At 59.6% G+C, this 113056-nt stretch carries 109 protein-coding genes, 1 tRNA gene and 6 pseudogenes (1 of these 116 cut by a window edge); 60 read left to right on the top strand and 56 right to left on the bottom strand.

Translation table 11 applies throughout. From position 1 onward, the window contains the following. From ACN9MO_RS30910 to ACN9MO_RS30880, 7 genes are all read left to right on the top strand, one after another. A protein-coding gene (locus ACN9MO_RS30910; protein WP_082615802.1) for a DUF2817 domain-containing protein crosses the window boundary here: on the top strand, positions 1-1345 show its 3' portion. It extends 620 nt beyond the left edge of the window; only the last 1345 of its 1965 coding nucleotides appear in the window; the start codon falls outside the window, past its left edge; it ends in the stop codon at positions 1343-1345. Positions 1346-1424: 79 nt separating this feature from the next. Further along, on the top strand, positions 1425-2222 hold the full coding sequence (locus ACN9MO_RS30905; RefSeq protein ID WP_057250142.1) for a transporter substrate-binding domain-containing protein: 798 nt from the start codon (positions 1425-1427) through the stop codon (positions 2220-2222). Between the two features lie 98 nt (positions 2223-2320). Beyond that, positions 2321-3028, top strand: a complete 708-nt coding sequence (locus ACN9MO_RS30900; protein WP_057249949.1) for an ABC transporter permease — start codon at positions 2321-2323, stop codon at positions 3026-3028. Between the two features lie 3 nt (positions 3029-3031). Then, a complete protein-coding gene (locus ACN9MO_RS30895; protein ID WP_057249947.1) occupies positions 3032-3718 on the top strand; it encodes an ABC transporter permease in 687 nt (228 codons plus the stop codon). Positions 3719-3767: 49 nt separating this feature from the next. Continuing rightward, entirely contained in the window at positions 3768-4895 is a 1128-nt protein-coding gene (locus ACN9MO_RS30890; RefSeq protein ID WP_425989323.1) for an S-(hydroxymethyl)glutathione dehydrogenase/class III alcohol dehydrogenase, read from the top strand. Between the two features lie 110 nt (positions 4896-5005). Then, complete coding sequence (gene gfa / locus ACN9MO_RS30885; RefSeq protein WP_057252223.1) at positions 5006-5581, top strand: S-(hydroxymethyl)glutathione synthase; 576 nt, start codon at positions 5006-5008, stop codon at positions 5579-5581. Between the two features lie 56 nt (positions 5582-5637). Then, on the top strand, positions 5638-7086 hold the full coding sequence (locus tag ACN9MO_RS30880) for an FAD-binding oxidoreductase (protein ID WP_425989064.1): 1449 nt from the start codon (positions 5638-5640) through the stop codon (positions 7084-7086). Between the two features lie 32 nt (positions 7087-7118). On the opposite strand, the gene ACN9MO_RS30875 is transcribed toward ACN9MO_RS30880, so the two are convergent. Then, entirely contained in the window at positions 7119-8012 is an 894-nt protein-coding gene (locus tag ACN9MO_RS30875) for a LysR substrate-binding domain-containing protein (protein WP_218374306.1), read from the bottom strand. Positions 8013-8154: 142 nt separating this feature from the next. Between ACN9MO_RS30875 and ACN9MO_RS30870 the strand changes: the two genes are divergently transcribed. After that, a complete protein-coding gene (locus ACN9MO_RS30870) occupies positions 8155-9498 on the top strand; it encodes an NAD(P)/FAD-dependent oxidoreductase (RefSeq protein ID WP_112997286.1) in 1344 nt (447 codons plus the stop codon). A gap of 240 nt (positions 9499-9738) precedes the next feature. After that, positions 9739-10041: a hypothetical protein gene (locus ACN9MO_RS30865; RefSeq protein WP_218374308.1), complete on the top strand. Its 303-nt coding sequence runs from the start codon at positions 9739-9741 to the stop codon at positions 10039-10041. 242 nt (positions 10042-10283) lie between these two features. Here the strand turns inward: ACN9MO_RS30865 and ACN9MO_RS30860 are convergent, their stop codons facing one another. The 3 genes from ACN9MO_RS30860 to ACN9MO_RS30850 form a co-directional block, all read right to left on the bottom strand. Next, positions 10284-10793, bottom strand: a complete 510-nt coding sequence (locus ACN9MO_RS30860) for an Hsp20/alpha crystallin family protein (RefSeq protein WP_057252218.1) — start codon at positions 10791-10793, stop codon at positions 10284-10286. A gap of 99 nt (positions 10794-10892) precedes the next feature. Next, the gene (locus tag ACN9MO_RS30855; protein ID WP_425989060.1) at positions 10893-11354 is read right to left on the bottom strand and encodes an Hsp20 family protein; all 462 of its coding nucleotides are present in this window, start codon (positions 11352-11354) and stop codon (positions 10893-10895) included. Positions 11355-11552: 198 nt separating this feature from the next. Beyond that, a complete protein-coding gene (locus ACN9MO_RS30850) occupies positions 11553-11735 on the bottom strand; it encodes a hypothetical protein (RefSeq protein WP_162770959.1) in 183 nt (60 codons plus the stop codon). Here ACN9MO_RS30850 and ACN9MO_RS30845 point away from each other — a divergent pair. The 5 genes from ACN9MO_RS30845 (at position 11715) to ACN9MO_RS30825 (ending at position 15864) form a co-directional block, all read left to right on the top strand. Next, the gene (locus ACN9MO_RS30845) at positions 11715-12029 is read left to right on the top strand and encodes a co-chaperone GroES (protein ID WP_057252225.1); all 315 of its coding nucleotides are present in this window, start codon (positions 11715-11717) and stop codon (positions 12027-12029) included. The two genes, ACN9MO_RS30850 and ACN9MO_RS30845, sit on opposite strands and share 21 nt — an antisense overlap. A gap of 55 nt (positions 12030-12084) precedes the next feature. Continuing rightward, positions 12085-13713, top strand: a complete 1629-nt coding sequence (gene groL, locus ACN9MO_RS30840) for a chaperonin GroEL (protein WP_057252216.1) — start codon at positions 12085-12087, stop codon at positions 13711-13713. 328 nt (positions 13714-14041) lie between these two features. Continuing rightward, positions 14042-14248 (top strand): hypothetical protein, encoded by a 207-nt coding sequence (locus ACN9MO_RS30835; RefSeq protein WP_375374156.1) that lies wholly within the window; start codon positions 14042-14044, stop codon positions 14246-14248. Between the two features lie 164 nt (positions 14249-14412). Next, positions 14413-14976: a ubiquinol-cytochrome c reductase iron-sulfur subunit gene (gene petA / locus ACN9MO_RS30830; RefSeq protein WP_218374317.1), complete on the top strand. Its 564-nt coding sequence runs from the start codon at positions 14413-14415 to the stop codon at positions 14974-14976. Positions 14977-15618: 642 nt separating this feature from the next. Next, positions 15619-15864, top strand: a complete 246-nt coding sequence (locus ACN9MO_RS30825; protein WP_113737298.1) for a hypothetical protein — start codon at positions 15619-15621, stop codon at positions 15862-15864. Between the two features lie 402 nt (positions 15865-16266). Here the strand turns inward: ACN9MO_RS30825 and ACN9MO_RS30820 are convergent, their stop codons facing one another. After that, positions 16267-16425 carry a hypothetical protein gene (locus tag ACN9MO_RS30820; RefSeq protein ID WP_218374310.1) on the bottom strand — a complete coding sequence of 53 codons (159 nt, stop codon included), beginning with the start codon at positions 16423-16425 and terminating at the stop codon, positions 16267-16269. A gap of 515 nt (positions 16426-16940) precedes the next feature. Between ACN9MO_RS30820 and ACN9MO_RS30815 the strand changes: the two genes are divergently transcribed. Continuing rightward, on the top strand, positions 16941-17162 hold the full coding sequence (locus ACN9MO_RS30815; protein WP_057252211.1) for a hypothetical protein: 222 nt from the start codon (positions 16941-16943) through the stop codon (positions 17160-17162). Between the two features lie 508 nt (positions 17163-17670). Here ACN9MO_RS30815 and ACN9MO_RS30810 read toward each other — a convergent pair. The 7 genes from ACN9MO_RS30810 to ACN9MO_RS30780 all read right to left on the bottom strand — a co-directional run bounded on the left by ACN9MO_RS30810 (position 17671) and on the right by ACN9MO_RS30780 (position 24490). Further along, complete coding sequence (locus tag ACN9MO_RS30810) at positions 17671-17910, bottom strand: hypothetical protein (protein ID WP_309239089.1); 240 nt, start codon at positions 17908-17910, stop codon at positions 17671-17673. 422 nt (positions 17911-18332) lie between these two features. Next, a complete protein-coding gene (locus ACN9MO_RS30805) occupies positions 18333-19559 on the bottom strand; it encodes a hypothetical protein (protein WP_425989053.1) in 1227 nt (408 codons plus the stop codon). Positions 19560-19965: 406 nt separating this feature from the next. Next, a complete protein-coding gene (locus ACN9MO_RS30800; RefSeq protein ID WP_425989051.1) occupies positions 19966-21027 on the bottom strand; it encodes a DUF1254 domain-containing protein in 1062 nt (353 codons plus the stop codon). Positions 21028-21447: 420 nt separating this feature from the next. After that, entirely contained in the window at positions 21448-22239 is a 792-nt protein-coding gene (locus tag ACN9MO_RS30795; protein WP_425989048.1) for a transporter, read from the bottom strand. Positions 22240-22432: 193 nt separating this feature from the next. Next, positions 22433-23224: a hypothetical protein gene (locus ACN9MO_RS30790; RefSeq protein WP_113737295.1), complete on the bottom strand. Its 792-nt coding sequence runs from the start codon at positions 23222-23224 to the stop codon at positions 22433-22435. A gap of 42 nt (positions 23225-23266) precedes the next feature. Beyond that, positions 23267-23599, bottom strand: coding sequence for a YcgJ family protein (locus tag ACN9MO_RS30785; RefSeq protein ID WP_425989320.1), 333 nt, complete (start codon positions 23597-23599; stop codon positions 23267-23269). Positions 23600-23671: 72 nt separating this feature from the next. Beyond that, entirely contained in the window at positions 23672-24490 is an 819-nt protein-coding gene (locus ACN9MO_RS30780; protein WP_425989045.1) for an acid phosphatase, read from the bottom strand. 265 nt (positions 24491-24755) lie between these two features. Here ACN9MO_RS30780 and ACN9MO_RS30775 point away from each other — a divergent pair, with 265 nt between their 5' ends. Then, positions 24756-25445, top strand: a complete 690-nt coding sequence (locus ACN9MO_RS30775) for a Crp/Fnr family transcriptional regulator (protein WP_425989317.1) — start codon at positions 24756-24758, stop codon at positions 25443-25445. A 561-nt stretch (positions 25446-26006) separates the two neighbouring features. Here the strand turns inward: ACN9MO_RS30775 and ACN9MO_RS30770 are convergent. From ACN9MO_RS30770 to ACN9MO_RS30755, 4 genes are all read right to left on the bottom strand, one after another. Continuing rightward, positions 26007-26435, bottom strand: coding sequence for a DUF2721 domain-containing protein (locus ACN9MO_RS30770; RefSeq protein ID WP_425989043.1), 429 nt, complete (start codon positions 26433-26435; stop codon positions 26007-26009). Between the two features lie 55 nt (positions 26436-26490). Further along, a complete protein-coding gene (locus tag ACN9MO_RS30765) occupies positions 26491-27150 on the bottom strand; it encodes a hypothetical protein (protein WP_057251544.1) in 660 nt (219 codons plus the stop codon). After that, the gene (locus ACN9MO_RS30760; protein ID WP_156414656.1) at positions 27147-27308 is read right to left on the bottom strand and encodes a hypothetical protein; all 162 of its coding nucleotides are present in this window, start codon (positions 27306-27308) and stop codon (positions 27147-27149) included. The genes ACN9MO_RS30765 and ACN9MO_RS30760 overlap by 4 nt, the downstream gene beginning before the upstream one ends. Positions 27309-27734: 426 nt before the next feature. Then, on the bottom strand, positions 27735-28298 hold the full coding sequence (locus ACN9MO_RS30755; protein WP_057251610.1) for a cytochrome c: 564 nt from the start codon (positions 28296-28298) through the stop codon (positions 27735-27737). A 119-nt stretch (positions 28299-28417) separates the two neighbouring features. Between ACN9MO_RS30755 and ACN9MO_RS30750 the strand changes: the two genes are divergently transcribed. The 5 genes from ACN9MO_RS30750 to ACN9MO_RS30730 all read left to right on the top strand — a co-directional run bounded on the left by ACN9MO_RS30750 (position 28418) and on the right by ACN9MO_RS30730 (position 33329). After that, positions 28418-28780 carry a hypothetical protein gene (locus tag ACN9MO_RS30750; RefSeq protein WP_156414661.1) on the top strand — a complete coding sequence of 121 codons (363 nt, stop codon included), beginning with the start codon at positions 28418-28420 and terminating at the stop codon, positions 28778-28780. Between the two features lie 99 nt (positions 28781-28879). Further along, on the top strand, positions 28880-30334 hold the full coding sequence (locus tag ACN9MO_RS30745; protein WP_113738038.1) for a multicopper oxidase domain-containing protein: 1455 nt from the start codon (positions 28880-28882) through the stop codon (positions 30332-30334). A 78-nt stretch (positions 30335-30412) separates the two neighbouring features. Beyond that, entirely contained in the window at positions 30413-32635 is a 2223-nt protein-coding gene (locus tag ACN9MO_RS30740; protein WP_425989038.1) for a copper-transporting P-type ATPase, read from the top strand. Beyond that, positions 32632-32844 carry a DUF2933 domain-containing protein gene (locus ACN9MO_RS30735; protein WP_057251613.1) on the top strand — a complete coding sequence of 71 codons (213 nt, stop codon included), beginning with the start codon at positions 32632-32634 and terminating at the stop codon, positions 32842-32844. The genes ACN9MO_RS30740 and ACN9MO_RS30735 overlap by 4 nt, the downstream gene beginning before the upstream one ends. Then, complete coding sequence (locus tag ACN9MO_RS30730; protein WP_425989036.1) at positions 32841-33329, top strand: SRPBCC family protein; 489 nt, start codon at positions 32841-32843, stop codon at positions 33327-33329. The genes ACN9MO_RS30735 and ACN9MO_RS30730 overlap by 4 nt, the downstream gene beginning before the upstream one ends. Before the next feature lie 51 nt (positions 33330-33380). Here the strand turns inward: ACN9MO_RS30730 and copM are convergent, their stop codons facing one another. Beyond that, a complete protein-coding gene (gene copM, locus ACN9MO_RS30725; protein WP_192495808.1) occupies positions 33381-33806 on the bottom strand; it encodes a CopM family metallochaperone in 426 nt (141 codons plus the stop codon). Positions 33807-34335: 529 nt separating this feature from the next. On the opposite strand from copM, the gene ACN9MO_RS30720 reads away from it, so the two are divergent. The 4 genes and pseudogenes from ACN9MO_RS30720 to ACN9MO_RS30705 all read left to right on the top strand — a co-directional run. Continuing rightward, positions 34336-34776, top strand: coding sequence for a hypothetical protein (locus tag ACN9MO_RS30720; RefSeq protein WP_244495646.1), 441 nt, complete (start codon positions 34336-34338; stop codon positions 34774-34776). 1020 nt (positions 34777-35796) lie between these two features. Further along, positions 35797-36288 (top strand): hypothetical protein, encoded by a 492-nt coding sequence (locus ACN9MO_RS30715; RefSeq protein ID WP_425989032.1) that lies wholly within the window; start codon positions 35797-35799, stop codon positions 36286-36288. A 376-nt stretch (positions 36289-36664) separates the two neighbouring features. Further along, positions 36665-36970: a DUF1236 domain-containing protein gene (locus tag ACN9MO_RS30710; RefSeq protein WP_057251619.1), complete on the top strand. Its 306-nt coding sequence runs from the start codon at positions 36665-36667 to the stop codon at positions 36968-36970. An 847-nt stretch (positions 36971-37817) separates the two neighbouring features. Next, positions 37818-38161, top strand: a pseudogene (locus tag ACN9MO_RS30705) (ATP-binding protein); the annotation flags it as partial. Between the two features lie 73 nt (positions 38162-38234). Here ACN9MO_RS30705 and ACN9MO_RS30700 read toward each other — a convergent pair. The 5 genes from ACN9MO_RS30700 to ACN9MO_RS30680 all read right to left on the bottom strand — a co-directional run bounded on the left by ACN9MO_RS30700 (position 38235) and on the right by ACN9MO_RS30680 (position 42564). Beyond that, positions 38235-39182, bottom strand: coding sequence for a polysaccharide lyase (locus ACN9MO_RS30700; protein WP_375374163.1), 948 nt, complete (start codon positions 39180-39182; stop codon positions 38235-38237). After that, the gene (locus ACN9MO_RS30695; RefSeq protein WP_425989028.1) at positions 39169-39672 is read right to left on the bottom strand and encodes a hypothetical protein; all 504 of its coding nucleotides are present in this window, start codon (positions 39670-39672) and stop codon (positions 39169-39171) included. The genes ACN9MO_RS30700 and ACN9MO_RS30695 overlap by 14 nt, the downstream gene beginning before the upstream one ends. Positions 39673-40008: 336 nt before the next feature. Further along, entirely contained in the window at positions 40009-41451 is a 1443-nt protein-coding gene (locus ACN9MO_RS30690) for a DUF1254 domain-containing protein (protein ID WP_057251621.1), read from the bottom strand. Positions 41452-41540: 89 nt separating this feature from the next. Next, positions 41541-42110, bottom strand: a complete 570-nt coding sequence (locus ACN9MO_RS30685; protein ID WP_057251622.1) for an OmpA family protein — start codon at positions 42108-42110, stop codon at positions 41541-41543. A gap of 28 nt (positions 42111-42138) precedes the next feature. Further along, entirely contained in the window at positions 42139-42564 is a 426-nt protein-coding gene (locus ACN9MO_RS30680) for a cysteine rich repeat-containing protein (RefSeq protein WP_057251632.1), read from the bottom strand. Positions 42565-43218: 654 nt separating this feature from the next. Here ACN9MO_RS30680 and ACN9MO_RS30675 point away from each other — a divergent pair. The 5 genes from ACN9MO_RS30675 to ACN9MO_RS30655 all read left to right on the top strand — a co-directional run bounded on the left by ACN9MO_RS30675 (position 43219) and on the right by ACN9MO_RS30655 (position 48527). Further along, entirely contained in the window at positions 43219-45033 is a 1815-nt protein-coding gene (locus ACN9MO_RS30675) for an adenylate cyclase (protein WP_425989025.1), read from the top strand. Positions 45034-45180: 147 nt separating this feature from the next. Continuing rightward, positions 45181-45972, top strand: coding sequence for a DUF2092 domain-containing protein (locus ACN9MO_RS30670; protein ID WP_057251624.1), 792 nt, complete (start codon positions 45181-45183; stop codon positions 45970-45972). Further along, on the top strand, positions 45969-46181 hold the full coding sequence (locus tag ACN9MO_RS30665; RefSeq protein WP_057251625.1) for a hypothetical protein: 213 nt from the start codon (positions 45969-45971) through the stop codon (positions 46179-46181). Before ACN9MO_RS30670 ends, ACN9MO_RS30665 begins: the two co-directional genes overlap by 4 nt. Positions 46182-46274: 93 nt before the next feature. Next, the gene (locus tag ACN9MO_RS30660; protein ID WP_112995304.1) at positions 46275-47552 is read left to right on the top strand and encodes an alpha/beta hydrolase; all 1278 of its coding nucleotides are present in this window, start codon (positions 46275-46277) and stop codon (positions 47550-47552) included. A 192-nt stretch (positions 47553-47744) separates the two neighbouring features. After that, positions 47745-48527 (top strand): hypothetical protein, encoded by a 783-nt coding sequence (locus ACN9MO_RS30655; protein WP_057251627.1) that lies wholly within the window; start codon positions 47745-47747, stop codon positions 48525-48527. Between the two features lie 744 nt (positions 48528-49271). On the opposite strand, the gene ACN9MO_RS30650 is transcribed toward ACN9MO_RS30655, so the two are convergent. Then, positions 49272-49664, bottom strand: a complete 393-nt coding sequence (locus ACN9MO_RS30650) for a type II toxin-antitoxin system VapC family toxin (protein ID WP_057248455.1) — start codon at positions 49662-49664, stop codon at positions 49272-49274. Continuing rightward, the gene (locus tag ACN9MO_RS30645) at positions 49664-49906 is read right to left on the bottom strand and encodes a type II toxin-antitoxin system Phd/YefM family antitoxin (RefSeq protein ID WP_057248288.1); all 243 of its coding nucleotides are present in this window, start codon (positions 49904-49906) and stop codon (positions 49664-49666) included. Before ACN9MO_RS30645 ends, ACN9MO_RS30650 begins: the two co-directional genes overlap by 1 nt. A gap of 389 nt (positions 49907-50295) precedes the next feature. Here ACN9MO_RS30645 and ACN9MO_RS30640 point away from each other — a divergent pair, with 389 nt between their 5' ends. Beyond that, positions 50296-50628: a GYD domain-containing protein gene (locus ACN9MO_RS30640; protein ID WP_112995301.1), complete on the top strand. Its 333-nt coding sequence runs from the start codon at positions 50296-50298 to the stop codon at positions 50626-50628. A 410-nt stretch (positions 50629-51038) separates the two neighbouring features. On the opposite strand, the gene ACN9MO_RS30635 is transcribed toward ACN9MO_RS30640, so the two are convergent. The 5 genes from ACN9MO_RS30635 to ACN9MO_RS30615 all read right to left on the bottom strand — a co-directional run bounded on the left by ACN9MO_RS30635 (position 51039) and on the right by ACN9MO_RS30615 (position 55911). Continuing rightward, complete coding sequence (locus ACN9MO_RS30635) at positions 51039-51398, bottom strand: helix-turn-helix domain-containing protein (RefSeq protein WP_112995300.1); 360 nt, start codon at positions 51396-51398, stop codon at positions 51039-51041. Further along, on the bottom strand, positions 51395-52270 hold the full coding sequence (locus ACN9MO_RS30630; protein WP_425989018.1) for a S1C family serine protease: 876 nt from the start codon (positions 52268-52270) through the stop codon (positions 51395-51397). Before ACN9MO_RS30630 ends, ACN9MO_RS30635 begins: the two co-directional genes overlap by 4 nt. A gap of 576 nt (positions 52271-52846) precedes the next feature. Beyond that, a complete protein-coding gene (locus ACN9MO_RS30625; protein WP_425989015.1) occupies positions 52847-54241 on the bottom strand; it encodes a molybdopterin-dependent oxidoreductase in 1395 nt (464 codons plus the stop codon). A gap of 274 nt (positions 54242-54515) precedes the next feature. Continuing rightward, the gene (locus ACN9MO_RS30620; RefSeq protein ID WP_113133261.1) at positions 54516-55040 is read right to left on the bottom strand and encodes a GNAT family N-acetyltransferase; all 525 of its coding nucleotides are present in this window, start codon (positions 55038-55040) and stop codon (positions 54516-54518) included. Positions 55041-55050: 10 nt separating this feature from the next. Then, positions 55051-55911, bottom strand: a complete 861-nt coding sequence (locus ACN9MO_RS30615) for a LysR substrate-binding domain-containing protein (RefSeq protein WP_375374157.1) — start codon at positions 55909-55911, stop codon at positions 55051-55053. 154 nt (positions 55912-56065) lie between these two features. Between ACN9MO_RS30615 and argH the strand changes: the two genes are divergently transcribed. From argH to ACN9MO_RS30585, 6 genes are all read left to right on the top strand, one after another. Next, a complete protein-coding gene (gene argH, locus ACN9MO_RS30610) occupies positions 56066-57520 on the top strand; it encodes an argininosuccinate lyase (RefSeq protein ID WP_113133262.1) in 1455 nt (484 codons plus the stop codon). Beyond that, complete coding sequence (locus ACN9MO_RS30605; protein ID WP_058327919.1) at positions 57517-58383, top strand: amino acid ABC transporter permease; 867 nt, start codon at positions 57517-57519, stop codon at positions 58381-58383. The genes argH and ACN9MO_RS30605 overlap by 4 nt, the downstream gene beginning before the upstream one ends. Before the next feature lie 11 nt (positions 58384-58394). Then, the gene (locus ACN9MO_RS30600; protein ID WP_112995296.1) at positions 58395-59165 is read left to right on the top strand and encodes an amino acid ABC transporter ATP-binding protein; all 771 of its coding nucleotides are present in this window, start codon (positions 58395-58397) and stop codon (positions 59163-59165) included. A 30-nt stretch (positions 59166-59195) separates the two neighbouring features. Then, complete coding sequence (locus ACN9MO_RS30595) at positions 59196-60023, top strand: ABC transporter substrate-binding protein (RefSeq protein WP_162728047.1); 828 nt, start codon at positions 59196-59198, stop codon at positions 60021-60023. A 64-nt stretch (positions 60024-60087) separates the two neighbouring features. Beyond that, on the top strand, positions 60088-61494 hold the full coding sequence (locus tag ACN9MO_RS30590) for an MmgE/PrpD family protein (RefSeq protein ID WP_425989010.1): 1407 nt from the start codon (positions 60088-60090) through the stop codon (positions 61492-61494). 12 nt (positions 61495-61506) lie between these two features. After that, a complete protein-coding gene (locus tag ACN9MO_RS30585; protein WP_425989007.1) occupies positions 61507-62376 on the top strand; it encodes a polysaccharide deacetylase family protein in 870 nt (289 codons plus the stop codon). Positions 62377-62590: 214 nt separating this feature from the next. Here ACN9MO_RS30585 and ACN9MO_RS30580 read toward each other — a convergent pair whose 3' ends face one another. After that, a complete protein-coding gene (locus ACN9MO_RS30580) occupies positions 62591-63499 on the bottom strand; it encodes an aminotransferase class III-fold pyridoxal phosphate-dependent enzyme (protein WP_425989310.1) in 909 nt (302 codons plus the stop codon). On the opposite strand from ACN9MO_RS30580, the gene ACN9MO_RS30575 reads away from it, so the two are divergent. Continuing rightward, a complete protein-coding gene (locus ACN9MO_RS30575) occupies positions 63380-63808 on the top strand; it encodes a helix-turn-helix domain-containing protein (RefSeq protein WP_425989422.1) in 429 nt (142 codons plus the stop codon). The two genes, ACN9MO_RS30580 and ACN9MO_RS30575, sit on opposite strands and share 120 nt — an antisense overlap. A gap of 178 nt (positions 63809-63986) precedes the next feature. Here the strand turns inward: ACN9MO_RS30575 and ACN9MO_RS30570 are convergent, their stop codons facing one another. Continuing rightward, positions 63987-64118 (bottom strand): hypothetical protein, encoded by a 132-nt coding sequence (locus ACN9MO_RS30570; protein ID WP_280137702.1) that lies wholly within the window; start codon positions 64116-64118, stop codon positions 63987-63989. Positions 64119-64277: 159 nt separating this feature from the next. Between ACN9MO_RS30570 and ACN9MO_RS30565 the strand changes: the two genes are divergently transcribed. Both ACN9MO_RS30565 and ACN9MO_RS30560 read left to right on the top strand, forming a co-directional pair. After that, the gene (locus ACN9MO_RS30565; RefSeq protein ID WP_057248297.1) at positions 64278-65009 is read left to right on the top strand and encodes a prolyl oligopeptidase family serine peptidase; all 732 of its coding nucleotides are present in this window, start codon (positions 64278-64280) and stop codon (positions 65007-65009) included. A 412-nt stretch (positions 65010-65421) separates the two neighbouring features. Next, positions 65422-66264 carry a PhzF family phenazine biosynthesis protein gene (locus ACN9MO_RS30560; RefSeq protein ID WP_425989002.1) on the top strand — a complete coding sequence of 281 codons (843 nt, stop codon included), beginning with the start codon at positions 65422-65424 and terminating at the stop codon, positions 66262-66264. A gap of 16 nt (positions 66265-66280) precedes the next feature. Here the strand turns inward: ACN9MO_RS30560 and ACN9MO_RS30555 are convergent, their stop codons facing one another. Next, entirely contained in the window at positions 66281-66823 is a 543-nt protein-coding gene (locus ACN9MO_RS30555) for an isochorismatase family protein (protein ID WP_057248299.1), read from the bottom strand. A 173-nt stretch (positions 66824-66996) separates the two neighbouring features. Here ACN9MO_RS30555 and ACN9MO_RS30550 point away from each other — a divergent pair. The 6 genes and pseudogenes from ACN9MO_RS30550 to ACN9MO_RS30525 form a co-directional block, all read left to right on the top strand. Beyond that, positions 66997-67182 (top strand): annotated as a pseudogene (locus tag ACN9MO_RS30550) (hypothetical protein); the annotation flags it as partial. Then, positions 67152-67475, top strand: a complete 324-nt coding sequence (locus ACN9MO_RS30545; RefSeq protein WP_057248301.1) for a LysR substrate-binding domain-containing protein — start codon at positions 67152-67154, stop codon at positions 67473-67475. The pseudogene ACN9MO_RS30550 and the gene ACN9MO_RS30545, both read left to right, overlap by 31 nt. A gap of 59 nt (positions 67476-67534) precedes the next feature. Continuing rightward, positions 67535-68743, top strand: a complete 1209-nt coding sequence (locus ACN9MO_RS30540) for an MFS transporter (protein WP_425988997.1) — start codon at positions 67535-67537, stop codon at positions 68741-68743. Between the two features lie 704 nt (positions 68744-69447). Beyond that, complete coding sequence (locus ACN9MO_RS30535; protein WP_425988994.1) at positions 69448-70437, top strand: purine-nucleoside phosphorylase; 990 nt, start codon at positions 69448-69450, stop codon at positions 70435-70437. Positions 70438-70612: 175 nt separating this feature from the next. Continuing rightward, entirely contained in the window at positions 70613-71713 is a 1101-nt protein-coding gene (locus tag ACN9MO_RS30530) for a PAS domain S-box protein (protein ID WP_082615715.1), read from the top strand. Positions 71714-71768: 55 nt separating this feature from the next. Continuing rightward, positions 71769-72290, top strand: a pseudogene (locus tag ACN9MO_RS30525) (alpha/beta fold hydrolase); the annotation flags it as partial. Between the two features lie 906 nt (positions 72291-73196). Here the strand turns inward: ACN9MO_RS30525 and ACN9MO_RS30520 are convergent. Beyond that, positions 73197-73694, bottom strand: coding sequence for an Lrp/AsnC family transcriptional regulator (locus tag ACN9MO_RS30520; protein ID WP_425988991.1), 498 nt, complete (start codon positions 73692-73694; stop codon positions 73197-73199). A 126-nt stretch (positions 73695-73820) separates the two neighbouring features. Between ACN9MO_RS30520 and ACN9MO_RS30515 the strand changes: the two genes are divergently transcribed. After that, a complete protein-coding gene (locus ACN9MO_RS30515; RefSeq protein WP_425988989.1) occupies positions 73821-76223 on the top strand; it encodes a transketolase-like TK C-terminal-containing protein in 2403 nt (800 codons plus the stop codon). A 68-nt stretch (positions 76224-76291) separates the two neighbouring features. Here the strand turns inward: ACN9MO_RS30515 and ACN9MO_RS30510 are convergent, their stop codons facing one another. Together ACN9MO_RS30510 and ACN9MO_RS30505 are read right to left on the bottom strand one after the other, a co-directional pair. Further along, complete coding sequence (locus tag ACN9MO_RS30510; RefSeq protein ID WP_162770925.1) at positions 76292-76969, bottom strand: phosphoribosylanthranilate isomerase; 678 nt, start codon at positions 76967-76969, stop codon at positions 76292-76294. 21 nt (positions 76970-76990) lie between these two features. Next, positions 76991-77845, bottom strand: a complete 855-nt coding sequence (locus tag ACN9MO_RS30505; RefSeq protein WP_082615716.1) for a MurR/RpiR family transcriptional regulator — start codon at positions 77843-77845, stop codon at positions 76991-76993. A 146-nt stretch (positions 77846-77991) separates the two neighbouring features. Between ACN9MO_RS30505 and ACN9MO_RS30500 the strand changes: the two genes are divergently transcribed. The 5 genes from ACN9MO_RS30500 (at position 77992) to ACN9MO_RS30480 (ending at position 83221) form a co-directional block, all read left to right on the top strand. Then, positions 77992-79245 carry an ABC transporter substrate-binding protein gene (locus tag ACN9MO_RS30500; protein WP_309140386.1) on the top strand — a complete coding sequence of 418 codons (1254 nt, stop codon included), beginning with the start codon at positions 77992-77994 and terminating at the stop codon, positions 79243-79245. Positions 79246-79309: 64 nt separating this feature from the next. Continuing rightward, on the top strand, positions 79310-80203 hold the full coding sequence (locus ACN9MO_RS30495) for a carbohydrate ABC transporter permease (RefSeq protein ID WP_057248306.1): 894 nt from the start codon (positions 79310-79312) through the stop codon (positions 80201-80203). Beyond that, on the top strand, positions 80200-81036 hold the full coding sequence (locus ACN9MO_RS30490) for a carbohydrate ABC transporter permease (protein ID WP_057248307.1): 837 nt from the start codon (positions 80200-80202) through the stop codon (positions 81034-81036). The genes ACN9MO_RS30495 and ACN9MO_RS30490 overlap by 4 nt, the downstream gene beginning before the upstream one ends. Before the next feature lie 20 nt (positions 81037-81056). Beyond that, entirely contained in the window at positions 81057-82268 is a 1212-nt protein-coding gene (locus ACN9MO_RS30485; protein WP_425988982.1) for a trans-sulfuration enzyme family protein, read from the top strand. 8 nt (positions 82269-82276) lie between these two features. Continuing rightward, positions 82277-83221, top strand: a complete 945-nt coding sequence (locus ACN9MO_RS30480; protein WP_057248309.1) for a carbohydrate kinase family protein — start codon at positions 82277-82279, stop codon at positions 83219-83221. A 318-nt stretch (positions 83222-83539) separates the two neighbouring features. Here the strand turns inward: ACN9MO_RS30480 and ACN9MO_RS30475 are convergent, their stop codons facing one another. Then, positions 83540-84040, bottom strand: a complete 501-nt coding sequence (locus tag ACN9MO_RS30475; RefSeq protein ID WP_113736894.1) for a hypothetical protein — start codon at positions 84038-84040, stop codon at positions 83540-83542. Positions 84041-84533: 493 nt separating this feature from the next. Between ACN9MO_RS30475 and ACN9MO_RS30470 the strand changes: the two genes are divergently transcribed. Beyond that, the gene (locus ACN9MO_RS30470; RefSeq protein WP_057248312.1) at positions 84534-84737 is read left to right on the top strand and encodes a CsbD family protein; all 204 of its coding nucleotides are present in this window, start codon (positions 84534-84536) and stop codon (positions 84735-84737) included. A gap of 487 nt (positions 84738-85224) precedes the next feature. Next, positions 85225-85734, top strand: coding sequence for a hypothetical protein (locus tag ACN9MO_RS30465; RefSeq protein WP_425988978.1), 510 nt, complete (start codon positions 85225-85227; stop codon positions 85732-85734). 257 nt (positions 85735-85991) lie between these two features. On the opposite strand, the gene ACN9MO_RS30460 is transcribed toward ACN9MO_RS30465, so the two are convergent. The 10 genes and pseudogenes from ACN9MO_RS30460 to ACN9MO_RS30415 all read right to left on the bottom strand — a co-directional run bounded on the left by ACN9MO_RS30460 (position 85992) and on the right by ACN9MO_RS30415 (position 99180). Further along, positions 85992-86159, bottom strand: coding sequence for a hypothetical protein (locus ACN9MO_RS30460; protein WP_156414563.1), 168 nt, complete (start codon positions 86157-86159; stop codon positions 85992-85994). 60 nt (positions 86160-86219) lie between these two features. Next, on the bottom strand, positions 86220-86393 hold the full coding sequence (locus tag ACN9MO_RS30455) for a hypothetical protein (RefSeq protein ID WP_425988975.1): 174 nt from the start codon (positions 86391-86393) through the stop codon (positions 86220-86222). Continuing rightward, positions 86375-87964 (bottom strand): IS66 family transposase, encoded by a 1590-nt coding sequence (gene tnpC / locus ACN9MO_RS30450; protein ID WP_425988972.1) that lies wholly within the window; start codon positions 87962-87964, stop codon positions 86375-86377. Before tnpC ends, ACN9MO_RS30455 begins: the two co-directional genes overlap by 19 nt. Before the next feature lie 74 nt (positions 87965-88038). Continuing rightward, positions 88039-88383, bottom strand: a complete 345-nt coding sequence (gene tnpB, locus ACN9MO_RS30445) for an IS66 family insertion sequence element accessory protein TnpB (protein WP_057249416.1) — start codon at positions 88381-88383, stop codon at positions 88039-88041. A 206-nt stretch (positions 88384-88589) separates the two neighbouring features. Then, positions 88590-88730: pseudogene (locus ACN9MO_RS30440) on the bottom strand (transposase); the annotation flags it as partial. A gap of 386 nt (positions 88731-89116) precedes the next feature. Continuing rightward, a complete protein-coding gene (locus ACN9MO_RS30435; RefSeq protein ID WP_057248314.1) occupies positions 89117-90025 on the bottom strand; it encodes a DUF72 domain-containing protein in 909 nt (302 codons plus the stop codon). Positions 90026-90132: 107 nt separating this feature from the next. Further along, entirely contained in the window at positions 90133-92448 is a 2316-nt protein-coding gene (locus ACN9MO_RS30430; protein ID WP_425988968.1) for a glycosyltransferase, read from the bottom strand. Continuing rightward, positions 92445-95570: pseudogene (locus ACN9MO_RS30425) on the bottom strand (glycosyltransferase). Before ACN9MO_RS30425 ends, ACN9MO_RS30430 begins: the two are co-directional and overlap by 4 nt. Before the next feature lie 62 nt (positions 95571-95632). Then, a complete protein-coding gene (gene glf, locus ACN9MO_RS30420; protein ID WP_425989307.1) occupies positions 95633-97978 on the bottom strand; it encodes a UDP-galactopyranose mutase in 2346 nt (781 codons plus the stop codon). Positions 97979-98016: 38 nt separating this feature from the next. Continuing rightward, a complete protein-coding gene (locus ACN9MO_RS30415; RefSeq protein WP_112995283.1) occupies positions 98017-99180 on the bottom strand; it encodes a glycosyltransferase in 1164 nt (387 codons plus the stop codon). A 504-nt stretch (positions 99181-99684) separates the two neighbouring features. On the opposite strand from ACN9MO_RS30415, the gene ACN9MO_RS30410 reads away from it, so the two are divergent. Further along, a complete protein-coding gene (locus ACN9MO_RS30410; RefSeq protein WP_425989305.1) occupies positions 99685-100194 on the top strand; it encodes a ferritin-like domain-containing protein in 510 nt (169 codons plus the stop codon). A gap of 144 nt (positions 100195-100338) precedes the next feature. Continuing rightward, positions 100339-102456: a catalase C gene (gene catE, locus ACN9MO_RS30405; RefSeq protein WP_425988964.1), complete on the top strand. Its 2118-nt coding sequence runs from the start codon at positions 100339-100341 to the stop codon at positions 102454-102456. Positions 102457-102574: 118 nt separating this feature from the next. On the opposite strand, the gene ACN9MO_RS30400 is transcribed toward catE, so the two are convergent. The 4 genes from ACN9MO_RS30400 to ACN9MO_RS30385 all read right to left on the bottom strand — a co-directional run bounded on the left by ACN9MO_RS30400 (position 102575) and on the right by ACN9MO_RS30385 (position 105625). Then, positions 102575-103381, bottom strand: coding sequence for an alpha/beta hydrolase (locus ACN9MO_RS30400; protein WP_425988961.1), 807 nt, complete (start codon positions 103379-103381; stop codon positions 102575-102577). Further along, positions 103374-103913 (bottom strand): adenylate/guanylate cyclase domain-containing protein, encoded by a 540-nt coding sequence (locus ACN9MO_RS30395; RefSeq protein ID WP_425988958.1) that lies wholly within the window; start codon positions 103911-103913, stop codon positions 103374-103376. The genes ACN9MO_RS30400 and ACN9MO_RS30395 overlap by 8 nt, the downstream gene beginning before the upstream one ends. 358 nt (positions 103914-104271) lie before the next feature. Further along, positions 104272-105186, bottom strand: coding sequence for a hypothetical protein (locus tag ACN9MO_RS30390; protein ID WP_425988955.1), 915 nt, complete (start codon positions 105184-105186; stop codon positions 104272-104274). Positions 105187-105340: 154 nt separating this feature from the next. Continuing rightward, a complete protein-coding gene (locus ACN9MO_RS30385) occupies positions 105341-105625 on the bottom strand; it encodes a hypothetical protein (RefSeq protein ID WP_156414565.1) in 285 nt (94 codons plus the stop codon). Between the two features lie 512 nt (positions 105626-106137). Here ACN9MO_RS30385 and ACN9MO_RS30380 point away from each other — a divergent pair. The 3 genes from ACN9MO_RS30380 (at position 106138) to ACN9MO_RS30370 (ending at position 106901) form a co-directional block, all read left to right on the top strand. Then, positions 106138-106323, top strand: coding sequence for a hypothetical protein (locus ACN9MO_RS30380; protein ID WP_057248320.1), 186 nt, complete (start codon positions 106138-106140; stop codon positions 106321-106323). Between the two features lie 217 nt (positions 106324-106540). Beyond that, positions 106541-106705 (top strand): hypothetical protein, encoded by a 165-nt coding sequence (locus tag ACN9MO_RS30375; RefSeq protein WP_255571562.1) that lies wholly within the window; start codon positions 106541-106543, stop codon positions 106703-106705. Positions 106706-106715: 10 nt separating this feature from the next. Continuing rightward, positions 106716-106901, top strand: coding sequence for a hypothetical protein (locus tag ACN9MO_RS30370; RefSeq protein ID WP_425989302.1), 186 nt, complete (start codon positions 106716-106718; stop codon positions 106899-106901). Positions 106902-107125: 224 nt separating this feature from the next. Here the strand turns inward: ACN9MO_RS30370 and ACN9MO_RS30365 are convergent, their stop codons facing one another. From ACN9MO_RS30365 to ACN9MO_RS30350, 4 genes are all read right to left on the bottom strand, one after another. Then, positions 107126-108922 (bottom strand): cation:proton antiporter, encoded by a 1797-nt coding sequence (locus ACN9MO_RS30365; RefSeq protein ID WP_082615718.1) that lies wholly within the window; start codon positions 108920-108922, stop codon positions 107126-107128. Positions 108923-109270: 348 nt separating this feature from the next. After that, the gene (locus tag ACN9MO_RS30360) at positions 109271-109780 is read right to left on the bottom strand and encodes a PTS sugar transporter subunit IIA (protein ID WP_425988950.1); all 510 of its coding nucleotides are present in this window, start codon (positions 109778-109780) and stop codon (positions 109271-109273) included. Positions 109781-110286: 506 nt separating this feature from the next. After that, complete coding sequence (locus tag ACN9MO_RS30355) at positions 110287-110577, bottom strand: type II toxin-antitoxin system RelE/ParE family toxin (RefSeq protein ID WP_057248323.1); 291 nt, start codon at positions 110575-110577, stop codon at positions 110287-110289. After that, entirely contained in the window at positions 110574-110822 is a 249-nt protein-coding gene (locus ACN9MO_RS30350; RefSeq protein ID WP_057248324.1) for a CopG family ribbon-helix-helix protein, read from the bottom strand. Before ACN9MO_RS30350 ends, ACN9MO_RS30355 begins: the two co-directional genes overlap by 4 nt. A gap of 133 nt (positions 110823-110955) precedes the next feature. On the opposite strand from ACN9MO_RS30350, the gene ACN9MO_RS30345 reads away from it, so the two are divergent. After that, a tRNA-Ile gene (locus ACN9MO_RS30345) sits at positions 110956-111031 on the top strand. A 26-nt stretch (positions 111032-111057) separates the two neighbouring features. Here ACN9MO_RS30345 and ACN9MO_RS30340 read toward each other — a convergent pair. Together ACN9MO_RS30340 and ACN9MO_RS30335 are read right to left on the bottom strand one after the other, a co-directional pair. Next, positions 111058-111306: pseudogene (locus tag ACN9MO_RS30340) on the bottom strand (DUF1194 domain-containing protein); the annotation flags it as partial. 346 nt (positions 111307-111652) lie between these two features. Continuing rightward, entirely contained in the window at positions 111653-113056 is a 1404-nt protein-coding gene (locus tag ACN9MO_RS30335) for a serine hydrolase domain-containing protein (protein ID WP_112996324.1), read from the bottom strand.

Below are 113056 nucleotides of genomic sequence, written 5' to 3'. Positions count from 1 at the left end.
CGAGATCCTGTCGACATTCGCACAGAAGGCGGCCGAGGTTGTCATCTTCGACCTGCACACAGGCGCAGGGCCTTACGGCTACCCCGCCCTCCTCTCGGTCGCCGAGAGCGAGCACGCCGGTCTGGAATGGGGCCGACGCATCTTCGGTCCCGCGCTCTCGGTCGTCGTTACCGGGGAGGATGCGACGACCGATACCGGCATCGCCGCGACAGCCACAGGCTACGTCTCGGCCGCCGTGTGCGGTGCGCTGCCGAAGGCGCGCGTCCTGCCGCTGGTCGTCGAATGCGGCACCCTCGACGGCGCCACAGTCTCGGATGCGGTCCAGGCGGACAATTGGCTCCACCTATTCGGCAAGATCGACACGCCGCTCGGCGACCGGATCAAGAAGGACCTGTGCGCCGCCTTCATTCCCGAAGACGCCGACTGGCAGCGCGCCTGTCTTGAGGCATCCTTGCGCCACTTCGACCGAGCCTTTGCCGATCTCAAGGCATTAGGCGGTGCGCGACCGGAAAAATCCGTGCCCACCGCAGCCGCAGTCATCGTCGTCGCCCATCCGGAGTCCGGCGGCCCAAGGCTTGGCGAAAGACCGGCGATCGAGGTGCACGACATCCACAAACGCTTCGGCCCCCTCTCCGTGCTCAACGGCGTCAGCGTCTCTGCACAGCCGGGTGAGGTCGTGTCGATGATCGGCTCTTCCGGCTCGGGGAAAAGCACCTTCCTGCGCTGCATCAATCTGCTCGAGCAACCGAACGACGGGCGCATCGTCATCGACGGCGAAGAAATCCGCATGAAGAAGACGCCGGACGGCGGTGCTGCGCCAGCCGACATCCGCCAGGTCGAGCGCATCCGCTCGCGCGTCGGCATGGTATTCCAGAACTTCAATCTCTGGCCGCACATGACGGTCCTCGAAAACATCGTCGAGGCGCCGATGCACGTCCTGAAGGAGGGACGACAAGCGGCCGTCGATCACGCCCACGCCCTGCTGAAGAAAGTCGGCCTTTCCGACAAACATGCCCAATACCCCGGGCAGCTATCCGGTGGCCAGCAGCAGCGTGCCGCCATCGCCCGCACGCTCGCCATGCGCCCGAAGCTCATTCTCCTCGACGAGCCGACCTCAGCACTTGATCCCGAGCTGGTCGGCGAAGTCCTGCGCGTCATCCGGCAACTGGCCGAAGAAGGAAATACGATGATCCTCGTCACGCACGAAATGCAGTTCGCGCGCGAGGTCTCGCACAAGATCCTCTTCCTCCACCAGGGAAAGGTGGAGGAGGAGGGTGCCCCGGCGGATGTCTTCACCAACCCGCGCTCCGAACGCATGCGCCAGTTCCTGGCCCGTACGCTCTGACAGCCCGCCGTCATCACCCGTCCGGGGCCCTCCCCCGGAACGGGGGCCAACAAGAATGCTCAGCAAGGGGAACCAAAACATGAAGCTGAAAAGTCTATTGCTCGCCACGATCTTCTCCACCGGCCTCGCCGCGGCCCACGCAGCCGAAGGAGAATTGTCGATCGGCACGGAAGGCGAGTATCCGCCGTGGAGCATGGCCGACGCCGCCGGCAACGTCACCGGTTTCGATGCCGACGTAGGAAACCTGCTCTGCGCAAAACTGGAAATGAAGTGTCACTTCGTTGTGCAGGCCTTCGACGGCCTCATTCCGGCGCTGAAGGCCAAGCGTTTCGACATCATCATTTCCGGCATGTCGATCACCGCCGAACGCAAGAAGCAGATCAACTTCTCGGTCGGTTATGCGGAACTCGCCAACATGTTCGTGGTCAAGAAGGATTCCGATCTTGCCGGCGTCAAGGACATCGAGACGCTGCTGACATCGCTCGACGGCCGTACGGTCGGTGTCCAGGCTGGCACGACCCATGCGCACTTCATGGAAAAGCGGGCCTCGTCCGCGGTCCTGAAGACCTATGACACGCTCGACCAGATGCAGATCGATCTCGCCAGTGGCCGCGTCGAGGCCGCATTTGCCGATTCATCCGCCCTTCAGGACTTCCTCGGCCGCCCCGACGGCAAGGACTTCCAGTTCGTCGACGTCAAGGTGCTGAGCACCTTCGACCCGACACTCGGCGAGGGCATCGGCGTCGGTATCTCGCAGGAGAACACCGACCTGAAGGCCCGTATCGACAAGGCGCTGTGCGAACTGGTCGCCGACGGCTCGATCGGCAAGGCAAGCCAGACCTGGTTCAAGACGGACATCTCCCGTCCCTGCCAGTAACGGCAACAGCACCCTCCCGGGAGAACGAAAGGCCGGAAGGTCGATCCTTTCTCGGGAGGCTTCATCCGACAGGACAAGGCATAGGTTGGGCGGGCTCGATGGAACTTGGACTTTGGCAGGTATGGGAAGGCGGCTGGATATCGGCAATCCTGCGCGGCGCGGCAATCACCATCGCCCTCGGCATGGCGAGCATGGCCTTTGGCGCCGTCATCGGCGTTGGTTGTGGCCTGATTAAATGGGCCCGGATTTTCCCGCTGACACTGGCAGTGGATTTCTACACGTCGGTCGTGCGCGGCGTGCCGGAACTTCTGATCATCTATCTCCTCTTTTTTTCCTCCGTCGAGTTCGTGGCCCGAGTGGCTGCGGCGTTCGGCTACGAGGGACTGGCCGGCAACGGTTACGCCTTCACCATCGCGGTCGTCGCAATCGCCGCCATATCGGGGGCCTATTCGACAGAAGTCGTGCGAGGGGCGCTGGCAGCCATTCCGAGCGGGCATATCGAGGCGGCGCGCGCACTCGGGATTCCCGGCAGGCGGATCTTTCGCCGCATTATCGCGCCGCAGATGCTGCGGATCGCCGTTCCCGGCATGAACAATGTCTGGCAGACCACGATCAAGGACACCGCGCTCGTCTCCGTGGTCGGCCTGCAGGAATTGATGAGAGCCGCGTTTGTCGGCGCGGGCTCCACCCGCCATCCCTTCATCTTCTATTTCATCGCCGCTCTCGTCTACCTCGCAATCACCTTGGTCAGCCAGGGTGGTTTCGACTGGATCGAACGCATTCTGCGCCCCCGTACGAGGAAATAGGTCATGGATTTCGAACTCGTTTTCCTCGCAGTTCCGACCCTCGCCAAGGGACTGTGGCTCACCGCGATCCTGACGATCACCTCGGTCGCCATTGGCTTTAACCTCGGCCTGGCGCTTGCGGTCATGCGCTTGTCGAAAAACAGGGCCATGAGCAGTTTTGCCAAAGGCTACAGCACCGTTTTTCGCGGCACGCCCCTGCTGGTACAGCTCTTCCTCTTCTACTACGGCCTCGGCCAGCTTTCGTTCGTTCGGGACAATCCTGTGCTCTGGTGGGTCGTCGGTGATGGCGCCCATTGCGCGGTCATGGCACTCGCGCTCAACACCGCTGCCTATACATCCGAGATCTTGCGGGGCGGCCTCATGTCCATTCCGGCAGGGCTCGTCGAAGCTGCGCAGGCCTGCGGCATGTCGCAGCTCCTCCGCTTTCGCCGGATCACGTTTCCCCTGGCCATCCGGCAAGCCTTGCCAGCCTATGGCAACGAGCTTGTCCTCGTCGTCAAGGGAACGAGCCTCGCCTCCACCATTACCGTTCTGGAGATCACCGGCCATGCAAAGCGGTTGATGAGCCAGACCTACGCAATCCTCGAAATATTCGCCATCGCTGGCGTGCTTTATCTCCTGATCAACCTGTTGCTGATCACGCTCGTGCGGCTTCTGGAAGCCCGTCTTACACGCTACCTGCCCCGATAGGCCTGACCGCCTGAAATAACTGAAAACCTTGAACAGGAAGAGGAATATGATGGATGTACGTGCCGCCATTGCCGTTCAGGCAGGCAAGCCGCTCGAGGTCATGACGGTTCAACTCGAAGGCCCAAAGGCCGGCGAAGTGCTGATCGAGGTCAAGGCCACCGGCATCTGCCACACGGACGACTTCACGCTGTCCGGCGCCGATCCGGAAGGCCTGTTCCCGGCCATCCTCGGCCATGAGGGCGCCGGCATCGTCGTCGACGTCGGCCCGGGGGTCACCTCGGTGAAGAAGGGCGATCACGTCATTCCGCTCTACACGCCCGAGTGCCGCTCCTGCCCGTCGTGCCTGTCGCGCAAGACCAACCTGTGCACCGCGATCCGCTCGACGCAAGGGCAAGGCCTGATGCCGGACGGCACCTCGCGCTTCTCGATCGGCAAGGACAAGATCCACCACTACATGGGCTGCTCGACCTTCGCCAACTACACGGTGCTGCCGGAGATCGCCGTTGCCAAGGTCAATCCGGACGCACCCTTCGACAAGATCTGCTACATCGGCTGTGGCGTCACCACCGGCATCGGTGCGGTCATCAACACAGCCAAGGTGGAGATGGGCGCGACCGCGATCGTCTTCGGTCTCGGCGGCATCGGCCTCAACGTCATCCAGGGCCTGCGTCTTGCCGGCGCCGACATGATCATCGGCGTCGACCTCAACAACGACAAGAAGGCCTGGGGCGAACGCTTCGGCATGACCCACTTCGTCAATCCGAAGGAGGTCGGCGACGACATCGTGCCCTACCTCGTCAACATGACCAAGCGTGGGGCCGACCAGATCGGCGGCGCCGACTACACCTTCGACTGCACCGGCAACACCAAGGTGATGCGCCAGGCGCTCGAGGCCTCACATCGCGGCTGGGGCAAGTCGGTCGTCATCGGCGTCGCCGGCGCGGGCCAGGAGATTTCCACCCGGCCGTTCCAGCTCGTCACCGGCCGCAGTTGGATGGGCACCGCCTTCGGCGGCGCGCGCGGCCGCACCGACGTGCCGAAGATTGTCGACTGGTACATGGAGGGCAAGATCGAGATCGATCCGATGATCACCCACACCTTGGCCCTCGAAGACATCAACAAGGGCTTCGAGCTGATGCATTCCGGCGAAAGCATCCGCAGCGTGGTGGTATACTGAGCGCGAGTTCAATACCGCTTTCAGACGGCAGTGCATTGATCGCACCGCGAGATTGACGGTGTTTGAGATCGGCCGGGCATCTCGCACCGGCTATGAAGGAGGAGAAGCCCATGCCGAGTATTGCAATACATCCATCGGTGGACAGCGGGTTCAAGGCGACGGACGCGGCCTTTGCCGGGGGTACGCTCGTCTGCAACTGCGCAAACAATCCGGTGAAAGTCCGTGTCAGGGGTGACATCGCTCACAACCACGCCTGCGGCTGCACCAAATGCTGGAAGCCCGACGGAGCTGTCTTCTCAGTCGTTGCCGTGGCGCCGACGGACAACGTTGAGGTGCTCGAAAACGGCGACAAGCTCTCGGTCATAGACCCGGCGGCACTCATTCAACGGCATGCCTGCAAGGATTGCGGCGTGCACATGTACGGTCCCGTCGAACGCGATCATGCCTTCAAGGGCCTGTCTTTCGTGCACCCTGAGCGTTTCCAGGAAGCGGGCTGGGCGAAGCCCGGCTTTGCCGCCTTCGTCTCCTCGATCATCGAGAGTGGCTATGATCCTGCTGGAATGGACGGCATGCGCGCCCGGTTACGCGAACTGGGCATTGAACCCTATGACTGTCTCAATCCGGTTCTGATGGATCTCATCGCCACCTGGACGGCGAAGAAAAGCGGTGCGCTCAAGTCAGCCTGAACGCTCTGCCGCAAGCATCTCAACATCTTCCGACATCCACCAGCAGGTCGCATCGTATGGATTGCCTAAAGCCCGAGTTCAAAGCCGAAATTCGCAGGATTGTCGGTGACGGAAATCTCAAGGACGGAGAGGCTCTTTCCTCGGTCGATCACGGCGTTGCACCGGAAAATCTCGGGGCCGGCGCCGTGGTCTTTCCAAGAACGACCGCGGAGGTTGCTGCAGTCGTTGAATGTTGCCTTGCCAACGGGGTCCCACTCGTCACCCATGGGGGACGAACAGGCCTCGTGGGCGGGGCGGTGTCCAAACCGGGGGAACTCGTGCTTTCGACTGCCCGTCTCAATCGCATCCTGCATATATCGCCAGTCGAGCGCGTTGCCGTGGTGGAAGCCGGCGTGACGCTGCAGGCGCTGCAGGAAACGGCCAGCGAGTACCGGCTTGAAACGGGGATCGATTTGCCGTCGCGCGGCTCGGCAACGATCGGGGGTATGGCGTCGACGAATGCCGGAGGTATTGCCGCCTTTCGCTACGGGGTCATGCGCCATCGCATTCTCGGCCTGGAGGCCGTGCTTGCGGATGGCTCGGTCTACTCAGACCTCACACGGGTCGTGAAAAACGCCGCCGGCTACGATCTGAAGCATCTTTTCGTGGGGGCTGAAGGCACACTCGGCATCATCACGCGCATCGCCGTCAAGCTTGAACCCCAACCGCTTGCCACCGCTACCGTGCTCTTCGGTCTACCGTCTGTGGACGCCGCGTTCGAGACGGTCCGCCGAGGGCTCGACGCGCAGTACGGTCATCTCCGCGCGGCAGAAGCGATCTGGAAGGCCTATTTCCGCCTGACATCGGGCCATCATCGCTGGTCGGTCCCGGACTACAGCGCCGACCATCCAATAAACCTTCTGGTCTCGCTGGGCGGGCCCGAGGAAGGCGTGTTGCAAGCGGAACTGGGGCGCATTTACGAAGGTGTCATCGAGGATCATCCCGACGCTTCGGCCGTGATTGCCTCTTCGGTCGCACAGGAGGCGGATCTCTGGCGGCTGCGCGAAGACACCGACCTCATCTACCGAAAGCATCCGGGCGCGCCATCCTATGACGTCTCGGTCCCTCTTTCGGAAGTCGAAACCTATGTCGCTCGCTCCGTTGCCAGCCTGAAGCAGCTGGATTCGGCGTTTGACCCATATGTGTTTGGCCATCTTGCCGACGGAAATCTACACATCGTCCTCAACGCGGCGGGCAGTGAAGTGTCAGGTGAAAAGGCAAGAGCTGTCGAAGAGGTGCTCTACAGGGACATTGCCGCGATCGGTGGGTCATTCTCCGCCGAACATGGGATCGGCCTAAAGAGGATGGGCTCCCTATTGGTCAATTCAGACCCGGTGAAGATTTGCCTGATGCGACGGATCAAGAACACGCTCGACGCTGCGACGCTGCTGAATCCGGGAAAGGTGGTTCGCGCGGGCGCCGGTTTCGCGGGATGCTCCGAAGTGGGCGCCGCAGACCCGATCTAAGACAGCTCTACCGCATCAGCTTTACTTGCCCGTCATCGCGACAGATCGCGACGTGTAATGTCCGCCTGCTGCCTCAGCCATTCGCGCAGCAGAGAGAACCCCTTGAGACCGCTTGAGGTCTTGGGTGCAATGAGACTGTAGCCCATGCCGACGTCGAGTTGGACGGGGTGAGCCTGCAGCAGCAATCCGTCGCGAACCGCGGCATCGACAAGCGCGAGGTCGGCAAGCGCGAGGCCCTGCCCCTGTTGGGCGGCCGTCACTGCGAGATCCAGCGTGTCGAAGGTCAGATGGCGCGCACCTGTCAGGGATATCTGCGCCTTTTCAGCCCAGCGCTCCCAGGTCTCGTAGGTCCGGTCCATGTGCAGAAGCACAAGGCCATCGAAACTCTTCCGATCTTTGAGGTCGCCGAACAGCCCGGGCCGGCAGACCGGCGTCAATTGCTCTTCCCACAGGCGGTCTTCGGTAAGACCGGGCCATGGCCCGACCCCGTATTCGATCATTCCGTCGATCCCTTCGAGCTCGAAGTCGGGCCTTCGAACCCAGGCGGTATCGATATCGACGCGAACATGCGGATGCGCGTGGTAGAGGTCTGGAAGACGCGGCAGTAGCCAACGAATGGCAAGCGAAGGGTGGACGCGCAACGTCACGGTCTGTGGCTGCTGTGTCATCGCCTGATCCGCCTCGATCAGCAAGGCGATGAGCTGCTCGACGTAGGGCAGCAGCCGCCGCCCGGCATCGGTCAGGACAACAAGCCGCGTGCTGCGCAGGAAAAGCGCGCTGCGAAAGTGATTTTCCAGTTGCAGGATCTGCCGGCTGATCGAGCTCTGGCTGATGTGGAGGATCTCGGAGGCCTGACTGAACGACGAGGTTCGCGCCACTGCCAGGAACGCCTGCAAGCCGCCAAGAGGGGGAAATCGTCTGGACATCTGCCGATCTCATTTATTCGTTTTCCAAATAAATCCGTCGCACAATGAGCATTGGATTGTCCAGCGACCGCTTGCGATAGTTGCTTCGTCGGTTGGCCACCAACCTCCCTTCAGCAGCGATAATCAGAACAAAAGGCTTGCCATGCGCATCATCCCTGAAACCGGCAATCGGCCGGAACCCTCTCCCTTTGCCTTGCCGCAGCGCGCCGATGTCGTGATCATCGGCGCAGGCATCATGGGCTGCGCCACGGCCTATTATCTTGCCAAGCAGGGCATCAAGGCGGTCGTTCTCGACAAATCGCGGATCGCCGGACAGCAATCGACCCGTGCATGGGGCTTCGTGCGCCAGCAGGGGCGCGATCCATCGGAGATGCCACTTGCGATTGCGAGCAACCGCTTGTGGCTGGACTTGCAGGGAGAATTGCAAACGGATCTGGGGTGGAGGCAGGGCGGATGCCTTTATGTCGGCCACGACGCCAGGCAAATGGCGCATTATGAAGCCTGCCTGGAAACGTCCCGGCAACATGGAGTCGACACACGCCTCCTGTCGGCGAACGACGTGCGCGCGCTGTTACCGGGCTTCGAGGCAGTTCAAGTCGGTGGTCTTTACACGCCGAGCGACGGCCAGGCCGAGCCGCGTCTGGTGGCGCCGGCCTTTGCCCGCAAAGCCGCCGACCTCGGAGCAAGGTTCGTGGAGGGTTGCGGCCTGACCGGCATCGAGGTGGCTAGTGGCAAGGTCGTCGCCGCGCGAACCGAACGGGGTGAGATCCGAAGCGACCACATCATCTGCACCGCAGGTGCCGCAAGCTGGCGTGTCCTGCGTTCGCTCGGGATAGCTCTGCCGCAGCATCAGGTGCGCGGAACGGTCGCTCGGACCTCGTCGGGACCGGCTGTCAGCGCTGTTGCCTGCATCGGTGGGGGTATCGGCTGGCGCCAGCGCAGTGACGGCAGCTTCAACCTGGCCAACGACGCCCGTGTGGACGTCGATGTCACCCTTGGGCATCTGCGCGCGCTCGAGTGGTACATGGGGCCGCTGTTGCAGCATTACCGGTCTTTCAATTTCAAGCTCAACGGCGCTTTCCTCGACGATATCCGTCAACGCCTGCCGAAGTCGGAGACGCGAAAGAACGGCCACCCTGTCGGCGTTCGTGACCCCCTGCTTCCGGCCAATGATGCCGATATGCGTGCTTGTCTAGCCCGGCTGAAGAGGGCCCTCCCCTCTCAGCGAAACATTCAGATTGTCGAGCGGTGGGCTGGCGGCATAGACGTCCTGCCGGATGGCATACCGGTGCTGGACGCGCCGACCACGCCGAGCGGCCTGATGATCGCGACCGGCTTTTGCGGTCATGGTTTCGCATTGGGGCCGATCGTCGGCAAGACCTTGGCGGACTGGCTCACCACTGGCCAGCCGGGGATCAACCTGCATGACCTCCGCCTGTCGCGCTACGCCGAACGCGACGTCAAACCACCGCATTCGCTTTTCTGAAAAGTGATGTCATCAAAGGCATTTGCGCAATGAGCGATGCGGATCGTCAACAGCCAGATCGGGCCAGAACAGAAAGGTCACGGAAGCCTGAACTGAGCACGCCGATAAGCACCGCTCATGCCGGCATGATACCTACTTATTTGCGCCGCAGCATGTCGCAACATAGGCTTTCCTCATAGCCGGCAAGCAAGACGGGCACTGCGACGGGTACGTCAAATCTGTCTCCAGAGAGGAATTTCCATGTTCAGACAACGCATGTTTCTGGCAGCGACGACGCTTGCCTGTGGTTCGGCGGCCGGCGCGGCGATCGCCACCGAACCGCTTTCGGTGATGAGTTTCGGCGGGGCTTATCAGGAAGCGCAGCGCAAGGCGGTGTTCAGCGCCTATGCGGAAGAAACCGGTCGTCCGGTCTCCGAGCAGGAGTACGGTGGCGAGATCGCCAAGATCAAGGCGATGATCGACAGCGGCAACACGACGATCGACGTGGTCGATGTCGACGCGCCGACCCTGCTTCAAGCCTGCGACGATGAACCCCTACCCTAAAACCGGCGGGATGCACTTCAGTTAGGATCTCCCGGTTGTGCATCAATCGCTCGTGCGCTTAATCCCTCGCCGAGTGCTTGCTTCTGTCCGCCGCCTGCCGGAGTGTGCTTCGCCGCAATCTGACCGCGAAGGCCCAGATGTGGCGCAAAGTAGACCTCTGGCTGGCTGGGTGCTCACTTGCTCCACGACGCGAATAACCAGCCGGGCACGTCCGCACCCGGCTGGCTTTATAGCGGTCGAGATTATTTGGTGCTGTCGATGGTGATCCGCTTGACGTTGGCTCGCGCCTTTTCTGTCTTCGGTAGTGTCACGGTGAGCAGACCGTTCTTGAAGTTTGCGGCGACCCTGCCCTCCTCGACCTGGCCGCCGAGGGACAGTCGCCGTTCGAAGCGCCCGTAGTAGCGTTCGCTGAACCGGCGATCCTTGTCCTCGGTTTCTGATTTGCTTTCGCCGCGAAGTGTCAGCATGCCGTCGTCCAACAGCACTTCGATGTCGTCTGGATCGATGCCCGGAACCTCCGCTAGCACACGGATCTCGTTGTCATTCTCCTCGATCTCCACGTGCGGCCACGAACCACGGAAGGGCGATGGCCCACCGAACGACGATGGCGGGGCGAAGCCGCGGAAGACTTCGTCGAACAGACGGTTGACATTGCGATGCAGCGACAGAAATGGATCCATCTCATCACCGCGATAGCTGCTCGGGAGCTGGCTGCTGCCACGGCTCCACGGGATCAGGTCACGTACATTCATGACTTCATCCTTTCTTCGGTTTCTTTGCCTCCTTTTGGGCGCAACTTCTTTCCTTCGGCGTTTCGGCAACTGGCGAGGGTCGAACAGCGAGCGCCCGCGCTAGGCTGCTTTGTCGCCTTCGATCTGCTTCGAAGCTGGCTTCGCCATCTCGGTGTGGATGGCGATCCGACGCGGTTTCATCTCCTCGGGTATTTCCTTCTTGAGATCGATGACGAGCAGGCCATTTTCGAGCTTTGCGCCCTCGACGATCACGTGATCGGCGAGCTCAAATTTGCGCGCAAACGGCCTTAGAGCGAGGCCGTGGTGGAGGTACTGTACCTCCTCATCCTCGGACTTCGCACCGTTGACTACTAGCATGTTCGATTCATGGGTGATCGTCAGTTCGTGCTCTGCAAAACCCGCCACCGCGATGGCAATGCGGTATGCATCTTCGCCAAGTTTGGCGATGTTATAGGGTGGCCAGTTGTCAGCGTTGAGGCTGGCGTTTTCCAGCAGGTCGAAGAGGCGATCGAAGCCGACGCTCGACCTGTAGAAGGGGGAAAAGTCGGGGTTTGTTCTCATAGCTATATCCTCCGTAGAGCAACATAGGTACGAGGGAGCGCCAAGAAGCTTGGGCTCCCTGACTAGTGTCAACCCACTTGGGCGTCGACAAGAATAAGGTGGGGATCATGATGCCTTGCGTCAAGAGGCAGCCATACCCTCCAAACCGCCGGCGACGTGAAATACTCTCCTGAATTCAGGCTGTTAGCACTCAACAGGCTAGAGTGCTAAAAAATTTTTGGTCCTCTCTTGAAACTCAAAAAACAGGAACCAGATCGAAATGCGCGCGATGCCGAAAGGCTCGGCGTCCCGCGTCGGCTTCGCTCCGAATGCGGCGCGGAACACTTGTTGAAAAATCTGGTTGTCGATGAGGAGAGCGAAATGACGTTCCGTCCCTTGCATGACCGTATCCTGGTTCGCCGCATCGGGGCCGAGGAAAAAACGGCCGGCGGTATCATCATCCCAGATACGGCAAAGGAAAAGCCACAGGAAGGTGAGGTCGTTGCCGCTGGCCCTGGTGCGCGCGATGAAAGCGGGCAGCTGCGACCGCTCGAAGTGAAAGTGGGTGATCGCGTCCTGTTCGGCAAATGGTCGGGCACCGAGATCAAGCTCAATGGCGAGGATGTCCTGATCATGAAGGAATCTGACGTGATGGGCGTAATGGAGGTCGACGCCGCAGCGAGAAATGCGGCGTAGCGCCGATTCGGACCTATGTCAGACAAGGAATGCTGACTGAGGAAGGAGTAGAAAAATGGCTGCCAAGGAAGTGAAATTTCATTCCGACGCCCGCGAAAGGATGCTGCGCGGCGTCGACATCCTCGCCAATGCCGTCAAGGTTACGCTCGGTCCGAAGGGCCGTAACGTGGTGATCGACAAGTCATACGGCGCGCCCCGCATCACCAAGGACGGCGTCACTGTCGCCAAGGAGATCGAGCTTGAGGACAAGTTCGAGAATATGGGCGCGCAAATGGTGCGGGAGGTTGCCTCGAAGACAAGCGACATCGCTGGTGACGGCACCACCACCGCAACCGTTCTCGCCCAGGCGATCGTCAAGGAAGGGGCGAAGGCCGTGGCGTCGGGCATGAACCCGATGGATCTCAAGCGCGGTATCGACAAAGCTGTCGAAGCTGTGGTCGAGGAACTGCGGCGGAACGCCCGCAAAGTCACCAGGAACGACGAGATCGCCCAGGTTGGCACCATCTCGGCCAATGGCGACACCGAGATTGGCCGCTTCCTCGCAGAAGCGATGGAAAAGGTCGGCAACGAAGGGGTGATCACCGTCGAGGAAGCCAAGACCGCGGTGACGGAGCTGGAAGTCGTCGAAGGCATGCAGTTCGATCGCGGTTATCTCTCGCCGTATTTCGTCACCAACCCGGATAAGATGCGGGTTGAGTTCGAGGAACCCTACATCCTGATCCACGAAAAGAAGCTATCGAACCTGCAGACATTGCTGCCGGTTCTCGAAGCGGTCGTTCAATCTGGAAAGCCGCTGTTGATTATCGCCGAGGATGTCGAAGGCGAGGCGCTGGCGACGCTTGTTGTCAACAAGCTGCGCGGCGGCCTGAAGGTGGCTGCCGTCAAAGCGCCGGGCTTCGGCGACCGCCGCAAAGCGATGCTGGAGGACATCGCGATCCTCACTGGCGGAACTGCGATCTCTGAAGATCTGGGCATCAAGCTCGAGAACGTGACCCTCAATATGCTTGGCCGCGCCAAGAAGGTCGTCGTCGAGAAGGAAAACACGACGATCGTCGATGGCGCTGGCTCGAAGACAGAGATTGAGGGCCGCGTTTCGCAGATCAAGGCGCAGATCGAGGAAACCACGTCGGACTACGATCGCGAGAAGTTGCAGGAGCGGCTGGCCAAGCTTGCCGGCGGCGTCGCCGTCATCCGCGTCGGCGGCTCAACCGAGGTTGAGGTGAAGGAACGCAAGGACCGCGTCGACGACGCCATGCATGCCACGCGGGCGGCCGTCGAGGAGGGCGTGTTGCCCGGCGGAGGCGTCGCTTTGCTGAGGGCCGTCAAGGCACTGGACAACACGCAGACCGAGAATGCCGACCAGAGGCACGGCATCGACCTTGTTCGCCGCGCGATCGAGGCGCCGGTGCGCCAGATCGCCGAGAACGCGGGTGCCGAAGGCTCGATCATTGTCGGCAAGCTGCGCGAGAAGACCGAATTTGGCTATGGCTGGAACGCGCAAACGAACGAGTTCGGTGATCTTTACGATCAGGGCGTGATCGACCCGGTCAAGGTCGTTCGCACCGCGCTGCAGGACGCCGCCTCGGTCGCCGGCCTGCTGATCACCACCGAGGCCATGGTCGCCGAGAAGCCGAAGACGGATGTACCGCTCCCGCCGATGCCGGCAGCCGGCATGGACTTCTGACTGCAATGATAGGTCCGCGCCCCCCAACGGGGCGTGGGCTTTGGATAGACTTGTGAAGTAAGAGATGCATTGCGCTTGAATCGGCGCGACGTTTGTCGAACTGGTGCTGGTTTGGCAGGAGCCAAAATCGTGGCTCCGATGAGACTGGCCCCGAGGGCCCGCCCCCTGCACCGAAGGAGGAACTTAAGAGTTCGGGCCCAAAAATGACCACGCGTTCGTCGAAATACGTTGGCGTATTCGCCTCACTCGTCCTCATACCTGCGCCGCTTCCCGCGGCGCGGCCGCAGTCGGCGATGTCGGCGGCACTCAACCCTCGCCCGCTGATGTCTTGGAGGACGTCACGCCGGCGATCGTCAACATTCGCGCTTCCGCCGAAACCAATCCTCTTTACAACGATCCCTTCTTCCGTCGCTATTTCAACCTGCCTGAGCAGCAACAGCGGCTGAGCGCAGGCTCCAGCGTCATTGTTGACGCCGGCAGAGGCTATATCCTCACCAATCATCACGTCGTCGCGGACGCCGACGAGATTGGGTAACTTTGAAGGACCGCCTGGGGTCACAAGTTCCGACGTTCCAATACTCACGATGGCGATGTAAAATTGTGAGCCATGTTACATCTGGGCACCTCGGAGGTTGCCGGGAGAACTGCTTGTCTCCCCTATCCCCCAGGGCGAGCAAGGCTTGGCAGGGCCGCAGCATGATGGCTATGGATGAGACGCGAGAACCCACCCGACGCGATTTTCTCTATCTGGTGACAGCCATGGCAGGGGTAGTGGGTGTTGGGGCCGCCTCCTGGCCATTCATCGATCAGATGCGTCCTGACGCGTCGACGCGCGCGATGGCCTCTATCGAGGTGGACGTATCTACGCTCGTCGAGGGTATGTCACTGACCGTCAAATGGCGCGGTCGCCCGGTTTTCATTCGCAACCGCACCCAGAGGGAGATCGGGGCGGCAAGGGCGACCGCGCTTGACGATCTCAAGGACCCCTTGGCTCGGAATGCCAACCTTGCCGATGATCAGCACGCGACCGATGTTGCCCGCTCTGCCGGGGAGGGGAAGGAGAAGTGGATCGTGATGATCGGGGTTTGCACGCATCTCGGCTGCCTGCCTCTAGGGCAGGCGGGTGATTTCGGAGGCTGGTTCTGCCCGTGCCACGGATCGCACTATGATACTGCCGGTCGCGTCCGCAAGGGGCCTGCACCGGAGAACCTCGCGATCCCCCGCGTCGAGTTCATCTCCGAATCTGTTGTCCGGATCGGATAAGCCGCGCAAGGGCAACAATCGCGACCATCACGTTTGCCGAGTCGCAGATCCGGTTATTCCGCGGGACGCCGCGACGGTTCTGTTGCCCCAAATCGCTGCACATCAGGGACAGGCTCGGGAAGGTCACTCAGGCGGCTAATACGTGATCGAACCACAAAGGGCAACGCTATTTTCACGACGGCTGGTTGGCTGCCCTTTGCGACTGGCCTCATGTCGGTATTCCTTCCTTATTCACTCGACTTTTTGTTGTGACCGCCCTTGCCGTCGTTATCGGCATGGTTGCGCCTTCGTTCTGGACTCTGACTATCTTTGTTCCATCTAATTTTAGGGGTTTCTCATTGATCGACGTTGAAAAAGCAAGCGTGGCTTAGGACTGCGAGGTCAACGGCTCGACACAGTCGGCTCTCACCGTGACAGGCAGCAGATGTCCGTCCTTGTCGATTTCCGGGGAGCCCATCCGAGCCTCCGTTCACCACCGATGACGAGCGATATGGCAGATGGACGGCGTACACCGACAATGAGATCTCGCGACGACGGCCAACACTTATTTAGCCATATCCGACCACCCGTCCAGCAGGCTGAAATCACAAATCTCTCATGTACCGAGGATATGAGTGTTGCACGTCAACACATGGGGTACCGATGGGAGAAACGAAGCTTCGCGAGACCGAAACCATCTCCGAAACGATCAAGGAACTGGCAGTCCTGAGTATGAAGCCAAAGGCCCTGATTGAGGCCGTCAAGGCAAGGCACCCAAGTGCTTCGAAAAAGGACATTGCCCGAGCTGCGTTTCTCACCATCATTCTGTCTGCGGAGTATGCCTCAAAGGAGGCCCAAGCCCTCCACGATCTTGCGAGCGAGACCTCGGATGGAGAAAGCTTTGGATGAGCGGGCGTCACCGGAAGCAAGAGAGCAACTTCCCTGGCTGGTGACTTGACTTGCGTGATCGGCAACATACCCATTGACCGAAGGGCGCAACCTCGCATCAGGCGATGGTGAAATATCCCTTTTGGACGGCGGTTGTCGCATCCATGCTTGCGCCGCGTTCATCTCCGATGAAACCGCGGACCGCTCTAAGGTCGCGGGCGTTCAGATGGAGTTCATACGTGGTCTCCGGCGCTTTCTTCCACTGCTGACAGGAACGAGATGTTCTCACCGTCGCCGAGTAGAACCCCGGGGGTATACTCAGTCCGTCGATGTGAACGTCACTTTCCGCTATGAGACCTATAATCCTTCCTCGGCTCGGCAATATTTTAGACCCCTGGCGGTTCAGAACGGAGCGATGCTGCATTATTCGACGGCGCACCAGTCGCGGATATGTGAGATTGCGAACCGCATCTGAAGCCCGCGGAAGTCTACGACCAACTTATCCGCTTCCCGACGCATGAACTTGGCGACGTAGTTGCGAACCACACCCGCTTCGTCGACCACTTCAAACACGTATGTCATCGCCTGGCCCCCTAAAGATTGAGGGGTTATATTCCATTCTGCTTGAGTGAGACTTACGCCTACTGATTTCGCCGCCCATCTGGGCAGTTTCGCTCCGACGACCGCCATTGCCTCGGATCTCACCACCTTCTCGAGCTCTTCCCGGTGGTCTCTAAACGGCGTTTCGGCGGACGCCGATCCACGCGGCTGTCCAGAGTAGCCCTAATTGATTAGTTACTGTCCATAAAATCTTATTGATTTCGTGACGAGCAATTGCAATCATATACTTGAAATTGCGCACCAGGAAAGCACAAGTTAAAGATGAGATCGTGCTGGTTTTATTGCCGCGCAATTCCTCCATTTTCATTCGCGCGCATGGCTTGAACCTCCGTACAGGTGCGGAGGTTCAAGCGCATTGAGGGGCGGTGAATAGCAGTATCTTCGGGCCGTGGCCCAGCCTTAGAAAGCTCTTGATTTCACAGCTTGTGAGTCCGGCCAGAGTCCGCATAGGGTTCTTGTTCAGAGGGGCGGTGGCAATGTGGAAGACGGATTGGCCAAAATCGGCGGTGACCTCAGAAACGATTGTCGTGCTTCGCCGGATCTTGCGAGACTGGTGCGACGAGCGCGGTCATCGCGCCGATAGTCAGGAAGGTGGTCGAACTGCCAAATCTCTGATCGACTGGTATGAATTCGGCGTGACCGACGAAGACGAGCTGGCGAGGCTGATCCGCGACGACATCATTATTGCTGAAGCCTAAATCGTGGCTGCCACGCGGAGCACTGTTCAGGACCTTTTGATGGGAGTACTTGGCTGGACCGCATGGCATCAAGCCAGCAGGGACGGGAAGTTCCACTGGCGACGCTGGCGCAAAGGTGACTGGGAAATCCGCGAAATGACATCGGACGAGCAGGACGACGCCCTACGCGGCATCCAGCTGACGATCCGTTGTCCACCATACGCTCATATAGACCCGAGACAAGGATCAGCGCGAGCGACTAAAGTCCCTCATCGGGAATTGAAGCCACTGGGCGATAAAAGAAAAGGCCCCAGATCCGAAACGGGTAGAATCCAGGGCCTTCCATCTGAGCGTTCGACTTCACAGACGGCGCCATCTACGGCTGGACCGTCGCCGGTTTTCAAGCTCTAACACGTCAGAATTTTGCCGCTGCGCGCCCCGGGCCCTCGATCCGAGTCCGATCTCGGATCTTTGGGCGGTCATTGCCAGCGCTTCGCGGCTACATCGGGGTGGCGGCCGTTTTTTAGGATCACTTGCCGGCTCCGGACTCGTCTATGTCAATTTCGCTACCAATTCCGCATACTCGGAAAATGGAAAGTTTACGTCCGCTTTGACTTGCCTGGTTCGCAAGCAGCAAGACGCGAATGGGGAAAATCGTAGCCGCTCGGTTCGCATCGGAAAGCTTACGGTCATCACTTTTCTCGATCCTGTTTTCGGCTTCGCCGAGTGCCGCTGAAAGGTCGCTATGCGATAAAATACCCTTCTGCATCAGCGTATCGGCAAGACATGCGACCCCCATGATCAAACCTTGAAGCTGTAAACGGCAACAAGCCGTGCAGGGCTCGTGGGAGCACGAATCTGTCCGCCCCTAAGGCGAGTTCCACGCATAAGTTTGCGAACGGCAGCATTGCGCCGCCATCTCTGCCGTAGAGACTTGCTTGGCCGCTTCCAGAAAGCAGACGTCGCTAGCGGCAAGGTCAGGCGACTGGATTGCGCCGCCAGAAGCGGACACAGGAAACTGGTGAATCTAGCGCCGACTTGAAGACGAACATATGGTCCCCGAGCCGCCATAGGCGCTATCGTCGCCGACGATGATCGCATTCCCCGAAGCGCAATTCCGTCGTGTGCTTGCTGCTCAGTTGCGGGGAAATCCCTATCCGGTCCGCTGTGCTCATAGGATAGCATAGCGATTCATAGAAGCAGCAGTTTCTTCAGGACGGACAGGACGGCCTTGTATGGCAGTTTCGATGCGCCCACTACAGCGAACGGAATAAGCGCTGCCGCGGCGACGGGGACCACGGCGGCCCGGTTGACGAGGAACGTCGAGAGCTTGCGCGTCGCCTCGTAGAGCTTCCCCGGATCCGACAGTTCCGTGTCCGGCTCGGGTGTGGGATCCGAAAAGACGTTCCGGCCCACGGCTTTCCGCTCGGCCGAGCGATAATATTGCGTGGCCTGCGCGCCCAGCAAGGACAGACCTTGCTCCTTTAAACGAAGCAGCGGGACGGTGAAGGCGGACAATGGATAGGCGAAGAAGCTGATGACGATCGCGAGCCAACCGCTCATGACCATACTTAACGTGGTCATGGAGAGGTCGTCGTGATGGCTGTACTTCGCGGCTGCCGCGGCGATCGCGCAGCTCATCCCGAAGACGAAAATGGCATAGGCGTTCGGATACTCACCCAGGAACGCCAATCCGCCCTTGCCGTCGGGATGGGTTGCAATCAGGCGGAGATCGAGTTTCGCGAGCTTGCGGAGCATGCGCGCCCACACCAAATGTCGCCATGCGCCCCGTAGAAAGAGGAAGACGAACAATGGCAGGCTAAAGCAGATCGACCACCAGCCGGCAAGCGTAACTCTGTTGCCATCAAGCGAATGCTCTACCGCCCAGGAGGATACCTCGACTGTATGAAAATTGAGATAGGAAAGGGTCGTGGCGAAAACCGCCATGGTCAGGCAAGCAAGTTCCGCTCCCCGAGAATCGCGCTGACGAAGCGCCGAGGCCACTATAGCTGCGGCGACCGGAATTGACGTCGGGGCAATGACTGATGCACGCGTGAGCTGGGACAGCGTCGCTTTCAAACCTTTTTCGACATGGTACTCGGCCAGGACAAAAGCACCGATCCCGATGAAAAACTTCGCCCACACTCCAAAGTCGGTAAGATAGGCTCCTTTCCCGTGTTCCACGGAGAAACTGCGCGGCAAGCCGAGCAGGAAAGGAACACCCCAAGCCAAGGCAACGAACAAGGCCGCGCGAGATTCGACGCGAAGCGCGTTCTGCCGGAGCAATTTCAGATGCCCCTGCAACTCGAAGAAAGGTCCGCCGTGATAGGCTAGAAACTCACTTGGAGCGGGATCGGGGCGTGGTGAAGGCGCTTCCTCATTCACTTTCGCTGGAGCCGGAGCAGCAATCTCGTTCATCTACCAAGCCACTTCTTGAATATGATCTGAGAACCTATTTGGATCCAAACTGTACTTGTCTCGGCTTGCGGAGATCTCGTCTCCCGGCCTGGAAAAGAGGCGTCCATCGCGCGCTCAAATCTACCTACCCGTCCCGTTAATGGAGCGCACTCCTACGGCTACGCCCGATGTGCCGCGACGGCAGGCCGACTGGCCGGCCTTGCCGTTCGCTAATCCAGTTCCTCCGCCCAGATAGCGTCAACTCGTCGATAGAGACTCCAGACTGAGCTGGGTGCGGCTAAGCGTGAAAGCTCACCCGCACTCAAAACAGTCGATCGAACCTCCAACGCATTAGCAAGCCGCGCTCCCACGTGACGAGAAGGAATAGAGGGAAAACATCGCGCGACGTGGCGTTTACCGATGAGGCTCAGTTTAAGGGCTTGGCCTCTGGGAGCTTCCACTGACCACTGAGGATGGATTGCTCTGGACGATAAAGCCGTACGGTGTAATTCCAACCCTCAACGATCGGCAGGCAGTTTGGGATTTTGCCGTCACAGCCGCCAAACTGGACTTTCACCGAACCGTCCGCACTCTTCTCCGCGGTGATGTCGTTGATTGAATAGGCGTTATAGGCGTTTTTCTCGAAGAAGCCTTTTTCGTTGTAGACGCTGATCGACCAGAAAGCCTTCACCGGCACGGTCTTCGGCAATTCGAGAGTGTAGACCGTCTTGCCATCGTTTTCCGTGGGAGTGAAACTTGGGTACATGGCGTCCTTTTCCGGAATTCCACCCCATCCGGAGGCTGTGCCAATCAAGTGCTGGATCGGTTCGACCTGGCCGCGGGCTCCAAAGGAACCGTGATACGACGTCTGATGTTTTGCGAGCGTGAGCAGCCCATCGCGGATGTCTGTGAGGTCGCCTTCATCCCAGTTTGGAAGGTCGAGCTCCCCTGTCTCCTTCTGACTGACCTTGATGGCGTCCTGAAGCCTGTGGACCTCGTCGAGGTCCTTCGGATCGTTGGGATCGACCAGCGTACGCACAGCGACGAAGGCATATCTGGTGCCAACCGATTTCTGACTCAACTCAACCGGCTCCGTCCCGTAGGCGACGATCGGCAGGTATTGATCCTGATCGACGACCATCATCGACATATAGCGCTTGCCCGCGTCAGGCAGCGAGAGTGTTACCGGCCCGCTGGCAAGATCAAATACAGCAAACGAATAAAGCGTATCCCGGTTCATACGGATGACCGTTTGCTTATCGATCGGTACGGGCTCCCGAGAATGCTTGAACTTGCCCAGTCCGCCTATGTCCTTTGCATTGACTGCGAGGTACCGGTCGGTCTCGGCGCGGACGAAAGTGTCAACGGTGACCGGCATTTTGCTGTCTGTCGACTCGGCAAATGCCACACCGGCACCGGTCATGCCAATGCCATGACCAACCAATACGACGGCCGAGAACACAGCCAGGCGGTAGAATTTCTGCGGCATACAATAGCTCCTCGATATGCAATCCTGGAAGGCCACCTGCGGATGGCCGAGCAATTCAATGGCGATGAAAGGAAAACAAGAGATGACCCGCCGCAATGACGGCCGGCTGCAAGGTGCAAACCACGCGAGCAACATTCTTGGATCCAGATGACTTTATCACTTTGAGATTTTCGCTGAGCGACCGATACCTCCGTGTCTCGTGGTCTCTTTGTTCCAGCGTGAAAGTTGATACATAGCCTTCAAGCAATGAACTGGGTCAAATAGGACAATTGAGGATAGAAAAATAACTCGTATGTCATGGGCGGACGCCGAACGCATCGTTTGGGATGCTTGGTTTCTTCAGTAGTCTTGGTCAGCAATCGCCCCACGGCTTTCGTATTGCGACGGCTTTGAACGGTCCCATCGAGAACGGATGGCGTACTATTTGGGGAAGAGAAAAGTGATGCCGGCACGAATGCCCCAACCGTCCGGACCGTTATCGGGTGCAGCAGCCCAGTAGCGTGCGCCGACCGAGAAACTTACCGGTTGCTTACCGATCACCGCGAGCTTCGATACCGTAAAGTTGACAGGCACGCTCCACTGGTCGCCTTTCCAGTCATAAGTGCTCTCCGTATCGAGCCCGATCGTCCAGGCGTTCTGCGTTGTATAGGAGATAAAAGGTTGCAGGAATGTGGAGCTGATGTCCGACCGCTTGCTGTCACCGGCGACAGACCAGATGTGATTGCCCAGCGCGCCATAGGTCCAGGGGCCCTCCTGTTTCAACACGACCCCTGTCGGGCCGAGCCCCCATTTCTCTGCGCTCAGAAGCGGATCGGTTCCCGTAGGCAGCAGAAAGGCGGGCCCGGCGCCCCAGATTATCCCACCGGCGGTCGGCTGTTTGGGTGAAAAGAAGAAGCTCTGCACAATATCGCCGAGACCGAACTGGCTGCCCGATCTCCCCGCGATATCGTGCTGTGAGATGACCGGAACAACCGTGCGGGAAATAACATTCCAGTCTTCGTTGATCGAGAACGGAATGACCGGCTGGATGTTCAGAAGCGATTTGCCGCCGTCGGGGGGACTATAGCCTTTGTCATAGTTGAACTGGAACGGAACGCTGATCAGCGAGGCCACCGGATTCGACAACTGCTTGGCAAGATCGGCGTCCTCTGCGGCAGCCGTACCGGGCAGGCCGGCCGCCGCGATAAGAAGCAGGAGCGATTTCGGTTTCATGAAACCCTTTATTGAAATCGTCCGGCTGCTGCTTGATGTTCTCATCTCAACTTTTCTCATAAATTTGAAATCAATCGCATTAATTGGATTTAACGCGCACAAAACATCCGGCCGTTACAGTGAACGTACGGCCAATACGTCAGATAAGCTGCAACGCCAGGCGTTCGCGCACGGAGACGCCGTTGCATTGTGTCTAAAAATGGAAAACCAACCCCAGTATCGGGCCTTTCTGCACGACGTCATAGTCAAAGCCGTCGGAGCTGTAATCGACGCCCATCGCGCGATATCCGGCCACCGCCGAAATGCTATCCTTAATTTGGTAGCCGATGGCACCTGCGACGTCCCAATCAAGATCGGCCTGCCCGGCGCCGACATTTCCCCAGCCCGTGAGGTAGAATTGATCCGTGATGAAATACGTTCCACGGAAACCTGCGACCACGTCGACCCAGGTGGCGTTGTCTTCGCGGCTTACGCCATCGAGGACGCCGCCGCTGAAAGATACCTTGGTGCTCGCGTACCACAGGCGCCCCCCGGCAATCACGTCCAGATGGCTCCGGCCATTGGTCAGCAGGCTGTAGCCGCCTCCAACCAGGCCCGAAAACGTCTGGGACGTCACACCGATCTTGTTCGTCAAAACCCCGGCGGGGCTGTGGTCACCCGCAGAGAGTTTCGTGTAGATCACGTCGCTGAAAACGCTGAAGCGATCATATCTACCCTCTGCCACGCCCATAAAGGCGAAATCCAGATCCTTGAGTATATCGCCGAAGTCGGACGTCACGCTCGCCGGCGGAAGGCCAAACTGCCCGACGGTGCCGTCGATACCGGCAGCCCAGAAATACGGGCTGGCATTGAACTGCCAGCCGGACGCGGTCTCGCTGTCGGCTTCGGGTTGGAATGGCAGGAACTGCTTATCCGCAGCCTTCGCCGAAGGCGAAAGCGTCAAACCCGATGCGAATACAATTGAGCATACTGAAAAGAGCTTCATTTTCTCCTCATTGACGGCTGACGCCCGCCGGCGAAGGAATGTTCACCGGCAAAACAGGAGACGCGTGTACGACTTGCTGATTGCACCACTTCGCTTGCCGTCCGCATCAAAGTATCTGCCTTCGCGGCATAGCCGCTCTTTGACGTCGCAGAAGATGCCATTGGCAAACGTGAACTCCGTCCGGTCGAAATCACCTTCTGAAAACAGCTTGATTGCAGCCTGCTTGCCAACGTGCTTTTGCGTCAACCGGCTCGAAACGCCCCTATTGTCGGCGCACATGTAGTGGTCACAGAGCACGCCCTTCTCCGGTGAGAGTAGCGCGTCCGCCGCCGAAACGGATGACGCATACGACTGCAGCCAGTAGTCCCGCGACAGGCAGGAGGCTTTTTCTTGCTTGCATGGGGATCACCGTATTGCGGTTGTTTGCCGAGAACAGGACCTATCGTCTTATCGCGCGGACAGAGCGGCTTCTTCCGCAACGCAGCTTGATGCCTCGACGGCCCCGGCAGTCTTCAATTCTTCGCGTGCCGCCGCGACATCCGAGATGAACTCTGCATTGTTATGGAGTTTTGCGACTGTCGCCGCACCCATGATGCGTCCCGCATCGACGTCGCTCTGCCAATGTGCATCGCAAATGACGCGGCTCTGGCCGAATTCCATGCCGCGTTTCATCAGGATGTCGGCGCGTTCCGGGTTGATTTCGCTCAACACCAGCGCCCAGGCCCAGCCAGCCGCCGTATGGCCCGAGGGATACGAGCCGTCGGTACGCAGCAGCGGCTCCTGATCGGGATAGCAGGTGCCTTCGTTGTGGACCACGAATGGACGAGTGCGATTGTAGGTATTCTTCACCCCATACGTCGACAGGCCTGCATCGGTCAGCACCTTCTGCATCAAGCGATGCAGATGAGGGGTCTTTTCCTCATCGATATCGACACCCATCGCGCAGGAGAAGTTTTTCGCCGGCTGCGGAAATTGCAGATCAGCGTCTGCGCGGGCCAGATCCCAGCGCGGCGTACCACGCAGCGGTAGGGTTGCGGCTCTGAACTCCTCGTCACGCGCAAGCGCCGCGCTGCCGACCGCCGGCGGCGGGCCGAGCAGTGCAAGGCTGTCGGGCAAGTCCTTTTTCGCGAGATAACCCGGCGCCAACTGAAAATGAGGATCGGTAATTTCCGGCTGGGATGCACTTTCCGCACCAGCTAGGCCTATGCCACATCCGACAAAAACAATCACCGATAACAGGGCAGATTTATGGATACTTTTCAGCATATGAGGTCTCCATAATAATCTATTAAAAACTAGCGAAAGCATATCGTCGAATACCTTGAAAATTCTAAGGCTAATTATCAGGCAATAAACTGCAGAAATCACAAGGTTAACAGAGTTCTTAGTCAAGTAAGCAAGAGCTAATTATCAACCGAAATGATCAATAGTTTCATTTTCCATTTTCGCCACATTGCTTTGCCAAATCTGAAAGTTTCGTACATAGGTTTTCCTTGAAACACTGTGTCAAACCGGACAGTTGAGGGAAAAAATGGTACGCATGTCTCGAGATGCAGCAGAGCGCATCATATGCGGCGACGGCTGGCTGGCTCACATGTCCGAAGCCTTCAGGGCGCGTTTGCTGCAGAATGCATTGCTTCTCAAGTTCGCTCCGGGCCAGATCATATTTCGGCCAGGCGATCCGCCGGGAGGCGTCTACGGGCTGGTATCGGGGACGGTGACCGTGGACACGGCGCCGCTCGATTCGATGCCGCGTCTGATCCATATCGCTTTGCCCGGTGGATGGACGGGCGAAGACAGTTTCATGACCGGTGAGCCAAGGCGAATCGAACTGTGTGCCCGAACCGAAACCTGGGTCATGCACGTTCCACTGGATGTAATGGAGAAGATGGCAGCGGCCGACCCGAAAATCATTCGGGCTTTCGGGGTCATGTCGATCCTGTCGTCGGACGTCCTGCTGCGTGTCGTGCACGATCTGCAAAGAAAGAACGCGAACTCCAGAGTGGCCTCGGTCCTGCATCGCATGTCGTGGAAATCAGGTGCGTCAGTCTCCGTTTCGCAGGAAAGTCTCGGTATCATGGCGAACGCCTCGCGCAAGCAGGTCAACAGCGCGATCAAGCTCTTTGCGCAAGCCGGATGGGTCGATATCGGTTATCGAATCATAACGATCACGAACGCTCCGGCGTTGCGACGATGCGCCGATGAGGATCTCGTCGACTGACCTCCAATGGTAGTTGACGCTCAATGTTTGATTGTAAGGTCCGCCCCTCCAAGGACATCGAGTATGATGTCCGCCTTCGCAGGAAGATCAGTGGGTCCTGTCAGGCCTCGGGCCTAATACCGGACCTTGCAGCAAGGGTTCCGATGTCCGCTTTTTGTGTTGTTGTTCTAGTAGCGGACAGTCGGCCGTCGGCCCCAATTAGGACGCTCGGTTCCTGGGCATTCAGATCATGGGCAGTAACTCGAACTCTCCAGCCGACTGAGACGACGGAAGCCGGCACCATGCCGCCCAGTCAGGATATCCTCCTATTCCTCGCCTTGAGTAGAATCAAACCCGCGGCCAGTCTTGTCGAGAGGCATGCGAACTCCGTCCTTACCACTCTCAACACGAGGCGGCGGGCGCACCCGGGGATAAGCTCCCCAACGTGCTTGCCGCCAGCGCTGGCCGGATACCGCGCATTGAGAACGACGGGTTTGTCTTCGACCCCGTCCAGCAGGGCCCGATCATAGGGGGGCCTTCCACTTCTAAGGGGCGCGAGCGTCTTGAGCTGTTCGGCGATCATCACAACTGACGGTCGTCGTGTTCACCTTGCGACAGCCGGATGTCCTGTAGGAATCGGAAGAGCGACCCCGCCAGGAAGCAGAGTGCCGCAACGAATAGCACGGCGGCGCCCGGTTCGTGACGGTATCCAAAAAAGGCTACGACGAAGCCGAAGAGGAGCAGAAGCGTCACGCCGATTCCGGCTAGCAACGCCAGGTACAATGCGCTGTTCAAGAGGCGTTCACGCCGCCTCAGTTCCCCGATTCCCTTCTTCAGCGGGGCTCGGGCGACGTCACCCTCGTCGATCTCGCGGAGGTTTCTGATCCGCTCGGTTACGCCGGAAATCCGATTGACCAGGACCGCCACCATCGCCGCGACGCCATTCAGCATGAACGCCGGCGCGACCGCGTGATTGATCATCGTTGAAAGCTGATCGGCTTCGACTGACATACGGGCACCTTCGATCGGTACGGCACGAATGGACGACCGCGGCGCCGTGGAGGCGCTACGGAATGACATTGACTGCACGCGCAGCCACGAGCACGAGTGTCAGCAGTGAAATGGCACTTTCGAGCATCATCAGCCCCTTCGCACGCCGGGTGAGTGGCAGCACGTCGGTAGGACTGAAAGCGGTCGCCGTATTGAACGCCAACGACAGGTAATCGACGTAGAGCGGCCGCCAGTCTGGCGGCGCTAGTTCGGGAGCCGACGCCTGGGGAAACAGCCAGTCGGGTCTTCCCGCCATCCCACGCGCGATGCGCGACGGGCCACCCGCGTCGATCTGCCAGTAGAGTAGCGAGAAGGTGAGAACGTTGGTGACCCAAATGGTAAATGACGACGTCAAGAGCGACACTGAGCGCGTCTCGGGAGGGTGCACGGTGATGATCCCGACCATATCTCCGAGTTCCGCCGCCGTATTCCCCGCGTAGACGCTGGCAAGCAGCATGACGGCGACGTGCTCGATCCGTAGCCACACAGCGTTGCCGGTCGATAGCGTTACTTGGACCATTGGAACGATAGCTGCTACCAGAACCACGTACGAGATCCATCGCGGCATGGCATAGACGTGATGCGGCAGCACCTCCAAGAAGGCGAATACCGCAAGGATCGCCACCACCGGAGGCCAGCGTGGTTCGTCACGGCCTGCTTGGATGACATCGCTCATCGCTGCGCCGTCTGCGGACCTTGGGACATGCTGTCGTCACCCATGATGAAGAGGATGTTGGGTTTCCGGGTCTCCTGCGCGTGCATTGTCGCGGTACTCGCCAGCAGGCTGCCGGCGACGGCAGCCGCCTCTGTGAAGATTTTTGCAGTTCGTCTCATTTCTGATGCCTCCCTCAAGGGCCTCCGCGTAGATGGCCACGTTGGTTGAAAGACGTGTCAAGGCAAAAAGAGAGACAATTCGGAGAGCTCCAAGTTGTGACCCAGCAAAATGGACAGAACATGGCGCTTGGTGGCGCGCATATTTGCCTCTCGACTTGCCGAACGAGGGCATCTCCACTCTTCCATATGTATTCTACACTGTACTAGCGGGCGCAGATATTGCCCTTTAGGGAATCAGCATGGAAGCAATTCTCCTAGCGCGGCTCCTCACGACGCATTAACTGCGGTACTGAGATTGGAGTGTGCACTTCAGGATGCTGCCCAGATTTCGATGCGAACAAAATGACCGAAGCCAACCACGAATCTACCGCCTTGAGATCCCATCAGGGGTGGATAGCGGCCTGCACCGTGGCAGAGTGACTTGTGCTACTCGGCTAGGACGCGAAACTTGGCGTGGCAGGAGGTGCAAATTTGCAGCATCAGATGGAAAGCGTGCTCGGCGGGCATGGTCTTCGGGTCGGGCACGTCCGGGTTTCTCTTGGCGAGCGGCCCGCCCATCTTCGCATCACTGCCCTGCATTCGCATGTCGAGAGCGAGAACATCCGGGTTGCGATCGGCCGCGACTGAGAGCGCCGCGGCATAAGTTCCGAGATCGGCAGCCAGTTTGTCGAACTTCGGTCGCTCCGCTTCGATGCCGGCGCTGGCCTTGGAACCTTCGGCGGTGACGGAGCCTTCGAACAGGACCGACAGCTTTTCGCCGGAATGTGCCCTGATGGTTTCGGTGGCGGCTTTGAAAGCCTTCGCATCGTAGGGCAGTGTCCCCTTGAACATGGCATCGATGTTCTTGGCGGCAGCGGCCATCGCCTTCATGTCCTGCTGCCTTTGGCGAACGACGTCGATTTCCGCTCTCTGGGCCGTCGTGGTCGAAAAGCCCGCTGCCACGATCGCAGCGACAATAAGGCCGCACCATTTTACAACCTTCGGACACATTCGGATGCAATCCTCTCATTGAGAGCCGCGCTCTTGTCGGCGTTTGATCAAGGTCAAGGCGAGATTGCCAGGATCGCGCACTGTGGTCGTCAATACAGCACGAGGTGTCGGACGAAAACATGATCGCCGTCAGCCAGACCGTCCGGAAACGCACAACAGAATTGCTGGCCATCTTGGTCGCTCTTCTGTTTCTGGCCGTGCCGAAGGCTGAGGCGACCCCCATCGAATGCGGGCCACACATTGCGGGCAGTGAACATGTCGTTTCCCCGCAGGTGAAAGCCGATCTCCACGCCGAGAAAGAAACAGACGACCAGAAAGCGTGCTGCAAGCGCATCTGCAGCCTGTGCCATGCGTTGTTCCCGGCTCCGATCTTCGGCGAAGTCACCCTGAAGTCCGGCGGTCGCCGGGACCTCACACCCCACCCCCCCATCAACGGCATCATTTCGCGACCCGCCATCGGCCCTCCTCGATCCGCCGGATGAGCCGGACCAGCCGTCGTTTGACGGCGGTCTTCCACGATCGCACCCGCGTGGTGTGATTTTCGCCGGCATCGACCGGCACGGAACGAGAGGTCAATGGATATGAAACGCCGTGAATTCCTGGGCGGGCTGATGTCGGGCGTCGTGGTCGCCGCATCGGGCGCCGCCCTACATCCAAACACAAGCTGGGCTGAGGCCAGCATAGCAACATCAAGCGCGGGCACCCGCAACCTTGCGATCACGAAGCGCGTGATCGAGGTGAACGGCAAAGCCGCCGACGTGCTTGGGCTCCTTCAGCCGGATGGCGCTGTCGGGCTGACGCTCGACGCGGAGCTTGCGTTCGACGTCACCCTTTCAAATCAAGGCGGCGAAGCGACGCTCATCCACTGGCACGGACTTGCGCCGCCATGGAATATGGACGGAGTCCCGGACAATCCCGCAGCGCTTCTGAAAGCGAAGGAAACCCGGCGCTACACGTTTCCGGTCGGCTCCGGCGGCACGCACTGGATGCATGCGCATACGCTCCAGGAGCAGAACCTGCTTGCCGCGCCCCTGATCGTGCGGACGGCCGACGACAGGCAGCGCGACGAGCAGGAAGTGGTCATCCTGCTCCACGACTTCTCCTTCACGCCTGCCGAAGAACTGCACGCCAAGCTGAAGGGATCATCGGGCGGTCACGGGATGGACCACAGTGCGATGGTGCAGGGCATGGCGTCCAGCATGCAGGGCCACATGTCCGGCATGGCGATGCCAGGCATGGCCGCCATGGATCTGAACGACATCGAGTACGATGCCTATCTCGCCAACGACCGGACGCTCGACGACCCTGAAGTCTTCACCGTCGAGAGCGGCGGACGCGTCCGCCTGCGCATCATCAATGGCGCGACGGCCACCGCCTTCACGATCGACACGGGCACGCTCACCGGACAGTTGATCGCCGTCGACGGACAGCCGGTGCAGCCGGTTCTAGGGACACGCTTCCCGATCTCCATGGGACAGCGGCTCGATATCCGGCTTGAACTTCCGAAGTCCGCCAAAGCCCATCCAATCCTGGCGCTGCGCGAGCGCACTGAGCATCGCGCAGGGGTCATCCTTGCGCCGACGGGCGCCACGATCGCCAGGATCGCAGCGCGTGGAGAGGATTCCGGTCCAATCGTCGGGCTCGACCTCGAAACGCGGCTCGCAGCAGCCGCGCCGCTTGCCGTCCGTGCCGCCGACCGTCGGTTTGAATTGACGCTTATGGGCAGCATGAGCGGCTACGACTGGCGGATCGAGGGCGGCGACAACCTTGGCGTTCGCCAAGGTGAAAGGATCGAGATCGTCATGCGCAACATGTCGATGATGTCCCATCCGATGCATTTGCACGGGCACCACTTCCAGGTGGTCGACATCAACGGAAAGGCAATCGGCGGCGCCGTGAGGGATACCGTTGTTGTGCCACCGATGGGGAGCGTGAGCGTAGTGTTCGACGCAAACAATCCGGGCCGTTGGCCGCTCCACTGCCATCACCTCTATCACATGGCATCGGGAATGATGTCCTTCGTCGCTTACGCATAAACAAGAGACGTCCGGCCCGCTTATTGGGTGGCTGGACGCTAGCTCTGTTGGAGGCGGGTACCGTTACGGAGAAATCACATGGACGAACATAAGCATCACCACGTACATGAAGGTCACGACCATCACCGCCACGCCAATCAGAACGCGAGGACTGCCGAAGCCCCAGGCACGCTGGGCTCACAGCAGGATGGCGTGATCTACACCTGCCCCATGCATCCCCAGGTGCGCCAGATTGGCCCCGGCAACTGCCCGATTTGTGGCATGACACTCGAGCCCGAGGTCGTCACGGCCGACATGGGTCCAAGCCCGGAGCTTGTCGACATGCGGCGACGGCTCTGGATCGGCCTGGTTCTGACATTGCCCGTGCTGGCGCTCGAGATGGGTGGTCATCTCACCAATCTGCACATGCTGCTCGGCGCACAGACGTCGAACTGGATCCAACTCATCCTGGCGACCCCGGTCGTCCTTTGGGCAGGCGCTCCCTTCTTCCAGCGGGCCTGGCAATCACTCGTCACCCGGCACCTCAACATGTTTACGCTGATCGCCATGGGAACGGGCGTCGCCTGGGTCTACAGCGTCGTCGCAACCGTTGCCCCAGGCCTGTTTCCGGAAACATTCCGATCCAGCGAAGGAGCGGTCGCGATCTACTTCGAGGCGGCCGCCGTCATCACCGTGCTGGTGCTGCTCGGGCAGGTTCTTGAGCTGCAGGCGCGCGAGCAGACGGGCGGGGCGATCAGGGCGCTTCTCGATCTCGCGCCGAAGACGGCCCGCCGCATCCGCAGCGATGGCACCGACGAGGACGTGGAGCTCGAGACCGTCGTCGTTGGCGACAAGCTGCGCGTTCGCCCTGGCGAGAAGGTTCCGGTCGACGGTACTCTCCTCGAAGGACGCAGTTCGATCGATGAATCCATGATCACCGGGGAGTCGATGCCCGTCACCAAAGAGGTCGGGGCAAAACTGATCGGCGGCACTATGAACCGGACGGGCGGCTTCATCATGGAGGCGGGCAAGGTCGGCCGCGACACCATGCTGTCCCGGATCGTCCACATGGTCGCCGAGGCGCAGCGCTCCCGCGCCCCGATCCAGCGGCTCGCCGACGAGGTCTCCGGCTGGTTCGTTCCGGTCGTCATCGTGATTGCCGTCATTGCCTTCGCGACGTGGATGATGATCGGACCGGAGCCGCGGTTCGCGCACGGACTGGTCGCCGCAGTGGCCGTGCTCATCATCGCCTGCCCCTGCGCGCTCGGTCTTGCCACGCCGATGTCGATCATGGTCGGTGTCGGCAAGGGCGCGAGTGTCGGCGTGCTGATCAAGAACGCCGAAGCCCTCGAACGCTTCGAGAAGGTCGACACGCTGGTGGTCGACAAGACGGGAACGCTCACCGAGGGCAAGCCGAAGGTCACCGAAATCGTCGCCGTGAGCGGCGTATCTGAAGCCGACTTGCTGCGACTGGCCGCCACCTTGGAACGGCCGAGCGAACATCCGCTCGCAAGCGCCATCGTCGATGCCGCCAACGAGCGCGGCCTGGACCTCGGGTCTGCCGAAGACTTCGACAGTCCGGTCGGCAAGGGCGTGATGGGTATCGTCGACGGTCGCAGGCTGATCATCGGCAGCCACCGGATCATGTCGGAGGAGAAGGTGGACGTCTCTGCTCTCTCGCAAAAGGCGGAAGAACTGCGTGGCGAGGGAGCAACCGTGATCTTCGCGGCGATCAACGGCCGCCTGGGCGGTCTGTTTGCGATTTCCGATCCAATCAAGGCCACGACACCGGCTGCGGTGGAAGCGCTAATCAAGGACGGCGTCCGCGTGGTCATGCTCACCGGTGACAACAGCACCACCGCCAGCGCCGTCGCTCGCAAGCTGGGGATCACGGAGGTCGAGGCGGAAGTCTTGCCCGAGCACAAGAGTGAGATCGTCGCCCGACTGCGTAAGGAAGGCAGGATCGTCGCCATGGCGGGTGACGGCGTCAACGACGCCCCAGCCCTTGCCGCCGCCGACGTCGGCGTCGCCATGGGAACCGGGACCGATGTCGCGATCGAAAGTGCGGGCGTCACGCTGCTGAAGGGCGATCTGCAAGGCATCGTGCGTGCACGGCGCCTCAGCCATGCGACCATGGCGAACATCCGGCAGAACCTGTTCTTCGCCTTCATCTACAACGCTGCAGGCGTACCTGTAGCTGCGGGAGTGCTCTACCCGGCTTTCGGGCTGCTGCTTTCGCCGATCATCGCGGCGGCCGCCATGGCGCTTTCGTCCGTCAGCGTGATTGGCAATGCCCTGAGATTGAGGAGCGCACGGATATGATGTGGGATCGCAGATGGACTTTCTTCGCCGCTTCGCTCGCGGTGATTACCGCGGTCTTCGTTCTTCGCGAGCACTGGCAGCACGTGTTGGGTCTCACGCCCTATCTGTTGCTGCCGTGCCCGTTGATGCATCTCTTCCATGGGCATGGGCACGGCGGGCATCGCCATGACCGTGGAAGCCACCCGACGGAGCCGGGGGACATCACATGAGCTACATTCGCTCGGCAGAATCCGTCACCGATGTTGCAGCTTCCCCCGAGACGCTTTTCGACTTCCTCGATGACCAGGCCGCCCTCGGTTCACACATGGGGAAGCCGTCGATGATGATGCTCGGCGGACGGATGTCATACTCGCTCGACGATTCTGCCGGACGCGCTGTCGGATCCCGCATCTCGATGCGAGGCAGGGTGCTCGGACTGGAGCTCACCGTGGACGAGGTGATTGTCGAACACCGGCCTCCGGTCAGCAAGGTCTGGGAGACGCTGGGACGGCCGGACCTCCTTGTCATCGGAGCCTATAGGATGGGATTCGAGATCCATGGATCCGGTGGTGGCTCCCGGCTACGGGTATTCATCAACTACGACGATCCGGCAACGGTGGCGGGCAGAATTATCGGCCCGCTCCTCGGGCGCATTTATGCACGCTGGTGCGTCACGCGGATGGCCCGGGACGCCGCCAGCAGGTTCCGGCAGTGACCAACGGGAGGATGCCTCTCTCGGTATCCTCCCGACAAAGCTAGCGAGGCCTCACTTGGCGTGTTCCTTGACCCAGGCGCTCATCTCCTCGATTTCCTTCTTCTGAGCGTCGATGATCTTCTGGGCCATGGACTTGGCCTGCTCGTCATCACCGTATTTCAGCTCGACCTCGGACATGCTGATCGCGCCCATGTGATGGCCGATCATGCCGCAGACGAACGCGACATCAGGATCCTTCGCCATCATTCCCTGCATCATGGCCGGGTGCATTTTCTGCATGGACTCCATCATTGCTTTCTGATGGTCGGCCATTTCGCCGGTCTGCATGCCGCCTGGCATCTTCATGTCGCCACTCATCGAAGATGCCGATTTGCATGCGTCCGGCATCGCCATCTGAGCCGACGCCGTTTCGGTCGCTGCGAGAAGGATGGCTGGTATGGCCGTCCCGGCGACTATGAGCTTAAGCAAGCTGTTCATTGTACTCTCCATGTTCGGAAGGACGTGTGTTTCAGATCGGGAGAGTGCTGGTCTTGGGCGGAGGATGAAGCACCCGGACGAGCAGGAACGCCTTCGCCTGCACTGCAAGCGGGCTGCGAAGATGCGGGGGGTGGATCTTCGCCGCACGCACGCAATCCACCAGAACCGCACAGCACTGAGATTTTGTGCAGCAGCCCGGCGGCGAGGCGAAGTCGGAAGCGTGATGGTTAGGCTCCGTGACGGAGGGGCAATGGCGTCCGACATGAACGGTGGCGCCCAGTGTGCCGTGCAGACTGAGAATCCCAAGGCAGAGTGCACCGATTAAGATGACCTGGAGTGAAACTCGGAAGGCAGGCATGGGGCGCGTTCCCTTCGAGCCTACAATCCGTCTGCCGATCAAAAGTTCCGCGCCGAAACGGGCGTTTGCGGATCGTCTGGTTGTGGATGTCCCGCGACGTACGCCCGTGATGGTACCTACGAGCGGCCGCACGGTTTCGAGGATGGCCGGAACAATGAGCGGAGGATCACCATGGTGAATCAACACAGGCCGCCGATGCAGCATCATGACGGGGCGACGCACAACTACATCATGTTCACGGTCAACATGGTTCTCAGCCTGATCGTGATGTACTTCGTCATGTTCTCGATGATCGACGGCTGGGCGGATTTCCGGAACAATCTCAATACGGCCTACATGGCGCTGACGATGGTAGCTCCGATGGGCATCATCATGCTGGCGACGATGGGTGGAATGTACGGGCGCACCGGGCTGAACGTCGCCTTGTACATTGGGCTTGCCGTACTCTTCGTGGCCGCGCTTGCGGGGACGCGCAAGCAATCAGAGCAACGAGTTCGCTTGAACAGCTGGGGCACGTTTTGCAAGACGGCATCGCTGCAAACTCGTCGTCAACACCCAAAAGTAAAACGGCAAGTGGGAGCACACTTGCCTCGTTCGTCACACTCCCTGTAAGGATCGTAACCGCTCCAAGGCGGATCGCTTCCGGGCCCCAATAGGACGGGCCGACGATGACCCAAGTACGGAATGCATGCAGTCGGCATTGTATTGCGGTACGAAGTCGTCAGCGTCGATCGCCAGCCAATAGTCCGCCTTCTCCCGTTCGCCGAGATAGTCTTTAAGGACCGGCTCGTCGTCCAAACCTTCCTTCCTCCCTGAAAACGCGGGCGCAATCCCTCGGAGTTGGCTGGAATCCAAGCCGGACAGTTCCCGCCAAGCGTGTTCGAACTTCGAGCTTGCAGACTGCCAAGGGGGCATGGCCTTCGTCGCAGTTACACGCGCCAAAACCGGGCCACCTGCCCTTTCAACTGTTACGATTACGCTCCGGTGCCTGTCGTTTTCTGCGATCCCGTCCGCAACCGATCTCCCGCGCGCCACCGCCTGGCTGTCGCTAGCATGAAACGCTCCGGTGTGGTCGCGATTGACCGTCCCAAGAAGATGAATGTGAAAAAGGTATCGGCGCATTTTCGTACTCGAACATGGTCATCGCTTTCTACGTCTTAGCAGTTTCTAAAGTACTTTGCGCGTGACAGTTGCGTGACGCGCCCATCGCCGCCTGGTTACTTTGTCGGGGCGACCATTCAACATCCGTCGTCTTGAATAACGGCCGCTCGTGCTGTCTGATGCGGCGCCCCTCAGGGGCGACAGTCAGTGTCGATCGAGGAACGTATCGCCCACACCATGTACGTCCGCGCGGAGCCTCGGAACACCCGTCCAACATCCCGACAAGGATGTCGTTCCCGACGATACATTATGCGATCCCAGACCCACAAACCGGAAACAAACCCGGCATATGATCCTCGCGCTGTCTGTCTGACTCCGTGTTGTGCAATCCTGCCGCAACAGGTTCATCCGGTGGACCTCGTTCGCCGGCGACGATCATCCGAAACCATTCTTCGGATCGCCGTGATGTTTCCCACAGCCCATTCAAAGGTACTCCTCCCTCACTAAATCAACCAAATCGAACAGATCTTTGTGGATGTCCTGCGCGGGCTCGGCCTGTCGCGGAATAGTGAGGCCGCAGAGGCAATCGCAATACGCATTCTCAATTGCTACCAAGGGGGCGTTCGGGAGAGCGGCGTTCTGAAACACATGATCGGCTACTATAAATTGGCGGCGCTGGAAGAGAACGCGGACTCGCTTCCGCACGGCAACCACGAGGTTTCGATCCAGGAGATTACCGGCCAGCTACTCAGCCCCGACGAACTTGATACGCTCCAACGGACGTTCGATCGGGTGTGCGTCTGGTGTAGTATCCCGCGCTATGGCAAACGCACCGAAAGCCTGGCCCGGCATATTGCCGATCAATTCCGTAGTGGGGTGAGCGACGAGGCTGCGCTGTTCGATAGCGCGATGTGGCGGGAGCAAACGTCCCGCAGCTCTATCTACCAGTCTGCGGGAACAATGCTCGAATGGACGGGTTGGAACTCAAGAAGGAGTTCTGGCGATGATCCTAATCCCACCTGAATTTGACGTCCGCGGTGGCGAGGGTTCCGATGCCTCGGGGCTAATCGCCTCGCTAAAGTATGCGCTGGCCGCCGAAGCTCCATTTGATACCCAAGGCCTTTGCTTCAGAGCACTAGGGAACAGCGTCGTGATCGAGGGCCAAGTAAGTGCCCCCGGCGCGGACGAGTTTATCCGCAGGGTCGCTGAGGATATAGCGGGCGCCAAACGGGTTGTCGTACGTGTCGGGTGTCCCGTCGGACCATTTCCGAAAGGTCCACTGGGCTAAGGTCCGGACCCACGCGACCGAAGTCTGACCATCGGAACGAAAATTGCGCAACGGGGTTGGTAGTAGTCCCGCCTTGATGAGTGGGTAACAACATCCGAACCGGAGAAGAACATGAAAAAGCTTATGAGCTCCGCCCTTGCAGGGCTGTTTGTGCTCGGCACTTCTAGCCTCGCCCTAGCTCAGACGGTCATTGTTACTCCAGAGCAGGAAACGGTCGTTCGCGAATATGTTAAGAAGAAGCCGCTTGCCTCCATCAAACTTCCTGGAGTGGAGCTCAACGTCGGCTCGGCACTCCCCGAAACGGTAGAACTGCACACGATCGATGCACCGGATATCAAGTACCGCTATGTGGTGGTAGACAACCGCACGGTCCTGGTTGACCCGGGCACCCGCAAAATCGTTCGTGTTATCGACTAACGCTCGGACCGCTGCCCCTTCCCCTGGATGCGAAGGGGCAGCCTTCATGCTCCGAGTTTGGTTGTCCACCCGCACTCACTCCCCAAAAAGCTAATTATGCTGGATAAAAAAACGGTCCCGCGGAAGCAGGACCGGTGAGGTGAATCATATGCGAGCATCCGCTCGGTAGGCCCCACAGTTAGCGGGGACACTAAGGGCTGGTGGGGCCTAGAGGCATCTCGATTGGGTCGACGATCGAGAGTATTTTCAAAGCTAGGGCGGCGGAAAAGGTTCCGCCATGGGACTTCAGTCTCAAACGGCCAGCGCAAAGGTCTTAGGTTCGTTGTCGGCCTCTACCCTCGCGTTAGTTTTCTTCTGAGCCCAAGCAGCACAGCGCCTAACTGCCTTGGGCGGGCAACGGCGCCGGAGCGCCTCCTTGCAGTCCGCAGGAACAAGCTTTGCTGTCGTTGCCCGATTGGAGGATTGAGGATCTGCGAATGTACGAACCACACACTTACGCAACGCCACAGAGGAAGTTAACGACCGGTCTACCCGTCGGCATGGTGCTTCTGTCAATGGTTGCGACCACTGCTTCCCTGCTGGTCGGAGGCGAACCAGAGTTGATCCCGGAAATCGGTAGAGCAGCATGAGCGAAGCTGCCCGGTACCGTACATTCCAGTCGATACATTATGCGATCTTTTGAGCACAAATCGTGAGCAAAATAGGAAGAGGTCGGGTCATGGCGAACTGTCAGAGCTGGAGGCCATCGACGTTCTGCTATCGAAGAACTGACGCTGCGCGAGAACAGCCGTATCAAGAAGGGCATTGCGGATGGGCAGGCTCGCAACCATCAAAACCCTGGCGGGCTTATCAGCCTGTCGTCGCGGGCAGCGGTAACCTCTTCCCCAGTTCGTCAACGGTCGCTACGAACGCGGCGCTGTGATCCTCACCTCCAACCGCGGCTTCGCAGAGTGGGGCGACGTCTTTTGGCGATCGCGTCGTCGCCACCGCGCTGCTTGACAGAATACTTTACAACGCCGTCGCATTCAGATCGAAGGATCAAGCTATCGCCTGCGACAACATGCGGAACTGATGCCAGAGCACGTGCGTTCCAAACCCCTCATCACTCCACCCGCTTTCTTGCCACCACCAAGATCACGGGGACGGCCACCGAAAAATGGTCACGCATTCCTGCTACCCACGTCGGCATAACTGGGGAATTTTACTTCGGCACTTTGAGGAAATTTCCAGCGGCATGACATCCTTGTGTTGCGCCTCCCGGGATCTACGAGCCTGCTGAGCGTAGCGCCGCAAGTCCAGCCGGTCCGAGAACATCTTCACTGCGTGTGGAGCGGCGAAAGTTGTCGAAGTAGAGCGTCCATTCGCCCTGAGATGCCGAGCGGTAGGGGCCGAACTTGAAATACTGCCTAGAGCCCAGCCCATGTTCGTCATGCCCGATATGGCCTCGGACCGTCACGATCCAGCGGTCGTTGGCGAAGAGTTCGATATGCCCTGTGCCATCCGGTCCCGGCTGGGTCATCACTGCAAAGTCAATCCAGCCACTATGCGGCGTCGGCAGCTCATTACCCCTGTGGATGACGGTGATGCGATCCGTGTGGGCCGTGAACAGGCGCCCGTCCTGTGGCTTCCAGCCAGGGTCGGTGGCAACCAGCGCACGCATCTGGCGCTTTTCCGGCCGCAGAAAAACCGGCGTGAGGGCCGATGTGCCGGTCGACAAAGAAGAGCGCCGAGGGATCACCGGAAAACTGGTCTCAACGGTCGCAAACAGTCGGCCGCGAACGAGACGAAGCGCCAGGAACGGGCTAAAGTCACCCCTCGCCTCCGGACCGATCTCGCGCTTCCATTGGGCGATCAGATGGCGGTGGTCCCCTTGCGGGATGGGATCGGCAAACCTGACGGAAAAGCCGTACCAGACCGCCTTGTCATATGGTACGCGCAGCGTCGTGCGTTCCCACACCTCCGCTCGCTCGCTTCGATCGTCTTCGCCCTCAAAAAGCGGTCGGACGCTTAGCTTCAACGCGCCGGCACTGCCAAAGGTGACATTTCGCTGGAATTCGACTGATCCGGCACGTTGCTCGACATTGTCACGATAGTAGAGCCCCCCCAAAGGCGAGAAGCTGTCGCCTTCGAAACCGTCAACAAGGTTGGCTTCCCAGGACAACGGCGTCGCCGCATCGCTATTGCCGTCAAGTGCGTTGTCAGCGGTTTCCAATTCTTTCTCCTGAATTATCCTCCGCGCTCGCAACGTATTTGTGCTTTAGGCCTCTTCCTGTCTCGCGACAGTCCATCGTGAACCTGCGGTCAGCGATGTGGTCGTTGCACCGGGTAACATAACGGCTATTGTTTGAAATCAGTCGACCGGGCCCACCGCAGACGTCACAAGTATGGTAGGAACGGTCTGCGATCTCATGATAGATCCCGCTAAGCGCAGCCGCCAGTTCTGCCGACAGGCGGAAGTCATCCGTCGGACTGAGGTAGCAGCGAAGACCACCCCACTTTTCCTCTATTTGCCGAACGTAGACCTTGGAAAGCAGCCCTTGATTGCTGAGGAATACTTCGACACGCCGTAGATATTCCTCAATCAATCCGCTCCAGCCGGTATTGGCAATCAGGAAAAGGGACCACGTCTCCTCGCTCGTATTTGGATCAAAAAGACAAGCATAGCTTTCACGAACGTGTACAACGAACTCCGCATGTGTCATGCAGAGACTCCTTTCGCATGAACCCGGGGGGCTGGAAATAACACCGGCTGTCAGCGCAGTTAGGCCTTCCCGTCTTGCAGCTGCCATTGGTATGCCGAATCTGCTCGGTAGTTCGATCGGGCACACTTCGGCTGCCTCAAACCCTCTTCTTGTCAAATCCCGATCCGCGCCGAGCGTCGACGACGTGATAGCCGCCGACACCCGGCTTGCTGAAAGGACCGAGCGGAATGCGACGGCGTTCGGTGAGACCTGGCTTGCGACAAAGCCGAATCCATCGCGCGCGGGGTGACGGCCGTGAACGAGGCGGCGAGAGGCCGCCCCAGTCCCAGGGTGCAATCAGCTCACCTTCTTCACGGGCGGTATCGTCCATGAGCCGTCGATGATGGAAGGATTGCTCTCATTGGGCCAGTAGAGGCGCATCATGAGGATAAACTTGCCTTTGGGCGCCGGCAGCCAATTGGATTCCTTGTCCGGTCCGGGCGATTCATGCTGGATCAACAGGTCGATCGAGCCGTCCGGATTTGCCTTGAGCGGCTCCCGTGCACTGATGGAGTAGCGATTAAGCGGATTGTCGACAAAGAAGTAGTCCGCGTCATACATGGTCAAGGACCAGAACCCCGAAACCGGTGGCGTAAGTCCCTTCTTGAATGTCAGAACGTACTTTTCGGACCCGTTATATGCCCGCTTGATCACACCGCCGCCGGATTTCTGCGATGTCGGATAGATCGCATCCTGCGGCCGGTTTGCTCCCAGACCGATCGCGGTGATGAGGGCGCGCTGGATATAGTTGGTGCCATAAATGCCAGTCTTCGTCGTGAAGCCCCAGCCGTCGATGTCCTGCACGTCGCCGTCGCTGAATTTGAAATGCGTCATGATGCGGGCGAAGCCGAGCTCAGGGACGCGCTTCACAAAGGCCGGATCGAACTTGGCCTTGTCGAAGTCCTGGCCGGGAACGATGCCGAGTTCGGCGAGCTTGGCGACCATCGGCGCATCCGCGTCGGTCGGCGGGTTTCGTTTCAGGAGCTCGGCGAACAGGGTGAAGTACTCGATGGCGTTCATGCTGTTGACTTGCTCGCGAACGGCAGTCTCCATATCGATGGCCGGATCGACCTTGCCCTTGGGGGCGGTCCACTCCTTGCCCCATGCGCTCAAGGGATAGAGTTTGACCTCATCCTGGAGCTTATGAACCTCCGCGTAGTCCTCCGGCGTCCCGGTGCAATAGATGCGTCCAAGCAGCCAGACGATGCTCGTCGGAGACTTGTACTGGGTCATGCCCTCCGGTACCTTGCCTTCCCACCCAGGACCGGTCACCACGAAGGTCTGCGCCCCCGTACCGGTCGTCCGCTTTCCGGGAACGTCGAACACCGTCGTCCAGCCGTCCAGCATCGGAAACAGAGCATAACGATCTTTGAGGTCGGGCAAGCTGACCACCCAAGGTTCCTCACCCACATCGAAGAATGCCGTCGTATAGAGCGTATCGGCATTGGGCGCCGTCACGTCGCGGAATTTGGCATCCGGATACTGGCGCAACTTGATGACGTGCCCCATCGGACCTCGGGTTCCTTCGACCTCGGCGACGTTGGTAATCACGCGCCGGGTCATTTCCATCGTCACGAGAGGGTAGGCGTAAATGTACGCTTCGACTGCGAGCGCGAACTCATCGAGCCCTTCCGGCAGATCTGCCACCAAACCGTCGGCGGCGTTCGCCGACGAACCCACAGAACCAGCGGCCATCAGTCCAAGACCGGCCACCGTTAATTCACGGCGCGTGATATGCATTACTTGCCCTCCAAAAAACAATTTGTAACGAATGCAACTGTGCGGACAATCCGCGCGCAATCAAAAGTTGAAGCACCACTGGACACGGGCTATTGGACGAGACCGAGGTTGATCAATTGGACCCGCCGGTTTTCCGGCGCTTTCAGGTTGGCTGCATCGAGCGGCCACTCCTCGCCCACGCCAATCGAATACAAACGGTCTGGTGCGATCGCAAACGTGGTCGAAAGCGCCTCGGTTATGGCATTGGCGCGCTGCGCGCTAAGCTTGAGATTGTGTTGGGCGTCGCCGGTCGAACTCGTGTGACCGACCACGAGAAACTTGTAGCGCCGCAGGTTGGGGTGGTGCAGCGCATCGGCGATCAGGCCGACCGTGCGGTAAGATTTTGGCTCGATGGCGACGGAGTCGTTCTCGAATTCGATATCTAGGATCAATTGCGACAGCTTGGAGAGTTTCTGCCAGTTCGGAAGGTTGGCGACACCTTTACCCGCACTTGCCGTTGCCTCCTCCACCAGAAGCGCGACGTCAATTGCGGGCGCCGCGTTTTCCACCCTCCCGAGGGTACGTACAAGTTGCATGTCACTGATTTGCTGCGCCACCCCCTCGCCAGCGGACAGCATCAGCCCGATCGTCAGCAACGCCTTAAATTGGATTCGCTTCATTGGCTCACCTTTCGTTCTCAAGAAGGTCTCAACGCCACCCTGCGTCGATGATGGCTTGGCCGCATTGTCCTTCGTTCACGCGCGTCGCCTTGTTCAGACAGGAGAGAACATTGCCCTCGCCCTTGACGCTTTTGCAGTACTGGGCGATGTCGTGTTTGCAAATCGTCGCAAAGGACGACTGCGCCGCCTGGCGTTGACGTATCGAGGTGATCACGTTCGCCAGTGTCACGGTACACGCCGGCGAGACTTTGCCCTCGTTCTGCTCGAGACAGGACTGGATGCGGCCGCTGCCAAGGTTGAGCCCCTTGCAATATTTCCGGATGTCCGATCCGCAATCGTTGGCGAGCAAGCTCACAGCATCGGCATAGCTGATGGTGTCTGCCCGAGCGACGGTGGCGAGGGCAAGAACAGTGAGAACTATCGTTCCTGCGAAAACTGCACGTCTGTTCGTCATGGCAAGTCCGATCGAAAACAACATTAAACTCGGCTGCCCGGCCGATAGCCGAGGCGTTAGCCAGCGTTGACATGCGCAATGCGGTCGCCAAAAGGGAAGTAGCTTACAGTATGCAACGCCCCTGCTACGGTTACGTGGGCAATTCGCAGGCGCGGAGACTGCACGATGGCGAGCGCTGCCGACATCCCGTCTCGGCGGCTGTTTGCCATCTCCATGTCCCCGGCGGAGCGTTCGTCGCAGCGGGAGTGTGAGGTTCCATCGACCGCCGGAACGTGGATCGGCGCCGCGAAGGTCACCAACGAGCATTTGTCATCATCGCATGCCCAGGCATCGTTACGATTCCGTGAGCCGCAACGGAGCTGGGGAAGAGACCCCTGAGATGTTTTCTTACCGGGGCTGGTGCAGCACGGCACGGCCGCGCGCCCGTCACTGACCGTGGCATCCGCGAAACTCCTTCAAATTTTTCCTGCGAATCCGCCCAGAGATGCTTCGAAACCAACGCTTACCACTGGTGTGGCAAACTCTAGGGGGCACAAAAATCGAGGTGGTGGTCCGATATGATTTCTGGACGAGCAAAACGTGACAGCGTAGGTTACATAAAGGGACGGCAACTAAATCAGTGATTGTCGCAGCTGAGTGGGTAGGGGGCGATTGATGGACACATTGGTGGCACACGGATCGGAGGAGATGGCGGAATCGTCAGGATCTGTGCCAAGTCCAGCAGATATTCGTGACCAACTTGCACGCATCATTTCGAGTGCCGAGTTTCCAAAAGGAGGCCGCGGCCCGGCCTTTCTCAGTTTCGTTGTCGAGGAGGCCCTTGCGGGGCGAGCGCTGCGCCTAAAAGGCTACACAATCGCGGTTGAGGTATTCAAGCGGAGCGAAGACTTCACCCAGGATGACCCGGTCGTCCGCATCGAGGCCGGACGGCTGAGACGTGCGCTCGAGCGCTACTATCTCGTGGCCGGACAGGACGATCCCGTCAGGATAGATATTCCAAAAGGACGCTACGCGCCTTCGTTCACCTGGAACGCTCCGATCTCAGCGGCCCCCATCTTTGCCTCTGTCGAGGAGGAGGGCAAACAGCTCGATCACTCATGGCCGCGTCGGGGGTGGCTAATGCTCGGCCTTTTCGGCGTCATCGCACTTGCGGCGCTGACATACTGGGGAAGCGAGCGCATAGTTGAGGCTGCGAAGCGGAGCGGAACCGCAATCTCGCCTGACGAGCCGACGTTGGTGATCGCACCTTTTGCCAATCTCGGCGAGGGCCCGCAGGCTCAACTTTACACATCAGGGCTGACAGAGGAACTGCTCACCGCCCTGCCACGGTTCAAGGAGATCATGGTCTTCGGCCGCGAGACGTCGAAGTCTCTCTCCCCACAGGTTGAGGCTTCCGAAATTCGTGGTGGGCTCGGTGCTCGCTATCTGCTTGCAGGCGCCGTCAGGGTGTCTGGCCCTAAGGTCCGAGTGACGGCGCGCCTATTAGACACATCCGACGGCGCAATCCTGTGGTCCCAGACCTACGACGATGACCTAACAAGCCGGGAACTTTTCGCCATCCAATCCGACGTCGCGAGCAAGGTTGCGGCCGCTGTAGCCCAGCCGTACGGCGTCATCGCGCAGGCTGCCACAGCAAGCCCGCCCCCAGATGACCTCGGGGTCTACGCCTGCACACTGCGCTTCTACGCGTATCGTTCGGAACTGAGCCCGGAGACCCATCTCAACGCCCGAGACTGTCTTGAAAGCGTCGTGGCACGTTACCCCAGTTATGCGACGGCATGGGCAATGTCGTCCATTTTATACCTCGATGAGGATCGCTTCCGCTTTAACCTCAGGAGTGGCCAGCCGGCGCCACTTGAGCGGGCGTTGCACTCGGCCCGACGGGCGATCGAACTGGAACCAGGAAATACCCGGGCGCTTCAATCCCTGATGATCGCGCTTTTCTTCAACCAACAACTCACCGAGGCGCTTCAGGCCGGCGAGGAGGCGCTGGCATTAAACCCGAACGACACGGAGCTGTTGGGCGAGTTCGGAACGCGACTCGCAATCTGTGGCCAGTGGCAGCGTGGCGCGGATCTCCTTGACCGAGCTCTTACGCTCAACCCCGGTGGCGCAAGCTACTACCACGGAGCACGAGCGCTCGCGGCCTATATGCTGAACGATCCTGATAAAGCGGTGAGCCTCATCCGCAAGACGAATCTACAAAAGTTCCCGATGTTTCACCTGGTCGCAGCCGCAATCTTCGCCGACGCTGGATTGTTGGATGAGGCGAGGCGCGAGGGAGAGATCTTCATGAAGATGCGCCCGGATTACATCCCGAACATCATCGAAGAACACAGGAAGCGCAACATTGAGCCGAGGGACAACCTCCGGATGATCGCGTCGCTTCGAAAGGCGGGCCTTCCCGTGCCGAGCGCCGAGGAAGTTGAAGCGAAGGTATTGGCCACCGCCGCATTCAAAATCCCCTGAGGCTTCCGCGGCGGACAGATTCTACAGTCTGCCCGCACAGAGCCTACCAGACGTTACGGGTGTTCGTTCTCCGCGGTGTCTACAGTTTGTCGATATCAGACGCCAGCCGGCGACTGACGCTTGCCAAGCACCAAGAGGCATAGGCCGATGATCCGCTGGAATACGAATAATGCCCTTTCAACCGCAGCGTTCTGTTTACTATTGGGGCTGATACCGCAAGCAGAAACGCTGGCGGCAGAAGCTGAGGCCAAAAGCCTCCTCAAGGCGATGTCAGACTATCTCGCTTCACAAAAGGCGATATCCTTCGCCTACGATTCAAACCTGGAAGTCGTCACCAAGGACCATCAGAAATTGCTGCTCGCGAGTTCCGGCAAGATCGAGTTGGGGCGACCGGACAAGCTGCGCGCCACGCGGTTTGGCGGCTTCGCCAATGTTGAAATGGTTTTCGACGGCAAGACGGTGACGCTGGTCGGAAAGGATATAAACCTTTACACCCAGGTGGATCTCCCGGGCACGGTCGAGCATCTGGTCGATGCAATGCGCGACAAGCTCGGCAAGCCGGTGCCCGGTGCGGACCTGCTCCTGCCCGACGCCTATGACAAGCTGATGGAGGGCGTAACCGACGTAAAGGACCTCGGCAGTGGGGTGATCGGGGGTGTCGAATGCGACCACCTCGCTTTCCGGGCGAAAGACGTCGACTGGCAGATTTGGATCGCGCAGGGAGAAAACCCCCATCCCTGCCGCTACGTGATTACCGCCAGCCAGGTCGACCAAGGTCCGCAATACAGCATCCAAATTTCGGACTGGAAGACGGGCGTCGATGTCGTGGCGGAAGACTATAGCTTCGTCAACAAGACCGACGCCAGGAAGGTCGACCTGACGGATCTTGCCGACATAGACGAACTACCCGATCACCTGGCCACGGGAGACGACAAATGACCGCGCACGGGAGACTGAAGACCGTTCTGTTTATTGCTGCGCTTTTGCTTCCCGCGATCGATGCCGCTGAGCAGGCAGCGATCCTTAGGCCCTACGCTTTTCCGAAGCCCGCCGAGGCTCGTGTCGGTCGGCCGCTGACACCTGTCAGCGTCGCGGGCGTCGCTCGGCGAACCGTGCGGCGCTGCGCCGTTGGCGTCTATTACTGCTAGGGCCCGAAATCTCAGGGGAAAGTTGGAAGCGTTTTGATCAACACAAACACCAGCACTGAGCGCGTCGCTTCATTCTCAAGCTGTCTGCGCCGGATGATCCTTTGCCTTACGCTCATCTCCGTTTCCGGATGCGGCGGCCATCCGAAGGGTGTGCTGACGCCCGTCGCCGAGACGTCCGCCGATGCAAGCCGCGTCGAAATGCTGATCACAACCACGCGTGACCGCTCGGAAGTACCCGGAGAAATGTTCACGGGCGAGCGCGCGCGTGCGCCAGCGTTTGCGGACATCACCGTATCTATCCCTCCTATCCGAAAGGTTGGCGATGTCGCGTGGCCAAAGAAGCTGCCTCCCAATCCGGCCACCGACTTCGCAACTCTGAAAGCGGACGAATTGACAAAGACTGAAGCTAAGGCCTGGCTGAATGCTTCGGTCAGGAAGAGTCCCGACCAAAGCGTGCTTGTGTTCATCCACGGGTTCAACAATCGCTTCGAAGACTCCGTCTACCGCTTTGCCCAGATCGTCCATGATTCCGGCGTCAAGAGTGCGCCCGTTCTTGTGACCTGGCCATCGCGGGGCAGCCTCTTGGCTTACGGCTATGACCGTGAAAGCACCAACTATACCCGCAACGCGCTGGAATCACTGTTCCAATATCTGGCTGCGGACGAAGAGGTGAAGGATGTCTCGATCCTTGCTCATTCGATGGGAAACTGGCTCACGTTGGAAGCGCTTCGCCAAATGGCAATCCGTAACGGACGCCTGCCGGCAAAGTTCAAAAACGTGATGCTCGCGGCCCCCGACGTCGACGTGGACGTGTTCCGCTCGCAGATCGAGGACATGGGCAATCAGCACCCGCGGTTCACCCTCTTCGTGTCGCAGGACGACAAGGCACTGGCTTTCTCGCGCAGGGTCTGGGGTGACATTCCCCGACTGGGATCGATCGATCCGGAGCGGGCCCCTTACAAGCAGGAGTTAGCGGACCACGATATCACCGTCATTGATCTGACCAAGGTGAAGGCCGGAGACAGCATGCACCATGGCAAGTTCGCAGAATCGCCACAAGTGGTCCAATTAATCGGCGCCCGGATTTCCGAGGGCCAGACGTTGACCGACAGCAAGATGGGCCTTGGGGATCACCTCATCGCTGGAACGACGGGGGTTGCGGCAGCAGCAGGCAGCGCCGCGGGCCTGATCCTCACCGCCCCGGTTGCTGTTGTCGATCAAGCCTCTCGCGAAAACTACGCTCACCACCTCAGTGGGTTAGCGGGCCGGTCGAGCTCTGAGCAGGAAATCGCGGTTAAGGACTGCACGTCAAAACAACGGCTGGAATCTAAATCAACGTGTGGCGCGACAGAATTGAGGGACAACCAATGAAAAGATGCGCCGGGGCTTCGGTGTCCCTCAATGGATAAGCCTCTGCCGCTCCGACGTAGAGTCCAAGCGGCGCGTAGCCTTTCGCGAAGCCCTACGCCGGCGCGTCGGTTGCGGCGGCCAATGATCATACGCCTTACGGCTTCTATCCTTTCCCTTGCCGCTGATGGATTTCTTGAAAGAACGGAGCATTTTATGAAGAGACTTGTTACGGCCGCCATCGTCGCGAGCGCGCTCTTGTGCGGGCCGCTGATGGCAGCTGACCTTAATGCTAATCGAGCACCGGACGACGTTCCTGCGATCGAGGAACGATGGACCTATTCGATCACGCCTTACTTCTGGGCAGCAGGTCTTTCTGGCGAGACCGCACAGTTTGGTCTTCCTACGGTCAACATGGACGCGAGCTTTAGTGACATTTTCGACAACCTTGATTTTGGCGGTATGCTCATGGGAGAGGCCCGGAACGGACGATTCAGCGTTTTCGGCGACCTGATCTACACCAAGCTTTCCGCCGACGATAACACGCCACATGGTTTGTTGGCGACGAGTGTCGACGTCGACACTCAGACATTCGCTGGCCTTTTCGGCGTGGGTTACTCGGTCCTTGAAGGACCTGAGGGCCGCCTGGATGTCGTCGGCGGCCTGCGGGTGTGGTCAGTGGAGACCGAGATTTCCTTCAACGGCGGAATTCTCGGTGGGCGCAGCTATACCGACAGCGCCACATGGGTCGATGGCCTCGCGGGGGTGCGCGGCACCTATAATTTCACACCAAACTTCTACGCGATTGGATGGGGTCTTGTCGGTGGTGGCGGTGCCAACATCGACTGGGATGTGATGGCAGGGGTTGGGTACAACATCAACGAGACGGTTTCTGCAACAATTGGTTACAGGGCGCTCGGCGTTGATTACCGTGACAACGGCTTCATTTTCGATGTCGTGCAACAGGGCCCGATCGTCGGTTTCACGATTCGCTTTTGAACCCATTTGCGAATGCTTGGAGTACCGCGCCAAAGGCATCAGAGCCGAACAAGATAAGGGTTTTCGGAAGGGACGAATTTCCGTGCAAACGAAGATCCGCTCTTGGACGGCGGTCGAACAACGCGCTGTGTTAATACGCGCAGCAACTGTGATCGCCCTGCTCCTTTTCGCAAGCAGTCCGCCTTGGCGCAAACCAATCACACCGCCGGGTTAACACCCAACGTCGAAGAGTTTCTGGACCTACTCGGGAAAAGTGACGTTCAGGATTGGCTCCGCGCCCGACAACAAGCCAGTGGCGCCTCCGAAAGCCGCAAGGACCTGCCATCCGATGGTTCCTTCGGAAAAGCCTTTTCGGAACGTCTAAAGGCGATACGAGTGCATCTCAACGAGCTTTGGCAAGTCGTGCCGCGCATGAATACCGAAGTGGAGAAGGCACAACACAGCGACTGCGGTTGGCGAGCAACGGCGCGGGCTTTATCACAATCTTTGCCACGGCGGGCGTGCTGGTGGGTTTGGGACTTGCAGCCTTGTCTCTCGATACGGCCTTGATTTCGCTTAAGCCTTTGGGAAGATCGTTACCAAACAAGCAGAACGTCTGGGTGCTGCAACGTCGCGGGAGCAAGTCGTGCCGCGCATCCAGCTCGGTGCAATCGCAAAGGAAGCGCCTGCCTCGGCGCAACCGAGGGAAACGCCGGAATTCGTCAGCACCGGCGCGCTCCGAATGAGTGCGCAGGGGATTTCGAGCTACTTTTGCATACAGCGAATGGGTGCTGGATACCGCCCGACCAGTTCATCGACAGTCAACAGGGTGACACCCTCCACGATCGATTGAGCGACTAAAATCCGATCAAAAGGGTCCCTATGGATCGCTGGTAGTCCATCCACCGCTACCGCGTGTTCGCTGGTGATTGGGAGCTCTTGGTAGCCGTTATCGATGAGACCGCGGCGAAGTAGGCGAGGATCCACGGTAAAATCGGCGCGGCCAAGCCCGCGCTTGATGGCCACCTCCCAGAGACTCACCGCGCTAAATAGCAAAACATTGTCGGTATTTTCGATTTCAGCCAGAACGGCGGGCGGCAGTTTCCCAGGCTCTCCCGCAGCCCAAAGCAGAAGATGCGTATCCAGCAGGAGTTTCATCATTCGCCGCCAAACAGTTTCTCGATATCTTCGCCACCCATCCGATCGAAGTCTTCCGGTACGGAAAACTGCCCCGCCATGAATCCGACGCGACGAGTTTCATCGGCGGCAGGGGCCTCGACCGCGACGACCTTCACCAACGGTTTACCCGATTTGGCAATTATAAAGGACTCGCCTTTCGCTGCCTTCTCAATGAGCCGGGACAAATGAGTTTTCGCCTCGTGAATATTTACAGTGTGCATGGCCCTACCTCGAACTTAGTTCTGTAAACTTAGTTCAGTCTCGACCTGATAGCAAGCATGACCGCGCCGAAGTATCGACTTTGACGCCCAGCGGTCCAGAGAATGCAGGCAACTCGGCGACAGCAGTAGTTCGAGATGGCAGTAGCCATCGTCGCTGCGATGGTGACCCGGCCGGAAGATATCGCTCATCCGCGTCTTTCAGACAGGCGTGCGCGGACCGGTAATAGTCCGATCAGGGTCAGAAACGGCAACGCGCCCAAGAACTGCGCCAAGATGGGGCGGCCACAATTCAGAGCTCCGCAGTTCGACGCTCGTCTAACGCCAAGTTTTTTGAGATATTGAGTACGGTAGATCACCCGATCTGCCCAATCAGCAAGGGAGGATGTACTATGCCACTGTTCATAACCACAGGGTGCTATACAGCCACGTCAGCGAAGGGAATGATTGATAGTCCATCGAACCGAGAAAAGGCGGCCCGTGGCATCATGGAAGCAGCGGGCGGGAAACTGCATTCCTTCTACGTCACGACCGGCGAAACCGATTGGATGGCCATCACGGAATTCGACGATGGCGCTGACCTGGTCCCTGCACTTCTCGTCGTTGGCGCATCGGGAGCCGTCTCGAATGTCAAAACCGTGCGAGCCTACACGGGCGCGGAATTCAAGGCTGCGCAAGAGAAGGCGGGCAAAATCGCATCTTCCTACAGGCCCCCGGCAAAATAAGCAGACCACTGGTTGAAACATCTCTGGCAGCGGACCGAACCTCCGCTGCCAGAAACGATGTGTTGGCGCGCGAATAGGCCTCGGAGACTCGGCCCATGGGGTGACGATCCTTCTGCATTAATGAGTATGGGAACATATCTAGAAATATGATTTTATTGCGAAATTTAATGTTTTCGCAGAAAATACTTGTTAGTTAACGACTGAAAAAACTTGCAAATGCACAGCATCATTGACTTGTCACACGCAACGGCGAGCCCGCTCCGCGTCGATTTCCGACACGCACGACGGATGGCCTACGGCTTCCGCGACACGCACAACAGCGCGCGAAGAGGCATCTATGGGATGGTCACGGATGACCGTCATCAGAATGACTGTCAATTGGAAGTGTATCGAGCAAAATACAAGCGCCTTCACAGATGAATCACGCCGCGCCGCGCGGCGTGGGCGACCGCATCGGTGCGGCCGGTGGCATCAAGCTTGTCGATGATGCGGCCGACATGAAATTTCGCTGTATCGACAGAGATGCCGAGTTTGCGAGCAATCTCCTTATTCGAAAGGCCTTCTGCGAGAAGCGCCACGACTTCGCGTTCGCGGGAAGTCAGACCCGCCTCCTCCGTGGCGGCCCGCGCCGTGGAGAGGACCAGCTCGGACATCTCCCCTTCCGGCGCCAGACGCACCCAATCGACAGACGTAAGCAGCTCGCTCAACCGCTCCGCAAGCACCGGATCGTCGATGCGCACCGCGATCGTAACAGGGCCCGTGTCACTCATCGGCGGGGTCGGGTCGCGATAGTGACCGCCGCCTCGACATCAGCGCCCGCACGCCTGATCCCCAAGGAGACCGATCTGCCAATCGATTGATGATCAAGGGTCCGCACGAGCGCATTGACCGAAGGAACGGCCTCACCGTTCCAGTGGACGATGATGTCTCCTTGCAGGACCCCACCAATAGCACCGGGTCCGTCGGGGTCAACACTCATGACCATCGCCCCCTGGCCGCCACCGGTAACGGCGACCTGATGGAGCCCGAGGCCGAGATAGCCACGCGGGACTTCGCCATGCGCCAGGAGGAGAGCCGCCGCGCGTTCAACGGTTGCAGAGGGGATGACGAAGGTTCGGCCCCGGGGGCCGCGCACCGCCATTCCAAAGACATTGCCCTCCGCGCTGATCGCCAAGCCCCCCTCCGCGCGACGTCGCAATCTCACGTCGAGCTCGATACGTGCATCGATTTTCCCGCCGCGCATCGATCGCCACGCAGGACCAACCGCGATCGCGCTGCCGAATGAAACAAGTGACGCGCTCTCGGCGGCCGCGGCGACCACGACGAGTGCACCAGGTCGAGGCACCACTTGGTCGAGCACAGCCGACGGCGCGGGGGCTCCCTCGACTCGAAGCAGCGCAATGTCAGTCGACGGATCGCGCCCCACCAGGCTGGCTGGGTGTTGCGTGCCATCCGAGAATTCGATGAGGATCTGACCTTCGTCGGAAAGAGCTTCATCTGCGGTGATGATGAGGCCTTCGCGCCAGACGAATCCGGTGGCGAGCGAACGGGTTGAGGCAATTTCAACAATGCTCGGCGCCACCGCAGCGGCGGCTTCGACGATCGTGGAAGATAATTGAGCGAGGAAACTAGGTTCAGTCATGGGTGATCTCCTGTAAAGCCTAATGTGTGTCTTTACGGCGGTGATAGCCACTGCCCGTTCAGGTAGGCCGATCACGCTCGGCTTGCCCGCATCCCAACGCCTCGGCGCTCATCACTTGTCGACGTACGCGGCTAGCCTATTATTTCAACGCGATCTGGAAAGTCAGGATAGCGCCCGTGGCGTCGTAGCTGGGGAGGGAGTAATCTCGCTGAGAGAGTACAGCGGACCGAACCTCCGCTGCGAGAAGCGATGGTTGGCGTGCAAAGCGGCCGCGAGATGCTCGATTCGCTGGGGACCAATCGAACTGGTCGCGATCGCGAGGAGGCAGCGGCAAAGGCGCGCGAGGACGGCGATCCGGTTTCGCGTAAAGGAGTCCGTTACGCACAGGCGACCTCATGAACGCAGCAATTATCCGTCCGTGCTAGTTCGGAATGACCTACAGGCCGACTTGCTCCATTCGTGTCGACCCGGCGTCAGGGGGCAAGCGGCTTGTCTTCCCGATTGCGAAAACTGGCCCTCACCAGCCTTTGCACCGCACATGTAACGACGCCGGTTTGAAATGCCTGCTTTCCCGCTTCAGATTACCCGTGCTGTTACAGTGTGGATCGAGTTGTTGCCGTAGCCCAGCCGGTTCCACACGGCGTGTTCGGGTTGTGTCCGGCCCGCCGTGTCGGTGGCGCGCGCCCGCACGGAGAGTGGCCCCGTCTCCTCAAATCGCGTGATCAACTCCCACCATTGCCACGCAGCCCGTCGTCGTTCGCCAACGAGCCGTGCCTCGCACCAAGGTCCGTCGTTCAGGCATACATCGACCCTGGAGATGCTGCCGGCGCCCGACCATGCGACACCCCGGATCGCGGTCTCGCCGCGCGGCAGGTTCTCCCCCTCATCAGGCGAAGATACCAGCGCTCGCACATTCATCAGCTTCACCGGCGCGCGCTCGTCATGCCCGTTGCGCACCCAATGGTACCAGTACTTCTCCGCCTGATAGTACGCTTCACAGGGCTTGTCGGTAACGACGATCTCGGTCAGCCACTTGACGGACGCCACCGCATACCAACCGGGCACGATCAGCCGCAATGGATAGCCATGGGGCGGTGACAGTGGCTCGCCGTTCATCTCGTAGGCAAGAAGCGCATCCGTTTCACCGATTTGGTCCAAGCTTAAGCCACGTTCGAAACGAACCGGCGCGACGTGCCCGTCGACGACCCCGCTGTCGGCACCGCGGAAGGTGAGTTCCGTCGCCCCGGGTCGCAGGCCCGCGCGCTCAAGCACTTCCATCAGGCGAACCCCGGTCCACTCGGCGGTGCTGACGGCGCCCAGTCCCCAGGCTTCGCCGGGTACGGCAGGATCGAATAGGCTGCGGCCGTTGCCGGCGCATTCCAGTGTCACCACGAGGCTCTCCGCATGAAGGTTGTGAAGCTCCCTCATGCACAGTTTCAGTGGCCGTTCGACCAGCCCGCCGATCGACAGCCGGTAGTTGTCACCGCCAAGGTTCGGAATATCGAAGTGGTTACGCAAGTAGAACCGACCGTTCGGCATCACGGCACCGCCTGCAAGGTCCGGCACCGAGGTCTCGCCATTCAACGGATTAACGCTGTGAATGAGAAGGCCAGCCTCGATGGCATCCTGGCACGCATCTGCGGGGTTGAGCACCTCTGCAGACACGTCCACCGGGCGCCCATCACAGCCGCCGCTCGAAACCATCGCAGCGCAGGTCATCGCTGCCGTCACTTCGACCTCGCCGGCTTGACGGAGAGGCGTCAAAAAAGCCTGAAGCACGGTCTCATCCGCTGCCTCGGCAATGAAGAACAGTGAATGTGAGCCCTGCGCAACAGCTTCCCCCTTGATCAGCACACCGTGGCGGGCAGCGCTCGGCCGGCTCAAATGATTCAACAGCATCGCGCCCTTGGCCGGATCGCGCGCGGGACAGGTTTCGGGTGAGTGCCGATGGTGCACAATGAACAGAGGCATCGAAAACTCCCTGCTGGGGCTTCGTCGAACTGGCTGGTCGGTCTGATACGATCAGTGGTGGTCCTTCGGTCTCTTAGGCACCTGCATGATCAGATAGAACCGCACCGCCTCCCGGCTAGGATTAGACGCCGGATTTTTGGATGAACATGCCTTGTCAGCCGCGCTAGGAATAGGTTGGCGGTTGATGTTGTGAGGCTGAAGGTCCGCTTTAGACCGGAATCCGAGACACATCCGTTGCCTTGAAAGGAATCGAACTGTTGACTTCCAGAGACCTTCAGAGCGCCAAACTGTCAGCCCACACAAAGACGATATTTCGCGAGCGCCAGATCGGACCGGCATCCGTGTATTCCCCGGCCCGCTTGCCGCCGAGCGCGTCGTAGAAAGCGATCGCAGGTTCGTTGCCGTCGACCACGCCCAGCCCAACTCCGGGAAATCCTCTCTCCCGCAAATGCAAAGCAAGCCTTGAGAGCAATAGGCGGCCGATGCCTTGGCGTTTGACATCCGGATCGACGTACAGGTTTTTGATCTCGCCGAGATCGCCAAAGATCCCGGCTGAGGGCGCGCCGGCGGCGCCGATCGCGACCGGCCTTCCCTCCAATTCGGCGAGAAGCACGATCTGGTCGGGATCGTTCGCCGTGAGCTTTTCGCGCCAGGTGCTACGGCGACGGGTTTCATCGAGCAGAGCGTAAACCTCCGGTGGGGCAAGACCACGATAGGTTTGCCGCCATACCCTCACGTGCAAATGCGCGATTGCATCCGCGTCGGCCGGGGCTGCTTGCCGTATCGTCACCTTTTCCATCGCCCGCTCCCTATTCCACCTGTGTCATCAGCCAACGTTGGAACGCCTTGAGCGCCGATGAAGGCTTGCGGTCCGTTGGGGTGGTGAACCAGTAGGCGACCTTGGATGCGTAGCCAATCCCCCCGGGATTGACGAGGCTTCCGGCCCTCAGTTCCTCCTCGACGAGCTGTGGTGGAACGAGGGCCATGCCCTGGCCGGAGATCGCGGCGCGCAGGACGAGCGTATAATAGTCGAAGCGCATGACGCCCTGTGGCTCGAGGTCCGGTTTCCCATGTTCCGCCACCAGGTCGATCCAGCGCAGCGGAGTGCTCGGATGCTCGATGATGACACCGCGCGCCGCATCCTCGAGGGTTTCACAGGAGCCGAGCCGCGCGAGATAAGCGGGTGCACAAACGAGCCGGACATCCTCGCCGAAGAGGTAGACCGAGTGTTCGTTCGCGAATGGCCCACGGCCGAAGCGGAACACTGCGTCCGGCTGAGCCGCCGGGTTGTCGGTCGCGAAGGTGGTGTACTGAACGTCGATATCCGGGTGTTTCTGATTGAAGTCGGAAAAGCGCGGCAAGAGCCAGCGGTCGCCGAGGATGGGCAACACCTTCAGCCGAAGCGTATGGGAATCGGGCTGCAGGCTCGCGGCGCGGAAGGCGGCCTCCTCCATCGCCTTGATCGCCACCTGCGCTTGTTCCAAATAGATGCGGCCGAGGTCTGTCGGCACCATGCCCGACGGCTTTCGCGTGAACATCTGCGCGCCGAGAAGGTTTTCGAGGGTCAGCAACTGCTTGCTCACGGCGCTTTGCGACAGGTTGATGCTTTCCGCAGCCGCCGTCGTCGAGCCTCGCTCCGCAATCGCAAGCATCACGCGAAGGGCAGTCATCGAAGGCAGTGGTACGGAGGTATGAACCAAGGGCATTCTCTGGCAAGGGGCTAGTCGGTTTCGTCATAACGGTATCGCTTTTTCGCGTTTGTGCAAGCGGTCCCTAAAAGGCAACCTCAACTCGGGAACATAATTACCGAGATGGGAGACTGTCATGACAGAACAAGCGACATCGCTTTGGGGAGGCCGATTTTCCAGCGGTCCCTCTCCGGAACTCGCGGCGCTCTCGCGAAGCAATCCAAGCTTTTTCCGCCTGTCCCCCGAAGACATCGCCGGGTCTCGCGCCCATGCGCGCGAACTTGCGCGCGCTGGCGTACTGAGCGAGGACGAACTGCCGCGGATGCTGCAAACGCTCGATACGATCGCGGCCGATGTCGCGGCCGGCCGCGAAAAGCCGAAAGCCTCGGATGAGGATCTTCACACCTTCCACGAGCGCCTGCTGATCGAGCGGCTGGGTGCCCTCGGCGGCAAGCTGCGTGCCGGCCGCTCGCGCAACGACCAGACCGCCAACAACACCCGGCTCTACCTTCGCCGCACGGCGCGGCGACTGGTGAAGCTGGTCCTTGCGGTGCAGGACGCACTCGCCACCCAGGCGAATGAGCATATCGAGACGGTCATGCCGGGCTTCACCCACCTTCAGCCCGCTCAGCCGATATCGCTTGGCCATCACCTGATGGCGCACGCACAGTCGCTCAGCCGCGACATCGAGCGCTTCATCGACTGGGACCGCCGCTTCGACCGTTCGCCGCTCGGCGCCGCCGCCCTGGCCGGCTCGGCTTTCGCCCGCGATACCGAAAGCTCTTCGCGCGATCTCGGCTACGCCCGTCCCTGCGAGAATTCCATTGATGCCGTCGCGAGCCGCGACGTGGTCTCGGAATTCCTGTTCGTGACCGCGATGCTGGGCGTGAACCTCTCGCGTCTGTCGGAGGAGATTTGCATCTGGGCTTCGCGCCAGTTCGCCTGGGTGAAGCTGCACGATTCCTACTCGACCGGCTCGTCGATCATGCCGCAGAAGAAGAATCCCGACATCGCCGAGCTGACGCGTGGCATGTCGGGCACCATGATTGGCAATCTTGCGGGCATGCTCGCCACTCTCAAGGCGATGCCGCTTGCGTACAACCGCGATCTCGCCGAGGACAAGCGCGCGCTTTTTGAGACGATCGATCTTCTCGACCTGATCCTGCCTGCCTTCGCCGGCATGGTCGCGACGTTGACCTTCGACACCGAACGCATGGCAGCCGACGCGCCACGCGGCTTCACGTTGGCAACCGAGGTGGCGGACTGGCTGGTGCGGCAGGGCATTCCTTTCTCGCATGCCCATGAGATCTCCGGCGCCGCCGTACGTTACTGCGAAGAGCGGGGCATGGAGCTTGACGGACTGACCGAGGCCGACCTGCCGAACATCGACGAAGCATTGACCCCGGATGTGCTTAAGGTGATCGACCCAGCCCGGGCGCTCGCCGAACGTTTCGGGCAGGGGGGAACCGCCCCCGCCCGCGTGCGCGAGCAGATCGCGGTCTTTGCCGACACCTGCAAAGAGCAGCGTGCCTGGGCCGAACAGGATCTCTCGGGTGTTGCCCTTGTCCCCTTAACGGGAGAGGAAGCATGACCGACACGCCCCTTCCCCAATCCAGCCGCGATGCCCATGACATCGCCCATCTTGAACTCGTTCCGCGCAGGCATGTGGGGCGCAAGGTCTTCGCCGCCATCGTGCTGCTGCTGGTGGCGCTCCTGATCCGCGCCTTCGTCGTCGGCCAGATCGAATGGCCGGTCGTCGGCCAATTCCTGTTCGCCCCCGTGATCATCCAGGGCATCTGGAACACACTGCTGATGACAGTCGCGGCGATGTCGCTCGGAATCGCACTCGGCGTCCTCATCGCGATCATGCGCATTTCCGGCAATCCGGTGCTCGAATACATCGCGCTCGTCTATGTCTGGATCTTCCGTGGTGCGCCGGCGCTACTGCAGCTGCTGCTCTGGTTCAACCTCGCGCTGATCTTCCCGACGATGGGCATTCCGGGCCTGTTCGAATTCAACACCGTCGAGGTGATGACGCCCTTCGTCGCCGCCATGCTCGGCCTGGGCATCCAGCAGGGCGCCTATACCTCGGAAGTCGTGCGAAGCGGCCTCCTGTCCGTGGACGCCGGCCAGTACGAAGCCGCTCGGACGATCGGCATGACGGGAATGCAGACGCTGCGCCGCATCGTGCTGCCGCAAGCCATGCGCGTCATGGTCCCGCCTGTTGGTAACGAGGTGATCAGCATGGTCAAGCTCACCTCGCTCGCCTCGGTGATCCAGTATTCGGAGATCCTGCACAATGCGCAGGTGATCTACTACGCCAATACCCGCGTGCTGGAGCTGCTGATGGTCGCAAGCTTCTGGTATCTCGCGATCGTCACCGTCCTCTCCCTGATCCAATCCCGGATCGAACGCTACTACGCCCGCGGCACCCGCGGCCGCACGACGATCTGAAGGGGGCGCACATGACAAGTGAAATCCTGGTCAAGGCCGTTGACGTCTGCAAGAGCTTCGGCACATTCAAGGCGCTCAATGAGGTGGGTCTGGAAGTGCGTAAGGGCGAGGTGAGCTGCATCATCGGCCCCTCGGGTTCCGGCAAGAGCACGTTCCTGCGCTGCATCAACCTTCTGGAACGCATCGACTCCGGCGCGATCTGGGCCAATGGCGAGCTGATCGGCTATCGCCGCGACGGCAACAGGCTCTATGAGCTGAGCGACGTGGAAATCGCCCGCCAGCGCCGGGGCATCGGCATGGTTTTCCAGCGCTTCAACCTGTTCCCGCACAAGACTTCGTTGGAAAACGTGATCGAAGGGCCGGTACAGGTTTTGGGCGAAAGCTCGAAGGCCGCCCGCGAACACGCGATGGAACTCCTGAAACGCGTCGGCCTTGCCGACAAGGCCGGCAACTATCCCTCGGAGCTTTCTGGCGGCCAGCAGCAGCGCGTCGCCATCGCCCGAGCGATGGGCATGCGTCCCTCGCTCATCCTGTTCGACGAGCCGACCTCCGCACTCGACCCCGAACTGGTGGCCGAGGTGCTCGATGTGATGAACGATCTCGCCGCCTCCGGCATGACGATGATCGTCGTCACCCACGAAATGGGCTTTGCCCGCAACGTCAGCAACACCGTCGCCTTCATGGACGGCGGGCGGCTGATTGAGCACGGCCCTTCGGCGCGGGTCCTGACCCAACCCGACAACCCCCGCACCGCCGATTTTCTCAAGGCTGTGCAACGATAACCGTAAAAAACCGACAGGATGGGAACTACGATGAAAAAAGCAATTCTGGCCGCCTCGGCGTGCCTGCTCGCCTTTACCGCCCACGCACAGGATCTGCCGGAGAAACAAAAATCCGCGGGCAAGCTTGTGGTGGCGAACACGCCGAATTATCCGCCGATGGAATATCGCGACCCGGCGACGAACGAACTGATGGGCGTCGACATCGAGCTTGGCAAGGCGCTGGCGAAGCAGCTCGGCACCGAGATCGAATGGTCCGAGATCGGCTTCGAGCAAATGGTGTCTTCGCTGAACACCGGTCGCGCCGACCTAGTTTTGAGCGGCATGAGCGACTTGCCCAAACGACGCGAGACCATGGACTTCGTCGACTATATGAGCTCCGGCGCGCAGTTTTATACCTCGGCCAAACGCAAGGATGAATTCAAGGAACTCACCGACTTCTGTGGCAAGACCGTGGGCATGAGCCGTCGCACCTCCTTCCCGGATGAGGCCAAGAAGTGGAGCGCCGCCAATTGCGAAGCCAACGGCAAGCCGGCGCTTGTTATCGTCGGCACCGAAGGCTCGGCCGATGCCCGCGCCCAGTTGAAGCAGGGCCGCCTTGACGGCGCGGTCCAGGGCTCGGAAACCCTGCCCTACCTGCTGCAGCTTGAAAAGGACACCTACGCCATCGTCGGCGAGCCCTTTACGGAAGTCTATCAGGGCATCGGCTTCTCCAAGCAGACGCCCGAGCTGCGCGACGCGATTGCCGGCGCCCTGAAAGCCCTCATGGCCTCCGGCGAATACAAGGCGATCTTCGAAAAATATGGTCTCGCCGCCAGCACGCTCGACGGCGTGATGATCAACGGCGAAGCCGCAAAATAATCGCGGGACGGCCCGGCGAGTATGCCGGGCCGCTCCCCTCGCCTGCCCGAACGAGGATATCATGATGCCCAATGTAGCCCGAGGCGGCGTGCAAGCGTTGACGCATGTCGAGGCGCTTGCCGATTTCTGCGCCCGACTTGCGCCTGCCGATCTACCGGCCCGGATCGCCGCCCGTACCAAATCCCACTTTCTGGATACGCTCGGCGCAGCACTCGCTGGCACTCGCTCCATCGAATTCCGCAAGGTACGTGCGCTCGTCGCACCAGGGGGAACAACACCGCTACTGGCCTCGCCACAGCGAACCGGACCGCGCGACGCGGCCCTTGCCAACGGGGTGGCCACCCATGTCTTCGAACTCGACGATTCCGGCGGCTGCGATCATACAGGCGCCGTCGTTCTGCCCGCGCTACTGGCAGCTCTTCCGTCCTGCGAGGCCCCGATTTCCGGCGGCGATCTCATTTGCGCGCTGACGGCGGGTTACGAGGTCGGCCGCCGCGTGCTGGATGCATCCGGCGGCTACGGCGTGCACAATGCTGCCGGTTGGCACTCCACCGGCACCTGCGGCACGCTCGCGGCTGCGGCAGCGGTCGCCCGGCTGCGCGGCTATGACAGCACCCTCTTTCGCCACGCCCTGACGCTGGCCACCAGCTTTTCCTCTGGCCTGTGGGCCTTCAATCATGATGGCAGCCAAGCAAAGAAGGTCCACGCGGGCCGGGCGGCTGAAGGCGGACTTCTCGCCGCCGATCTCGCCGGCGCCGGCTTTTCGGGTCCCTCGCAGGTGTTCGACGATGTCTGGGGCGGTTTCTTCCGCACCTATGTCCGGGATGCCGGGCATGCCGCCGAACTCTCCGCCGGGCTGGGCACGAACTGGAAGATTGAACGGGCCTCGCTCAAGCCCTACGCTGCTTGCCGCGGCGCGCATTCCGCCATCGACGCTGTCGGCGACATCCTTGCCGAGACCGGCCGCACTGTCGCCGACATCGCGCGGGTTGACGTCCGCCTCAGCTCCTTCCTGATGGACATGTGCGGCCGGGCGCGGCTGGAAACACTGGCGGGCGCACAAATGAGCCTCGGCTATGCGCTAGCGGCGCTCCTGGTCTTTGGCCGCGTCGACCTCGAACAGTATTCCGCCGCCGCCCGTGGAGACCCGCGCATCGCCGATGTTCTCGGCCGCTTCCGCTTTCATCCCGATGCGCAGATGCCGCAGATGGCCGAGCCGGAGGTGACCGCCATCTTCGCTGATGGCGAAAGCAGGACGGCGATGGTGCCCCGCGCCACCGGCTCCAGCGAGCGGCCGATGAGCGACGCCGCCATCCGTGCCAAATTCGACAGCCTGGCGTCGATGGCATTGCCTGCGGCTCGTATCGCGGACCTCGCCGATTTCGTGGGCGTGCTGGAGGAACACGCGGACTGCCGGGGCCTTTCTGACCTGCTGGTCGCAGACGAACCCGAAGCGCCGGTCTTCATTTGAGAAGGAAGTTTCATGACCTACGATCTCAGCCCTCGCCCACTCAACCCGGCGTCACCAGCCCCCGTTTTTGACTGGCCGTACGGCAAGAAGAGCGCCCTTTTTATCGGTTTCGACGTCGATGCCGAGACTGCCTGGATCGGCAACAACCACGCCAATGTCGACCGGATGGTGACGACCTCACTCGGCGGATACGACGCCCGGGTCGGAATCACAAAGATCCTCGAACTGCTGGATATGCTGCGCCTCAAGGCGACCTTCTTCGTTCCGGGCTGGACGGCCGAGGCCCATACAGCCGCGTGTGAACCGATTGTCGCTGCCGGGCACGAGATCGCCCATCACGGCTACCTGCACAAATGCCCGGATCGCAACAAGCTGAACGAAGCAAAAGAGGAGATCGACCGCGGCCTCGAAGCGCTGAAATCCCGGCTCGGCGTCACACCCGTTGGTTATCGCGCGCCATCCGGCGAGAATTTTCCCGAGCTTCTCGCCTATCTTTGCGAACGGGGCCTGCGCTATTCCTCATCCTTCCGCGATGATATCCGCCCCTATCGTCACCGTCTGGCGGACGGCCGCCCGGGGCCGGTGGAAATTCCGGTCAACTACGCCTTCGACGACTGGAATTTCGGCATGACCGGTCGGCTGGATGCGCGCCCGCTCTTCGGGAGGGACGCTATCCTACCCATCTGGCGCGAAGAGTTTATCGGAACCCACGAGTGGGGCGGCGTGAGCACGCTTGTCTTGCATCCGCAGGTTTCCGGCCGGCCGATGCGGTGGCGGATTCTGCGGGATTTCCTCAGCGAGGTCGCCGCGCGTGACGACGTCTGGATCGCCACCGGCGCGGAAATCCTCGCGCACTACGAAGCCGAAACCGAAGCAGCATAGGGTCTCGCCGGTCGCCCACCAAACCCGCGCGAATGGACTTCAACCGTCTCCACAGCAGAGGCGACCCTTACGCAATATCGCCATCATGGTTCGTCACCGATGTCTACGGGCGCGGCCTTTCTCTTGCTTGAGCACCGCCGGCCTTTGCGCTCGCCGGCACGGCGACCTGGCCACCGCCTCTGGGAGCCGCCGTCCATCAATGGCGATCGCAGTTTCAGTCCGCCTTCAACGCGGCCTCAATGGTCGCGAAGATCGTCTCGACCTCATTTTCACCGATGGTGAGCGGCGGCGACAACACGATCGTGTTTGCCACCGGACGAACGAGCACTCCGTGTTCGAAGCAGTGCTCGTAGACTTTCCTGGCCATCGCCTTGCCGCTGACGGGATCCTCTCCAAGTTCGATGCCGGCGAGCAGACCGAGGTTGCGGATGTCGACGACCCCTGGAAGACTCTTGAGGCTGTGGGCGCATGTTTGCCAATGCGGCTCAAGCCGCGCTGCCCTTTCGAACAGGCCTTCGGAAACATAGACATCGAGCGACGCGAGGCCGGCTGCCGCTGCCAGCGGATGGCCGGAATAGGTGTAACCGTGGGACAGTTCGACGGCACCCGAGGCCGCTTTCCCGGTGACCGTGTTGTAGATGACGCTTGAGGCGATCACGCCGCCCATCGGAACCGCACCGTTGGTCATACCTTTCGCGACCATCAGGAGGTCGGGTATGACGCCGAAGCGGTCGGCCGCAAAGGGCCGGCCAAGCCGCCCGAAGCCGGTGACGACCTCGTCAAAGATCAACAGGATGCCATGGCGTGAGCAGAGATCGCGCAGCCGTTCGAGATAGCCGACCGGTGGTACGAGCACGCCGGTCGAACCGGCGACAGGTTCGACGATAACGGCTGCGATCGTCGAGGCGTCGTAGGTCGCGATCATCTGTTCGAGTGCATCGGCAAGCTCTGCCCCGTGGCGAGGCTGACCGAGGCTGAGGGCGTTCCTTGCCGGATCGTGCGTATGGGGCAGGTGAACTGCGCCCGGCAAGAGCATGCTGAACTGCTTCTTGTGCGGCCCCATTCCGGCCGCCGACAGGCCCCCGAAACCAACACCGTGATAGCCGCGCTGGCGCCCGACGATACGTTGGCGCTGCCCCTCCCCCCGTGCGTGATGAAAAAAGAAAGTTTCATGCTCAAGCCACCTCAATGCCGGGCCGCCCGGGCTCTACTTAACTGGACGCAAGCAGAGCTTGCTGACCGCACTGCGATCAGTGCGGTTTCCATCCGAGCGTTCGAAAAGGGTGGTGAGATGCGTGAGAGCAACCTCCGCCTAATCAAACTGACGTTTGAGACTGCCGGCGTCGTTTTCCAGGACGAAGGCGAGCTTATCAGTGGTGGTCTGGGCGTACGCTTCCGTTCTTCATCCGCTGCAGATGATTCGCGCGGGTAATCGCGCAGCCAACAGATCGCAGTTCCGTTCGATACATTACGCGATCCTCGTGGCCCAGAGGGTGAACATCACAGCAACAAGGCTTGCAGCGCTCGTGGAAGCACAGTTCTGTCCGGCCCGTAAGGCGCGTCCACGCTTAAGTCTGCAAACGACAGCATTGCGCCCTCATTATGGTCACTCACACCACCCGCGCGAGATCCTGGAAGCCGGCGGTCTGCTTCGCCAATGGTCGCGTCCGGAAGGCGCCCGACGAGAACATGTTGGAGGACGCTTGGCAGACTGGATTTTCGCGCGTTACGAATTTCGGCATCGGACACACTCCTACCGTTGCGCTTCTGAGTTTGCCGGGGCTTTCCGCGAGAACGCTTCCCAGAACCGACTTCCATCCTCCGAGTGGGAAGGCTTGAGTTCTGGTTCTTCGGTTCCATTTGATTGCCGACAGGCTCAACATCATGAAGGAGGTGGTCGAATGACGCGGAACATCATGGCACTGGCTTTCACGGCCGTAATCGGAATGTGTAGTGCAGGCGTGGCGCATGCCGAGCAGTTGGCAGCCAGATCGAGCGCCAGCATACAGAATGATCTCAACTATCTGATGTACACGCCCGACGACTATGCTTCGTCCAGCAACGCGTATCCGCTTGTTGTGTGGCTACACGGCGGCGATCAGGGCGGGACCGATATCGAGAAAGTCAAATCGAGTGGCATTCCGAAACTGATTGAGGATGGAAAGACATTCCCCTTCCTAGTGTTTTCGCCTCAGAATCCGAGTGAAGAACTGCTTTATCCGATCGAGAAAGTGGAGGCGGCACTCGATGAGGTTATCTCGAAGTATCGCGTAGATCGCACGCGTGTCTATGTCATGGGGTTCAGCCGCGGGGGGTTCGGTACTTGGGCCATGGCAGAACAGTTTCCCGAAACATTCGCCGCTGTCGTTCCGATCGCTGGTGGCGGTAATCGCCACTACCTTAGCAGGACAAATGAAAAGGCAGCTTTCTGGGTGTTCCACGGCACGAACGATGAAGTCATCCCTTTGTCGGATTCGGTCGTGCTGTACGAGCGCCTCGTGGGTCTAAAGCGTAATGCTCGTTTGAGTGTTCTGGAGGGCGTGGACCACTCGGGCGTCGAACGGGCCGCCTTAAATGATCCCGAGCTTTGGGATTGGCTTCTGAAACAGCGCCTTGAGGTCGCGCCTGAGTAACCTTTCAATCCTCTACGCGTACCGCGGAATGCGAACGGCGTCTGCTTAGCGCGCCCTCATGTCGGTCGTAGAGGTCGTCATCGCGCGCGCCCGAAAGCGGACATAGCTCCGCGGCGGCGTCATCCTGCGCGCCAATAGTGGTCGCCGAGGCAAGTCCTACAATCCTACAGCCGAGACAATCTGCCACAAGATGTGTTTGGTATGTTTCACGCGTAGTGGTTGGCGTTCGCGTCGAGCTTGACACGGGCCACGTACAGGGCAATTTCATGCCTAACATAATGGCACCTCAATCTGGCCTGCTCTCCAGATTACTCAAGCTTTGGTATAGGGACAAATGCGGTCCAAACCGGGCGGTGAACCAATTTGCACCGAAACGCTGCAGCGCATACATTGAGAGCATCAGGACATCACAATGAGACACACAAAATTTTCATTCCAGCAGGTTGATGTCTTTTCCTCCAAAGTTTTGCTAGGCAATGCGCTGGCGGTTGTCATTGGAGCAGATTCTTTAACCGCATCGGAGATGGCTGCTTTCGCGCGCTGGACGAACCTTAGCGAAACGACTTTCCTTCTACAGCCGAACTCGGCAGATGCCGACTACCGCGTTCGCATCTTTACACCTGTTGCTGAGTTGCCCTTCGCGGGCCACCCCACTTTGGGGAGCTGCCACACATGGCTGTCTTCTGGTGGAAAGCCAAAGAGTAGCGAGATTGTCCAGGAGTGCGAGGTGGGACTAGTCCACATTCGGCGCAACAATGGACGACTTTCCTTCGAAGCCCCCGAACTGCGCCGATCAGGCCCGGTGGAACTCGACACACTGAAGCTAGTACTCAAAGGCTTGCGGTTGACATCCGATGACATCGTCGACGCCAACTGGGTGGACAATGGCCCTGGCTGGCTCGCTGTCCAACTGCGCTCCAGGGCTGACGTCCTCGCGCTTCGTCCGGATTTCGCCATCCTTTCCGGATTGCGGGTCGGTGTCGTTGCCCCCTGGGATCCAACAAAGGATGGGCGGGAAGCGGATTTCGAGGTGCGTGCCTTTACCGCGGCCGGTTTTGAAGACCCGGTAACCGGCAGCTTAAATGCAGGCATTGCTCAATGGTTGATTGGTAACGGCATCGCTTCCTCATCATACATTGCCAGCCAAGGTACCGTCCTTGGACGGGAAGGACGTGTTCATGTGGAGTTGGTCGAAGATCAGATTTGGGTCGGTGGCGACGTTACAACTTGCATCGAGGGCGTCGCAGCCTTTTAAAGTGCTGGTTGTAAGACTAGCTGGCCGCCACGATCGCATCGCTATCGATGATTTCCGCAAAGTCGGATTTGAGATGGGCTATCGTTACATCGAAAATCGCACGCGCGGATAGCTGCTCGTCCGGCATATCAAAGCCCATGACGGCATCACGGACGACGATCATCCTAAAGCCGAGGTCCGATCCAACTCGAACTGTGGTATTGATGCAAAAACCTGCAACTGCGCCCGTCACGACGAGGGTGCCGATGCCATTGTCGCGGAGATATTTTTCCATCCCGGTGGAAGCAAATGGCGAAGAAGTCGTCTTGACGAAAATCGGTTCGTCGTCGAGCGCTTCTGCGCAGGGCATCACCTGTTGAGCGGGTGAACCAAGGTGCATCGGGGATGTTGGATCAGGGTCGCTGTGGCGAACGTGGATCACCCTTTGTCCAGCCCTGCGGAATTCAGCAGCTAAGGCGGCGATCTTGGCCGGAGCATCACCGTGGACGTGATCGCGCCCTGCATCGAGACGATGCTGCATCAGCATCTGCATGTCGATAATTACAAGCGCTTGTTCCAATTCCCAATCCTCTCAGGCCCCGTTAGGCGACGAAAGGTGCCTACCATGGGCCAATCATGTCCGCAAAGGGCCGCTGCTCGGTCGTTCAGATCACTCGACGACCGGAAGCCGGCAGCACGGATGTCTCCTATCCCTCGCTTTGAAGGGATTCGAATCGCGGCCAATGCGCCCGCAGGCTCAATGTCGCGTCGTTGTCCGTATCGCGGCAGATCGGGGATCGCTTGGGCATGGCGCTGCTTCAACGCGAGGGTCATCGCCTCAAACTGACGGCCGCCGGCGAAATCCTTCACCGGCAGTCCGTCGCGTCGCATCACCTCTCGAAGTGGCGGTGTCCGAGCTCGACATTCTCAGGGGCTTGAAGACGGGGACCGTCGAGAGCGTCGGGCTCTCCTTCCTGCCTTCGCTGATCGCGGAGTTCTCGCGGCGCCACCCGACGCTGCATCTTGATGTCGAGGTCACCTGGTCTTCCGATGTAATCCAGCGCCTGATCGACGAGACCGCCGATGTCGGCTCCGGCTTCCTCACGACATTGGCGCGCGACATCCATCGGGATAGGATTGCCTCCTATTGCCCTCGTAGCGCGAATAAACGGTTGCCCGCCCCTCGGGCGATGCATAAGCTCCCATCGCGGCGCGCCGCGTTCTACCGATGACGGTCGGATGCCGCTGCAAGCCGCCTCCCCAAATTTCCCAAGGGCCAAGAACAACAATCATGACTGTCGCCATTCCCACCATGACGAGTCCCAAGACGCATCTCGCTGTGCTGGTCATTCTGGGTCTCACCCATCTCCTCAATGACCTGATGCAGTCACTGATTCCGGCGGCCTATCCGATTCTGAAGGACGCCTATGCGCTGGATTTCGTGCAGATCGGCTTGATCACCATGACCTTCCAGATCGCCGGGTCGCTGCTGCAACCGGTAATCGGCATGGTGACGGACAAACATCCCGCGCCCTATTCACCGGTCGTGGGGATGATGTTTACACTCTCTGGCTTGGTTAGCCTTGCCTTCGCCCATAGCTACGCGGTGATTCTAGTTTCAGTTGCGCTGATCGGCATTGGATCGTCCATCTTTCACCCGGAAGCGACGCGCATGGCGCGCTATGCCGCCGGCGGGCGCCAGGGGTTGGCGCAGGGACTGTTTCAGGTCGGCGGTCAGGCGGGCGGCGCGCTCGGCCCGGTCTTCGCTGCGCTGATCATCGTTCCCTGGGGACAGCCGAGCCTCGCCTGGTTTGCCGTTCTCGCATTGATGGCCATGGCACTTCTTGTATGGATCGGTAGCAAGCAGCGGGAGATCGGCGCCGCATTCATGGCGTTGCGGGCAGACGGCAAGAAGGCGGGCGGCGCCGTTCGTCACGCGCCAGCGACGATCGGGGTAGCCCTGGGGGTCCTGACGCTGCTGATGTTTACTAAGAACGCCTATGGCGAGAGCTTCCGCTCATTCTACACCTTCTATCTCATTGAGAAGTTCGGCCTCTCGATCCCCTCCGCACAGATGATGCTGTTCATCTTCCTACTGGCTTCGGCCGCGGGCGCGCTGATCGGCGGCATCGTCGGTGATCGCATCGGGCGTTATCGTATCATCTGGATTTCGGTTCTGGGGCCGCTTCCGCTGACGCTGATCCTGCCACACGTCGACCTCCTCTGGACCGGCGTGCTGACGGTGATGATCAACCTGATCATGGCGAGCGCCTTCGCCTCCATCCTGATCTACGCAATCGAGTTGCTGCCGCACCGGATAGGACTCATTGGTGGGCTGTTCTACGGTCTGAATTTCGGCCTTGGCGGTATAGCCGCAGCGCTTCTCGGAATATTGGCCGACAGCTATGGTGTCGGAACGGTTTACTACGTCTGCTCCTTCCTCCCGCTTGCGGGGCTTCTCGCGTGGTTCCTTCCGAGGATTGAAGAGGGCCACGCTTGAAGACATCGGTCCTATGGCCGGATGCCCCGTGGTAATAAGGTCCAGTCGATACATTATGCGATCTTCAAAGTCCAAAACATCAACATAGGCAGAATTCCGCCCTTACATGGGCGACCCTTGCCACTTGGCCTCGAGCAAATACACCTCGTTGCCAAGCAGGACGCTATTTAATCGCGAGACTGTGCCTCTAATATTTTCAACAACATAGCACGCCACATTATTTGAGATTAAGCAGTTAATTTGAGATTTTGGCTCGTGAGCTGGCACCTAATTTGAGATTTTCCACAATGGCAGCAGCGTCATATCTTCGGAGATGACCCCCGCTAAACCCGCATGTTTACAGATGCTTAAACCCTCAAATGTCCAATGATGCGTGACCGCCAAAAGCTGCCGCAACGAACGCAATCTAACGGATCACTGCCAAACGACATCTACGCCAAGGCCCTGCCGATGGAGGAATTCAGGCCTTCTATCGAAGGGGCTCCGCTCGAAATGCGTCCTGACGCAGGACCAGAGCAGTTCGGGGACGTTTTTCATATTCGAGAAAGGCACGGACGCCCTTTCGTAACCGACCATCCTTTCCTGCGTGAATCTGCCGTAGCGGCGAATTTTGTAAGAAGATGCAGCGCCTTGCGGAGTTTACGTTATGGTGGCAGGGCGTCCTGTACCGGGATATCGCAACGGCCATGAAGAAGGTAAGGCAGATGAGAAAAATTGCGCTGATTTCGTTGACACTCGCATTCCCGATGGTCGCGCATGCCGAAATCGTCACCCCCAAAGTTTTGGTGATCACCATGTTCGGGGAAGAAACCAAGCCCTGGCTGGAAAATCTGCAATTGCGCAAGCGCATCGCGGTGACAGGGCTGCCGAAAAGCGCTCCCGACGTCGTCTGCAACGAGGATCTCTGCGTCATGACGACCACGATGGGTTTTGCAAATGCGGCCGCGTCCACAGCAGCGGTCGCGCTTTCGGACAAATTAGATCTGTCGAAGACCTATTTCATCATCGCAGGAATAGCCGGAATCGACCCTTCGAAGGGCACGCTCGGCTCGGCTGCCTGGGCCGATTATGTCATCGATGGCGGCCTTTTCCATCGCATGGCCACGTCCGAGGCGCCGGCAGAATGGAAGTCGACCGTCGTCGAGCTTGGTGCAGGCGTGCCTGGAGAAAAGCAGGCCTGGGGCGCCGGAACCGAGGTGTTTGAAATGAACAAGCCGCTGCTCGAGGCGGCGCTTGCGGCGAGCCGGAATGTCACGCTGGCCGACGGCGAGACCGCAACCGCCTATCGCGCACTCTATTCGCAGCCGGCCGCCAAGGCCAAGCCGGGCGTAACGAGCTGCACGACCATTTCGGCCGATACCTATTGGCATGGCGCGGGCGTTGCTACGGAACTCGCCGCGCACGCAAAGGTCCTCACCGATGGAAAGGCGGATTACTGCACGAGCCAGATGGAGGACAACGCCACCCTGACCGCTCTCAGCCGCGCCGCGGATGCCGGGCGACTGGATTTCGGCCGGATCGCCGTATTGCGCACGGCATCCAACTTCGACCGTCCGCATGACGGCCAGAGCACGGCGGAGTCGCTGGCGGCGAAGTCCGGCGGCTTCGGCCCGGCAACCCAGAACGCCTTCCTCGTCGGCAATGCGCTCGCCGAAGACGCATCGCCCATTGGAGCCGCTATGAAGCAGGGCTGAAAAACTGACCGGAAGTTGGCGCGGTCGCAATTGTCCGCGTCTGGGTCTGTGAATCGGCGTTAAGTTTCGGCGCCTGTTGGCAGAATAGCCTAGCCGACTGCTATAGAGAGGACGATGCACGCAAGCTCCCTTCATCAGCCGGCGTCCCGCATCGAGTACTTGAGGAGGACGCGCCATGGAAATTCCGGGCGACGACGAACAATCTGGAGGCGAACGGGCCGCGCAGATCCGGCCGTTCAGCGTGCGCTCGACGTCTCACAACCATGCCTCCAACTTTGCTGACACATCGGTCGCGGATGGACCCGATCCCCGCGATTGGCTGGCCGCAATAATCGAAGGCTCCGACGATGCGATTGTCAGCAAGGATCTGCGAGGCATTATCCAGAGCTGGAATCCCGGCGCGACACGCTTGTTCGGCTATCGGGCCGAAGAGGTCATCGGAAAGTCGATCACCATCTTGATTCCGCAGGACCGACTGGATGAGGAGCCGGCGATCATCGCCGAAATCCAACGCGGCATGCGCGTCGAACACTTCGAGACACTGCGGCGACGCAAAGACGGATCATTGGTCGATATCTCGCTGACCATCTCGCCGATTCGGAATGCGGACGGCGTGATCGTCGGCGCCTCGAAAATCGCGAGAGACATTACTGAAAGACGCGTCGCCGAGGAGCAGCAGCAGCTCTTGATGGGCGAAATGCGGCATCGCGTGAAAAACCTCTTTGCACTCGCTTCCGCGATCGTCTCGATCAGCGGCCGGTCGGCCAGCGATATCGACAGCCTCCTTGCGACGATCCAGGCGCGGCTATCGATGCTCTCCCGCGCCCATGAACTCACCATGTCGGATTGGCAAAACGGAACCGGAAACACGCAGACGATTTCGCTGCACGCACTGATCAGAACGATCCTCGAACCGTATGCGGCAGAAGAGAGGATAACGATCAGCGGTCAAGATCGTGTTGTGGGAGGCCAGGCGATGACGCATATAGCGTTGTTGCTGCACGAACTTGCGACCAATGCCGCAAAGTATGGGGCGCTCTCCGTGACAAACGGTCATCTCGATTTGAGCATCCGGGAAGAGAACGACTGGACGCACCTTGTCTGGCGCGAAATGGGAGGGCCAAAGCCGGCGCGCGAACAGCACATGGGGTTCGGCAGCCGCCTGGAAAGGGGGTTGGCAAGCGCACTGAACGCGACGATCGACCGTGATTGGCGAGAGACGGGGCTTGTCGCGTCGATCGACGTCCCGACTGAGATGCTCGCCGCTCGCGGCTAGGTGTTCAGGGCCAATTTTGTAACTATGCCGTTGATCGCCCTGCCGACAATCCGCATCACGGGCTGGCTATCTCGTCGGCAGCCAAGAGATGAACAAGAAGCCTCTTCCGCCCAAGGCCGAGATGGCCTGGTGGTATCAATTCTACTTCGCCACTGAGCGCGGCCGGCTCGGCTACCAGGCCAATACGCGCGATTTCGTTCGTCTGATCTGGGAGACCGCCTCGCCGACCTGGCAATTCGACGACGCGATCTTCGCGCGTTCGGCCACGGCGTTCGAAAATCCGGACCATGTCGCTATCACCGTCCATAATTATCGCTGGCGGCTGGGGCTGGTCGAAGGCGAATCCCGCTTCGACGCATTCGAGGAAATACTAGCCAAGAGCCCGTTGATCACGATCCCGACGATTACGCTCGAAGGCGACCAGAATGCCGCGCCGCATCCCGAGCCTGAAGCTTATGCTGGCATGTTTTCCGGCAAGTATCAGCATCGCAACATCACTGGTGGCATCGGCCACAACCTGCCGCAGGAAGCGCCGGAAGACTTCGCGCAGGCGATCATCGACGTCGACCGCCTGTGAAAGCGATGGCGTATTGATCAGCCGCGCTGCCCGCAAGGCGCGCTGAAGGTTATGCCACAGCTGGTGCCGCCGACATCGAGACGGTGCGGTCGTTTTGGCGCAGGTATCGTCGTGGACTTCCACAAGCAGTGCTCGGCGGATCATGGGCGCGAGTGGATGCCGTGATCGACCTGCAAGCATCGGATCTTCCGATGTCCGAACGAATGTCAGGGCGGCTGATCGAGGATCTAGATTCAAGGCTGAGGTCTGCGATTCGAGCGGAACTTTGCTTATGTTGATCGGTTTTTGCAATAGAAAGCGCGAGCAACGATCCGCGGATGCGCTTCCTCGAAATGCGCCCTCTGTTGGAAAAGAAAGCCTGACGCTGATGCATCAGCGACAGGCTATATCGGGACGCGATACCCGGCGATGCGCTTGGGAGGAACGGCATCGCATAACTGTCGTATAATGCACAGTTGCCCAAAAATAAAGCAAAATCACACGTGCATAATCTGTCGGCAATCATCCAGGCCGACCGCGGCCAGCACATCGTCACCTGCACCCGAACTGGCACCCAGAGCCGCGGCCCGTGGGGCAACGGTCTCGCCGTATCGCCATGGCCAGGCTTGGGGTTTAAAGGCCAACCCCGTTTGTCGCTCGCTGTTTTGGTCAGAGGGGGAAGTTTGCCGTTAATTCAACACCCGCTCCGCTCGTGTCGGAAGACGCTGGCATGCGGTGCGTGCGCCTTGGTTCCACCCAATACATCATGCGTTCTTTTTGGCCCAGAGCGTGAACATGCTCGCAACAAGCCGTGCTCGGGGCTCGTGAAGAACGGCTTCCTTCGGGCCGAAACGACCTTCGAGCCACGGTTCATGTGGCCACGAGCCTCCGAGCATATCTCAGCAACGCGGTCAAAGGTTGTGGATATCAAGCGCCTTTGCCCTTGAGATGCTCGGTTGGTAGCGCCGTCGTGTACTTGATCTGGCTCAGTGCAAAGCTGGACCGGATATTGGCGACACCGGGAATGAGCGTCAGAAAATCGACTACCAGCGCCTGGAATTTTGCAAGATCCTCGACGACGACGCGCAACATGTAATCCGCCTCGCCGGTCATCAGATAGCACTCGACGATTTCCGGTTTGGTGCGGATCGCCGCGTTGAAGATGTCGAGGGACTGCCGATCCTGCTGCTTCAGCGAGACCTGAACGAAGACGTTGACCGCCAGGCCAAGCGAAAGCGCGTCGACCAGCGCCACCGTCCCCTTGATGACGCCGCTTTCCTTGAGATCATTGACGCGTCGCCAACAGGGCGAGGCCGATAGGCCGGTCGCTTCCGCCAGCTCCGAAATGCTCCGTTCGGCGTTCTGCTGAAGGAGATCGAGGATGCGGATAGTGGCGGAATCCAGTGAAGGCTTCGACTGAGACATGATTGACCTAAGAATTCCACCCTTGAGGTTAGATCTTTCGCATCTCGCGAAAAATCCGTCAACTTAGGTCAGATTTGCCGATATCTCCGAGTTAGCCTGTCGGTGGGAGCATGAGGGAGGATATTCATGACGGAACCGGCTTTGACGCCCGAACGCTTGGCGCATCTCAAAAGCCTGGAGCGACAGGTCTTGTGGCACGCCTGCTGGATGATCCACAACGCCAATCACCTGCGCGAGAAGGGCGAGGTGAAGGTTGGCGGGCATCAGGCCTCATCGGCTTCGCTCGCCTCGATCCTAACGGCGCTCTATTTTCATGTGCTGCGGCCGGAAGACCGCGTGGCGGTAAAGCCGCATGCCTCGCCGGTCTTCCATGGCATCCAGTATGTCATGGGCAACCAGACCAGAGAGAAGCTGCAGAATTTCCGCGGCTTTGGCGGTGCGCAATCCTATCCGAGCCGCACCAAAGACATCGACGACGTCGATTTTTCCACGGGCTCCGTCGGCCTCGGCGTCGCCATCACCGCCTTCGCCTCCATCATTCAGGATTATATCACCGCCAAGGGCTGGTCGAAGCGCCCGGACGGCCGGATGATCGCGCTGGTCGGCGATGCGGAGCTCGACGAAGGCAATATCTATGAATGCCTGCAGGAAGGCTGGAAACACGACCTGCGCAACACCTGGTGGGTGATCGACTATAACAGACAGAGCCTCGACGGCGTCGTGCGCGAGGGGCTGTGGCAGCGCATCGAGGGCATCTTCACCGCCTTCGGCTGGAATGTGAAGGTGCTGAAATACGGCGCACTTCAGGAGGCCGCCTTCCGCGAGCAAGGCGGCGAAGCGCTGCGCGGCTGGATAGACCGCTGCCCCAACCAGCTCTATTCGGCGCTCACCTTCCAGGGCGGCGCCGCCTGGCGCAAGCGGCTGGTCGACGAAATCGGCGGCGAACCAGGCGTCGCCGACCTCCTTGCCGCACGCAGCGACGACGCACTTTCCGACCTCATGAACAATCTCGGCGGCCATTGCCTAGAAACACTGATCCGCACCTTCGAAAGCATCGACGATGACCGGCCGACCGTATTCCTCGCCTATACGATCAAGGGGTGGGGCACGCCGCTCGCCGGTCACAAGGACAACCATGCCGGCCTGATGACCAAGGCGCAGATGGAGGTGTTCCAGACGCGCATCGGCGTCAAGCCTGGCAGGGAATGGGAGACGTTCAGTGCGATCCCCTCGGCAAAGCCTGTTGAGGATTTCCTGAAGACCGTACCGTTCTTCACCGAGGGTACCCGACGCTTCGCCTCGCCCGCCGTGTCCTCGGCAGGTCCGGTCTTCCTCGACGATCGTGAACTGTCCACACAGGCAGGCTTCGGCAAGATCCTCGATGCACTTGCCCAGCGTGACGATGCGCTGTCTGCCCGCATCGTCACCACAGCACCCGACGTCACCGTCTCGACCAATCTCGGTCCCTGGGTGAACCGCCGCGGGCTATTTGCCCGCGAAAAGCTCGCCGATACGTTCCGCGACGAGCGCGTGCCCTCAGCGCAGAAATGGGAATTCGGGCCATCCGGCCAGCATATCGAACTTGGCATTGCCGAAATGAACCTCTTCCTGCTGCTCGGCGCTGCGGGCCTTTCCCATTCGCTGTTCGGCGAGCGGCTCATCCCCATCGGCACCGTCTACGATCCCTTTGTCGCTCGCGGCCTCGATGCGCTGAATTACGCCTGCTATCAGGATGCCCGGTTCATGATCGTCGGCACGCCCTCTGGCGTCACGCTGGCGCCGGAGGGTGGGGCGCATCAGTCGATTGGCTCGCAGCTCATCGGCATGAGCCAGGATGGTCTTGCAAGCTTCGAGCCCGCCTTCCTCGACGAACTCTCCGTCATCATGGACTGGTCGTTCGACTACATGCAGCGCGACGGCGAGGCAACGCATGACACACGCACCTGGCTGCGTGACGAGACCGGTGGCTCGGTCTATCTGCGCCTGACGACACGACCGCTGGAGCAGATCGCACTTAGGCGTGAAAATCCCCTTTTCCGGCAAGGCGTCATCGACGGCGCCTACTGGCTGCGCCCACCATCCGCCCGCACCCGCATCGTGCTCGCCTATCAGGGATGCATCGCGCCGGAAGTCCTGATGGCCGCCGGGCGGCTTGCCGAGCGCCACGGCGACATCGCCGTTCTGGCGGTGACCTCGGCCGACCGCCTGAACGCCGGCTGGACCGCGGCGCAACGCGCCCGCCGCCACGGCAACGGCGCGGCCCGGAGCCATGTCGAGGCGCTACTTGGGGCCGTGCCGCAATCGGCAAACCTCATCACCGTCACGGATGGGCATCCGGCGACCCTCGGCTGGTTGGGCTCGGTCGAGGGACATCGCACGGTATCGCTCGGCGTTGAGCATTTTGGCCAAACCGGCACGATCGCCGATCTCTATGCCCATTTCGGCATCGACACACAGGCCATTATGGAAGCCGCGGATTCGTTTGCCTGCACCGGCACCGCCCCGCCCATGCGGGTACACACGGCCTGAGGCTGTACGGAAAGGCCCGGGCGGAAGGGCGACGCGACGTGCCCGCCCTTCCTAGCTTTCTGCGACGCTCAAGCCGTCCTTGCCGCCTTCACGAAGGCGGCGATCTTGTCGATGTCCTTGCGGAAGCCACCTTCCGGCAGCGGCTTGTTCGTATGCGTCAACGAATCCACCGCCCAGGGCTGCACGGCGGCGATGGCTGCCGCGACGTTGTCCGGGCCGAGACCGCCGGCGAGGATGACCGGCAACTTGCTGCGCTTGACGATTTCGCGGCTCAGCGACCAGTCATGCGTGACGCCCGCCGCGCCAATGCCGCCGATGTGGGCGGCAACCGAATCGAGAATGAAAAAGTCCGAATAGGGCTCGAAGGCAGCCGCATGGTCGAGCGCCTCCGGCCCCGTCATCGGAATTGCCTGCAGGATACGCAGGTCCGGATAGAGCGGCACGAGCCTCTCGCGCAGCGCCCTCACCTGCTCTGGCGTCACCAACGAAATATTACCGCATAGGTGCAGAACGTCCGGCTGGACCGCGGCCACCATGTCGGCAATAGCGTCGAGGTCGCTCTCAACCGACAGAGCAACCCGCTGTGCCTTGCCCTTGAGTGCGTCCGCAATCTCGCGGGCGCTCGCAAAATCGATCTCGCCTGGCAGGCCACGATTGGACGGGGTCAGGCCGAGATAGTCGACGCCGGCAGCGGCAGCGGCAAGGGCCTCGGAAACGGTCTGCATGGTGTAGATCTGGACTTTCACGGCACTACCTGTGTCTGGGTACTAGATGGATTTCGGCAGGATGGCGTTGACCATCCGCTCTTCGGTGAGTTGCGCCCGTTCGGCATTGCGCGCGACGAGCGCCGAATAGAGCGCGTCGATCAGTGCCATCTGCGCGATCTGGGCGGCCATCGGCTCGCTGCCTTGCTCATGCGAGACGCTGACAAGCGCGACATCGGCAAGGCGCGCCAGCGGCGATGCGCTGTTGCCTGTAATACAGAGCGTCGCTGCCCCGCGGGATTTGGCTTCCTGCAGCACGAGGACCGGGTCGCTGGTAATGCCGGAATAGGAAATTGCGACGACGAGATCATCAGGTCCGGTCAGTGCCGAATGCATGATCTGAAGCTGGGAATCGATCGGCGCATCGCAGCGCAGACCAAGACGGATGCAGCGCTGGTAGAAGGCTTGCGCTACGATTCCGGACCCGCCGACGCCACCGACGACGATGTGCCGCGCGCCTGCAATCAGATCGAGCGCCTTTGCAAAGGTTGCTTCGTTCAGCACGCCTTGCGTATCGCTGATCGCCTGCGCCACGGCGCGAAAGAGGCGGTTGGCCGCCTGCAGATCGCTCGCTTCCGGATCGCTCGCCGTCTCGGAACGGCCACCGCGTGGCTCCTGCGCCAGCGCGAATTTCAGGTCAGTAAAGCCTTCGAAACCAGCCGTGCGGCACATCCGCAAAACCGTCGTGTCGCTGACATCGGTCGCCTGGGCGATGACCGACATGGAATTGCGGATCGTCGCCTCGACATTTTCGAGAACCCACAAAGCGACGCGGCGCTCCGAATCCGACAGCTTCGGCAGGACGCTGCGCAACCGGCTGCTGGCCGGGCCTACTGTAGCGCGCGGATCGACACTCATGAACGGTTCTCTCGCTGGCAAACGCTTTCCGTGAATGAAGCTAACATGGCGATGTTGTGGTGTCACTATGGACACATGATTTTTGATGTGGCATCACTACATGAATGCAGCTGGAGGTGCTGCACAAGCTTTTTGGGGAGGAAACCGTGAAGCTGAAGTCTGTTCTCATTGCAGGCGCATCCTTGGCGCTGTCGACATTTCCGGCAACGGCCGGCGAGCTTACCTTCTGGCACGCCTATGCCGGGCAGCAGGATAAGGTCGATTTCATCAACTTCGCGTTAGAGGCCTTCGCCAAGAAGCATCCCGACATCACGCTCGATGTCGTCGCCGCCGAACAATCGGCCTACAAGACGAAGCTGAACACCGCGATGGCCTCCGGCAATCCGCCCGACGTGTTCTATACCCTGCCCGGCGGCTTCCTGAACGCCTTCGTCAAGGGCGGCCAGATGTACGCACTCGACCAGGACCTCGCCAAGGACGGCTGGCGCGAAAGCTTCCTGGAAAGCGCCATCGCTCAGACGAGCAAGGACGGCCATACCTATGCCGTGCCCGTCGACGTCGATTCCGTCGTCTTCTGGTACGACAAGGCGCTGTTTGCCGAAAAGGGCTGGACGGTCCCCAAGACCTATGACGAGCTTATGGCGCTTGCCGAGAAGATTAAGGCCGACGGCCTCGTGCCTTTTGCGCTTGGCAACAAGGATTCCTGGCCGGCAACCTTCTGGTTCCAGTACATGGAAATGCGGCTCAAGGGCTCCGGCGTGGTCGCCTCCTTCGTCAATGGCGACGCGAATGCCTCGCTGGGCCCGGAAGGCGAAAAGGCCTTTGAAAAGGTCGCCGAGATCGCCAAAAGTGAATACTTCCCAACCGGCTTCAACGGAATGAGCGACCAGGAAGCAAACATGCTCTTCCTGAACGGCCAGGCCGCGATACTGCTCAACGGCACCTGGCAGATCGGTGCGTCCGCCGACGCGCCGGAAGGCTTCGATCTCGGCTACTTCGCCTTCCCGACGGTCGCGGGCGGAGCCGGCGACCAGACCGACGTGCTGGCCGGCGTTGCTGCCTCCTTCGGCATTTCGGAAAAGGCCGAGAACAAGTCCGATGCCGTGACGCTGCTGAAGTTCCTTTCCTCGCCCGAGGTGATGACCAAGTATGTCGAGCTGCGCAAGACGATGGTTACCGTGAAGGGCGCCACGACGGAAGCGGCCGCCGGCCCCGTGCTCTACGGCATCAGCAACGACCTGATGAATGCTGCTGGCCATCTCGATTCCTTCTACGACACGGCCATGCCGCCGGCTGCGACCAACACCTATTACACAGCACTGCAGGGTGCACTGGATGGGTCCGTGACGCCGGCTGATGCCGCCAAGCGCCTCGAGGGCGCCCTGAAGGACAACAAGTAAACCTTCGAAAGCCGCAGTCGCCGGCCTCCGGCGGCTGCGCGCATCTCCAGACGCCGGCGGAATCATGAGCACGGACATCGGCCTAGCGAAAAGACACAATCGGGCGACACTGCTCTTCCTGGCGCCGGCCTTGATCTTCGTGTGCGCCTTTGTCGCCTATCCGGTGGTCTATGCCGGCTGGCTGTCGATGTTCGAGTGGGATGGAGCGTCCGACCCCGTCTTCGTCGGCGCTGGCAACTTCCTGAAGCTTGCCGCCGACCCCGTTTTCTGGGCATCGCTCGGACGCAACCTCCTGGTCGCCCTCTCCGCCATCGTCTTCCAGGTCTTTCTCGCGCTCGCCATCGCCTATTGCCTGGTGCGCATCGTCCCGGCCTTCAGTCGCATCTTCCTGTTCTTCTATCTCGTGCCTGTCATGGTCAGCGAGATCTGTATCGGACTGCTCTGGCGCTTCATGTACAACCCCTATTTCGGGCTGGTGAACGCGGCGCTCAAGGCCGTCGGCCTCGACAGCTTGAAGCGCGGCTGGCTGGGCGAATCCGAAACGGCGTTCCTCGCTGTCGTCGTGGTGATGAGCTTCACTTACCTCGGCCTCTATGTGCTGCTCTTCACCGCAGCCGTGCGCAGCGTACCGGAAAGCGTCTACGAGGCCGCCGAGCTCGACGGCGCGGGCGATTTGCGAAAGTTCTTCTCGATAACCGTGCCCATGGTTTGGGACGCCGTGCGCGCCAATTCGCTGCTCGCCATCATCGGCTCGCTGAAGACCTTCTCGCTGGTCTTCGTCCTGACCAATGGCGGCCCTAGTCACGCCAGCGAGGTCGTCTCCACCTATCTCTACAAGATGGGTTTTGCCAGCTTCCAGATGGGCTATGCGGCAACCATTGGCTTCGTACAGATGGCGTTGACAGCGCTTGCCGCCTGGGTCGTCTTCCGCTTCCTTCGCCGGAAGGGGGACACATGAGCGCCGTCCGCCGCTGGAACCGCACAAGCACGATCGTGCTTATCGTGCTCACTTTGCATGCGCTGATGGTGATCTTCCCCTTCGTCTGGATGATCTACAGCACGTTCAAGACCAACAAGGAGTTTATGCGCTCGGTCTGGTCCTTTCCGACGAGCCTCAATTTCGATGCCTATATCGGCGCCTGGAGCGGCGGCGCACTCGGAAGCTACGCGGTCAATTCGCTCATCATCATGGCTGGCGCGACCATCATCACGGTGCTTGTCTCGACGCTCGCCGGCTATGCACTTGCCATTTACCGTCCGCGCTGGATGCCGGCGGTGGAGCTGTCGCTGACGGCGGCCATGGCCATCCCTGCCTATGTCGCGCTGGTGCCGCTGGTGGTAATGCTGCGCACGGCAGGCTTGCTCGATACACATCTCGGCGTCATCCTGCCGACCGCCGCCTTCAACGTGCCGGTTTCGATCTTCATCATGCAGGCGTTCTTCAACACGCTGCCGCGCGAGCTTTTCGATGCCGGCCGCGTCGACGGCGCCTCCGAATGGATGATCTTCCGTGTCATCGCCCTGCCGATCGCCCGGCCCGCCATGTTCACGGTCGGCATCGTCAACATGATCTGGGTGTGGAACGACTTCCTGTTCCCGGTCGTCTTCATCAACAATCCCGCCCGCAAGACGCTGCCGGTCGGCCTCACCGATTTCGTGGGCGAACATGTCACCAACTATCCGGTCATGCTTGCGGCAATCCTGATGGCCGCCATCGCGCCCCTCATCCTCTTCATCTTCTTCGAACGCCAGATCACGGCCGCGCTCATCGGCGGCGCCGTGAAGGAATGATCTTTTCAGGAGAAACGCCTATGTCCGACACCTCTTCCAAATCCCTCGAATTTGCCAGCCGCGCCGTCTTCTACGAGCCGGAGGAGCATTCCCAGTCGATCAGTTACCCGATCTACATGTCGGCGAATTTCCAGTATGGCGGCGATATCTATGACCAGATCGTCGCCGGCGCGCGCAAGGAAGTGAACATCTATTCACGCTGCGGCAACCCGACTGAGTACAAGCTCGAAGAGCATATCGCGCAGCTGACCGGCGGAACCGCATGCCTTGCAACCGCCTCCGGCATGGCCGCAATCTCACACGCCCTTTTCGGCATCTTGAAGGCCGGCGATCACATCGTGGCCGACCTCACCACCTATTCCTCAACCCACGAATTCTTCGACCACCGCGCCCAGGATTTCGGCCTCAAGGTCAGCCTCGTGGACTGCTCGGACGTGCGCGCCGTCGAAAACGCCTTCACGCCCGAGACGAAGGTCCTCTATGTCGAGGCCATCGCCAACCCGACGATGAAGGTTCCGCCGCTCAGGAAACTTGTCGAGATCGCTCACGCGCGCGGCATCGTCGTCATTTGCGACAACACCTTTGCCTCCCCCGCCGTCTGCCGCCCGCATGATTTCGGCGTCGACGTCGTCGTTGAAAGCGCAACGAAGTTCATCGGCGGCCACAACGATGCGGTCGGTGGCGTCATTACGCTGAAGTCCGATATCCTGCCAAAGGATTGGCTGGAGGACGTGCGCTGGAACACGCTAAACAAGCTCGGCGCGCCGCTATCGCCCTTCAACGCCTGGCTCTTGCTGCGCGGCGCGCAGACACTGGCGCTGCGCCTGGAAAAGCAGTGCGCCAACGCGCTGGCGCTCGCCAAACACCTGGAGGCCCATCCGGCCGTCAAGCGTGTCTTCTATCCCGGTCTGCCGTCCCATCCGAATTATGCCTCTGCCTCGGAACAGCTCATCGGCGGCGGCGCCATGCTCTCCTTCCAGGTGGATGACGAAGCCTGCGGCGTGCGGCTTCTGAAGCGCCTGCAGCTCTGCTCGTTCGCGGCCAGCCTCGGAGGCCTTCGCACCACCACGCAGGTGCCCGCCACCATGGCCTTCCTCGATATTCCGAGCCAGGAACGCGAGGCGATGGGCGTCGTTGACGGCCTCGTGCGTTTCTCGGTCGGCATCGAGCACATCAACGACATCATCGCCGACGTCGGCCAGGCCATCGCCCTCATGCACGTAGAGCTGTGAGGCGGGATATGGCCGCCATCGTCCTTCTAGGCGATATCAACATCGATCTCGTGCTCGCCATTCCCGCCTATCCGGGCGAGGGTGGCGAGGCGATCGCTACCGGCCAGACCGCGATGATCGGCGGTTCGGCGACGAACACTGCCATCGCACTTGCCAAAGCCGGGCACGATTGCCGCTTTATCGGCAGGGTGGGTGTCGACTCCTGGGGCCACGAGGCATTGTCCGAGCTTACCGCCACCGGCATTTCCACGCGCTGGATCGGCCGCGACGACCGGGAGCCGACCCAGATCAACGTCATCACCGTCAGCCCTGCCGGCGAGCGTACGATGTTCGCCTACCGCGGCGCAAATGCACGGCTTTCGGCCGCAGATGTCGATCCGGCAGCCCTTGCCGACGCTCAGCTGTTCCATCTTTCCGGCTACGCCCTGCTCCAACCGCGCCAGACGGAAGCAGCCCTCGCCGCCATAGACCTTGCCGTCGGTGCGGACATCTACGTCACCGTCGACATTCCCGGCGGCGTGGTTGCCGCCATCGCTGCGCAAGTAAGGGCGCTCCTTCCCCGGATCGACACGATCGTGCTCGGCAGCGCCGATCTCCCTGGTCTTTTGGAACAACCGAAAGAAACGGACGAGAAAAAACTCATCGGAATGCTGCTGGAGAGCGGCGTCCGTCGGGTGGCGGTGAAGGGGTCCGGCGGAACGGCATCCGTCCTCTATCAGGTCGGCAGCACGGACAGCGCGCCGTGGTTCCCCGTGGAAGTGGTCGATACGATCGGCGCGGGAGACGCCTTCGCCGCTGGCCATATCCATGGCCGCGTCACGGGCCTGTCCGGCCCCGATTGCTGCCGTCTCGCCAATGCCTACGGCGCGCTCGCCGTCACGCGCAAGGGCGCCGGGCGGGCCATGCCCTCTCGAGACGAGGTCTTCGCCTTTCTAGAGAAGGTCGAGAACTAAAAAGCGGGTCTTCCGCAGGCTCCGGCAAACCCTTCGGCGCAATCGGATAGCGCGGGTTGCCTCCGCCCGCTCCGCTCGTCAGACGGCTCGCTCCGGCCGCTGACGCCCGGTATCACGGGGCCGTGGCTGGAAAACCTTGCATCTCCATCTGCAAAAATTAGGCCCCGTGTTCGACGGGCCCGAGCATGCATTGCAACGGGCTCCACTCCAATGGGGACAGAACAATGAAGCCCCGCCTTGATCCGCAGGGGTGTGGATCGTTGGCGGTATCAAAACCGCTATCGAGGCAGAATGTTCCCCGTTGCGGTGGTGTGGCGTTTATGCGTCTGGGCGGTATCGGGCGGCGTCGGTATTCTTCTCCAGCCACATGGCGTTCTCGAAAAGCGCTGCCTCGTCGCTCAATCCCTTGCGGAATTGATCGGTGATATGCCGGGCTAGCCGATCGGCGCGCTTGCCGTAGCGCGGGATACTGCACCAGATGCATACTCGATCGAAGGTCCGTTGAAGCATGTCGAGCTCATCCGGGCTGATCTGAGCGCCCTTCTCTCGTGAAATATGCAGTATTGAGACCTCCTCGACGAGTGGGCGCGCGTTCTGCCAGGGGCGACTTGCTACCGGCTCGTCGAGATAGGCCAGGTACCTGAGAGCAACGCTCTCGCGGACGCCGCTTAGGTAAAGATCCATAAGTCGTTTTGCGATCGCTTCGGCCGACTTGCACTGCCGAGTCAATCCGCGTTCGCGCAGGACTTCTCCGAAGATCTGTTCGATTTGATTCATTTCGTGAGGGAGAAGGACCGTTTGGTTCGTCGCGAGGTACATCGCGCGACCTCCGGAGTTGGGGCGAAAGCGCGATGATCTTCCAGCCGCCGGGGCCCGTAGCAACCGCCCAGCGATGGCGCAGTATGCGCCAATCCATGGACAAAACAAAGCACGCGCGAGGTAGCCTGCAGCGGGTCCGCGGTTACTGGCGTCGTGTTAATCGGCCAGTTGATGTCGGCGAACCTGCCGATCGACCGGAGGTAGTCGATGGATCTCCAATTTCAGAGGATCGCGGTCGCCGTACTTCCCTCCTGGGGTCAGGAAAAGAAATGGCCCTCCGGGAGCGGGGACGGAGGGCGGCGTTGCGTGAAAGACTCCAATCGGCGGGACCTATCGATGGAGCTAAGCCGCGATCCGCGGGGGCATGCGTCGGCTATCAAGAACGCGTTCTGACCGCGAAAATTCCCGGAACTAAGCGTCACCACGGCGGTTGGAGTGCGGGCTCTAAAGAGAGCCGCTAGGCCCTCTTTGAAAAAGTTAGAGGAGACTCACAATGGACTGGGATCGTGTTGAAGGCAACTGGAAGCAGGTAAAGGGTATGATCAAGGAACAATGGGGGCGTCTGACGGACGACGATTTGGATGAAATTGCTGGGAGGCGCGACCAACTCGAAGGCAAGATCCAAGAGCGGTATGGGATTGAGAAGGATCGCGTGCGCCAGGATATCGACGATTGGTATTCGCAACAGACGTGGTAGCCCACACCGCACTCCACATGTCCTCCTTAGCTACCGCCACGTGGGGCGGCACTGGAAACCGCACGACAACCCGGTCGCCGCCCCTCAAGGCGGAACCCGGAGACAATACCCTTAAGGGCGATGTGGCGAACGATGCGACGAACCAAGGGCGGAGCGATTCCTGGCCATCGCGCGTGCCGCCTCGCGTCATCCGCACAAAGATTTCGGGCGGCGCATCCGGCAAGTGGCCATTTCAGCAGATCGAGGCGGACATACTAGATCCATCCTCGATCGCCGCTGCCGTGGTGGGATCTCGCGCGGTGGTGAATGCGGTCAGCCTCTATGTTGAGCGCGGTGAGCAGACCTTCGAGCGCGTCCATGTCAAAGCTGCGACGCGACCGCATCGCGCGATGCCGGCGCCGAGAGGTTCGTCCAGATTTCGGGCATCGGCTCGGATCCGCAGTCCCGTTCTAACTACATCCGCGCCCGGGGCCGCGGCGAGGAGGTTGTGAAGGCGGCATTTCCAGGCGCGATCATCGTCCGTCCCGCTGTCATGGCCGGCCCCGGTGACACATTCATCACAACGATCGCGAGGCTGGTACGCCTCCTCCCGATTTATCCGCTGTTCGGCGACGGCCGCACTCGCTTGCAACCGGTTCATGTCGAGGACGTGGCGGAGGCCGCGAGCCGCTTGGCCGCGGGGCAGAATGCCACGAGTGCTTCGATCTTCGAGTGCGCCGGTCCGCGCATCGTAAGCGGTGTGCCGGACGCTCCTGGTCTTGCCGCGGGGAACCTTCAGAGCAATCTCGACGAGCTTGCCAATTTTCCTCTGCGCTCTGAAAGCTCGCGATATCGATTTGCTAAACGGGAACGTCATATGCTGGCGCTTTCAATTAGCGTTGACAAGAATCTTAGAGCTTTGGACCGGTGTGAAATGTTTCTATCTGAGCCGGAGGCCCTGCGATCGAAAAAGCACCGCCAGCCAGTGTTTTCGAGGGCGCGGGAAAGCCCAGATTGATCTGCCGTTATCGATCGGATGGATGAGGTCGCCGGTCGCAGCGGTAGTTGGCGCTAGGAATGCGGGCATGACGTTGGTCGGGCGGCCCAGACGGTTACATCCGGATCGAGTTTGCCTCTTGCTAGCACCACAGCGTTGCGCGTCGGTCGAGTGCCCAACATTGCCGAAAAGCCGAAGCACCGGCAGTAATGTAATCGGCGGAGCCGGACCCATCCAGGAGACATTAGTCGGACCGGCAGCTCTCGGGACGGCCCTCATTAATTGTCTTCTTCCAATTGTCCCGAACCGGTGGACGCCGGTTGGTTGTCGATTGCACCCGGCGTCCAAAACACCACGTAGATGCCGGCTAGCAACAAGGCAATTGCCGAGATTGTTACGACGAAGCCGCTCATGTTGGCCTTGGCTTTTCGGTCTGTGTCTTTCATACGTTGCGAACCATTCAGTCTAGATTAGGTTCCATCCGCTTAACGCCTGAACTCCGCCGGTCAGGTCTCCGAATAGCCGGTCGTTGCCAGAGATGTCTTGAACCCAGCAGGCTTCTCTCGCGCCGTCAGCAGGGATGCCGCGATTTCCTTGATGGCGGCAATGTCGTCAACGGGCTCAGCGGTCCGCTCCTCAGTAAGCGACAAGCCGGGGCCGTTCAGGCGGCGTAGTTCCACGGCATGAGCGCGTCAATATCGCTGCTGGGCCATCCATTTGCGAGGCGCTCAAGTGTCTGGGTAAGCCAGGCTTGCGGATCGACGGCATTCATCTTTGCTGTCTGCAGGAGTGTCGCGATCGTAGCCCAGGTCCTGCCGCCGCCGTCGCTGCCAGCGAAGAGGCTATTTTTCCTGGTGATGGCCTGGGGTCTGATAGCTCGCTCGACAATGTTGGAGTCGAGCTCGACACGGCCGTCGGTCAGGAAGCGCTCGAATATGTCGCGACGCGATATGGCATACCGGAGAGCTTCGGCGAGTTTGGATTTTCCCGACACCCGCGGCAGGGTTGCCTGCCAAAGTGTGAAGAGGTCACGGACGATCGCCGCCGAACTTTCCTGACGCGCTGCGACACGAACTTCGGGACTTTGGCCGCGGACGGTTTCTTCGATTTCCCAGAGCCTCGCCATACGCTCGACCGTCTCTGTGGCGACCTTCGAGCTCTTCGCCGCGTGCAATTCGTAGAACTTCCGCCGGCTATGTGACCAGCAGCCAGCCAGGACAACGCCGTCGTTGCCTCCATCCTTGCGGACAAGCTTGCTGTAAGCACCATACCCGTCAACCTGCAGGATGCCGCGATAGCCGCTCAGATGTCGTGCGACGCACTCGGTCGCTCGACTGTCTTCAAAGCGATAGGCCACCAACGGCGGACCGCTGCCTCCGAAAGTGCGGTCATCCCTGGCGTAAGCCCATAGCCATGCTGTCTTTGCCGACCCGGACCCAGGCGCGAGTGTCGGCAAGGTCGTTTCATCGGCAAAGATCCGCTCCGCCTTCTTGATCTCGTTCAGGATGTAATCGGCAAGGATGTCGAGTTCGAACCCCAACTTGCCCATCCATTGGGCCATGAGCTTGCGGTCAAGTTCGACCTTGTCACGCGCGTAGATCGCTTCCTGGCGATAAAGCGGAAGGCCATCGGCATATTTGGAGACCGCGATCTGGGCCAGAAGTGCTTCTGTTGGAATGCCGCCTTCGATGATGTGTGCGGGAGCCGCGGCCTGGATGACGCCGTCCTCGTTCCTAAAGGCGTACTTGGGACGACGCGTGACGATAACACGGAACCTGGCTGCGACGACATCGAGCCGTTCGGAGACGTCTTCTCCGATCAGGATCTTCTGCTTGCCCGCATACTCCGGCAACTCTTCCGGCTCGATCACGATCTCGACGCGCTCAAGATGCGGCGCGAAGCCCTTGCGTGGCCGTGGTGCACGCTTGCCGTCCGCATTCCCGCGGCCCTTCGTGACCTGGGCCTTGATCGCCGCAATGCCGGTCTCGATCTCCTCGAAGACAAAGGCATGCTGCTCGTCATCGACCGGGGATGCCAGCTTTTCCGAACGCCGTCCAAAGCGGGCCCGATCAAAAGCCTTCAGGATTTGCGTCAGCCGCTCGATGCGTTCGTCGGCGTCAGCGTTCCGGGCCTCGAGGTCATCAACCTGCTTTTCCAAAGCCTCGACGCGGGCTGCCTTTTCGGCCATGGCGAGAACCATAGCTTTCAGGGCCTCTACATCATCCGGGAGCTCGATCTCGGGTCGCGTCATGGGTCAGATCAGAGCATATTTTGCCGTGATCCGCCCGCGGTTTCAGGCACCTGATTCACTTCGCCGCAGTGGTTTTACCCAACAATCTCGGGAGGCTTGACTGGCGTCGACCGCACCCGCTTCCAGTCCATACCATCCACCAAAGCCAGAAGCTGGGCATGATTCAGCTGGACGCGGCTGTGGCCGATACGTGGCCAGCAGAACTGAGCTTTCTCTAGCCGTTTGGCATAAAGGCAGACGCCCGAGCCATCCCACCATACGATCTTGATCCGGTCCGCTCGTTTCGCCCGAAAGACATAGAGCGCTCCGTTGAACGGATCACTGCCAGCATCCCGCACCAGCGAAAGCAGGCTGTCCGGCCCCTTGCGGAAGTCGATCGGATGGCTCGCAAGGAAGACTTTCACGCCTGACGGGATCATGCCGAGCGTACCGCTCGGATAACGCGCTGCAAATGCGCCTCGTCGATCTCAGCACCGACCCGGATTACAACGTCGCCGATGACCACCTCGACGACAGAGCTGACCCCGATCATCGATCTCTGTCCACTTTCAGCCGACGCCACATGGTCCGGCTCGCTCTCGTTCAGAAGGTCTCGCCGCCACCGGTAGAGTTGAGAGGGCGTAATCCCGATCCGTCGTGCGATCGCCGAGATATTCACTCCAGGCCGGCAAGCCTCCTCAACGGCCTCCACCTTAAATTCGTCAGACCAGAAACGTCGCAACTGGCGGGGAGAACCCTCAAGTCGATCCGTTACCGCCTCAATCATATGGATCATTCTAGGGCTAGCCGTAGGCGTAGACATAGATCCTCACAGTCAGAGAAATCAGATGCCTGCCATAGCGTGACGTCCATCACCCCTGCCAGATGGGGTCTCCTTGTCGCTTACGCTCCTCAAGCTTTGAGACCGCGTATTCTCAATGGAGATCGCTTTTTTCCTGAGCAGATTGCGCGCTCAGCAAGGCATGCCGCATTGGTAGAGGCACTCGTGGCGGCAAGCTTTGATCGCGCTTGCCTGTCGGGGTTCCGCTCGTGGACGGTGTGGATCTTACTCCGCTGGTCGCGACCTTTATTGGTGGCGATCCAGCCAAGCGCGACGCGAACAGTTCCCAGCAGGGCAGGCAAGTCGCTCCTCCACCCAAAACATAGGATCATCTAGTCGCAAGAAACGCACGCTTGTGCTTGCCCTACCAGCAGTTCCGACAAGAGCTTTGCATTTTTGATCGCATGACCATCACGGTCATTGTTGAAATAAGCCCAAATAGTTTTCGCTCCGCATTGACGTATGCGCTCGGCCCAAATCATCAATTCAGCCTCGCTGTAGTCATGTCGATACCATTGGTGGGTCCCGTGAAACCGCACGTAGATATCATCGGACGTCTTCACCAGTTCGTCGGGCAGCCGAGGGCCACTGCAAGAGCAGAAGATAGTCCCCGTTTTCTCAAAAGCGTTGAAGACGTCCTCGTTCCACCAACTCTTGTGGCGGAATTCCACAACGTTTCGACGGCGAGGTTCAAGCTGAGCTAGGATAACGTGGAGCATCTCGTCGGAGTACCGAACGCTCGGCGGCAATTGAAACAGAAAGCAACCCATCTGGGGGCCGAGCAGTTCGGCTATGTAGCCGAAGTCACTGACCAAGGTGCCGGTGTCGTCGAAGCGCCTGACGTGGGTAATGAGCTCGCAGACTTTCACTGTGTAAACGAAGCTGGGTTCTGCTTGTCGCAGCCATGTTTTCACCGTGGCGATTGTGGGCCAGGAATAGAACGGCGCGTTGAGCTCCACCGTCTTGAACTGTTGTGCATAGATGGAAAACCACTGGCTCGAAGGTACATCTGCAGGATAGAACTGCCCCTTCCAATGCCAATAATACCAACCCGAGCAGCCGATATGGAAGCCATCCGACGGAGTCCGGGCAGCGGTGACCGAGCCACCATTCACCTCATGCACAAGTCTCGCCGCATGCATCTTCTCGGCGCGCTCGATGTTCGCAAGCCGCTGTTTTTGTCTGCGCTCCGCACGCAGCGCACGACGTTTAGCAAGATCTTCTGGAGAGCGTTCCACCACCTGACAACCCACCGCGTTTCATGGTCGCAAAGTTTTCGAGGGCGGTATTTGTTCCTTACCGGCTGTTGACCATCGAACCCTGTCTTCACGGTTGAACCCACTCTCTTTCACGACACATGTGACGCACGCGTGTCTCGCGAAAAAATATCGTGTTTGCTCTCAATCTCTTTCAGGAAAGCCTCGATCGTTTTTACCTGACTGTCCAACTGATCGGCTAGCGGCTGATAAACCTTGCGAAAAGATGGCGTGGGCTCCGCTGATAGCAGGCCGTTCTCGCAGGGCCGATCGTCGTCCCACCCTGCATGGTTTGCAATGGGGTAAAGACACACAGCCTCTATCGGCACTCCCCACTTCATCGCAGCCCTCACTTCTTCCCCCACATACGCCAGCCAATCGGACCGGCGATCGCCTTCGATACCCGTCTCTGCGATCAGCATCGGCCTTCCATATCGAGCGTAGGTTTCGACAAGAATTTTGCGCAATGGTTTGTAGAGGGGGTGCTCGACGTCGATCGTCGGGCCGCCGTGGATCCACTGATTGTTATGGTAGTAGTTGACGCCGATGATATCGAGATACTTTTCCGCGCCTCCTAACTGGGGCCACAAGCGTCCCGAAATCATGTCCCAAGCCTGATATTGTGCCAATCGGTGGCCTTCAGCAGCAGGTCGGTCGGCTGGACGCTCGGGATCGACAACAACATTGATGGCGGGTTCGCAGTGGACAAATCGGGAACGAGGCTCGACCTCCAGAATGGCATCCATCGCAGCGATCGAGGCGCGCGCAAGCTGCGCTTTCAGCTCGAAGCCTCGGCGCCCCGCCCATGGATTAAGGTAACCCGCGTCTCCGCCCGCCCATGAAAGGAACGAAATTTCGTTAACAGGCACAAAGAACGGCGGATTGTTGATTTCGCTTCGCAGGAGTTTCGCGGCAGCACCGGCAAAACGCGAAAACCGTCTTACAAATGAAGGCGACCATATATCGATATCATCAGGCCAGCCGTAGTGCAGCAGATCCCAGATGACCTGCGTGCCCGTCGTCCGGGCCGCGCGTATCAGGGGTAGAACGCTGTCCCAGTCATATGCTCCGGGTAATCGCTCGACCAGATGCCAGCGGAAACCGTCCCTTACACTGCTGATATAATGGCTCGCCAACTGACGGTAGTCATTCTCTGCATGCTGCTCGTGTTTTATCGAGGCTATCATGTCCAGCCGCCGACCAAGACCCGTGCCGCCCGGTGGTCGGATTCGGTGCGTCGAGCATTCAAATCCGCCGAGGAAGAAAGATTGAAATAGCCCGGTCGGACCGCATGGCGCTCTTTCCGTAAGGACCTCATCAAACAGCGCCTCCCATTGCGGAACGACCGCTTCGACGCTGTAATTTTCCTCTACGTGCCTGCGCAACTGTAGACCGAGGCTGGCGCGCAACTCCGGCGAGCCGGCAAGCAATGTGATGGCGTCCGCAACTGCCTGCGGATCGGCATGTCCTACAAAATAGCCCGAGAGGCCATGTTTGATTTGTTGTCTCGAACCGTTGTCGGCCGTTGCAATCACTGGAAGGCGGGCGGCCCCGGCCTCGGAAATGACATGGGGCATGCCTTCGTCCCGGGACAGCCAGACAAACACGTCGAGCGCTGCAAGCAGATCCGGAACATCGGCGCGGTCGCCGAGGAAGCTCAAGACAGCATCCAGTCCACGCTCGTTACAGAGAGCATTGAGTTGCAGCGCATATTGCGGCATGAAGGCATCTGGTCCGCCAACGATCACAAAGCGCATGCCCCCATCTTCGGCATGTATGATCGAGGCCGCCTCGATGAAAGTCTCCACATTTTTTTTTGCGTCGAGGCGCCCGACCCAGCCGACCAGGATCGTATCATCGGAGATGCCAAGCTGCCGGCGCATGGCACGCCGACGGCTCGGCTGGAACTCCTTGAGATCGACCATTGAGGGAATTTCTCTGGCGTGAGATTCCCGCCCGGGCATTCGGGAGGCGGCTGCGTCGCGAATGGAGCGACAGACACCGACGTAGCGACTGGTAAAGTGTTTTGGGCCGCTCAGAGCTTCCAGGACCAGACCACCATGTTCGATCAACGGCGGACGAATGTGCAGTCGTTCGAGTGCCGGATAGATGTCGGCAACGTTCTGGCACGAAACCACCACGTCATAAGCAGAGATCTTGTCGGCGAGATAGGCAACGGTTTCTTCCAGGGACATCGAATAGGGTGCAATGTCCACCTCGATTCCCAGAGCCCGCAGCTGGTCATGCGTCTGCACGGGCATGGTGTCCTTGCGCAGACAAGCAACCACATCGATCTTGTAGCGGGAACGGTCGATGTTGGCAGCAAGCAGACGGACCTCCGTCTCCTCTCCCCCAACGACCAACCAGCCGAAGACGAAGAGGACGGTCTTGGGGCTCGGCACCGTCATGGCTGCACCTTAAAGACGATCTGCAGGAACTCAAACCGCCTCTCCAGCAGGTCTGAAAGGAACTCCGGTGCACCCTCAAAGGGAACCACGTGGGTGATCATGTGCTGTTTGATCAGTTCACCTTGGAGAAACAAGAGTTCGATTGTCTCGCCCGCAAGCCGGCGTCGGCTCCAATGAGGTGAGAGACCGCGCGGAACACGATTGATCTGCGCGCAACGGATGTTGAGGCCATTGTGGTGGAATTCCTCACCCAATCTCAGTCTGTCGGAACCATCCTGATAAAATGCCAGGTCAATGACGCTCCCCTGGGGGCGCACGGCCTTGAGCGCGACGTTGAGGCTTTCCAAATGCGCTCTAGTTTGAAAGACGAGATCGGCCCCGCGGTTGGCCACGCCATCGTGCCAGTGCGCCTTGGCATGCTGCCACGCGTGTTCCTCGGTCATCGCAAGAATGCCCATCGCCTCTGCCTTGTCCCGGCGGAACTCTGAAGGATCGGCGATGACGACTTGCGTAGCGCCGACGGTCTTGGCAAAGAGCGCCGTGAGCAAGCCCACAGTCCCGGCTCCGATAACGAGCACGCGTCGACCGATGACCCCGCATCCCAGGAACGACACTGCCGGTCCGAACGCATCCGCATCGGCATGGAGGATGCCATTCGCCGCGATCGGGCCCATCTGTGCGACAAAGATACCCAGCACGGGATCGATCGTGACGGGAAGCGGGACGAGAAGATCGCGAAACGGGTCGGCCAGGTGGCCGGTCTTATGCGCATAGGTCGCCGCAACGATATCGTTTGTTTTATAGCCAACGGCGCTTGTGTGAGCGACCCGCGCCACCTCCATGTAACCGAGAAACGGTATGGGGTAGGTTAGGTCAGGCTCCTTCTCGATGAAAACGCCCCGCTCGTTGTCGAAACGTGAGCGAAAATATGGATTGGTGTTTTTGAGGAACGTTAACTCGGTCCCGGCTGAAAACCCGGTAAAGAGCGTGTCAAGTTGTACCTGGCCATCGGTTGGCGCTTCCTCATCGTAATCCAAAAAGTACATTTTTCCGGGGCGTTCCACGCCGAGTGATCTTATGGTGCGGCTGGACATCGGCATAACTTCCTAAAAGTTGTGGAGGTCGATCGGCTGACCGGTTTCGGCAGACTTGGTCAGGGCCAGTGCAATGCGGTGGGTCGCGAGCGCTTCGTGGTAAGGACAGCGGATGCGACTTTCGCCGCCCCGCACCGCATCAACAAAGTCGCGATCCTCCAGCCACACCGGGTCTCCTTCCGCCCGGCGAACAGGCCTCCCTGCTCCGACGTCTACCATGATGTCATGGTCTGTCAGTTCGATCGCCAACCCATCGGCAAAGATGTTCAATCCGACATGATGCCCCCACCTCAGGGCACAGGTGGAGGCGATGTTTCCGATTGCGCCGGTTGCGAATGAAAGACTGGCCGTGCTCGATGTGGCGACATCAAGATCAGGAAAATCATCCCTTCTTCTATGGGTAGTCTGGCCGAAAACGCGGGTGATATCGCCGACAAGGTAACGCGCGAGATCGACGATATGCGTCGTCTGCTCCACCGTTTGCCCCCCTGAGGTATCCTTCTTCCACCACCATCGCGGCGGCGGGGTCTGATCGAGCCAGTACCCCGAGATGAGCTGCGCGGGGTTCTCCGCCAGGTGTTGGCGGGCTTCCTCAACGATGTCGAGGTATCTCCAATGGTAGCCCACCGCGGTAATCAGACCGGCCGTGGCAATTGCGGCGGCGAGCTCTTGTGCGAGATCAAGATGCAGACTGACAGGCTTTTCGACAAAAAATGGAATACGCTTGGCAATAAGCTCCCGCTCGACATCGCCATGTGCAAACGGGGGAACGCAAATATAGGCGGCATCAATTTCCAGTCCGTCCAGCATCTGGACGCAGGAACTGAAAGCTCTGGCGCCAAAGCGGCCTGCCGCGTGCCTGGCGCGTTCCATGTCCGGATCGGCAAACCCCACAAGTTCCACGTCGTCGAATCCCGCCAGAATATCGAGATGGCGGGTCGCGATCCCGCCCGCTCCAATAAAACCGATGCGCGTGCGTTCCATGGCTGGGTGCTCTCTTTCGTTGCCGACCCCCGCATGGAGAACGGCTCGGTAAATTTCCTCGGTTTCCTCGACCATCCGCCTTGCGGTGAAGTGTTGTTTGAACCTCAGCCGCTCCGCCTCTCCTGTGCGAGCGGCCGCTATCGGATCGCCTAGGACGGCGATAATTCCCTCAGCAAGTGCTTCCGGACTACCCGGTTCGACGAGGAAGGGGTGATCGTCACCAAGAGCGTCAGTCGTGCCTCCGATGGCGGTCGCAACAACTGGCACTCCAATGGACATCGCCTCAAGAACAGCCAGTGGCAGCCCCTCGAAAAGCGAGGCGAGAACGAAAACATCCGCTGAAGCCAACAACGAAGCTATGTCGTTGCGCTGCCCCGCGAACAGCACCGCCTGTTCAATCCCGAGCCGCACGACCAGGTCCTTCACAGCGGTGACCTCAGGACCAGTTCCAACCAGCAGCAACACCGCATCCGGGAATTGTTCCAGGACAGTGGGCATCGCCCTTACCAATGTCGGATGATCTTTCTGCGGTGTAAAACGAGCAATCGAGATGAGGGTGTTTGCTCGTTGGCCACCCCACTGCGACCGCACGCGGATTCCCTCGGGAAGCCGTGGAATTCCGTTGCGGACAACAGAGATCTTCTTTGGATCGATGCTCTCCCTCGAGAACGTCAACTCCGCCGTGCGGGAGACGACGATTAGCCGCTCTACGGAGCCGAGGCCCTCCCGAAAAGTCGCCTTCTGATCCTCGTCGGTGAGGAGAAACGGCAAGTGTTCCGTTCGGATAACTGGAACACCAGCGGCTTTTCCGGCGTGCGCAAGCCCATGCCCCTCCCAGCCAATGCCAGCGTGCACATGGAGGAGATCGGCGTCAAACGACTGCAGCCACAAGCCGCACTCTGTGATGTCGTTGAACTCTTTGACGGCCAGGCCGAGCGCGAAGGCTGTCGAGGTAAGATTGCCTTCGCACCCGCGCGGCACAGCTACCGTAACCTCAAAGCGATCGCGCAAACACGCGCCGAGAACAAGCATATGAGCGCCCATGCCAGATGCGTCAGAGCTATCGGTCGCAAGGATGAGTTTCCGCTTTGGCTCAAGGGGCGGGGTCAACGGACACCCAACCCGACCTGCGCCGTCTCCCTGGCCTGAAATCGACTGAATGTCGAAAGTGCCTGACCGACGACTTGGTCCATGTTGTAATAGCGGTAGCTCGCCAGTCTTCCGACGAAGGTTACATCGCTTCGCGAGCGAGCAAGAAGCGCATACTGGTTGTAGAGCTCCTGATTTTCCGGTCTGGGTATCGGATAGTAAGGGTCGCCTTCCGAACAGGCGAACTCGTGACAGATGCTCGTCTTGGGGTGGACTTGCCCCGTGATGTGCTTGAATTCGGTAACCCTCGTATAGGGGACCTTCTCCGAGGGAAAGTTCACGACCCCAACGGGCAAAAGTCGCCGCCGGTCGTAAGTCGTGTGTTCGAACCGCAGACACCTGTAAGGGAGCCGGCCGTACTGATAATCGAAAAACTCGTCGATCGGCCCGGTGAAAATGATATGCGCGTCGGGGAACTGTTCTCGGACATCCCGAAAGTCGGTATTGAGCCGGATGTCGATGTGATCGCTATCCAGCATATTTTCGAACATTTTCGTGTAGCCATCCTTCGGCATCGCCTGGAATGTGTCCTGAAAATAGCGATCGTCTGTGTTCGTACGGGTCGGAATGCGCGCGGTAACGGCCTTGTCGAGTTGGGAAGGATCCAATCCCCATTGCTTGCGGGTGTAGCCCTCGAAAAACGTCCGGTACAAATCCAGTCCGACCTGCGCGACAACGACATCCTTCGAAGTGCGTATCCGATCCATCGGCCGCGCCTTGGAGGCGAGATATTGGGCAGCCGCGGCGTCGTCCTTAAGTTCAAGTCCGTAAAGTCCATTGAGGGTTGTGCGGTTGATCGGGATCGGCAAGAGTTTACCCGCCACCTGTGCAAGCACGCGGTGTTCGTAAGGCCTCCAAGCAGTAAAGCGCGACAGATAGTCGAAGATCATTTCGCTGTTGGTGTGGAAAATGTGCGGGCCATACTTGTGAACAAGAATGCCGTGCTCGTTGTAGAAATCGTACGCGTTGCCACCAATGTGGGATCGTCGATCGCAAATAAGGACATGATGCTTGCCCTCATTTGCCAGCCTCTCGGCAAGGACAGATCCCGCAAAGCCGGCACCGACGATTACAAAATCATAGGTACGGCGTTTCGACGTCGATTTTGCCGTCCTTCGCGAGGCGGGGGCAACCGGCGGACGCGTGTTTGTTTCAGCCGCCTCCTGCACCAGTCCGTTCATTCGCCGGTGCGTCTCGTCCCAGGAAAACGTCGACAGCAGTTCGTCCGCGCCCGTCAGCCATTTTCCTGACCTGGGCTTGAGTTTGAGAGCGGCTTCGCATGCCTCTACGAATTTACCCGCATCAGACGCGAAGAATATGCCGCTGATGTCTGCGTATTGGCGCATGACATCAACGATCGGCGTGGTGACCACGGCAAGCCCGGCGGCCAGGTATTCCGGCGTTTTTGTGGGGCTGATGAATCGGGTTGCTTCGTTGAGGGCAAACGGCATCAGAGCCACGTCCCAACCGGAGAAGTAGGCAGGAAGGTCCGCGTAGTGCTTCTGGCCCAGATAATGGATGTTGGGTGCGCGTGGCAGGTCCTCGACTTTGATCTTGGCCACGGGACCAATGAGGACGATTGACCAGTACGGCCGGTGATCTGCCAAGGCTCTGATCAGTTCGAGATCAAGACGCTCGTCGATGACGCCGCAAAAACCGAGGACCGGGCCAGCGAGGTCCGCCTGATCCGGCGGATTGATCGGCTGCTTGCGTGCCGACCGGAAATGGCGCACATCCACGCTGGACGGAAAGGGATGAATGTTGTCGTGCATGAGGCGTTTGGCGTCGTAGAGGCTATGGCCGCCCGTGAACACCACATCAGCCCGTTGCATCAGCTCACGCTCCAGCTCCCCGATATTTGCCGGAGCAAATCTGAAGTTGGCGAGCTCGTCCATGGAGTCATAAACTATTGCGGCCGCATCGATATGCCGGGCGAACGCAAACATCATCGGCGTGTAGAACCACAAGATTGGCTTGCGATGACCTGCAAGCTCGAGAAGCTCGTCAAGCAGTCCCGCCAAACCGGAGTTTCGTTGCGCCTCGGTCCATCCTCTGGGGATTCGGGGTCTAACGGCTTTTACGGTCGTGCCCGCGAAAGAATGGATCTCCAGGTAGGCAAGATGGTGATCGGTCGGAATGACCTCTTCAAAGAAGTATACGCGCCGCTCCCGAGCAAAGCGCTCCATGAGGTGTTGTGGCCGCTGCACGACAAAATCCCAGCGCAGGTGTGAAAAACAAATCACCGGTGCGCAAGCATTGCTGGAATTGTCGTTGGTCTTTGGAACTGCAGTTAGAATATCCATATCATTCCGCGCTGAGCTGTTCGTAGGCTGGAACAACTTCAATTGCCGCGCGCCTCCTTCTTGGCTGACTGTTCGGCTCGAATTAGCTGGCGAAGTTTCTTGATGGAGTGGGGCCAAGTCCAAGATCGAAGGACTGCGGCGCGTGGGCTGAAGTCCGCAAGCCGCGACAACATCCCGGCAATGCCGATGTGAAACTTGTCCGACTTTGCGGTGGCCCCGGTTTGCGGAGTGATGTATTGCTGGCCGCATCGCAATTCGGCGTTGACGAGCACCGGCAAGCCCGCGAGCATGTATTCGGTCAGGACCGCCGGCGCCCCGTCATCGACACCGCACACCACTCCCATCCGAGCGAGGTTCATCAATCTGTTGACCTCCCCGAAGGAGACGCCAGGAGGTCCGACAAAATCGACGTTAAGCTCCAATTCTGTCGCTTGATGACGCAGTTGCTCGGATTGATCGCCGTAGCCGAATACACAAAGTGCCCGCACAGTTCTGGGCAACTTGGCGAGCGCGTGAAACAGGATATCGTGGCGCTTGTAGGCTTGCGCGGCAGCCACATAGATTATGTCGTAAGCCTTGGCCCCCTCGATGGGAAAGAACATCGACGGTGCAGCAAATTCCGGGCCGATCGGAAGGATCGCGGTGCGTTTGCCCGGGTGACGTGCCTCGACGTCGCGGCTCTGCTCCTCTGATCCTGTCAGGATTAGATCGAAATGGCGGCTTGTGGTCGAAGGGACGCGCAGCGCCGGCGCGTCGATTGAGTTATAGATTTTGAAGCTGGTTTGGCAGGCCTGGAGGATTTCCTCACCAACCCCCAGGCCCCAGACACAAAGAATATCTGGAGCGCCATAAATCTCGATATGGGCAAGCATGTCGTCCGACGAAAATGGGGAAGTACTTCCATCGAGGTAAAAGGAGCGTCGCGTAAGGAAGGAATTCTCCTTAACCTCAGGGGGTGGGTTGCTGGCCCGCCAATGGCTCCAGATCTCCGCCCGATCGACTAGGCCGTCAGCCACGCTGGCCAGTGGCAGTCGCTCCAGATATCCGCCCGACACGTGCACTACATTTTCATGCGTTGGCCAAGCAGCCATCTCATCCTTGAAACGGGATGCCCAGGCCGCCAAACGTTCCGTCTTGGTGGGGGCCTGTGAAACCGGTGGCCAGCCGTCCTGGAAATCACTGATGACGACGATCTTTCGCATTACTCACTTCGCACATCTACGGTCGCGAACGTCGAGACGACGATCGCGTTTTGGGAAACGGAATCTGTTTTTGTCAGGGTTCTGATAGTCGTGGCTTGCAACCGACGAGAACACAGTTTGTTCCAGTTGCGTGGCAACTTTAAATTCTTGACCGAGGTATTCAGGACTAGCGCGGCGCTGGGTGCATCCCTGAATCGAGACCAATTCTCCTTGCGAGCCGCACCTCAAACGGCGCTAAGGCGAAAATTGTCAAAGAGAAAAGGCATCTTGCAGAAAGCAAAATGATGTCTGGAGACAGGATGAAAACATTCAATACCGAACAGTCATTCTCCTTTTAATGCTGCGAGTTTTCGATCTCCCCACACCAAATTCGGAACATACCCGGCGCCGCAACCGTTTGGGCTTGTCTGACATCGTTCGGATTGATGACTTGGTGACCCCCACCTGACTGTTCGAGATTTGAACTCCCTGAAGTCCAACTCGAAAATGGAGAAAGATTACCCAATGACTCCCAAGACGAAAGACTTGAGCGATCTCTTCCACGATACGCTTAAAGACATCTACTTCGCTGAAAAGCAGATCCTCAAGGCACTTCCCAAGATGGCGCGGGCTGCGCAGTCTGAAGAAGGCAAGGCCGGCTTCCTAAAGCATCGGGATGAGACTGAAGGCCAGATCGAGCGGCTTGGTCAGGTTTTTGAGATCATCGGAAAACCGGCCCGAGGCAAGACGTGCGAAGCCATTCAAGGGATGATTTCCGAAGGCGAAGAGATCATGGAAGAATACAAGGGCACCGCCGCCCTTGATGCCGGCCTCATCTCGTCGGCCCAGACCGTCGAGCATTATGAGATCGCCCGTTATGGAACACTCAAATCATGGGCGGCCCAGCTTGGCCTCAATGGAGCCGTCGCACTCCTTGATGCCAATCTCCAGGAGGAGATCGCCACCGATCAGAAGCTGACGGCACTTGGCGAAGCCGCGGCAAACCCCAAGGCGTCCAGGCAGGCCGCCGAGTAGTCGCACTTCGATATCGGGAAGCCGCCTTGCCAGGCGGCTTTCTCCCCGCGCGAGCAAGTGTGTGCCTCGAGCGCAGTCCTCGGCCAGAAAATTCAGCACACCGGAGTTCGCCCCATGGCTAAGAAATCTCTCGAAAAGTCGACCTTGAAGCAGCGGGAAACCGTGACAATCCATGATCAGAAGCTGCGGCGGGGAGAAGGTGGCGAACTGCATCAGATCGCGGAAGATGTTACCCCTATCCTGAGCACCGCTCAGGGTGGCCCCGTTGCAGACGACCAGAATTCGCTGCGCGTTGGGCCACGCGGTCCCCTTGTCATCGACGACTTTCACTTCCGCGAGAAAATTTTCCACTTCGACCACGAGCGGATACCCGAGCGGGTGGTTCACGCACGAGGCTATGGAGCCCACGGCTATTTCGAGACCTACGACTCGCTCGCCGCTTATACCCGGGCCGATGTTTTTCAGCGGGCAGGCGAGAGGACGCCGGCTTTTGTCCGCTTCTCTACAGTTGCCGGCAGCAAGGGATCCTTCGATCTTGCGCGCGACGTTCGCGGTTTCGCGGTGAAGATCTACACCAATGAGGGAAACTGGGACTTGGTTGGCAACAACATTCCCGTCTTCTTCATCCAGGACGCAATCAAATTCCCCGATATCATTCATGCGGTGAAGCCCGAGCCGGACCGCGCCTTCCCCCAGGCACAATCCGCCCACGACACATTCTGGGACTTTATCAGCCTGTCGCCGGAAAGCATGCACATGATCATGTGGGTGATGTCGGACCGTGCCATCCCTCGCTCGTTCCGGTTCATGGAAGGGTTTGGAGTTCACACCTTCCGTTTTGTCAATGCCAAGGACGAGTCGACCTTCGTGAAGTTCCACTGGAAGCCTAAGCTCGGCCTCCAGTCCGTCACCTGGAACGAGGCGGTGAAGATCAATGGCGCCGATCCCGATTTCCATCGGCGGGATCTATGGCAGGCCATTCAGTCCGGCAATTTCCCGGAGTGGGAATTGCAAGTGCAGCTGTTCGATCAGGAGTTTGCCGACAGCTTCGATTTCGACGTGCTTGACCCGACGAAGATCATCCCCGAGGAGATCCTGGCGCCCCAACCGGTTGGACGACTTGTTCTTGATCGCATGCCCGACAACTTCTTTTTCGAGACCGAGCAGGTGGCGTTCATGACGCAGAATGTTCCGCCTGGCATCGATTTCAGCAACGATCCTCTTCTACAGGGTCGTAACTTCTCCTATCTCGACACGCAGCTGAAACGTCTCGGCAGCCCGAACTTCACCCATCTTCCGATCAATGCGCCGAAGTGTCCCTTCGCGCATTTCCAGCAGGATGGCCACATGGCGATGCGCAATCCGGTCGGCAGAGTGAACTACCAGCCGAACTCCTTCGACGAGGGGGCACGGGAATCGCCGATGAGCGGCTACCGCCATTTCCCCGCCGAAGAGACTGGCACCAAGGCGCGGCTGCGGCCGGAGAGCTTTGCCGACCATTACAGCCAGGCTCGACAGTTCTACATCAGCCAGACCGCGCCCGAGCAACGCCATATCGCGGCAGCTCTGACATTTGAGCTGAGCAAGGTGGAGAGGCCGGCTATCCGCGAACGAATGGTGTCCCATCTCCTCAACATCGACGAGACGCTGGCAGCCACGGTTGCCCAGAAGCTCGGTTTCCAATCGATGCCAAGCCCGGCTGATGCGGCGATGCCTACACGGCAGGATCTTGAACCCTCCCCGGCGCTCAGCATTGTCGAGCGTGGGCCGAAACGTTTCGAGGGCCGCAAGCTCGGCATCCTGATCACCGACGGCCTCGATGCAGCTTTGTTGAAGGGTTTGACGGCGGCGATTGCCAAGGAAAAAGGCGTTTGTGAGTTAATCGCTCCGAAGGTCGGTGGAGTTACGGCCCAGGACGGAACCTGGATCGAAGCACATCACATGATCGATGGAGGACCTTCGGTCCTCTTCGACGCTGTCGTCTTGCTGACCTCGGATGACGCGATCGACGACCTTGTAAAGGAAGCCACCGCCCGCGATTTCGTGGCCGACGCCTTCCAGCACTGTAAATTCATCGGGTACGACCCCTCGGCGATGCCGTTAATCGAAAAAGCCGGAATCGCCGATGCACTAGATGAGGGGACCATCGTCCTTCCCGGCGGAGATGGACTATCAGACTTCGTCTCAAAGCTCGGCAAACTGCGCGTCTGGGCCCGAGAACCGTCCGTGAAGCTCGGCAAGGCGTCATCGCCGATTGATTAAGCTCCGTCGAGCACCCACGGGAGACAAAAGCATTTCGGGCGCGTTTGATCGTTTGACCGGCTCGGCGGATGTCCCTAGAAAACCGGCAAGCGCCGCTGCCACGTCATCGGGAGCTTCCTCAGCCATATGATGGGCCGCTATCAATGCTCCAGCCAATGATGCCCGGCGCCCAGGGGCGCCAGACGGACAATGGATCCCCATACAGTTCTTCGAGGTCATCGCGCTTTGACCAAAGTAGGAGCGCCGGACACTGGACCGTCCTTCCCGCCTGCCTGTCGGCAAGATCATGTGCCCTGTCTATCGAAAGCCCCGCGCGATAATCCTCGATCATCGCATGGACGACATCGGGGTCACGTGTGGCGTTGCGATAGTCCTCGAACGCTTCCTCGCCCATGGAATCCGGCGACCCGCCATACCAGGCATCCGGGTCGGCGAGGATGGCGCGTTCCGGTTTTTCCGGCGTGCCGAAGAAGAACCAGTGCCACCAGAGGCGCGCAAACTTTTCGTTGGCACGTTCCAGGGCCTCAAGAATGGGAACTCCATCCATAACGACGAGCCGATCGACGCGATCAGGATGATCCAGGGCGGCGCGATAGGCGACGTAGCTCCCGCGATCATGGCCGGCAACCGCGAATCGTCGGTGCCCCAGCATTTCCATGAGTTCGATGCAATCCTGGGCCTTCGCCCTTTTTGACGACCCGATGTGATCAGGCGTATCTGCGGGTAGGAACGATTGGCCAAATCCGCGCAAGTCCGGACACACGATCGTGAATTGCGATGCGAGCCTATTTGCGATCTGCCACCAGGTCACGTGCGTTCGAGGGTGGCCATGAAGCAGCAGCAAGGGTGGACCGGAACCACCGTGGCGCACGCGGAGTGTGCCTTGAGAAACAGGGATCATCTCAAGTGAGAAGTCCTTAAACATCTGGCCGCTCCCATAGTTTCCGGACGTTTCCGGCGCAAGCGCAATCTGCTTTCTCGTCCGTTCGTTCCGAAGTCGTTGCGACGATCGTTATGTGTTTGATTGGCGCAAATGTCTGCCAGCCAAATATTGGCGAGGTGGACGAACTGGCCCCGCGGATACTTTGACAAATACGCGATCGCGCGTATGGATCTCGTATCCCACTCGTCATACAGACGCCGCCGGCCTCGCCGAGGCGTTCGAGCCGGGCGGCGATATTGGCGCCATCGCCGAAGATGTCGCCTTCACTAAAAACGTCGCCGATATTGATCCCAACGCGGAATCTTCCGGTCGTCGGTAAGCGGCCGGTTGTGCGCCACATCGCCTGCTGGATGGCGACCGCGCAGTTGAAGGCATGGACGACGATGGATGGAAATTCCGTCAACACGCTGTCGCCGGCGGTCCCGAAAATCTGACCACGGGCGCTTTCGATAAGACCCACCACAATAGGGCGAGACGTCACCGTCGCAAGCGCCTGCTCGTCGAAGGCATTCATCAAGCGGAATAACCTTCGATATCGTGCACCAGGATCGCTGCAAGCTTTCTTTCAATTAGTGGCGCCTCCATGTGAACGATCCAATCCAACGCCTTTCCACTATGCTTTCCTCACCCGGGCATGCAGCTTTTGTTCCTTCCGAGAACTCTGGTGAGGCCTGTCGAGGGCGTTCGACTCCAGCTATCAGTGTTTGGCGCGCACGGGGCGAAATGAAAGGGCGTATCGATGAAAGCGTGGCATCCAGACGCTTAAAGCTTGCATATGGGAAGCCAGTCCATCCACAGCGCCACCGGACTCATTCCCCCTTCGCCCGAAGACTCCTTCAGGCCTTCCGTACCGTCGCTACCGGTGCCACGAGTCACATCTGGCCGCCAACGAACAACGCCTCCTCGTCGTCACGCTGAGAACCTCCCAAAGCCCCCGCCGCGCTTGCGATGAACGCTCCAATGATGAGGGATAGGGCGCCCACCAATGAGAAGGTAGCACCGGCCCTTCTTGCCGCATCCGCAGCCTCTTTGGCGGCAGCTCTAGCTTGTTCGACCCGGGCTAACACTGCATCCACTCGCGCCGAGGCATCTGGTGCTGAAAGCCCTGTGCGCGCTGCAACGAGCTGAGCTAGATATGCCTTGTCGTCCGCCGGTAACTCTCCTGCGACCGCGCTTGCAACCAGAATGCGGGAGGCCTGCGCTGCCGCAGCCGCGTCTCCCTCGGCGCTCGCCGCAAGCCGACCAGGATCGGTAGGACGAAACAGCGCATCGACGAAATAGGAAGTCGTCCCGTCCGTGCCACCATTTTCGGTATTCGCCGTCGCCCCCACCGAGGCGCCCATCGCCGCGCCGGATGCGACCGTTGAAATCGCCTGAACGCCAGTGCCAACCGTACTTGAGAGCGCCGACCCAAGGACCAGCACCACAACCAAGGTTGCCAGCGCCCAAGCCAAAAAGCCGTGCGCTGTATCTCGGAAAAAGGTCTCGTCAGTATGAATACCGACCCACTTCGTGCGAAGGCGGCCGGTCAAATAACCCCCTAGCCCAGACGAGAGCCACTGCACGATGACCAGCCAGATAGCAGTTGAAACCGCAAACGTAGTTGCGCTCGGATTGTCCCCGGACCACGGCGACACCATGGTGAGACCGAGACCGGAACCGACAAGCGTGAGAATGAGTGTCAAGGTCGATGCGGCGAAGGCGCCTGCTATGATCGGTCCCCAGCTTACAGCTGATACCGAGGATTCGGACGGTGTTGCGACGTCGGTGACGCCTGAAGGTGCCATGGTGACCTCCTATCGGAAAAAGAGCATAAGAAGAATGATGATCGGGATAGGAACGCCGAGAAGCCAAAGCAGAATACCGCGACCCATGATATGTCTCCTTGAAATTCGTACCAAAGCATTGGCAAGCAAAAAGGTTCCCGAAATCTAGGCTAGACTAGCGGCTGCTCATCGGAACCTCTTCGTCGAACCGGGTCTTTTCGCGCGGCGGATCGTCGTCGAGGATCTCCTCCTCGCTGTCTTCGGGCAGGGCCTCATCCGGTTCCATGTTGGCCTCGTCGCGGCTGGGAACCGCTGGTACGCGGCCCTCGTCCAGCCGCTCGTCACCATTGTCCAAAGGGGATTCGCCGGAGCGGTCTGACAAGGGAATCGGCTCAAGATCCATCTCGGGAGGGCTCCGCCTCCTAGGTTCGTCGGTCACTTTATCTTTGGGATCGCCCATCGTTTGGCACCTTTCCAGTTGGAAAGCGAACCGGCAGCCATCGGTAATGTTCCGTATGGGGAGGCTCATTATTGGCTTTGCGTGTCGCGAACTGCTTCCGCCTGGACCACCGAAACGGAAACCGACAAACAGCAAGGACTATCTCGATCTCATCCATAACCTGCCGTACTTGCGTTTCCGGCCGGTATGGGGTCCAGTAGCGGAGGTCTAATGGCACAAAAACTAGGAAGGGTTCGCGCTGCACAATGCGGAGCTCACCTCTGCTTCCCCGGCGGCGAAGGGGTAGCTGCGCGAGGGCTGATCAATCACGTCTGGTTGAGCAAGGTCGCGCGAAGCGAGGCCGCGTCGCGAACGCCGCCTTGGTACAAATCGATAAGCCGTGCTGCGAGCAACTCAGCGTCCTCGCCATTCTGAGCATTGCCTCAGAACGTCATCAAACGGCGCCTTTGTTTCGGTGCTCGGCCCATTGGCACTGGGGCCGCTTTTGTGGGACATCTTTTGGGGAGAAAAACATGGCCGACGATCAGAAGAAGCAAACCCGGGACAGGAGGGTTACCCCCAGGCAAGAGCATGAGGTCGTCTTGACGCAGAAGATCGTGAGCGACGCGATCGCCTGCAACGCGCGGCTGGCCCTCATCTTGCCGGGCACTTTCGAGACGGACCTTGCGGCGGACATCAAAGACCCCGATTGCCGATGAACCTGAGGATTCAGGCACAAGCCGGGCGACGATCTTTCCTGGGGCAGAGGTGGCTCTAAAGCCCGCCGAACAGACCACGAACCATCCGATTGGATGATTTGCGCTACTTTCCCGCAGATGTACGCGCATCTATGCCTATCGGGAACTCGTCCAGGAAATCGCCACTCAGCTCGAGACGCGGATCAGGCTGGTGCCGGTGCCTTTCGCGATGTGGAGCATGTTGGCGACTGCTGCGGAGTTTCTTCCGGCCGTGTCTCTGACGCGCAACCAAGTCGACCTCATGCGTCGTGACAATGTCGCGGCAGTTGATCTGCCGGGCCTGGAAGAACTGGGCATCCAATCGCGCGGCATCGAGGACGTCATCCGAATGCACGAGACTTGAGCCGGAACCGATCGCCGCTCGCGCGGTTCGTCGGACTGAACAGGAGGACTACAGCCATGGCCAGATGCGACCTGTGCGGAGTTTCGAATGCGCCATCCAGAAACTCGCTCCGACTTTCCCGCATTGCGGCGTTAGGATTATCGGGCATGGTGTCGAGCAGGAGGGAGCCGACGCTCTCACCGATCGCGCGCCTTGAGGCCGTCACCGTGCAGCCCTAACGGATCAAGAATTCATCAAAAAAGCCCAGTGTTACCTTTAGGAAGGTCGGTCGGAAACCAGCTTGGCGCGGGAACCATTCGCCGAGGATTAGTGCCATCGATCTCGGATTGTGTCCGGCGGGCGACAAAGTCATGGTGCATCAGATGCCCTCGCCGTAAAACTGTGGCCCGACAGCGGCATGCCTCCGCACGTTTCTCATGCTTATCGGAGTGATTTTGACTCACTTCGACTTCGCGGCCGGATCGCGTGCCGTTCCCTGTTCGAACCGTCCGCTGGCTGTAGCATCTTGCGAAACTCATCCCGTCGCTCATGAATGGATGCTATCACTGGGCCCATCGGAATGCCGATGCCAACGAGCACCGCCTGCGACAGTTGGAGGCTGGCTTCGATGGTCTCTGGCACCGCATCCGTCACTTTGAGTTCGTATAACTCAGTTGCGTGCACCGCATCCCGTGCGCGGGCGACAATAGTGAGATCCGCCCGCTCGGATCTTGCAGAGGAGACGATCGAGGCCACAGCCTCTGCGTTATCCAAGGTTACAACAAGTGCGCGAGCACTCTGGATTCCGCAGCGTCGAAGCAACTCGATTCGTGTGGCATCGCCATAATAGATCGTAGAACCGCGCCCTCGCTCCTTGCCGACAAGCACTGGATCGGCGTCGATTGCCAGGAACCTCAACCCATGTCGCGTGAGCATCTCCGCGACCAGTTGCCCGACACGTCCATAGCCGACGACGATCACACGCTCTAAGCCGTCATCATGCTGGGGCGTTAGTCCTGCAAACGAAGGATCAGCCGTCCCGGCATATGCCCTATCGCGGCCCAGCAGGCGCACCAGCAAGGGAACGCCGATCATCGTCAAGGTTGCCGCGACTGTGGCAGTGGCGGCAACGGCACCAGGGACAACATTGCCTGCCACAGCAGCGCCGATAAGGATTAATGCGAACTCGCCGCCAGGTCCTAGCACAAGTGCGACTTCGCCGCCATGGCGGGTCGTCAGTCCTGACAGGCGCGCGATCGGAAAGAGGGTCAGAGCTTTTATCGCAAACAGCCCGATCGCGACGCCGACTGTGACGACCGGGTTGGCAATGATCTCGGAAAGATCCAGACGAGCTCCAACGGATACGAAGAAGAGCCCAAGCAAAAGCCCCTGGAAGGGCTGGATGGTAACCTCGATCTGACGACGATACTCGGTTTCAGCGAGCAAGAGACCTGCAACGAAAGCGCCGAGCGCCATCGACTGACCACTGAGGGCTGTGATTAGGCCAGAACCGATTACGACCAAGAGGCATGCAGCGACGAACAATTCGTTACTCTTTGTTGTCGCGACCAGTTTGAACAAAGGTCGCAGGATGAGGCGACCGATGCCGGCCATCGCGAAAAGCGCCACTGCGGCAGGCGCCAGAGCATACAACAGGCCGGCGCCGAGCCCCGTCCCTTCGCGCGAGCCCAAAATCGTCACCATGAACAGGAGAGGCGCCACGGCGAGATCCTGGAAGAGCAGTACGGCGAAACTCGCCCGCCCAACGGTCGTGTTCAGCAGTTTGCGCTCAACAAGCGACGGTATAATGATCGCCGTCGACGACATGGCGAGCGCACAGCCAAGCACCACCGCTGAAGCCGGAGTTTGGCCCAGCAAGCCCGCGATGGCCGCGAGGACGGCTGTCGAGGTGAGAACCTGAAGGCCGCCCAATCCGAAGACGAGCTTGCGCATTAACAGAAGACGGCTCCACGACAGCTCGAGCGCGATCATAAAAAGCAGGAATGCCACTCCGAATTCCGCAAGAAGCGCGATCTGTCCAACGTCGGTGATTGAGATTGCGGAGAGCCACGGCCAATCTCCTACGAGCGCTCCAAGACCGAAGGGGCCAAGCAAGATGCCGGCTGCGAGAAAGCCAAAAACCGGGCTCAGTTTCAATCGCCCAAACAGTGGCACGATAACGCCTGCCGTCGTCAGAAAAAGCAGAAGCTCCTTGTAATTTTCTGGTCCTGGCGTCATCGATAGCTCACAACCCTTGGTTCAGAGTGACGGGCGCATAGTGTACCAAGCCGACTGGCATCTCTTTTCTCCCCTGAAGGATCCTACTCTCATTTTCAGAGGAATGTCCCGGGAGTGGTACCCTCGCTTTTGTGGCTGGTGGCGACGACAGTTCCGTATTTTCATGCACGGACGGCTTCGCACTGTTAGCAGGTTCGTACGCCTTCCCGAACCGCGCCGGGAACCAATGCCTAGATGGCTAACGGCGCTGGAAACGGGAGAACAGGCTTTGTGTCGTATGCCGAGCCAGCCAAGACTCGGCACGAAGCGACGACCGAACGCGCCAATCACGCGATTTAGGGCATCGAACTACCGCAGGAGCGGGCCATATGAGGCTGTGACAGAGCTTTGTGCACTCGGAGCAGTTGTGCAAACGGCCGCCGAAAGCACGATTAAAGCGTCTGTTTCAGATCGTACCCCTCGCAGGGCCGCCAACAACTTCTTTGAGCGAAAGACACGACAAAGCTTGGAGAGGTATTGCAAGAAACCTTCATGTTGCCCGCAAGGCCATATCACCGCGAGAAAGATATCGACTGGCTCGTCGTCGGGTGCGTTGAACTCGATTGGTTCGCGCAGGGTAACAAGCACTTTAGCCGGAGTTATCAATCCCGGAATAAACGCGTGCGGTAGGGCAAAGCCTTCCCCGAAACCCGTCGAACCAAGAGCCTCCCGCTCGAGCAGGCCGTCGAGAATGACACTGGCTGGGACGCGAGTGCGTTGCGCTAGGTGAGACGAAATGGCCTGGAGAACCGCCCGCCCGCCCCCCGCCGGCACGCCGAGCATCAAATCATCTTCGAAGCCGAGTTTTTCATCATTCATTTTCTCCTCCCCCGCTTCGCTCTGGCCGGCAAAGATCGCGCTGGTTTCACTCCATATTGCCCAATTTTGAACTGGTGCCTTGTGCCTCCGATTTCAAGCGACGTCGCAGCAAACGCCCAATAGTCTTTCGGAGCGGGGACGACCGTCCTCAAGAAGTATTTATTGGTCGCCAAACGACCGACGCTCAATCGCGGCCAGACACGTGGAAGCGGGTGCCAGTCGATACATTGTGCGATCCTGAACGCACAGAACGGGAACAAACGTGGCACAATCGTCATGTGAATCATTCGCAACTGGAAACCAACATTGGGCTGATCGCTTCCAGTTTTCCGTCGAAAACCTGCACTTCCCGTCTGATTTTGACTAGCAGTGATGATGTCCCGGGGAGTGGGGTAGCATGAGCGCCGTGCTTTTCGGACGAAGCCGGGAATAGGTCACGTTGCCGTAACGGGCAGGCTGATGAGCGGATCATCGCTCATCGCGCCGACGCGTTTTGTTGGTCGTGACTAGAGAACCTGCGGCCATTGCTGGTGAGCGTGCATGACGGTGAGGATCTCGACGTCTCGACTTATGCGGTAGGGGATGATGTAGGGAATGTCGGCCAGCACGAGCTCGCGCGTGCTCTTGATACGACCAGGCCGCCCACTGGCAGGGTACTCCGCTAACGCATCCACGGCAGTGACAATCCGCGCCACGACGCGAGCCGCCGCATCCGGATCGTCTTTCTCGATATACGCGCCGATCTCATCAAGTCGCCGCAACGCCCGCAGCGTCCAACGAATACGCTTCCGACTCATGATTGGCGGGCAGACTTGACGTACTTCCTGACGACTTTCGCCACATCTTCATCGCTGGCGAACTCACCCCGGTCGGCCTCGGTCAACCCGGCTTCAATCTCGGCAAGCTGCCATTCCTGCTGCTCAACGAAAGCTTCGATGGCCGCTGCAGCCATATAAGAGCGGGACCGATCCAGCTTCTCAGCGAGCTGATCCAGCTTGCTCGCGGTTTCATCTTTTATACGCACGGTAAACGCAGCGGTCATGGGATCTCACCTTCCTTGGTTCACCTTGATTATCGATGAACCGCACTGGTGCGTCAAGGTTCAAGACACTTCTTCAAAGCATCCGCTACGCGACTGATCCATCGGTTTTTCTGTGCTTAGAAACGTCCTGGTGGGGCCTGTAGCTCAATGGTTAGAGCCGTCGGCGCATGACCGACTGGTTGCAGGTTCGTGTCCTGTCGGGCCTACCACACCATACTTAGCTCTTTACGTATGCGCCTTTCCATTCAAAATAGCCGACGGCAATGCGGCCCTGCCTTTGACGGCGTTGGTGAATTCCGGGTGTCGGAGCGTTCCAGATAGCCGAGGCGCTGCACGCGCGCTTCCCTATGTCCATGGAGCCCGACGTGTCGACCGCTAGCACGAGTTCCAAGTCGACGTCCGCAGGTGAGGCGGTGGCCCGCAATGCTGCCTCGCGGGATGGGTGCGCTTGATCCCATGCTCTCCAACTGCAAAAACCGGCCATCGGCCGTCACATGCAAGGCCCAAGGCCGAATGGCCCCGGCTCCGTCGCCTGTCGGGGAGTTGGCGCGGCTTGAAAGAACTCTCTGCCCACGCGCGCGGAGGCACATTCCAAATCTGGAAGAAATGAGCCACCCGGTGTCCAAATGATGGTCGTGCCGGCTCTGTCGCTACCGAACGAATGCCATGTCTTGCGAACGCTGCAAAACCGGCGGCTCCATACCGCAGGCCCGCGAACTTCAATTGAAGTTAAGCCAACTCTTCACCCCGTGAGTGCACGCGCCACTCAACCGTGCCCGATCGCGACGAGGCCGGACGCCATCCATGTACTAAGATCGACTTCGCCCAAACTATCTGTTGTCCGGGTCTGCCAGGACACTGAAGGATACAACACCTTCGGCTTCTAAAGTCGAAACACTGAGCAAACGCCTGTCGTTTACGTTACCGATCTTATACACTGAAAGAAGACTTTTCTTTTGGACGGTACGTTCAACGAGAACTGGAAAGTTCTCGTCCCATTGTCGTGGCAGCGCACATTGCAGATCACGAATTTGTTCAGCAGAGAATGTGCCGGCTTTAGTCTTCTTGCCCGTAACGTCTCCTTTCATCAGGCTGCGGAACTGCGCCCAGTAGGATGCCGTCAGCTCTTCTCGATCGTCGACTACGGCCGGACATTCAGGAATTTCAAGACAAGGAGATATTATGCCGGCGACGGCTCGGACGATTGAAACCGGGCTGCAATGATTAGCATCGAGGTTGCACAAGGCGACAATTGTTAGCTTATCGTCCACATAGCGTGAGAATGACGTCGAGAAACCCTGCCATGCCCCATTGTGCCCGATCACGCGTCGTCCGTTTATGTATTGTATCCTCCATCCAAATCCGTAGCCTTCCTTCTCTGACTTCCCGCCATAGGGATAAGGAGTCCACATCTTTTCTAGCGAGGCCGCTTTTAAGAGGGTGTCACCACAAAGTGCCCGCTCCCACTGCTCGAGATCGCGAACAGTAAAATAGAGCGTACCGTCAGCCGTCGAGTTGAAGGTGGGCGATACCCATTGTTGATTTCTAAGCACTCCTCCGACCATCTCGTAACCCGATGCCCTATTCGGAACGACATCGAGATCCGATATGACTCTCGATGACATCATCCCCAACGGACCGAAGATGTTCTGCGCGAGGAATTCGGCGTAGGATTGGCCTGTAACTCTTTCAATGAGAATGCCGAGCAGGACGAAGTTGGTGTTCTGGTATGCCCAGTCATCGCCCGGATCAAAATCGCGCGGCAGCCTTGCGATTGCTGCCAGCAACTCGTCTTCGGAGAAATCCCGCCTGATATCGAACGGACCATCGGTGACTTGAAGCTCCGGATTGTCATACGCTGCCAATCCGGACGTGTGGGAAAGGAGATTGGCTATCTTGATTGCTTGCCAGCTATCCGGTCCTTCTGGAAAATAGTCCTTGATGCTGTCGTCCAATTGGATCCTGCCCCGCTCAACCAGCATCATCACCGCGGTCGCTGTGAATGATTTGCCGACGGACCCAGATTGCAGCACGCTATCCGCCGTCATTGGAACGTTGAGTTCGATGTTGGCCTTGCCATACCCTTTCGCCAGGACGATCGAGCCACTCCTGTAGATTCCAAGTGCGACCCCTGGAATCCGTTGACGACTCATTTCAGCGAAAACGTACGTGTCGATCGCGTCTGATACGCTCGATTTCAGACGGCTTCCGTCAATCCAATTCAACGGGGACAT

Source organism: Ensifer sp. R-19 (genome assembly GCF_049905105.1).
In the GTDB taxonomy this organism is placed as follows: Bacteria; Pseudomonadota; Alphaproteobacteria; order Rhizobiales; family Rhizobiaceae; genus Ensifer.
The sequence above is the reverse complement of the archived record's forward strand: the minus strand, read 5'-3'. Positions and strand labels throughout refer to the sequence as shown.

What these genes read in the sequence shown, in the direction of transcription:
- argH (WP_113133262.1), top strand. Translation starts at nt 56,066, where the DNA reads ATGACAGAACAAGCGACATCGCTTTGGGGAGGCCGATTTTCCAGCGGT.
- copM (WP_192495808.1), bottom strand. Translation starts at nt 33,806, where the DNA reads ATGAACAGCTTGCTTAAGCTCATAGTCGCCGGGACGGCCATACCAGCC.
- ACN9MO_RS30665 (WP_057251625.1), top strand. Translation starts at nt 45,969, where the DNA reads ATGACCGCGCACGGGAGACTGAAGACCGTTCTGTTTATTGCTGCGCTT.
- ACN9MO_RS30775 (WP_425989317.1), top strand. Translation starts at nt 24,756, where the DNA reads ATGGTACGCATGTCTCGAGATGCAGCAGAGCGCATCATATGCGGCGAC.
- ACN9MO_RS30745 (WP_113738038.1), top strand. Translation starts at nt 28,880, where the DNA reads ATGAAACGCCGTGAATTCCTGGGCGGGCTGATGTCGGGCGTCGTGGTC.
- ACN9MO_RS30360 (WP_425988950.1), bottom strand. Translation starts at nt 109,780, where the DNA reads ATGAATGATGAAAAACTCGGCTTCGAAGATGATTTGATGCTCGGCGTG.
- gfa (WP_057252223.1), top strand. Translation starts at nt 5,006, where the DNA reads ATGCCGAGTATTGCAATACATCCATCGGTGGACAGCGGGTTCAAGGCG.
- ACN9MO_RS30625 (WP_425989015.1), bottom strand. Translation starts at nt 54,241, where the DNA reads ATGCCTCTGTTCATTGTGCACCATCGGCACTCACCCGAAACCTGTCCC.
- ACN9MO_RS30540 (WP_425988997.1), top strand. Translation starts at nt 67,535, where the DNA reads ATGACTGTCGCCATTCCCACCATGACGAGTCCCAAGACGCATCTCGCT.
- ACN9MO_RS30570 (WP_280137702.1), bottom strand. Translation starts at nt 64,118, where the DNA reads ATGCCGAAATTCGTAACGCGCGAAAATCCAGTCTGCCAAGCGTCCTCC.
- ACN9MO_RS30790 (WP_113737295.1), bottom strand. Translation starts at nt 23,224, where the DNA reads ATGAAGCTCTTTTCAGTATGCTCAATTGTATTCGCATCGGGTTTGACG.
- ACN9MO_RS30690 (WP_057251621.1), bottom strand. Translation starts at nt 41,451, where the DNA reads ATGCATATCACGCGCCGTGAATTAACGGTGGCCGGTCTTGGACTGATG.
- ACN9MO_RS30400 (WP_425988961.1), bottom strand. Translation starts at nt 103,381, where the DNA reads ATGTTTAAGGACTTCTCACTTGAGATGATCCCTGTTTCTCAAGGCACA.
- ACN9MO_RS30675 (WP_425989025.1), top strand. Translation starts at nt 43,219, where the DNA reads ATGGACACATTGGTGGCACACGGATCGGAGGAGATGGCGGAATCGTCA.
- ACN9MO_RS30730 (WP_425989036.1), top strand. Translation starts at nt 32,841, where the DNA reads ATGAGCTACATTCGCTCGGCAGAATCCGTCACCGATGTTGCAGCTTCC.
- ACN9MO_RS30800 (WP_425989051.1), bottom strand. Translation starts at nt 21,027, where the DNA reads ATGCCGCAGAAATTCTACCGCCTGGCTGTGTTCTCGGCCGTCGTATTG.
- glf (WP_425989307.1), bottom strand. Translation starts at nt 97,978, where the DNA reads ATGGATATTCTAACTGCAGTTCCAAAGACCAACGACAATTCCAGCAAT.
- ACN9MO_RS30635 (WP_112995300.1), bottom strand. Translation starts at nt 51,398, where the DNA reads ATGAGTGACACGGGCCCTGTTACGATCGCGGTGCGCATCGACGATCCG.
- ACN9MO_RS30620 (WP_113133261.1), bottom strand. Translation starts at nt 55,040, where the DNA reads ATGGAAAAGGTGACGATACGGCAAGCAGCCCCGGCCGACGCGGATGCA.
- ACN9MO_RS30480 (WP_057248309.1), top strand. Translation starts at nt 82,277, where the DNA reads ATGGCCGCCATCGTCCTTCTAGGCGATATCAACATCGATCTCGTGCTC.
- petA (WP_218374317.1), top strand. Translation starts at nt 14,413, where the DNA reads ATGGCTATGGATGAGACGCGAGAACCCACCCGACGCGATTTTCTCTAT.
- ACN9MO_RS30780 (WP_425989045.1), bottom strand. Translation starts at nt 24,490, where the DNA reads ATGCTGAAAAGTATCCATAAATCTGCCCTGTTATCGGTGATTGTTTTT.
- ACN9MO_RS30485 (WP_425988982.1), top strand. Translation starts at nt 81,057, where the DNA reads ATGTCCGACACCTCTTCCAAATCCCTCGAATTTGCCAGCCGCGCCGTC.
- ACN9MO_RS30760 (WP_156414656.1), bottom strand. Translation starts at nt 27,308, where the DNA reads ATGAGACGAACTGCAAAAATCTTCACAGAGGCGGCTGCCGTCGCCGGC.
- ACN9MO_RS30845 (WP_057252225.1), top strand. Translation starts at nt 11,715, where the DNA reads ATGACGTTCCGTCCCTTGCATGACCGTATCCTGGTTCGCCGCATCGGG.
- ACN9MO_RS30375 (WP_255571562.1), top strand. Translation starts at nt 106,541, where the DNA reads ATGTTGGCGACTGCTGCGGAGTTTCTTCCGGCCGTGTCTCTGACGCGC.
- ACN9MO_RS30770 (WP_425989043.1), bottom strand. Translation starts at nt 26,435, where the DNA reads ATGTCAGTCGAAGCCGATCAGCTTTCAACGATGATCAATCACGCGGTC.
- ACN9MO_RS30515 (WP_425988989.1), top strand. Translation starts at nt 73,821, where the DNA reads ATGACGGAACCGGCTTTGACGCCCGAACGCTTGGCGCATCTCAAAAGC.
- ACN9MO_RS30390 (WP_425988955.1), bottom strand. Translation starts at nt 105,186, where the DNA reads ATGGCACCTTCAGGCGTCACCGACGTCGCAACACCGTCCGAATCCTCG.
- ACN9MO_RS30795 (WP_425989048.1), bottom strand. Translation starts at nt 22,239, where the DNA reads ATGAAACCGAAATCGCTCCTGCTTCTTATCGCGGCGGCCGGCCTGCCC.
- ACN9MO_RS30805 (WP_425989053.1), bottom strand. Translation starts at nt 19,559, where the DNA reads ATGAACGAGATTGCTGCTCCGGCTCCAGCGAAAGTGAATGAGGAAGCG.
- ACN9MO_RS30750 (WP_156414661.1), top strand. Translation starts at nt 28,418, where the DNA reads ATGATCGCCGTCAGCCAGACCGTCCGGAAACGCACAACAGAATTGCTG.
- ACN9MO_RS30650 (WP_057248455.1), bottom strand. Translation starts at nt 49,664, where the DNA reads ATGAAACTCCTGCTGGATACGCATCTTCTGCTTTGGGCTGCGGGAGAG.
- ACN9MO_RS30335 (WP_112996324.1), bottom strand. Translation starts at nt 113,056, where the DNA reads ATGTCCCCGTTGAATTGGATTGACGGAAGCCGTCTGAAATCGAGCGTA.
- ACN9MO_RS30520 (WP_425988991.1), bottom strand. Translation starts at nt 73,694, where the DNA reads ATGTCTCAGTCGAAGCCTTCACTGGATTCCGCCACTATCCGCATCCTC.
- ACN9MO_RS30355 (WP_057248323.1), bottom strand. Translation starts at nt 110,577, where the DNA reads ATGAGTCGGAAGCGTATTCGTTGGACGCTGCGGGCGTTGCGGCGACTT.
- ACN9MO_RS30630 (WP_425989018.1), bottom strand. Translation starts at nt 52,270, where the DNA reads ATGACTGAACCTAGTTTCCTCGCTCAATTATCTTCCACGATCGTCGAA.
- ACN9MO_RS30415 (WP_112995283.1), bottom strand. Translation starts at nt 99,180, where the DNA reads ATGCGAAAGATCGTCGTCATCAGTGATTTCCAGGACGGCTGGCCACCG.
- ACN9MO_RS30590 (WP_425989010.1), top strand. Translation starts at nt 60,088, where the DNA reads ATGCCCAATGTAGCCCGAGGCGGCGTGCAAGCGTTGACGCATGTCGAG.
- ACN9MO_RS30695 (WP_425989028.1), bottom strand. Translation starts at nt 39,672, where the DNA reads ATGACACATGCGGAGTTCGTTGTACACGTTCGTGAAAGCTATGCTTGT.
- ACN9MO_RS30615 (WP_375374157.1), bottom strand. Translation starts at nt 55,911, where the DNA reads ATGACTGCCCTTCGCGTGATGCTTGCGATTGCGGAGCGAGGCTCGACG.
- ACN9MO_RS30670 (WP_057251624.1), top strand. Translation starts at nt 45,181, where the DNA reads ATGATCCGCTGGAATACGAATAATGCCCTTTCAACCGCAGCGTTCTGT.
- ACN9MO_RS30495 (WP_057248306.1), top strand. Translation starts at nt 79,310, where the DNA reads ATGAGCACGGACATCGGCCTAGCGAAAAGACACAATCGGGCGACACTG.
- ACN9MO_RS30470 (WP_057248312.1), top strand. Translation starts at nt 84,534, where the DNA reads ATGGACTGGGATCGTGTTGAAGGCAACTGGAAGCAGGTAAAGGGTATG.
- ACN9MO_RS30735 (WP_057251613.1), top strand. Translation starts at nt 32,632, where the DNA reads ATGATGTGGGATCGCAGATGGACTTTCTTCGCCGCTTCGCTCGCGGTG.
- ACN9MO_RS30645 (WP_057248288.1), bottom strand. Translation starts at nt 49,906, where the DNA reads ATGCACACTGTAAATATTCACGAGGCGAAAACTCATTTGTCCCGGCTC.
- ACN9MO_RS30595 (WP_162728047.1), top strand. Translation starts at nt 59,196, where the DNA reads ATGAAAAAAGCAATTCTGGCCGCCTCGGCGTGCCTGCTCGCCTTTACC.
- ACN9MO_RS30680 (WP_057251632.1), bottom strand. Translation starts at nt 42,564, where the DNA reads ATGACGAACAGACGTGCAGTTTTCGCAGGAACGATAGTTCTCACTGTT.
- ACN9MO_RS30605 (WP_058327919.1), top strand. Translation starts at nt 57,517, where the DNA reads ATGACCGACACGCCCCTTCCCCAATCCAGCCGCGATGCCCATGACATC.
- ACN9MO_RS30565 (WP_057248297.1), top strand. Translation starts at nt 64,278, where the DNA reads ATGACGCGGAACATCATGGCACTGGCTTTCACGGCCGTAATCGGAATG.
- ACN9MO_RS30585 (WP_425989007.1), top strand. Translation starts at nt 61,507, where the DNA reads ATGACCTACGATCTCAGCCCTCGCCCACTCAACCCGGCGTCACCAGCC.
- ACN9MO_RS30905 (WP_057250142.1), top strand. Translation starts at nt 1,425, where the DNA reads ATGAAGCTGAAAAGTCTATTGCTCGCCACGATCTTCTCCACCGGCCTC.
- ACN9MO_RS30475 (WP_113736894.1), bottom strand. Translation starts at nt 84,040, where the DNA reads ATGTACCTCGCGACGAACCAAACGGTCCTTCTCCCTCACGAAATGAAT.
- ACN9MO_RS30685 (WP_057251622.1), bottom strand. Translation starts at nt 42,110, where the DNA reads ATGAAGCGAATCCAATTTAAGGCGTTGCTGACGATCGGGCTGATGCTG.
- ACN9MO_RS30810 (WP_309239089.1), bottom strand. Translation starts at nt 17,910, where the DNA reads ATGCAGAAGGGTATTTTATCGCATAGCGACCTTTCAGCGGCACTCGGC.
- ACN9MO_RS30860 (WP_057252218.1), bottom strand. Translation starts at nt 10,793, where the DNA reads ATGAATGTACGTGACCTGATCCCGTGGAGCCGTGGCAGCAGCCAGCTC.
- tnpB (WP_057249416.1), bottom strand. Translation starts at nt 88,383, where the DNA reads ATGATCCCGTCAGGCGTGAAAGTCTTCCTTGCGAGCCATCCGATCGAC.
- ACN9MO_RS30385 (WP_156414565.1), bottom strand. Translation starts at nt 105,625, where the DNA reads ATGGGCGATCCCAAAGATAAAGTGACCGACGAACCTAGGAGGCGGAGC.
- ACN9MO_RS30890 (WP_425989323.1), top strand. Translation starts at nt 3,768, where the DNA reads ATGGATGTACGTGCCGCCATTGCCGTTCAGGCAGGCAAGCCGCTCGAG.
- ACN9MO_RS30600 (WP_112995296.1), top strand. Translation starts at nt 58,395, where the DNA reads ATGACAAGTGAAATCCTGGTCAAGGCCGTTGACGTCTGCAAGAGCTTC.
- ACN9MO_RS30865 (WP_218374308.1), top strand. Translation starts at nt 9,739, where the DNA reads ATGTTCAGACAACGCATGTTTCTGGCAGCGACGACGCTTGCCTGTGGT.
- ACN9MO_RS30380 (WP_057248320.1), top strand. Translation starts at nt 106,138, where the DNA reads ATGGCCGACGATCAGAAGAAGCAAACCCGGGACAGGAGGGTTACCCCC.
- tnpC (WP_425988972.1), bottom strand. Translation starts at nt 87,964, where the DNA reads ATGACGCGACCCGAGATCGAGCTCCCGGATGATGTAGAGGCCCTGAAA.
- ACN9MO_RS30430 (WP_425988968.1), bottom strand. Translation starts at nt 92,448, where the DNA reads ATGACGGTGCCGAGCCCCAAGACCGTCCTCTTCGTCTTCGGCTGGTTG.
- ACN9MO_RS30855 (WP_425989060.1), bottom strand. Translation starts at nt 11,354, where the DNA reads ATGAGAACAAACCCCGACTTTTCCCCCTTCTACAGGTCGAGCGTCGGC.
- ACN9MO_RS30740 (WP_425989038.1), top strand. Translation starts at nt 30,413, where the DNA reads ATGGACGAACATAAGCATCACCACGTACATGAAGGTCACGACCATCAC.
- ACN9MO_RS30365 (WP_082615718.1), bottom strand. Translation starts at nt 108,922, where the DNA reads ATGACGCCAGGACCAGAAAATTACAAGGAGCTTCTGCTTTTTCTGACG.
- ACN9MO_RS30530 (WP_082615715.1), top strand. Translation starts at nt 70,613, where the DNA reads ATGGAAATTCCGGGCGACGACGAACAATCTGGAGGCGAACGGGCCGCG.
- ACN9MO_RS30560 (WP_425989002.1), top strand. Translation starts at nt 65,422, where the DNA reads ATGAGACACACAAAATTTTCATTCCAGCAGGTTGATGTCTTTTCCTCC.
- ACN9MO_RS30895 (WP_057249947.1), top strand. Translation starts at nt 3,032, where the DNA reads ATGGATTTCGAACTCGTTTTCCTCGCAGTTCCGACCCTCGCCAAGGGA.
- ACN9MO_RS30875 (WP_218374306.1), bottom strand. Translation starts at nt 8,012, where the DNA reads ATGTCCAGACGATTTCCCCCTCTTGGCGGCTTGCAGGCGTTCCTGGCA.
- ACN9MO_RS30755 (WP_057251610.1), bottom strand. Translation starts at nt 28,298, where the DNA reads ATGTGTCCGAAGGTTGTAAAATGGTGCGGCCTTATTGTCGCTGCGATC.
- groL (WP_057252216.1), top strand. Translation starts at nt 12,085, where the DNA reads ATGGCTGCCAAGGAAGTGAAATTTCATTCCGACGCCCGCGAAAGGATG.
- ACN9MO_RS30720 (WP_244495646.1), top strand. Translation starts at nt 34,336, where the DNA reads ATGGTGAATCAACACAGGCCGCCGATGCAGCATCATGACGGGGCGACG.
- ACN9MO_RS30350 (WP_057248324.1), bottom strand. Translation starts at nt 110,822, where the DNA reads ATGACCGCTGCGTTTACCGTGCGTATAAAAGATGAAACCGCGAGCAAG.
- ACN9MO_RS30505 (WP_082615716.1), bottom strand. Translation starts at nt 77,845, where the DNA reads ATGAGTGTCGATCCGCGCGCTACAGTAGGCCCGGCCAGCAGCCGGTTG.
- ACN9MO_RS30535 (WP_425988994.1), top strand. Translation starts at nt 69,448, where the DNA reads ATGAGAAAAATTGCGCTGATTTCGTTGACACTCGCATTCCCGATGGTC.
- ACN9MO_RS30765 (WP_057251544.1), bottom strand. Translation starts at nt 27,150, where the DNA reads ATGAGCGATGTCATCCAAGCAGGCCGTGACGAACCACGCTGGCCTCCG.
- ACN9MO_RS30820 (WP_218374310.1), bottom strand. Translation starts at nt 16,425, where the DNA reads ATGACATACGTGTTTGAAGTGGTCGACGAAGCGGGTGTGGTTCGCAAC.
- ACN9MO_RS30395 (WP_425988958.1), bottom strand. Translation starts at nt 103,913, where the DNA reads ATGAATGCCTTCGACGAGCAGGCGCTTGCGACGGTGACGTCTCGCCCT.
- ACN9MO_RS30880 (WP_425989064.1), top strand. Translation starts at nt 5,638, where the DNA reads ATGGATTGCCTAAAGCCCGAGTTCAAAGCCGAAATTCGCAGGATTGTC.
- ACN9MO_RS30660 (WP_112995304.1), top strand. Translation starts at nt 46,275, where the DNA reads ATGATCCTTTGCCTTACGCTCATCTCCGTTTCCGGATGCGGCGGCCAT.
- ACN9MO_RS30640 (WP_112995301.1), top strand. Translation starts at nt 50,296, where the DNA reads ATGCCACTGTTCATAACCACAGGGTGCTATACAGCCACGTCAGCGAAG.
- ACN9MO_RS30575 (WP_425989422.1), top strand. Translation starts at nt 63,380, where the DNA reads ATGGGGCAGGTGAACTGCGCCCGGCAAGAGCATGCTGAACTGCTTCTT.
- ACN9MO_RS30655 (WP_057251627.1), top strand. Translation starts at nt 47,745, where the DNA reads ATGAAGAGACTTGTTACGGCCGCCATCGTCGCGAGCGCGCTCTTGTGC.
- ACN9MO_RS30710 (WP_057251619.1), top strand. Translation starts at nt 36,665, where the DNA reads ATGAAAAAGCTTATGAGCTCCGCCCTTGCAGGGCTGTTTGTGCTCGGC.
- ACN9MO_RS30815 (WP_057252211.1), top strand. Translation starts at nt 16,941, where the DNA reads ATGTGGAAGACGGATTGGCCAAAATCGGCGGTGACCTCAGAAACGATT.
- ACN9MO_RS30850 (WP_162770959.1), bottom strand. Translation starts at nt 11,735, where the DNA reads ATGCAAGGGACGGAACGTCATTTCGCTCTCCTCATCGACAACCAGATT.
- ACN9MO_RS30490 (WP_057248307.1), top strand. Translation starts at nt 80,200, where the DNA reads ATGAGCGCCGTCCGCCGCTGGAACCGCACAAGCACGATCGTGCTTATC.
- ACN9MO_RS30460 (WP_156414563.1), bottom strand. Translation starts at nt 86,159, where the DNA reads ATGAAAGACACAGACCGAAAAGCCAAGGCCAACATGAGCGGCTTCGTC.
- ACN9MO_RS30410 (WP_425989305.1), top strand. Translation starts at nt 99,685, where the DNA reads ATGACTCCCAAGACGAAAGACTTGAGCGATCTCTTCCACGATACGCTT.
- ACN9MO_RS30900 (WP_057249949.1), top strand. Translation starts at nt 2,321, where the DNA reads ATGGAACTTGGACTTTGGCAGGTATGGGAAGGCGGCTGGATATCGGCA.
- ACN9MO_RS30825 (WP_113737298.1), top strand. Translation starts at nt 15,619, where the DNA reads ATGGGAGAAACGAAGCTTCGCGAGACCGAAACCATCTCCGAAACGATC.
- ACN9MO_RS30870 (WP_112997286.1), top strand. Translation starts at nt 8,155, where the DNA reads ATGCGCATCATCCCTGAAACCGGCAATCGGCCGGAACCCTCTCCCTTT.